Source organism: Erwinia sp. Eh17-17, assembly GCF_039675725.1.
GTDB lineage: Bacteria > Pseudomonadota > Gammaproteobacteria > Enterobacterales > Enterobacteriaceae > Erwinia.
This window is the reverse complement of sequence record NZ_JBDFQT010000001.1, coordinates 688,083-803,425: the sequence shown is the minus strand read 5'-3', so window position 1 is coordinate 803,425 and position 115,343 is coordinate 688,083. Positions and strand designations below refer to the sequence as shown.

At 56.1% G+C, this 115,343-nt stretch carries 101 protein-coding genes, 2 pseudogenes and 1 other annotated feature (2 of these 104 cut by a window edge); of the genes and pseudogenes, 46 read left to right on the top strand and 57 right to left on the bottom strand.

Annotated elements, in window-relative coordinates; all coding sequences use genetic code 11:
- Positions 1-74, bottom strand: the beginning of a protein-coding gene (locus ABEH87_RS03555) for a helix-turn-helix transcriptional regulator (RefSeq protein ID WP_346573946.1). It extends 781 nt beyond the left edge of the window; the window shows 74 of its 855 coding nt (coding positions 1-74); its start codon is at positions 72-74; its stop codon lies off the left edge, out of view.
- A 113-nt stretch (positions 75-187) separates the two neighbouring features.
- Here ABEH87_RS03555 and ABEH87_RS03550 point away from each other — a divergent pair, with 113 nt between their 5' ends.
- On the top strand, positions 188-1,609 hold the full coding sequence (locus tag ABEH87_RS03550) for an MFS transporter (protein WP_346573945.1): 1,422 nt from the start codon (positions 188-190) through the stop codon (positions 1,607-1,609).
- Positions 1,610-1,649: 40 nt separating this feature from the next.
- On the opposite strand, the gene ABEH87_RS03545 is transcribed toward ABEH87_RS03550, so the two are convergent.
- The 3 genes from ABEH87_RS03545 to glsB all read right to left on the bottom strand — a co-directional run bounded on the left by ABEH87_RS03545 (position 1,650) and on the right by glsB (position 3,036).
- Positions 1,650-1,772, bottom strand: coding sequence for a hypothetical protein (locus tag ABEH87_RS03545; RefSeq protein WP_346573943.1), 123 nt, complete (start codon positions 1,770-1,772; stop codon positions 1,650-1,652).
- Positions 1,766-1,942, bottom strand: a complete 177-nt coding sequence (locus ABEH87_RS03540; protein WP_346573942.1) for a hypothetical protein — start codon at positions 1,940-1,942, stop codon at positions 1,766-1,768. Before ABEH87_RS03540 ends, ABEH87_RS03545 begins: the two co-directional genes overlap by 7 nt.
- Before the next feature lie 167 nt (positions 1,943-2,109).
- Entirely contained in the window at positions 2,110-3,036 is a 927-nt protein-coding gene (gene glsB, locus ABEH87_RS03535; protein ID WP_346573940.1) for a glutaminase B, read from the bottom strand.
- Between the two features lie 266 nt (positions 3,037-3,302).
- Here glsB and ABEH87_RS03530 point away from each other — a divergent pair, with 266 nt between their 5' ends.
- Positions 3,303-4,487: a sugar transporter gene (locus ABEH87_RS03530; RefSeq protein WP_346573938.1), complete on the top strand. Its 1,185-nt coding sequence runs from the start codon at positions 3,303-3,305 to the stop codon at positions 4,485-4,487.
- A gap of 110 nt (positions 4,488-4,597) precedes the next feature.
- Here the strand turns inward: ABEH87_RS03530 and dcp are convergent, their stop codons facing one another.
- The 5 genes from dcp to guaD form a co-directional block, all read right to left on the bottom strand.
- Positions 4,598-6,742, bottom strand: a complete 2,145-nt coding sequence (gene dcp / locus ABEH87_RS03525; RefSeq protein ID WP_346573936.1) for a peptidyl-dipeptidase Dcp — start codon at positions 6,740-6,742, stop codon at positions 4,598-4,600.
- A gap of 68 nt (positions 6,743-6,810) precedes the next feature.
- Positions 6,811-7,584, bottom strand: coding sequence for a xanthine dehydrogenase accessory protein XdhC (xdhC, locus tag ABEH87_RS03520; RefSeq protein ID WP_346573935.1), 774 nt, complete (start codon positions 7,582-7,584; stop codon positions 6,811-6,813).
- The gene (gene xdhB / locus ABEH87_RS03515) at positions 7,574-9,916 is read right to left on the bottom strand and encodes a xanthine dehydrogenase molybdopterin binding subunit (protein ID WP_346574567.1); all 2,343 of its coding nucleotides are present in this window, start codon (positions 9,914-9,916) and stop codon (positions 7,574-7,576) included. The genes xdhC and xdhB overlap by 11 nt, the downstream gene beginning before the upstream one ends.
- A 16-nt stretch (positions 9,917-9,932) precedes the next feature.
- Complete coding sequence (gene xdhA, locus ABEH87_RS03510; protein ID WP_346573934.1) at positions 9,933-11,372, bottom strand: xanthine dehydrogenase small subunit; 1,440 nt, start codon at positions 11,370-11,372, stop codon at positions 9,933-9,935.
- Positions 11,369-12,700 (bottom strand): guanine deaminase, encoded by a 1,332-nt coding sequence (gene guaD / locus ABEH87_RS03505; RefSeq protein WP_346573933.1) that lies wholly within the window; start codon positions 12,698-12,700, stop codon positions 11,369-11,371. The genes xdhA and guaD overlap by 4 nt, the downstream gene beginning before the upstream one ends.
- A gap of 386 nt (positions 12,701-13,086) precedes the next feature.
- On the opposite strand from guaD, the gene ydfG reads away from it, so the two are divergent.
- Complete coding sequence (gene ydfG / locus ABEH87_RS03500; RefSeq protein WP_346573932.1) at positions 13,087-13,833, top strand: bifunctional NADP-dependent 3-hydroxy acid dehydrogenase/3-hydroxypropionate dehydrogenase YdfG; 747 nt, start codon at positions 13,087-13,089, stop codon at positions 13,831-13,833.
- 21 nt (positions 13,834-13,854) lie between these two features.
- Here ydfG and ABEH87_RS03495 read toward each other — a convergent pair whose 3' ends face one another.
- Positions 13,855-14,181, bottom strand: coding sequence for a YnfA family protein (locus tag ABEH87_RS03495; protein ID WP_346573931.1), 327 nt, complete (start codon positions 14,179-14,181; stop codon positions 13,855-13,857).
- A 132-nt stretch (positions 14,182-14,313) separates the two neighbouring features.
- Here ABEH87_RS03495 and ABEH87_RS03490 point away from each other — a divergent pair, with 132 nt between their 5' ends.
- Positions 14,314-14,661 (top strand): DUF1283 family protein, encoded by a 348-nt coding sequence (locus ABEH87_RS03490; RefSeq protein WP_346574565.1) that lies wholly within the window; start codon positions 14,314-14,316, stop codon positions 14,659-14,661.
- Positions 14,662-14,713: 52 nt separating this feature from the next.
- The gene (locus tag ABEH87_RS03485) at positions 14,714-15,010 is read left to right on the top strand and encodes a DUF1161 domain-containing protein (protein ID WP_346573930.1); all 297 of its coding nucleotides are present in this window, start codon (positions 14,714-14,716) and stop codon (positions 15,008-15,010) included.
- A 49-nt stretch (positions 15,011-15,059) separates the two neighbouring features.
- Here ABEH87_RS03485 and ABEH87_RS03480 read toward each other — a convergent pair whose 3' ends face one another.
- Positions 15,060-16,526, bottom strand: coding sequence for an MDR family MFS transporter (locus tag ABEH87_RS03480; RefSeq protein WP_346573928.1), 1,467 nt, complete (start codon positions 16,524-16,526; stop codon positions 15,060-15,062).
- Positions 16,527-16,840: 314 nt separating this feature from the next.
- On the opposite strand from ABEH87_RS03480, the gene ABEH87_RS03475 reads away from it, so the two are divergent.
- From ABEH87_RS03475 to osmV, 4 genes and pseudogenes are all read left to right on the top strand, one after another.
- Entirely contained in the window at positions 16,841-17,554 is a 714-nt protein-coding gene (locus ABEH87_RS03475; protein WP_346573926.1) for an ABC transporter permease, read from the top strand.
- Between the two features lie 97 nt (positions 17,555-17,651).
- Positions 17,652-18,488 (top strand): annotated as a pseudogene (locus ABEH87_RS03470) (glycine betaine ABC transporter substrate-binding protein); the annotation flags it as partial.
- 9 nt (positions 18,489-18,497) lie between these two features.
- A complete protein-coding gene (osmW, locus tag ABEH87_RS03465) occupies positions 18,498-19,145 on the top strand; it encodes an osmoprotectant ABC transporter permease OsmW (protein WP_346573924.1) in 648 nt (215 codons plus the stop codon).
- Positions 19,145-20,284: an osmoprotectant ABC transporter ATP-binding protein OsmV gene (gene osmV, locus ABEH87_RS03460; RefSeq protein WP_346573923.1), complete on the top strand. Its 1,140-nt coding sequence runs from the start codon at positions 19,145-19,147 to the stop codon at positions 20,282-20,284. The genes osmW and osmV overlap by 1 nt, the downstream gene beginning before the upstream one ends.
- Before the next feature lie 37 nt (positions 20,285-20,321).
- On the opposite strand, the gene ABEH87_RS03455 is transcribed toward osmV, so the two are convergent.
- The 3 genes from ABEH87_RS03455 to ABEH87_RS03445 all read right to left on the bottom strand — a co-directional run bounded on the left by ABEH87_RS03455 (position 20,322) and on the right by ABEH87_RS03445 (position 23,399).
- On the bottom strand, positions 20,322-21,185 hold the full coding sequence (locus tag ABEH87_RS03455) for a PRD domain-containing protein (protein WP_346573922.1): 864 nt from the start codon (positions 21,183-21,185) through the stop codon (positions 20,322-20,324).
- 172 nt (positions 21,186-21,357) lie between these two features.
- The gene (locus ABEH87_RS03450; protein WP_346573920.1) at positions 21,358-21,678 is read right to left on the bottom strand and encodes a hypothetical protein; all 321 of its coding nucleotides are present in this window, start codon (positions 21,676-21,678) and stop codon (positions 21,358-21,360) included.
- Between the two features lie 104 nt (positions 21,679-21,782).
- Complete coding sequence (locus ABEH87_RS03445) at positions 21,783-23,399, bottom strand: ABC transporter substrate-binding protein (protein WP_346573919.1); 1,617 nt, start codon at positions 23,397-23,399, stop codon at positions 21,783-21,785.
- Between the two features lie 167 nt (positions 23,400-23,566).
- On the opposite strand from ABEH87_RS03445, the gene mpaA reads away from it, so the two are divergent.
- Positions 23,567-24,274: a murein tripeptide amidase MpaA gene (gene mpaA / locus ABEH87_RS03440; protein WP_346573918.1), complete on the top strand. Its 708-nt coding sequence runs from the start codon at positions 23,567-23,569 to the stop codon at positions 24,272-24,274.
- Here mpaA and ycjG read toward each other — a convergent pair.
- Complete coding sequence (gene ycjG, locus ABEH87_RS03435) at positions 24,254-25,237, bottom strand: L-Ala-D/L-Glu epimerase (protein WP_346573917.1); 984 nt, start codon at positions 25,235-25,237, stop codon at positions 24,254-24,256. The genes mpaA and ycjG overlap by 21 nt on opposite strands.
- A gap of 118 nt (positions 25,238-25,355) precedes the next feature.
- On the opposite strand from ycjG, the gene tpx reads away from it, so the two are divergent.
- Complete coding sequence (tpx, locus tag ABEH87_RS03430; RefSeq protein ID WP_346573915.1) at positions 25,356-25,859, top strand: thiol peroxidase; 504 nt, start codon at positions 25,356-25,358, stop codon at positions 25,857-25,859.
- 83 nt (positions 25,860-25,942) lie between these two features.
- On the opposite strand, the gene tyrR is transcribed toward tpx, so the two are convergent.
- The 7 genes from tyrR to pspA all read right to left on the bottom strand — a co-directional run bounded on the left by tyrR (position 25,943) and on the right by pspA (position 31,664).
- Entirely contained in the window at positions 25,943-27,508 is a 1,566-nt protein-coding gene (tyrR, locus tag ABEH87_RS03425) for a transcriptional regulator TyrR (RefSeq protein ID WP_346573913.1), read from the bottom strand.
- Positions 27,509-27,609: 101 nt separating this feature from the next.
- Positions 27,610-28,665: a YcjF family protein gene (locus ABEH87_RS03420; RefSeq protein ID WP_346573911.1), complete on the bottom strand. Its 1,056-nt coding sequence runs from the start codon at positions 28,663-28,665 to the stop codon at positions 27,610-27,612.
- Complete coding sequence (locus tag ABEH87_RS03415; protein WP_346573909.1) at positions 28,662-30,059, bottom strand: YcjX family protein; 1,398 nt, start codon at positions 30,057-30,059, stop codon at positions 28,662-28,664. The genes ABEH87_RS03420 and ABEH87_RS03415 overlap by 4 nt, the downstream gene beginning before the upstream one ends.
- Positions 30,060-30,130: 71 nt before the next feature.
- Entirely contained in the window at positions 30,131-30,343 is a 213-nt protein-coding gene (gene pspD, locus ABEH87_RS03410; RefSeq protein WP_346573907.1) for a phage shock protein PspD, read from the bottom strand.
- 28 nt (positions 30,344-30,371) lie between these two features.
- Positions 30,372-30,719 (bottom strand): envelope stress response membrane protein PspC, encoded by a 348-nt coding sequence (gene pspC / locus ABEH87_RS03405; RefSeq protein ID WP_346573906.1) that lies wholly within the window; start codon positions 30,717-30,719, stop codon positions 30,372-30,374.
- On the bottom strand, positions 30,716-30,943 hold the full coding sequence (gene pspB / locus ABEH87_RS03400; RefSeq protein ID WP_346573904.1) for an envelope stress response membrane protein PspB: 228 nt from the start codon (positions 30,941-30,943) through the stop codon (positions 30,716-30,718). Before pspB ends, pspC begins: the two co-directional genes overlap by 4 nt.
- Positions 30,944-30,998: 55 nt before the next feature.
- Positions 30,999-31,664: a phage shock protein PspA gene (pspA, locus tag ABEH87_RS03395; protein WP_346573902.1), complete on the bottom strand. Its 666-nt coding sequence runs from the start codon at positions 31,662-31,664 to the stop codon at positions 30,999-31,001.
- 185 nt (positions 31,665-31,849) lie between these two features.
- Between pspA and pspF the strand changes: the two genes are divergently transcribed.
- The 7 genes from pspF (at position 31,850) to ABEH87_RS03360 (ending at position 39,766) form a co-directional block, all read left to right on the top strand.
- Positions 31,850-32,833, top strand: coding sequence for a phage shock protein operon transcriptional activator (gene pspF, locus ABEH87_RS03390; RefSeq protein ID WP_346573901.1), 984 nt, complete (start codon positions 31,850-31,852; stop codon positions 32,831-32,833).
- Positions 32,834-33,182: 349 nt separating this feature from the next.
- A complete protein-coding gene (gene sapA / locus ABEH87_RS03385; protein WP_346573899.1) occupies positions 33,183-34,811 on the top strand; it encodes an ABC transporter substrate-binding protein SapA in 1,629 nt (542 codons plus the stop codon).
- Entirely contained in the window at positions 34,808-35,773 is a 966-nt protein-coding gene (gene sapB, locus ABEH87_RS03380; RefSeq protein WP_346573897.1) for a putrescine export ABC transporter permease SapB, read from the top strand. The genes sapA and sapB overlap by 4 nt, the downstream gene beginning before the upstream one ends.
- The gene (gene sapC, locus ABEH87_RS03375; protein ID WP_346573895.1) at positions 35,760-36,650 is read left to right on the top strand and encodes a putrescine export ABC transporter permease SapC; all 891 of its coding nucleotides are present in this window, start codon (positions 35,760-35,762) and stop codon (positions 36,648-36,650) included. Before sapB ends, sapC begins: the two co-directional genes overlap by 14 nt.
- The gene (gene sapD / locus ABEH87_RS03370) at positions 36,650-37,642 is read left to right on the top strand and encodes a putrescine export ABC transporter ATP-binding protein SapD (RefSeq protein ID WP_346573894.1); all 993 of its coding nucleotides are present in this window, start codon (positions 36,650-36,652) and stop codon (positions 37,640-37,642) included. Before sapC ends, sapD begins: the two co-directional genes overlap by 1 nt.
- Complete coding sequence (sapF, locus tag ABEH87_RS03365) at positions 37,642-38,448, top strand: putrescine export ABC transporter ATP-binding protein SapF (RefSeq protein WP_346573892.1); 807 nt, start codon at positions 37,642-37,644, stop codon at positions 38,446-38,448. The genes sapD and sapF overlap by 1 nt, the downstream gene beginning before the upstream one ends.
- A gap of 145 nt (positions 38,449-38,593) precedes the next feature.
- Positions 38,594-39,766, top strand: a complete 1,173-nt coding sequence (locus tag ABEH87_RS03360; protein ID WP_346573891.1) for an oxidoreductase — start codon at positions 38,594-38,596, stop codon at positions 39,764-39,766.
- On the opposite strand, the gene ABEH87_RS03355 is transcribed toward ABEH87_RS03360, so the two are convergent.
- From ABEH87_RS03355 to ABEH87_RS03345, 3 genes are all read right to left on the bottom strand, one after another.
- Entirely contained in the window at positions 39,744-40,640 is an 897-nt protein-coding gene (locus tag ABEH87_RS03355) for a LysR family transcriptional regulator (protein WP_346573889.1), read from the bottom strand. The two genes, ABEH87_RS03360 and ABEH87_RS03355, sit on opposite strands and share 23 nt — an antisense overlap.
- A 60-nt stretch (positions 40,641-40,700) precedes the next feature.
- Positions 40,701-41,444: a YnfC family lipoprotein gene (locus ABEH87_RS03350; protein WP_346573887.1), complete on the bottom strand. Its 744-nt coding sequence runs from the start codon at positions 41,442-41,444 to the stop codon at positions 40,701-40,703.
- 88 nt (positions 41,445-41,532) lie between these two features.
- Complete coding sequence (locus ABEH87_RS03345; RefSeq protein ID WP_346573885.1) at positions 41,533-43,122, bottom strand: PTS transporter subunit EIIC; 1,590 nt, start codon at positions 43,120-43,122, stop codon at positions 41,533-41,535.
- Between the two features lie 242 nt (positions 43,123-43,364).
- Here ABEH87_RS03345 and ABEH87_RS03340 point away from each other — a divergent pair, with 242 nt between their 5' ends.
- The 3 genes from ABEH87_RS03340 (at position 43,365) to pdeR (ending at position 50,329) form a co-directional block, all read left to right on the top strand.
- The gene (locus tag ABEH87_RS03340) at positions 43,365-45,671 is read left to right on the top strand and encodes an FdhF/YdeP family oxidoreductase (RefSeq protein WP_346573884.1); all 2,307 of its coding nucleotides are present in this window, start codon (positions 43,365-43,367) and stop codon (positions 45,669-45,671) included.
- Between the two features lie 127 nt (positions 45,672-45,798).
- The gene (locus tag ABEH87_RS03335; RefSeq protein ID WP_346573882.1) at positions 45,799-47,742 is read left to right on the top strand and encodes an exoribonuclease II; all 1,944 of its coding nucleotides are present in this window, start codon (positions 45,799-45,801) and stop codon (positions 47,740-47,742) included.
- A gap of 595 nt (positions 47,743-48,337) precedes the next feature.
- On the top strand, positions 48,338-50,329 hold the full coding sequence (gene pdeR / locus ABEH87_RS03330; protein ID WP_346573881.1) for a cyclic di-GMP phosphodiesterase: 1,992 nt from the start codon (positions 48,338-48,340) through the stop codon (positions 50,327-50,329).
- 15 nt (positions 50,330-50,344) lie between these two features.
- Here the strand turns inward: pdeR and ABEH87_RS03325 are convergent, their stop codons facing one another.
- Together ABEH87_RS03325 and araD are read right to left on the bottom strand one after the other, a co-directional pair.
- Positions 50,345-51,214 carry a crotonase/enoyl-CoA hydratase family protein gene (locus ABEH87_RS03325; protein WP_346573879.1) on the bottom strand — a complete coding sequence of 290 codons (870 nt, stop codon included), beginning with the start codon at positions 51,212-51,214 and terminating at the stop codon, positions 50,345-50,347.
- A 273-nt stretch (positions 51,215-51,487) separates the two neighbouring features.
- Positions 51,488-52,186 carry an L-ribulose-5-phosphate 4-epimerase gene (gene araD / locus ABEH87_RS03320; protein ID WP_346573878.1) on the bottom strand — a complete coding sequence of 233 codons (699 nt, stop codon included), beginning with the start codon at positions 52,184-52,186 and terminating at the stop codon, positions 51,488-51,490.
- Between the two features lie 404 nt (positions 52,187-52,590).
- Between araD and osmB the strand changes: the two genes are divergently transcribed.
- Entirely contained in the window at positions 52,591-52,809 is a 219-nt protein-coding gene (gene osmB, locus ABEH87_RS03315; protein ID WP_346573877.1) for an osmotically-inducible lipoprotein OsmB, read from the top strand.
- 53 nt (positions 52,810-52,862) lie between these two features.
- On the opposite strand, the gene yciH is transcribed toward osmB, so the two are convergent.
- The 5 genes from yciH to pgpB form a co-directional block, all read right to left on the bottom strand.
- On the bottom strand, positions 52,863-53,189 hold the full coding sequence (yciH, locus tag ABEH87_RS03310) for a stress response translation initiation inhibitor YciH (protein WP_346573875.1): 327 nt from the start codon (positions 53,187-53,189) through the stop codon (positions 52,863-52,865).
- Positions 53,189-53,905 carry an orotidine-5'-phosphate decarboxylase gene (gene pyrF, locus ABEH87_RS03305; protein ID WP_346573873.1) on the bottom strand — a complete coding sequence of 239 codons (717 nt, stop codon included), beginning with the start codon at positions 53,903-53,905 and terminating at the stop codon, positions 53,189-53,191. The genes yciH and pyrF overlap by 1 nt, the downstream gene beginning before the upstream one ends.
- Before the next feature lie 259 nt (positions 53,906-54,164).
- Entirely contained in the window at positions 54,165-55,334 is a 1,170-nt protein-coding gene (lapB, locus tag ABEH87_RS03300; protein WP_346573871.1) for a lipopolysaccharide assembly protein LapB, read from the bottom strand.
- A gap of 6 nt (positions 55,335-55,340) precedes the next feature.
- Positions 55,341-55,649 (bottom strand): LapA family protein, encoded by a 309-nt coding sequence (locus ABEH87_RS03295; protein WP_346573869.1) that lies wholly within the window; start codon positions 55,647-55,649, stop codon positions 55,341-55,343.
- 162 nt (positions 55,650-55,811) lie between these two features.
- Positions 55,812-56,579: a phosphatidylglycerophosphatase B gene (gene pgpB, locus ABEH87_RS03290; RefSeq protein WP_346573868.1), complete on the bottom strand. Its 768-nt coding sequence runs from the start codon at positions 56,577-56,579 to the stop codon at positions 55,812-55,814.
- Between the two features lie 226 nt (positions 56,580-56,805).
- Here pgpB and ribA point away from each other — a divergent pair, with 226 nt between their 5' ends.
- On the top strand, positions 56,806-57,396 hold the full coding sequence (gene ribA / locus ABEH87_RS03285) for a GTP cyclohydrolase II (protein WP_346573866.1): 591 nt from the start codon (positions 56,806-56,808) through the stop codon (positions 57,394-57,396).
- 80 nt (positions 57,397-57,476) lie between these two features.
- On the opposite strand, the gene acnA is transcribed toward ribA, so the two are convergent.
- From acnA to topA, 5 genes are all read right to left on the bottom strand, one after another.
- The gene (gene acnA, locus ABEH87_RS03280) at positions 57,477-60,158 is read right to left on the bottom strand and encodes an aconitate hydratase AcnA (RefSeq protein ID WP_346573864.1); all 2,682 of its coding nucleotides are present in this window, start codon (positions 60,156-60,158) and stop codon (positions 57,477-57,479) included.
- 557 nt (positions 60,159-60,715) lie between these two features.
- The gene (locus tag ABEH87_RS03275; RefSeq protein ID WP_346573863.1) at positions 60,716-60,883 is read right to left on the bottom strand and encodes an AraC family transcriptional regulator; all 168 of its coding nucleotides are present in this window, start codon (positions 60,881-60,883) and stop codon (positions 60,716-60,718) included.
- 2 nt (positions 60,884-60,885) lie between these two features.
- Positions 60,886-61,044, bottom strand: coding sequence for a YmiA family putative membrane protein (locus ABEH87_RS03270; RefSeq protein ID WP_346573861.1), 159 nt, complete (start codon positions 61,042-61,044; stop codon positions 60,886-60,888).
- A gap of 502 nt (positions 61,045-61,546) precedes the next feature.
- Positions 61,547-62,521, bottom strand: a complete 975-nt coding sequence (gene cysB, locus ABEH87_RS03265; RefSeq protein WP_346573859.1) for an HTH-type transcriptional regulator CysB — start codon at positions 62,519-62,521, stop codon at positions 61,547-61,549.
- A gap of 298 nt (positions 62,522-62,819) precedes the next feature.
- Positions 62,820-65,420, bottom strand: coding sequence for a type I DNA topoisomerase (gene topA, locus ABEH87_RS03260; RefSeq protein ID WP_346573857.1), 2,601 nt, complete (start codon positions 65,418-65,420; stop codon positions 62,820-62,822).
- A 595-nt stretch (positions 65,421-66,015) separates the two neighbouring features.
- Between topA and ABEH87_RS03255 the strand changes: the two genes are divergently transcribed.
- From ABEH87_RS03255 to ABEH87_RS03235, 5 genes are read left to right on the top strand one after another with little or no spacing between them, the layout of a single operon-like run.
- Positions 66,016-69,807, top strand: coding sequence for a WGR and DUF4132 domain-containing protein (locus ABEH87_RS03255; protein WP_346573855.1), 3,792 nt, complete (start codon positions 66,016-66,018; stop codon positions 69,805-69,807).
- 26 nt (positions 69,808-69,833) lie between these two features.
- Positions 69,834-70,913, top strand: a complete 1,080-nt coding sequence (locus ABEH87_RS03250) for an AAA family ATPase (protein ID WP_346573854.1) — start codon at positions 69,834-69,836, stop codon at positions 70,911-70,913.
- A complete protein-coding gene (locus ABEH87_RS03245; RefSeq protein WP_346573852.1) occupies positions 70,910-73,258 on the top strand; it encodes a DUF5682 family protein in 2,349 nt (782 codons plus the stop codon). The genes ABEH87_RS03250 and ABEH87_RS03245 overlap by 4 nt, the downstream gene beginning before the upstream one ends.
- 9 nt (positions 73,259-73,267) lie before the next feature.
- Complete coding sequence (locus ABEH87_RS03240; protein WP_346573851.1) at positions 73,268-74,404, top strand: VWA domain-containing protein; 1,137 nt, start codon at positions 73,268-73,270, stop codon at positions 74,402-74,404.
- Positions 74,401-76,425 carry an SWIM zinc finger family protein gene (locus tag ABEH87_RS03235; RefSeq protein ID WP_346573849.1) on the top strand — a complete coding sequence of 675 codons (2,025 nt, stop codon included), beginning with the start codon at positions 74,401-74,403 and terminating at the stop codon, positions 76,423-76,425. The genes ABEH87_RS03240 and ABEH87_RS03235 overlap by 4 nt, the downstream gene beginning before the upstream one ends.
- A gap of 36 nt (positions 76,426-76,461) precedes the next feature.
- Here ABEH87_RS03235 and sohB read toward each other — a convergent pair whose 3' ends face one another.
- On the bottom strand, positions 76,462-77,511 hold the full coding sequence (gene sohB, locus ABEH87_RS03230; RefSeq protein ID WP_346573847.1) for a protease SohB: 1,050 nt from the start codon (positions 77,509-77,511) through the stop codon (positions 76,462-76,464).
- A 223-nt stretch (positions 77,512-77,734) separates the two neighbouring features.
- Here sohB and ABEH87_RS03225 point away from each other — a divergent pair, with 223 nt between their 5' ends.
- Together ABEH87_RS03225 and cobO are read left to right on the top strand one after the other, a co-directional pair.
- On the top strand, positions 77,735-78,496 hold the full coding sequence (locus ABEH87_RS03225) for a YciK family oxidoreductase (protein WP_346573846.1): 762 nt from the start codon (positions 77,735-77,737) through the stop codon (positions 78,494-78,496).
- Complete coding sequence (gene cobO / locus ABEH87_RS03220; protein WP_346573844.1) at positions 78,496-79,086, top strand: cob(I)yrinic acid a,c-diamide adenosyltransferase; 591 nt, start codon at positions 78,496-78,498, stop codon at positions 79,084-79,086. Before ABEH87_RS03225 ends, cobO begins: the two co-directional genes overlap by 1 nt.
- A 53-nt stretch (positions 79,087-79,139) precedes the next feature.
- Here cobO and rluB read toward each other — a convergent pair whose 3' ends face one another.
- Positions 79,140-80,033, bottom strand: a complete 894-nt coding sequence (gene rluB, locus ABEH87_RS03215; protein ID WP_346573842.1) for a 23S rRNA pseudouridine(2605) synthase RluB — start codon at positions 80,031-80,033, stop codon at positions 79,140-79,142.
- An 871-nt stretch (positions 80,034-80,904) separates the two neighbouring features.
- Between rluB and ABEH87_RS03210 the strand changes: the two genes are divergently transcribed.
- Entirely contained in the window at positions 80,905-81,531 is a 627-nt protein-coding gene (locus tag ABEH87_RS03210) for a serine protease (RefSeq protein ID WP_346573841.1), read from the top strand.
- Between the two features lie 56 nt (positions 81,532-81,587).
- Here ABEH87_RS03210 and ABEH87_RS03205 read toward each other — a convergent pair whose 3' ends face one another.
- On the bottom strand, positions 81,588-82,208 hold the full coding sequence (locus tag ABEH87_RS03205; protein WP_346573839.1) for an L-threonylcarbamoyladenylate synthase: 621 nt from the start codon (positions 82,206-82,208) through the stop codon (positions 81,588-81,590).
- A 27-nt stretch (positions 82,209-82,235) separates the two neighbouring features.
- Positions 82,236-83,120 (bottom strand): PHP domain-containing protein, encoded by an 885-nt coding sequence (locus tag ABEH87_RS03200; RefSeq protein WP_346573837.1) that lies wholly within the window; start codon positions 83,118-83,120, stop codon positions 82,236-82,238.
- 162 nt (positions 83,121-83,282) lie between these two features.
- Positions 83,283-83,381, top strand: a sequence feature (Trp leader region).
- Between the two features lie 23 nt (positions 83,382-83,404).
- On the opposite strand from ABEH87_RS03200, the gene ABEH87_RS03195 reads away from it, so the two are divergent.
- The 6 genes and pseudogenes from ABEH87_RS03195 (at position 83,405) to ABEH87_RS03170 (ending at position 90,404) form a co-directional block, all read left to right on the top strand.
- Entirely contained in the window at positions 83,405-84,967 is a 1,563-nt protein-coding gene (locus ABEH87_RS03195) for an anthranilate synthase component 1 (protein WP_346573835.1), read from the top strand.
- A pseudogene (gene trpD / locus ABEH87_RS03190) lies at positions 84,967-86,558 on the top strand (bifunctional anthranilate synthase glutamate amidotransferase component TrpG/anthranilate phosphoribosyltransferase TrpD). The gene ABEH87_RS03195 and the pseudogene trpD overlap by 1 nt, the downstream one beginning before the upstream one ends.
- A gap of 2 nt (positions 86,559-86,560) precedes the next feature.
- Positions 86,561-87,928, top strand: coding sequence for a bifunctional indole-3-glycerol-phosphate synthase TrpC/phosphoribosylanthranilate isomerase TrpF (trpCF, locus tag ABEH87_RS03185; RefSeq protein ID WP_346573833.1), 1,368 nt, complete (start codon positions 86,561-86,563; stop codon positions 87,926-87,928).
- Between the two features lie 14 nt (positions 87,929-87,942).
- Positions 87,943-89,133: a tryptophan synthase subunit beta gene (trpB, locus tag ABEH87_RS03180; protein ID WP_346573831.1), complete on the top strand. Its 1,191-nt coding sequence runs from the start codon at positions 87,943-87,945 to the stop codon at positions 89,131-89,133.
- Positions 89,133-89,939 carry a tryptophan synthase subunit alpha gene (gene trpA / locus ABEH87_RS03175; protein WP_346573829.1) on the top strand — a complete coding sequence of 269 codons (807 nt, stop codon included), beginning with the start codon at positions 89,133-89,135 and terminating at the stop codon, positions 89,937-89,939. The genes trpB and trpA overlap by 1 nt, the downstream gene beginning before the upstream one ends.
- Before the next feature lie 150 nt (positions 89,940-90,089).
- The gene (locus ABEH87_RS03170; protein ID WP_346573827.1) at positions 90,090-90,404 is read left to right on the top strand and encodes a BON domain-containing protein; all 315 of its coding nucleotides are present in this window, start codon (positions 90,090-90,092) and stop codon (positions 90,402-90,404) included.
- A 62-nt stretch (positions 90,405-90,466) separates the two neighbouring features.
- Here ABEH87_RS03170 and ompW read toward each other — a convergent pair whose 3' ends face one another.
- Entirely contained in the window at positions 90,467-91,099 is a 633-nt protein-coding gene (gene ompW / locus ABEH87_RS03165) for an outer membrane protein OmpW (RefSeq protein WP_346573825.1), read from the bottom strand.
- Between the two features lie 373 nt (positions 91,100-91,472).
- Between ompW and ABEH87_RS03160 the strand changes: the two genes are divergently transcribed.
- The 3 genes from ABEH87_RS03160 (at position 91,473) to yciA (ending at position 93,323) form a co-directional block, all read left to right on the top strand.
- Positions 91,473-92,210: a YciC family protein gene (locus ABEH87_RS03160; RefSeq protein WP_346573823.1), complete on the top strand. Its 738-nt coding sequence runs from the start codon at positions 91,473-91,475 to the stop codon at positions 92,208-92,210.
- Positions 92,211-92,285: 75 nt separating this feature from the next.
- Positions 92,286-92,822: a septation protein A gene (locus ABEH87_RS03155; protein ID WP_346573821.1), complete on the top strand. Its 537-nt coding sequence runs from the start codon at positions 92,286-92,288 to the stop codon at positions 92,820-92,822.
- Between the two features lie 75 nt (positions 92,823-92,897).
- On the top strand, positions 92,898-93,323 hold the full coding sequence (yciA, locus tag ABEH87_RS03150) for an acyl-CoA thioester hydrolase YciA (RefSeq protein ID WP_346573820.1): 426 nt from the start codon (positions 92,898-92,900) through the stop codon (positions 93,321-93,323).
- A 75-nt stretch (positions 93,324-93,398) separates the two neighbouring features.
- Here yciA and tonB read toward each other — a convergent pair whose 3' ends face one another.
- Positions 93,399-94,118, bottom strand: a complete 720-nt coding sequence (gene tonB / locus ABEH87_RS03145) for a TonB system transport protein TonB (protein WP_346573818.1) — start codon at positions 94,116-94,118, stop codon at positions 93,399-93,401.
- A 203-nt stretch (positions 94,119-94,321) separates the two neighbouring features.
- On the opposite strand from tonB, the gene ABEH87_RS03140 reads away from it, so the two are divergent.
- Positions 94,322-94,618 (top strand): YciI family protein, encoded by a 297-nt coding sequence (locus tag ABEH87_RS03140; protein ID WP_346573816.1) that lies wholly within the window; start codon positions 94,322-94,324, stop codon positions 94,616-94,618.
- A 40-nt stretch (positions 94,619-94,658) separates the two neighbouring features.
- Here ABEH87_RS03140 and ABEH87_RS03135 read toward each other — a convergent pair whose 3' ends face one another.
- A complete protein-coding gene (locus ABEH87_RS03135) occupies positions 94,659-94,832 on the bottom strand; it encodes a YciY family protein (RefSeq protein WP_346573814.1) in 174 nt (57 codons plus the stop codon).
- A gap of 162 nt (positions 94,833-94,994) precedes the next feature.
- On the opposite strand from ABEH87_RS03135, the gene cls reads away from it, so the two are divergent.
- Entirely contained in the window at positions 94,995-96,455 is a 1,461-nt protein-coding gene (gene cls, locus ABEH87_RS03130) for a cardiolipin synthase (protein WP_346573812.1), read from the top strand.
- A 45-nt stretch (positions 96,456-96,500) separates the two neighbouring features.
- Entirely contained in the window at positions 96,501-96,824 is a 324-nt protein-coding gene (locus tag ABEH87_RS03125; RefSeq protein ID WP_346573810.1) for an HI1450 family dsDNA-mimic protein, read from the top strand.
- A 15-nt stretch (positions 96,825-96,839) separates the two neighbouring features.
- On the opposite strand, the gene ABEH87_RS03120 is transcribed toward ABEH87_RS03125, so the two are convergent.
- The 7 genes from ABEH87_RS03120 to ABEH87_RS03090 all read right to left on the bottom strand — a co-directional run bounded on the left by ABEH87_RS03120 (position 96,840) and on the right by ABEH87_RS03090 (position 104,877).
- A complete protein-coding gene (locus ABEH87_RS03120; RefSeq protein ID WP_346573808.1) occupies positions 96,840-97,706 on the bottom strand; it encodes an ion transporter in 867 nt (288 codons plus the stop codon).
- A 137-nt stretch (positions 97,707-97,843) separates the two neighbouring features.
- On the bottom strand, positions 97,844-98,845 hold the full coding sequence (oppF, locus tag ABEH87_RS03115; RefSeq protein ID WP_346573806.1) for a murein tripeptide/oligopeptide ABC transporter ATP binding protein OppF: 1,002 nt from the start codon (positions 98,843-98,845) through the stop codon (positions 97,844-97,846).
- Entirely contained in the window at positions 98,842-99,858 is a 1,017-nt protein-coding gene (locus ABEH87_RS03110) for an ABC transporter ATP-binding protein (RefSeq protein ID WP_346573804.1), read from the bottom strand. The genes oppF and ABEH87_RS03110 overlap by 4 nt, the downstream gene beginning before the upstream one ends.
- Positions 99,859-99,869: 11 nt before the next feature.
- A complete protein-coding gene (oppC, locus tag ABEH87_RS03105) occupies positions 99,870-100,778 on the bottom strand; it encodes an oligopeptide ABC transporter permease OppC (RefSeq protein WP_346573802.1) in 909 nt (302 codons plus the stop codon).
- A 14-nt stretch (positions 100,779-100,792) separates the two neighbouring features.
- The gene (oppB, locus tag ABEH87_RS03100) at positions 100,793-101,713 is read right to left on the bottom strand and encodes an oligopeptide ABC transporter permease OppB (RefSeq protein WP_346573800.1); all 921 of its coding nucleotides are present in this window, start codon (positions 101,711-101,713) and stop codon (positions 100,793-100,795) included.
- Between the two features lie 83 nt (positions 101,714-101,796).
- Complete coding sequence (oppA, locus tag ABEH87_RS03095; RefSeq protein WP_346573798.1) at positions 101,797-103,434, bottom strand: oligopeptide ABC transporter substrate-binding protein OppA; 1,638 nt, start codon at positions 103,432-103,434, stop codon at positions 101,797-101,799.
- Between the two features lie 795 nt (positions 103,435-104,229).
- On the bottom strand, positions 104,230-104,877 hold the full coding sequence (locus ABEH87_RS03090; protein ID WP_346573796.1) for a YchE family NAAT transporter: 648 nt from the start codon (positions 104,875-104,877) through the stop codon (positions 104,230-104,232).
- A 478-nt stretch (positions 104,878-105,355) separates the two neighbouring features.
- Here ABEH87_RS03090 and adhE point away from each other — a divergent pair, with 478 nt between their 5' ends.
- The gene (adhE, locus tag ABEH87_RS03085; RefSeq protein ID WP_346573794.1) at positions 105,356-108,040 is read left to right on the top strand and encodes a bifunctional acetaldehyde-CoA/alcohol dehydrogenase; all 2,685 of its coding nucleotides are present in this window, start codon (positions 105,356-105,358) and stop codon (positions 108,038-108,040) included.
- 116 nt (positions 108,041-108,156) lie between these two features.
- Here the strand turns inward: adhE and tdk are convergent, their stop codons facing one another.
- A complete protein-coding gene (gene tdk, locus ABEH87_RS03080) occupies positions 108,157-108,783 on the bottom strand; it encodes a thymidine kinase (RefSeq protein ID WP_346573792.1) in 627 nt (208 codons plus the stop codon).
- 362 nt (positions 108,784-109,145) lie between these two features.
- Here tdk and hns point away from each other — a divergent pair, with 362 nt between their 5' ends.
- A complete protein-coding gene (gene hns, locus ABEH87_RS03075) occupies positions 109,146-109,553 on the top strand; it encodes a histone-like nucleoid-structuring protein H-NS (protein WP_346573790.1) in 408 nt (135 codons plus the stop codon).
- A 137-nt stretch (positions 109,554-109,690) separates the two neighbouring features.
- Here the strand turns inward: hns and ABEH87_RS03070 are convergent, their stop codons facing one another.
- The 5 genes from ABEH87_RS03070 to rssA all read right to left on the bottom strand — a co-directional run bounded on the left by ABEH87_RS03070 (position 109,691) and on the right by rssA (position 115,202).
- Positions 109,691-110,698 (bottom strand): NAD-dependent epimerase, encoded by a 1,008-nt coding sequence (locus ABEH87_RS03070; RefSeq protein ID WP_346573788.1) that lies wholly within the window; start codon positions 110,696-110,698, stop codon positions 109,691-109,693.
- Between the two features lie 14 nt (positions 110,699-110,712).
- Positions 110,713-112,053 carry a UDP-glucose/GDP-mannose dehydrogenase family protein gene (locus tag ABEH87_RS03065; RefSeq protein ID WP_346573787.1) on the bottom strand — a complete coding sequence of 447 codons (1,341 nt, stop codon included), beginning with the start codon at positions 112,051-112,053 and terminating at the stop codon, positions 110,713-110,715.
- A gap of 26 nt (positions 112,054-112,079) precedes the next feature.
- Positions 112,080-112,988 (bottom strand): UTP--glucose-1-phosphate uridylyltransferase GalU, encoded by a 909-nt coding sequence (gene galU, locus ABEH87_RS03060; protein WP_346573785.1) that lies wholly within the window; start codon positions 112,986-112,988, stop codon positions 112,080-112,082.
- Between the two features lie 195 nt (positions 112,989-113,183).
- Complete coding sequence (gene rssB / locus ABEH87_RS03055; protein WP_346573783.1) at positions 113,184-114,197, bottom strand: two-component system response regulator RssB; 1,014 nt, start codon at positions 114,195-114,197, stop codon at positions 113,184-113,186.
- Positions 114,198-114,290: 93 nt separating this feature from the next.
- Positions 114,291-115,202: a patatin-like phospholipase RssA gene (rssA, locus tag ABEH87_RS03050; protein WP_346573781.1), complete on the bottom strand. Its 912-nt coding sequence runs from the start codon at positions 115,200-115,202 to the stop codon at positions 114,291-114,293.
- A gap of 106 nt (positions 115,203-115,308) precedes the next feature.
- Here rssA and ABEH87_RS03045 point away from each other — a divergent pair, with 106 nt between their 5' ends.
- Positions 115,309-115,343, top strand: the 5' portion of a protein-coding gene (locus ABEH87_RS03045; RefSeq protein WP_346573779.1) for a YchJ family protein. The gene runs 427 nt beyond the window's last position; the window shows 35 of its 462 coding nt (coding positions 1-35); the start codon lies at positions 115,309-115,311; the stop codon falls past the right edge of the window.

Below are 115,343 nucleotides of genomic sequence, written 5' to 3'. Positions count from 1 at the left end.
CGGCTGCGTAAAAATGTGGCCAGCAGCTGACGGTTTTTTTCGCTGCTGCTCAGCGGCAACGGGATCTCGCTCATGGGGACTCCAGTCAGGCAGGTAGTGCGGGTACTATGATAATCAAGCACTGGTACCCGTTTCAGATTTCCCTGATGCTATGCCCGGACACTGATGAATACAAGGGTTAGACATTATGAAAAGCGGTTATGATTCCAGCGCTCTCGGCCGCAGCGGTCTGGCGGTGCTGCTGGCGGGTCAGCTGTTGCCGATGATTGATTTTTCTATCGTAAACGTCGCGCTGGACGCCATGTCCGCCACGCTGCATGCCAGCCCGATCCAGCTGGAGCTGATTGTGGCCGTCTATGGGATTGCCTTTGCCGTCAGCCTGGCAACGGGCAGCCGACTTGGCGATAACTTTGGCCGTCGCCGTATTTTCTGCATCGGGGTGCTGCTGTTTGGCATTGCCTCCCTGCTGTGTGGTATCACGCCGAATGTCTGGACGCTGCTGCTGGCGCGAGCCTTACAGGGAATGGGTGCGGCGTTGGTTGTGCCGCAGATCCTCGCGACCCTGCATGTCACGCTACACGGTCGCGAACATTCACGCGCACTCGGCCTGTACGGTGGCATTGGCGGCATGGCGTTTATCATCGGTCAGGTGCTCGGTGGTTTTCTGATTAACGCGAATCCCGGCGGCTTCGGCTGGCGCAGCGTGTTCCTGATCAATATTCCCATCTGCCTGCTGGTGCTGGCTCTGGCTCCACGCACCGTTCCCGAAACCCGGCAACAAAATCGCGTGCCGATTGACTGGGCGGGAACGCTGTATCTGGCCGGGGCGATTGGCTGCCTGCTGGTGGCGCTGGCGTTAGGCCCGCTGCTGCACTGGTCGTGGCCGTGCATTGCCCTGCTGGCCGCCTTCCCTCTGCTGCTGAAACGCCTGTGGCAGGTGGAGTTACGCATTGAGCAACAGGGCGGCGCCCCCCTGCTGCCACCCGCGCTGCTGCGACTCTACAGCGTGCGCTTTGGTCTGTCGATCGCCGTGCTGTTCTTCTCCTGCTGGAGCGGTTTTATGTTTGTGGTGGCGCTGACGCTGCAGTCCGGCCTGGGTATGAGCGCCTTTCAGTCCGGTAATGCCTTTATCGCACTGGGGGTGGCCTATTTTCTCGGATCGCTGGTGTCGACGGGGGTCGTGGAGCGCGTGGGTAAAGTGCCCACCCTCTTGACTGGCTGCCTGATACAGATGGCCGGGCTGCTGGCGCTGATGCTGACCTTTAGCAACGACTGGCAGCATATCGGCGTGTTGTCGCTGATCCCGCCCACGGTACTGATCGGCTTCGGGCAGTCGTTTATTGTCAGCTGCTTCTTCCGCATCGGTCTGGCGGAAGTCCCGAAGGATCATGCCGGCTCAGGCAGTGCGATGCTGTCTACGGTGCAGCAGGCGGCGTTTGGTCTGGGGCCAATGGTTCTGGGAACGGTGTTCAGCCAGGTGCTGCAAACCCATGGCAGCTATCGTTACGCCGTGCTGGCGGCACTGGCGGCAGAGTGGCTGATTATGCTGGTGCTGGTGGTGCGGGCGCTGATTTCACGACGCCGGATGGCGCTTCAGACGAATTCATAGTGATGTTTACGCAGGGCGATGCGGGCATCGCCCTGCGTAATTACAGCGACTCAAGAATATCTTCATGGTGATGGACAACAGCCAGCGGCTGATTCATTACACAGAGCAAGGTCACAACCAGCATCACCAGCGTAGCGATAAACAACAGGCGAACGTTCAGCATGCGACGAACTGAGCCTCAATCTGCTGGGTTGGGTTAAAACGCAGACGGTTACCGCTGGTTGTCCAGACTTCAATTTGTTGCGGGGAGGTGCGGATCATGGCGAGTTTGACCAGCACGCCAAACTGGCGCAGTTGGTGGTTAAGCGTTAACTGTTTTGCCTGAATTGTCATGGTTATCCTCTCAGGGATGGGACGAGCTGCATGAAATGTAAATTTATTTTTCTTCGCGAAATATTAGCAAAGTGTGCGGTGAAAGAGAATGATCTGAATCAAGAATGATTTCGGAGAGTGATTAAAATATTGATTAAGGGCCAGTTAACCGGCCCGACAGGGAAAATTTAAAAAATGGAGCGGCCAATACGCTCGGCCAGCACTTCAAGCGCGGCGGTACCCGCCAGCGAGTTGCCCTGGTTATCCAGTTCAGGCGACCAGACGGCAATGCTCATCTCCCCCGGCACCACGGCGATAATGCCACCGCCGACCCCTGATTTTCCCGGCATCCCGACGCGCCAGGCAAATTCGCCCGCACCGTCATACATTCCGCTGGTGACCATCAGTGCGTTGATCTGCCGGGCCTGCTTCGGGGTCAGCAACACTTCGTCCTGACCCAGCCCTTTGCCGTGGTTGGCCAGATAGAGGAAACAGCGTGCCAGCTCGACGCAGCTCAATGTCATGGAACAGTAGTGAAAATAGGTTTGCAGCACCTTAGGGACATCATTATCGAAGTTGCCAAAGGATTTCATCAGCCAGGCAATCGCTGCATTGCGCGCGGAGTGATCGTATTCCGAACGGGCAACATAACGATCATAGGCGATATCGGCTTCGCCGGTCAGGCTGCGAACCACTTCCAGCATGCGCTGACGCGGTGCCGTCAGACGGGTTTCCAGCATATCGCAAACCACCAGCGCCCCGGCGTTAATAAAGGGGTTACGCGGTTTACCCTGCTCCAGCTCCAGCTGTAACAGGGAGTTGAACGGCTGTCCTGACGGTTCTTTCCCCACCCGCTGCCAGATTTCGCTGTCCTGATAGCGCATCAGGGCCAGCGTCAGCGAAAGAACCTTTGATATTGACTGGATTGAAAAACGCTCCTGAGCGTCCCCCGCCTGGTAGACGGTGCCATCGAGCATACAAACGGCAATACCCAGGCGGTTAGCGGGTACATCAGCCAGCGCGGGAATATAATCAGCCACCTTTCCCTGACCAATTAACGGTCTGACCTGCTGTATAATCTCTGCCAGTAAATCATTATTCAGAACGCTTGCCATGCCCTTCCCCTGGTTTCGTCGTTACGGGCTGATTTATCGCGCGATTCTGCCGCCTGGCGCGCCGCACGTCAAACAGTGTGAGGCAAATAAAAGATCGCATCGCGATCACATTGTTAGAATGTTTTGCTTTACAATTTTTTTGATTTTTCTGTTTCATCTGACGGCTAAATAAAAGACAATATCCCCGCTCGGAGGCTGTGCGAACAAACTCTGATTTTGCGGCCCGACTCTGCGGGCGATCACCCCTCAACCTGTCGCTGACTTTAATGCAATCAACTACTGTTTCCCGTAAAACCGCCTGGCTACGCGTGGTCATGCTCGCTATTGCTGCGTTTATTTTTAACACCACCGAGTTTGTTCCGGTTGGCCTGCTTTCGGATATTGGCAGCAGCTTCTCTATGCAGACGGCTCAGGTCGGGCTGATGCTGACGATTTATGCCTGGGTGGTGGCCCTGATGTCACTGCCGATGATGCTGCTGACGCGCAATATCGAGCGTCGCCTGCTTTTGATTGTGATTTTTGTGCTGTTTATCGCCAGCCATGCGCTCTCTTCCGTGGCCTGGGATTTCACCACGCTGGTAGCGTCACGCATTGGTATTGCTTTTTCCCATGCAATTTTTTGGTCGATTACTGCGTCACTGGCCATTCGCGTCGCCCCGCCGGGTAAAAAGACCCAGGCACTCAGCATGCTGGCGACGGGTACGGCGCTGGCGATGGTGCTCGGCCTGCCGATTGGCCGTATGATCGGACAACTGCTCGGCTGGCGTATCACCTTTGCGGCGATCGGTGCGGTGGCGCTGATCACCATGCTGCTGCTGATGAAACTGCTGCCTAAGTTACCGAGCGAGCATACCGGGTCGCTCAAGAGTGTGCCGATGCTGTTCCGCCGCCCGGCGCTGGTTTCGCTGTATCTTCTGATTGCCGTGACGGTGACCGCGCACTACACCGCCTACAGCTATATTGAACCGTTTATTCAGAGCGTGGCGTCGCTGAGCGGCGGCTTTACCACGTTCCTGCTGCTGATTTTCGGGGCCGCCGGGATTGTCGGCAGTATTCTGTTCAGTATCTACGGTAATAAATATCCGGCCGCCTTTTTGCTCGGTGCCATTGCGCTGATTACGCTGTCGATGCTGTCGCTGTATGTCTCTGCCACGCACCCGCTGGCTATTTCCACCCTGTGCATTATCTGGGGTATGGCAATGATGACGATCGGGCTGGCGGTACAGGTACGCGTGCTGGCGCTGGCGCCGGACGCCACCGATGTGGCGATGTCGCTGCTGTCGGGGATTTATAATATCGGCATTGGCGCAGGTGCCCTGCTGGGCAATCAGGTGAGTTTGCACCTCAATATGGCCAGCGTGGGTTATGTCGGCGGTGGAATTGGCATCCTGTCGCTGCTGTGGTGTGCGTTAAGTATGAAGCGTTATCCGCAGCTGCGGTTGAATGGTTAATCGCGCTGAACGGGGCGACCTTTTAGTCGGCCGCCCCGGATATCAGACCAGTATCAGATTCACTTCATTATCCCGCGGCTTCAACACTATGACCACCGCACAGGCCGGGGTTATTTCAGACCACGCTGCTGCAGCATCGGCTCAATTTCCGGGTCACGACCGCGCCAGTCATGGTAGAGCTGTTTCAGGTCTTCACTGTTGCCGCGCGACAGCACTTTATCGCGGAAGCGCTGGCCGTTTTCACGCGTCAGTCCACCGTGCTCTTCAAACCAGGCAAAACCGTCATCGGCCAGCATTTTAGTCCAGAGATAGGCGTAATATCCTGCCGAATAACCGTTGCTCCAGATATGTTTGAAGTAGCTGGAACGGTAGCGCGGCGGCACCGCCGCCAGACGGATATGCTCTTTTTCCAGCGCGCGCTGCTCAAAGGCATCGGCCTGCTGCAGCGGAAGGCCGGAACTGAGGCTGTACCAGTGCTGGTCCAGCAGCGCAGCAGCCAGCAGCTCGACCATGTCATAGCCCATGTTAAAGGTGCTGGCACGCAGCATTTTCTCGCGCAATGCCGCTGGCATCGGCTCTCCGCTCTGGTAATGGCGGGCAAAATGACTGAATACCTTCTCGTTGCTGGCCCAGTGTTCGTTGAACTGCGACGGGAACTCGACAAAATCGCGCGGTGTTTCCGTACCCGACAGGCTCACGTAGCGCTGATCGGCGAACATGCCGTGCAGCCCATGACCAAACTCGTGGAACATAGTGATCACATCATCCCATGACAGCAGCGCAGGCTCCCCGGCCACAGGCTTGCTGAAGTTAGTGACGTTGTAGATGACGGGTCTGGTCCCAAGCAACGCAGACTGATCAATAAAATTGCCCATCCATGCCCCGCCGCCTTTATTATCGCGCTTGAACCAGTCGGCATAGAACAGTGCCAGCGGTGTGCCGTCCTTATCCAGAACTTCATACACTTTAACATCCGGATGATAGACCGGCAGGTCCGGGCGTGGTTTAAAGGTGATGCCATACAGCTGCGTGGCCGCATAAAACACCCCGTTTTCCAGCACGTTATTCAGTTCAAGATAGGGCTTGATCTGGGCTTCATCGAGGTCGTATTTTTCCCGGCGGACCTGTTCTGCGTAGAACAGCCAGTCCCACGGCGCGAGGGTGAAACCGCCGTTTTGCTTATCGATCACCGCCTGAATATCCGCCGCTTCGCGCTGCGCTCTGGCGGTCGCGGCCGGAACAATCTCTCGCATAAAGTCCAGCGCGGCCTGCGGGGTCTTCGCCATCTGATCCTGCAATTTCCAGGCGGCATAGCTGTCGAAGCCCAGCAGTTTTGCCTGGTGCGCGCGCACCTGCGCCAGACGGGCGATCAGCTCGCGGGTATCGTTAGCATCGCCCTTTTCTGCACGTGTCAGGCTGGCGTTAAACACCTTCTCGCGCGCGGCGCGATCGGTCATGGTTTGCAGAACAGGCTGCTGGGTGGTGTTTTGCAGCACCAGCAGCCACTGATTTTTCAGGCCACGACCTTCGGCGGCTTCACCTGCAGCGGCGATCTCACTGGCGCTCAGGCCTGCCAGCGCCGTTTTATCGTTGAATAACGCGCCACCGGCCTTGGTCGCGTTCAGCAGACGGTTAGCAAAGCGGGTGCTGAGGGTAGCTGACTCCTGGTTCAGGGCTTTCAACTGCGTTTTTTCTGACTCGCTGAGCCGTGCCCCACTCAGCATAAACGCCTGCCAGATGACCTCCACCAGACGCAGCGACTCTGGGGCCAGATCCATCTGCTGCCGCTTCTGATATACCGCGTCCAGCCGGGCAAACAGTCTGTCGTTCATTTTTATATCATCTTCCAGCGCGGCCAGTTTCGGCGACATCTCCTCATCCAGCGCCTGCAGTTCATCGCTGGTGTTCGAGGAGGTCATTGCGCTAAAAATATGATTAACCCGGCTCAGACTCTGACCACTTTCTTCCAGCGCCTGGAAGGTATTTTCAAAGGTCGGCGCCGCCGTGTTATTGGCAATGCGGGCAATCTCCTCACGCTTCTGCGCTATCGCGGCTATCAGCGCCGGACGATAGTCGGCGCTGGAAATACGATCGAAGGGAGGCGCCTGGAATGGCAGTGGACTGGTCTGAATGAGGGGGTTTTCTTTCTGCGACGGCATAGTACGGCTCTCTTTTGGCGACTCTTCCGCCAGCGCATTTTGTGCGCTGGCGGTCAGAGCCATGCTAACAGCCCAGACTAATGGTGCAATCTTCATACCTGTACTCCCTGTCCTTATGGATGAAAATGCAGCATAAACGGCAGATCTGACAAGTGTAAATCATTTCACGCCGGTCGTTTATATAAGGTAATAATTTCTCCTGCCACCGCCACGGCAATCTCTGCCGGCAGCTTGCCTTTCACGTCAGGCAGGCCAACTGGGCAACGCAGTTGGCTGAGCTGTTCGCGGCTGATGCCTTTTCCTTCCAGACGATAGTCAAAACGCTGGCGCTTGGTTGCTGAACCTATCATGCCGACGTAACTCGCGTCGTCACGGCGCAGAATGGCTTCACACAGTTCCAGATCGCGCGGATGATGGTGGGTCATCACCACATAGTAACTGCCTGCCGGCATGATTTTCACCTGGTCCGTCGGGTCTTCGAGGCAGCAGACCGTTACGCCGTCAGGAACCTGAGTGAACTGTTCTGGACGTTCATCGACCCAGTAAACGTGACAGGGTAACGTTGACAACAGCGCTACCAGCGCCTGACCGACGTGCCCGGCACCAAATACCGCAATCTGCGGCTGCGCCTGCATCAGCGGTTCAAACAGTACGCTGCTGATGCCGCCGCAGCACTGTCCAAGCCGGGCCCCCAGATTGAACTGCTCGTAGCGCGCCTGCGTCTGGCCACTCAGCAGCATTTCACGTGCCATGGCGACAGACTGAAACTCCAGATGCCCCCCGCCGATAGTCAGCCAGGTTTGAGCGGCCGTCACCACCATTTTGCTGCCGCGATCGCGCGGCACGGAGCCTTTATCATCCACCACCGTCAGCAGTACGCAGGGTTCGCCGCGATCGCGCAGGTTCGCCAGAATAGTAATCCAGTCATCACTGCGCATGCTGACCTCCTGAACGCTGTTTTTCGGCACCCCAGAACACCCGTTCCGGGGTGGCGGGCGCATCCAGCAGCGGATGCTGGCGGTAATCGCCAATGCTGGATACCGCATCCTGTAGCGCACACCAGACGGCGATCCCCAGCATAAAGGGCGGTTCACCCACGGCCTTCGAGTGAAACACCGTGTCCTGAGGATTTTTGCGATTTTCCACCAGCGTAACGCGCAGGTCGTGCGGCACATCGCCAATCGCCGGAATCTTATAGCTGGCCGGACCGTCGGTCAGCAGGCGTCCTTTATCGTTCCACACCAGTTCCTCCGTGGTCAGCCAGCCCATGCCCTGCACAAAGCCGCCCTCCACCTGCCCGATATCGATGGCCGGGTTCAGTGACGCACCAACGTCGTGCAGAATATCGGCACGCAGCAGGCGATATTCCCCGGTCAGGCTGTCGATGAGAACCTCGGCGCAGGCGGCACCGTAAGCGAAGTAATAAAATGGCTCACCGCGCCCCGCCAGGCGGTCGTAATGGATCCCCGGCACCCGATAGTAGCCGGTGGCTGACAGTGGCACCTGATTGAGCCACGCCAGCTGAGCGACCTCGGCAAAGGTAAAATACCGTTCGCCTACGTGAACAATGCCGTTACTGAAGCTGACCTGCTGCGCGCCGCAGTTATGCAGCCTGCACAGCATCGTCACCAGCCGTTCGCGCAGGATTTCCGCCGCATTCTGGGCAGCCTTACCGTTAAGATCGGTACCGCTGGAGGCCGCCGTTGGCGAGGTATTCGGCACCTTTCCGGTGTCGGTCGCGGTGATCTGGATGCTGTTGATGTCGATTTGCAGCACTTCGGCGACGATCTGCGCCACTTTGGTATTCAACCCCTGGCCCATCTCCGTACCGCCGTGGTTTAACTGCACCGTCCCGTCGGTGTAGATCAGGATCAGGGCGCCTGCCTGGTTGAGAAAACTGGAGGTAAACGAGATGCCAAACTTGACCGGCGTCAGCGCCAGCCCGCGTTTCATCACCGGGCTGGCGGCGTTGAAGTCGGCGATCGCGGCACGTCGCCCGGCATAATCGGCGCTCTGCTCCAGCTGCGCGGTGATCTCATCCAGCAGGTTGTCTTTGACCGTCTGATAATAGTGGGTCACGTTGCGCGTCTGTTTACCGTAGTAGTTGCGTTTGCGCACCTCCAGCGGGTCCAGGCCCAGCTCGCGGGCAATATGGTCCATAATCTGCTCTATCGCCACCATGCCCTGTGGCCCGCCAAAGCCGCGATAAGCGGTATTGGAGGCGGTATGAGTGCGGCAGCGGTAGCCGGTGATCAGCGCATCACCAAGGTAGTAGGCATTATCGGTGTGGAACATCGCCCGATCGACGATCGACCCTGAAAGATCGAGTGAATAGCCGCAGTTGCCCGCCAGGTCAATCTTCACCCCGCTGAAGCGTCCTTCCGCATCCACGCCGACGTCGTAGCGCACATAAAAAGGGTGACGTTTGCCGGTGGTCTGCATGTCGTCACGGCGTGACAGGCGCATTTTAGCCGGACGCCCGGTCAGTCGCGCCGCCAGCGCGCACAGACAGGCGACGCCGGCTGCCTGAGTCTCTTTACCGCCGAATCCCCCGCCCATGCGGCGCATATCGATGGTCACTTTGTTCATCGTCAGCCCCATCACCGACGCCACCAGCTTCTGCACTTCGGTAGGATTCTGGGTGGAGGAGTAAACCTGCAGGGCACGATCTTCTCCCGGCACCACCAGCGCCACCTGGGTTTCCAGATAGAAATGTTCCTGACCGCCGATGTGAAATGCGCCGCGCAGGCGGTGAGCGGCTTTTGCCAGCGCGGTATCAGCATCCCCGCGCTGGTGAATATGCGGCTGCTGGACAAAACTGCCCTGCGCCAGCGCCTGCTCCACGTCGAGGATTGCCGTCAGCGGCTGATAGTCGATCCTGGCCAGCGCGGCCGCCTGACGGGCGGCCTGTTCGCTTTCCGCCGCCACCACCAGCACCATCTGCCCGACATACTCAACGACTTCTTTCGCCATCAGCGGATCGCCCGGCTCAAGCGGTCCGATATCCAGCTCACCGGGAACGTCCTGCCAGGTCAACACCCTGATCACGCCAGGGACGCGATAGCAGGCTTCGACGTCAATGCTGAGAATGCGCGCATGCGCGTGCTCGCTGAGGCGCGGGCACAGGTGCAACATGCCCGGCGTCTCCAGACGGTCATCAATGTAACGCGCCTCGCCGGTAACGTGCATTTCTGCACTGTCGTGGCGGGTACTTTTACCGACGCCGCTGCTGTGATGCTGGTTAAACTGGCGCGCCATGGCATCGGGCATCACGACGGGGGGGTGTTTAGACATAGTCTGATACCTCTGTAAAGCTCAGCTCACCGCTCAGCGTGGCGTGGTAACGGCGCAGTAGATTTTTTGCCAGCTGCAGACGGTACGCCGCGCTGGCACGGAAATCACTCAGCGGCTGGAAATCCTGTTCCAGCGCGCGGCAGGCATTTGCCAGCGTCGTGCCGTTCAGCGGCTGGCCCAGCAGCTGCTGTTCGCAGTGGTAAGCCCGGCGGGGAATTTCCGCCATCCCGCCGAAGGCGATACGCACGCAATCCACCCGACCCGCCTCGTCGGTGGTCAGGGTAAAGGCGGCAAACACCGCCGATATATCATCCTCCAGCCGTTTTGAGACTTTCCATGCGCGAAAATGCTGCGCGGGAGTGGCGTGTGGTATCGCCACCGCACGAATGAATTCACCCTCACGCAGCGCCGTTTTACGGTAGCTGAGGAAGAAGTCGGCTAACGGCAGACGGCGCTGGCTGTCGCCCTGTTGCAGGATCAGCGATGCGTCGAGCGCCAGCAGCATCGGCGGCATATCACCAATCGGTGAGGCGTTGCCGATATTGCCGCCCAGCGTTCCCAGGTTACGGATCTGCTGTGAGGCAAAGCGCGCCAGAATCTGCGTCAGCGCCGGGATCTCATCGCCCAGCCACTGCCAGCACTGGCTCAGCGAGACTCCCGCCCCCAGCACCCTCTCGTCATCGAAGCTGGCGCACTGCTTCAGCTCATCAATCTGGTCAAGCGCGATCAGCAGCGGCAGCGCTTCACCCCGCTGGGTGACCTGAAGCGCGAGGTCGGTTCCCCCGGCCAGCAGTTTCGCCTGCGGGTGGGCAAGCAGGGCATCACTGAGCTGTTTAACGGTTTTCGGCAGCAGGCAGCGCCTGTCCTGCCAGTGAATTTCCTGCATCTCCGGGGAGTGTAACGTCAGGAGCTGCGCCACGGTGGCCGCCTCCTGCTGTTCGAATGTGTCCCGTTCTGCGGTATCACAGGCATGACGGGCAGCGGCAACTATCGGCCGGTAGCCGGTACAGCGGCACAGATTGCCTGCCAGCGCCTGCTCTATCTGCTGCGTATCGCCACCGCCGTTTTTTTGCAGGGTGAAGATCGACATCACAAAGCCGGGGGTACAGAAACCGCACTGCGAGGCGTGGCAGTCCACCATCGCCTGCTGCACGCCGTGCAGCCCCGATGGCTGACGCAGATCTTCCACGCTGATCAGCTGTTTTCCCTGCAGGTGGCTGACAAAGGTCAGGCAGCTGTTGACGGTCTGATAGCGCATCCGCCCCTGTTCAACGTGGCCCAGCGTTACGGTGCAGGCTCCGCAGTCTCCGGAGGCACAGCCCTCTTTGGTGCCGCAGCGGCGCTGGTTCTGGCGCAGATAGTTCAGCACCGTCATGTTGGGGTCGATATCGCTTTCGCTGACCAGGCGCTGGTTAAGTAAGAACTGGATCATGCGGCCTGCTCCATTGTATTGCGCTGCCAGACGCAGCGACCGTTGACCCAGGTGGCGGCAATGTTGCGGTCGTCACCCAGCGTCATCAGGACAAACAGTTTTTCCCAGATATCGCGGCTGTTGGCGTGGCGCATCTGCTGTAGCGGCGACACGGCCGGGTCCAGCACCACGAAATCTGCCTCTTTACCCGGCATAAAGTTACCAATGCGGGCGTCCAGATCCAGCGCTTTCGCCCCGCCCAGCGTGGCGTGATAAAACGCCTCACAGGCCGGGAGCTTATAACGCTGAAGCTGCCCCACTTTGTATGCTTCCCCCATCGTCTGCAGCATGCTGAAGGTGGTGCCCGCACCGACATCGGTGCCGATGCCCATTTTCACCCCTTTATGCCAGCAGGTTTTCAGGTCAAACAGGCCGCTGCCGAGGAACAGGTTAGAGGTGGGACAAAACGCCACGGCCGAGCCGGTATGGTGCAGGCAGTCCCACTCGTGATCCTCAAGATGCAGGCAGTGGGCAAACAGGCTGCGGTTACCGGTGAGCTGATAGTGATGGTAGACGTCAAGGTAGCCGCTGTGTTCAGGGAACAGGGTTTTCACCCAGGCGACTTCCTGCGGGTTTTCACTGAGGTGAGTATGCAGCCAGGTATCCGGGAATTCGCTGCGCAGCTGCTGCACCACGGCCAGCAGCTCCGGGGAAGAGGTCGGCGCAAAGCGCGGCGTCAGGGCATAGCTCAGGCGGCCACGGTTATGCCAGCGTTCAATCAGTTCACGAGTCTGCCAGTAGCTCTGCTCCGGGGTTTCCATTAACGCTTCCGGTCCGTTACGGTCCATCATCACCTTACCGGCAATCAGGCGCATCTCCAGGGCAGCGGCGGCGGTAAACAGGGCATCAACCGACTGTGGATGCACGGTGCCGAATACCAGCGCGGTGGTGGTGCCGTTGCTCAGCAGCTGCTGCAGGAAAAATGCCGACATGTGCGCCGCATGCTGCGGGCAGTGGTACTGGCTTTCAACCGGAAAGGTATACTGATTCAGCCACTCCAGAAGCTGTTCGCCAAACGCACCGATCATTTCCGTTTGCGGATAGTGAATGTGGGTATCAACGAAACCCGGCACAATCAGCCTGTCGCGGTAGTCCAGCAGCTCAGCATCCGCCCGCAGCAGGTGCTGCCCCTCTTCCCAGTGCCATAAACCGACGACGCTGCCCTGATCCAGCAGCAGCAGGCCGTCCTCGATATAGCGCGCCGCCTCCGGCAGCTCCCGGGGATGGTCCACCGTGCGGGTGATATCGAAAAAACTGGCGCGGATGGCCTGGGTGTAGCGTAGTGACATAACCGTTCCTCAAATAATGGCCGCCAGCACAGAAAGCATTGCGGGCAATCGTATGAGTTTAGTGTGCAAATGTTATGCCAGACGGCGAAATGTTATTTTTTTATTTAAATACAATAAGATAGGTTGATACTTTATCAAAACGACCGGGTGCGGAAAGATAATCGGTTGCGCAATCGGTTGCTGCGCTGGCAACCGATTGCTTTACGCCAGAAATCAGCGGCTGCGCCCGGCGTGGCAACCCCCCTGCACTGCTTTGACGCAAAACCTCGCCTTAACGCACAGCGCTGGTGCATTTTTTCTTATCAGTCATAACAATTCGCTTCTTATCACCCCGGTCGTGAAATGGTAAGGTGATCAACATCCAAAATGTGTTGAGGAACAGTGAGATGATCGTATTTGTTACCGGTGCCACCGCCGGTTTTGGTCAGAGCATTACCCGCCGCTTCATCGCCCAGGGCCACAAGGTCATCGCCACCGGTCGCCGCCAGGAACGTCTGGATGCGTTAAAACAGGAGTTTGGTGACAGCATTTACACTCTGGTGCTGGACGTGCGCGACCGCGACGGTATTAACACGCAGCTCGCCAGCCTGCCGGCAGAATGGCGTGATATTGATATCCTGGTTAACAATGCCGGGCTGGCGCTGGGCATCGAGCCCGCGCAGCGCGCCAGCCTCGAAGACTGGGAAGATATGATCGACACCAACAATAAAGGCCTGGTGTATATGACCCGTGCGCTGCTGCCCGCGATGGTTGCGCGCAACGTCGGGCATATCATTAATATCGGATCGATTGCCGGGAGCTGGCCTTATCCTGGCGGCAACGTGTACGGCGCCACGAAGGCGTTTGTGCGTCAGTTCAGTTTCAATCTGCGCACCGACCTGCACGGCACCGCTCTGCGCGTGACCGACATTGAGCCGGGCCTGGTGGGCGGCACCGAGTTTTCCAACGTGCGCTTTAAGGGCGACGACAGCCGCGCCGACAGCGTATATGACGGCACCGAACCACTGACGCCGGAAGACGTGACCGAAGCGGTCTGGTGGGTCGCTACCCTGCCGAAGCACGTTAATATCAGCGCACTGGAGATGATGCCGGTTGGCCAGAGCCAGGCAGGCCTGCGCGTTCACAAAGCCTGATCCCTTAGTCCGGGCCTGATATCAGGCCCGTCCCCACCCCGCGACGATAATCAGCATGCCGCAAAACGCCACCGACGCCCCCACCCAGTCATAGCTACTCAGTTTCACTCCGTCCACGATGCGCAGCCACAGCAGGGCCGTCAGCACGTATACACCGCCATAAGCGGCATAGACACGCCCGCTCGCCGCCGGATGCAGCGTCAGCAACCAGACAAAAATCACCAGACTGATGCCTGCCGGTAACAGCAGCCAGGCAGAGGCATTTTTTTTCAGCCACAGATACGGCAAAAAACAGCCGACGATCTCGGCGAGGGCCGTGGCAAAAAACAGCGCTATTGTAGTCAGCATTTCTTCTTTTCTCTTTTAATCGTCAACGGCGGCACGGCGTGTCTGGTGGGTGCCTGAAAGCTGGTGATATACTACCGCACATGATTCGCTCAGTCGCCGTTGCTGTGGCTACACACCCATAAGGAACCCATGATGAAAACCTTACAACAACGTCTGTCCAACGCTTCGCTGTCGTTGCTGCTGCTGACCGCTCTGTTTTCCGTTCAGCACACTGCACAGGCGCGCACCGACCATCTGATCATTCAGGATGGCAATAACGCACTCAGCAATGAAGAAGCCCGCCAGCAGAAAGAGCAGTGGGATGCAACCCACCGCCTGCGCGGCAAGGTGAACAACTACAATGAGAAGGTGTTTGACCGTGAAGACCAGGCCTTTGATACCCGCGTTGGCTGTGAAAAGAGCCTGAACGTGAATGCCTACTGGGAACCCAACACCCTGCGCTGCCTTGACCGCCGTACCGGTCGCCCGGTGGCACCCTAAGCTCAGGTTGCTGCTATAGTTAGCGTAGATCACTCGTATAAGGACAGAATGAATGAAAGCTTATAAGTGGATGTTAACCGCACTGATGGTCGCCGCACCGCTGGCAGTTCAGGCGTCGTGCGAGACGGTCAAAACCGATATTAATCAGAAAATCATTAACAACGGCGTGCCAGCCTCCGGCTTTACTCTGGAGATCGTGCCCAACGACCAGGCCGATCAGGCGGGAGGCCAGGTTGTCGGCCACTGCGAAAATGACACGCAGAAAATCGTCTACAAACGGACCGGCAACGACGGCGACAGCACGGTGCCGGCCAGCGCGGGCACCTCTCAGGACGCTCCTGCACAGTAGTGCGCTTATCCCCTGCGGGGTGACCAGTACAGCCGGTCGCCCCTTTTGATCAGTGTGGTGTTTCCGCCGGAACAAAACGCGAAACCACCAGGCTCAGCAGCGCAATCACCGCCGATACCGCAAACACCCAGTGCAGCGAGTGCGCAATCTCAGTCAGCATGATCCCCAGACGGTCGGCATCAATCTGCTCCCTCTGGCTGTGTGACATCACCTGCTGAACCGGATCGCTGTCGTGCGGCAGGCGCAGCAGCAGGTTGTAGTTCAGCACTGCCCCCATCACCGCCGTTCCTAACGCCGACCCCAGCATACGGCTGAACATAATCGAGGCGGTACATATGCCGCGAATAGCAAAGTCAGCGGTGTTTTGTACAGCAATCAGGAAGGTGGTGCTGGTCATCCCCATACCGGTGCCAATCACAAAGGCAAACAGCCCGGCGTGCCACACCGGACTCTCACGGTGCAGAGTGAGCAGCAGGCCGGTCCCCAGGATCAGCAACAGCGAGCCGAGCAGCGCGGTAAAACGATACGAGGTGCGCTGCATCAGCCGGCCACTGAGGGTGCTGGCCAGCGGCCAGCCTATCGACATCATCGCCAGCGCACTGCCCGCCTGCAGCGGCGTACCGCCGTTCACCCCCTGAATCCAGGTAGGGAGAAAAGCACTGATGCCCATCATCGCCGCGCCAATCAGCAGATTACCCGCGTTTCCTGCCAGCAGCGTGCGGCTGCGCCAGATCGCCAGCGGAAACAGCGGTTCGCTGGCGCGGCGCTCGTGGCGTAACAGGGCCGCCCCCGCCGCCAGCGCCAGTATCAGCAGCCCCACGACCCAGGCGATACCCAGCGCTTCCGCCTGCAGCAGGGCGACCAGCAGTGCGCTGACGGTCAGCATCAGCCAGCCGCTGCCCGCCAGGTTCAGCCGGTGCGGGCTGCGCTGCTTCGACTCCGGAAAGAAGCGGGCCAGCAGCAGCATCGAGACGATGCCGATCGGCACGTTGACCCAGAAGATCAGCGCCCAGTTGAAGTGCTGTACCAGCCAGGCGCCGGTCAGCGGTCCGACGATGGCCGCCACGCCCCAGACGCTCGACAGCCAGCCCTGTACGCCCGCCCGCTCTTTCGGCGGGTACACATCGGCAATGATGGTAGAGGTCAGCGGCATAATGGCCCCGGCACCCAGCCCCTGGAAGGCGCGAAACAGGATCAGCCAGCCCATATTCGTCGCGAAGCCGCACAGCACCGATCCGGCCAGAAACAGCCCGGTGCCGATAAAGAACATCCGCTTGCGTCCCCACAGGTCTGCCAGACGTCCGTAGATCGGCACGCTGACCGCCTGCGTCAACAGATAGATGGAGAACACCCAGCCAAACTGCGAGAAGCCCCCGAGTTCAGCAATGATGGTCGGCATGGCGGTGGCCACTATCGTCACTTCGATAGCCGCCATAAACATCGCCAGCATTGAGGCAATCAGTATCCAGTGACGTGACTTCACTGATGAGGCCATAGTTTGCGAATCTTCCGACATAACTTCCCCTGATTAACGCTGTTTTGAGAGTGTGCATGAAATTTAAGGCAACAGTTTTCGGATTGTGCTGATCGTGGCAATGGTGACGTTGTCACCTGAAGTCGATGAATTTTTTTCATCGACATTTTTCCCATTGCTATCAAGGCTTACCGTCGGTTTCAGTGAAAAACACCCTGCTGATTTTCGGGCGAAAATTTGGCAACTCTGCCGCTTCGCTGCTATAGCTTTGTAGGCTAAGTTTATCGGGTAAAGTGATAATCGCCCATAAGATCAACACTTTTAATGCTTACCCGTTTTCCAGGGAGAACACTGAAATGCAACATTCCATGCTGTTACGGCGTGCCATGCTGGCGGTGCTGTTTATCGCCGCGATTGTCCTTCTGCTGGTCTGGGGACTGGGCATTGAGACGATTAAGGCCAGGCGTGTCGATCTGATCTACCTCGGGCAGCAGCATATGACGCTGGTGTTCTGGTCGATGCTGTTTGCGCTGCTGGTCGGCATTCCCAGCGGCATCGCCCTCAGCCGCCCCGGTGCGCGCCGCTGGGCGGAGTATGTGATGCAGATTTTCAACGTCGGTAACACCCTTCCCCCACTGGCCGTGCTGGCGCTGGCCATGGTGGTGATCGGCATTGGCGATCGCCCGGCAATTATCGCGCTGTTTCTGGCGTCGCTGCTGCCGATTGTGCGCAACACCTATGCCGGACTCTGTTCGGTGCCGGCTTCCCTGCTGGAAGCGGCTGACGGGATTGGCATGACCAAAGGCCAGCGGCTGCGTCAGGTTGAGCTGCCTGATGCCCTGCCGGTGATGTTATCCGGGATACGGGTGGCGATGGCGATTAACGTCGGGACCGCGCCGCTGGCGTTTCTGATTGGTGCCAGCAGCTACGGCGAACTGATCTTCCCCGGCATTTACCTCAATGACTTTCCTACGCTGATTCTGGGCGCTGCGGCCACCGCGCTGTTTGCGCTGGTCCTGGATATGCTGCTGGCTGGCTTAGGCCGTCTGCTCAGCCCCCACACTGCCTGAAAATAAGGAACTGATGATGGCTGATGCCTCTGTATTTACCCGCTGGCTGCGCACAGGTGCCCTTGCCGTCTCACTGACGGTTAGCGGCTTTGCCAGCGCAGCGCCGATTGTGATCACCACGAAGAGTTTTACCGAGCAGCATATTTTGTCTGCCCTCACCACGCAGTATCTGCGTAAACAGGGCTTTGAGGTAGAACCGAAAACCAATATCGCCACCGTTATCGGCCGCAACGCGATGATTAATAAACAGGTGGATATGACCTGGGAATATACCGGGACCTCATTGATTATTTTTAACCATATCTCGCAGCGTATGTCACCGGAGGAAACCTGGCAAACGGTGAAAAAGCTGGACGCGAAGCTGGGACTGGTGTGGCTGAACCCGGCACCGATGAATAATACTTACGCCTTTGCCATGTCGGCCGAACGCGCGAAAGCCGAAAAAATCGAGACCCTTTCACAGCTGGTGGCGAAAATCGAACAGGTGCGTAAGACCGACCCGGATAATAACTGGATGCTGGGCCTGGATCTGGAGTTTGCCGGACGTTCTGATGGCCTGAAACCGCTGCAGAAAGCTTACAACATGCCGCTGGACCGTCCGCAGATCCGCCAGATGGATCCGGGCCTGGTGTACAACGCGATCCGCGATGGTTTTGTTGACGCCGGGCTGGTGTACACCACCGATGGCCGCGTAAAGGGTTTTGAACTGAAAGTCCTGAAGGATGATAAAGGCTACTTCCCCAGCTACGCCGTTACCCCCGTCGTCACTGCTCAGGCGTTGAAAGATCATCCCGGTCTGGATACGGCGCTGAATAAGCTGTCACCGCTGATCACCGATGAGGCCATCACCGAAATGAATAAGCGCGTGGATATCGACCATCAGTCGCCGCAGCAGGTGGCGCGCGATTTCCTGACATCCCACAATATGCTTTAAGGAGGCCCCGTGGATACGATTCATTACATCATGGACAACGGCAGCTACCTTGCCAGCCTGACCTTTCAGCATCTTTGGCTGGTAGCGCTGGCGGTGGGTTTTGCCATCGTAATTGGCGTGCCTCTCGGCATTCTGATTGTGCGTTTTAAATGGCTGGCCACGCCGGTGCTGGGTCTGGCAACCATTGTGCTGACCATTCCCTCCATTGCCCTGTTTGGTCTGATGATCCCGATCTTTTCCACCATCGGTCAGGGTATTGGCGTGTTACCTGCCATCACGGCGGTATTCCTCTATTCCCTGTTGCCGATTGTACGTAACACCCATACGGCACTGGAAAACCTGCCTGACGGTCTGCGCGAAGCGGGTCGCGGCATCGGTATGACCTTCTGGCAGCGCCTGCGCTGGGTAGAGATCCCGATGGCGCTGCCGGTTATTTTTGGCGGTATTCGTACCGCCGTGGTGATGAACGTCGGCGTGATGGCGATTGCCGCCGTGATCGGCGCGGGTGGCCTCGGGCTGTTACTGCTGGACGGCATAAGCGGAAGCGATGTCCGCATGCTGATTGCCGGAGCGCTGATGATCTGCTTACTGGCGATAATTCTTGACTGGCTGCTGCACCGTTTGCAGGTAGCGCTGACACCTAAGGGGATTCGATAATGATAAAACTGGAAAATCTCACCAAAACCTTCAAACAAAAGAACGGCAACAGCTTTAATGCCGTCGATAATGTCAGCCTTAACGTGCCGGAAGGTGAAATGTGCGTCCTGCTCGGCCCTTCCGGCTGCGGCAAGACCACCACGCTGAAAATGATTAACCGCCTGATCCCCGCCAGCAGCGGCAAGATCCTGATCAACGGAGAAGATACCAGCGGGCTGGATACCGTTACGCTGCGTCGTAATATCGGCTATGTCATCCAGCAGATTGGTTTGTTCCCGAATATGACCATTGAAGAGAACATTACCGTGGTGCCACGAATGCTGGGCTGGGACAAGCAGCGCTGTAAAGAGCGCGCCAGCGAACTGATGAGCATGATGGCGCTGGATGCAAAGAAATTCCTGCACCGCTACCCGCGTGAGATGTCAGGCGGTCAGCAGCAGCGTATCGGCGTGATTCGTGCGCTGGCGGCGGATCCTCCGGTGCTGCTGATGGATGAACCGTTCGGCGCGGTGGACCCGATTAACCGCGAAGTGATCCAGAACGAGTTTCTCGACATGCAGCGCCAGCTGAAGAAAACCGTGATGCTGGTCAGCCATGATATTGATGAAGCGCTGAAGCTGGGTGACCGTATTGCCGTGTTCGGCCAGGGGAAAATCGTGCAGTGCGCCAGCCCGGACGAGCTGCTGGCGAAACCGGCCAATGAGTTTATCGGCTCCTTTGTTGGCCAGGACCGCACGCTGAAGCGTTTGTTGCTGGTTCAGGCAGGTGACGTCACCGACCAGCAGCCGACGCTCACGGTGCGTAAATCCACCCCGCTGGCCGACGCGTTTGGCATCATGGACGATAACGATCTGCGTTCAGTCACCGTGGTTGACGAGGATGGTAAGCCGCTGGGCTTTGTTAAGCGCCGCGAGGCGCGGGGAGCAAGCGGTGTGTGTGCAGATATGCTGCACGGCTTTACCGTCACCGGCAAAGCCGAAGAGAACCTGCGCGTGGTGCTGTCGAAGCTGTACGAGCACAACATGGTGTGGATGCCGATTGTCGACGAGGATGGCCGCTACAGCGGAGAGATTTCGCAGGACTATATTGCGGATTACCTGAGTTCCGGCCGCACGCGTCGCGTACTGAATCCGGGTTAACGTTGCGGGCGGACCGGAAGGTCCGCCCCTGTCTTTTTTATGCCTCGTCCTGCCCTTCATCCAGCGCCAGCGTCTCCTTCCTGACCCGCTCGATGTGGATGGTCAGAAACATCCGCTCTTCACTGCCCAGCGTGTACGCGTAATTCTTCATCACGTGACGGTCAATTTTATCCACGCACTTATAGGCCGCAGGGTAACGGTCACGCACCACGTCGTGCAGCGACTCATCATCGCTATAGACTCCGCGTTTCCCCAGCATACGCTGCGAGAAAAACTTCAGATGCGTGACGAAACGGTTGTAGCTCAGTGAGTCGGTCTGGTAGTCGAGCTGCAGCTGATATTTCACGATATGCAGGATCTCCTGCATAAATTTGGTGATATGCATTACCGCTGGCATCTCACTGCCCAGCTGTGCATTGACCAGATGCAGCGCGATAAACCCGGCTTCATCCTCCGGCAGCCGGGCTTTCAGCCGCCTGTCGATGATGTCGAGCGCCGCCAGGCCGATGGCATACTCTTTCGGATACAGGCTGCGGATTTCCCACTGCAACACGTTGCGGATCGGCAGGTTTTGCTGATGACGGGTCAGGGCAAAATTGACGTGATCGGTCAGCGCAATGGCCAGACTTTCGTGCAGTTGGGTAGACAGCTGCTCACGTGCCAGGGCAATGATACACTCCGTAGCAATCACCACCTCAAGCGGAATTTCCGACAGCAGTTCCCCCAGGCGCCCGGTCAGCTCCCGACTTTTCAGGGCAAAGGTTTTTTCAACCAGCGATGGATCGAGTTCGTCCCCGCTACGTTTTTTAAACGCCAGCCCGCGTCCCATCACCACCTGTTCATTCCCCTGCTCGTCATGAACGATGACCACATTATTATTGAGAACTTTTGCTATTTTCATTTCCCGGCCTGAAAACAAAAAAACCCGACGGCCGGAGAAGCTCCAGCGGTCAGGTTTTGCCTGCTAAAATGCAGTAACAATCCAGTGGTGACACGATAAGGCATTATACGGCGGTCTCAAGAGGCAGGCTGCCGTTCTGTGATAGAGCTCGCGGTTTGTTACGATTTGTTTCTCAACCGGTACGAGTACACTTCACGTCGGCCAGTTTTTGCAGCTGGGTTTCGCGCTCGGTTGCATGTTTTTGTGCCTGCTGTTTGGCGATGCCGTTGCCAATACCGAAGTCCAGCGCCGCACCGATGACCGTTAAACCGTCAAATTCACCCGTTTTATCAATCTTTTGCTGTACCTTCTGCTGTTCAGCCATCTGCTGGCGTACGCCCTGGCAGTCAAGCTGATCGGCCTGAACCGCGCTGACCGGGGGCGAATCGGGGTACTGCTTCAGCGCGCAGCCGGTCAGGAGCAAAGAGAGAGCCAGCAGAGGAAGTGATTTCATTTTGGTGATCCGTTCAGACAGGTTGACGTCATTATGTCCGCAGACGCGGCAGATCAATGGGAAAAGCAGCGCTCAACATTGCTGCCTTTCCCGGTCTTCACCCGTCAGTGCTTCAAAATGTAGAGGGTGCGGCTGTAGGCCACATCTTCCGGGTTGGCGATGGGGTAGCCCTTCACGTAAGGCTTGATCAGACGCCCGTTAGTGTACTGGTAGATCGGCGCAATCGGGGCCTGACCGGCAATAATCTGCTCGGCGCGGTTATAGTCATCATTGCGTGCCGTGTCGTCCGTCTGGCGGCTGGCCTTCGCCAGCAGGGCGTCATAATCGCTGTTTTTAAAACGGGCGATGTTGCCACTGTGGGTTGAGGTCAGCAGGCTGAGGAAGGTGGAGGGTTCATTATAATCCCCGACCCAGGAGGCGCGGATAACGTCGAAGTTGCCGCTGTTGCGGTTCTCGATATAGGTTTTCCACTCCTGGTTTTGCAGCTTCACCTCCACGCCGAGATTTTTCTTCCACATCGATGCCACGGCAATGGCGATCTTCTTGTGTGTCTCTGAGGTGTTATACAGCAGGGTCAGCGTCAGCGGGTGTGCCGGGCTGTAACCGGCCGCCGCCAGCAGCGCTTTAGCCTGGGCATTGAGTTCTTCCTGGCTGTGCTGCTGCATAAAGCTGGCTTTTGGTGAGAAGCCCGCCGTTACGTCAGGCGTGAAATGCCAGGCGGGTTTCTCACCGGTGCCCAGCACTTTTTCCGCGATAATTTTACGGTCAATCGACCATGAGAGCGCCTGGCGCACACGCACGTCGGCAGTCGGCCCTTTCTGCGTATTAAACGCGTAGTAATAGGTGCCGAGCTGGTCAGGCGTATAGACCTCGCCGGGGATCTGTTTTTTCAGCAGGCCGTAAAGCTCTTTCGGAAAGGACTCCGTAATATCGATGCCCCCGGCGCGGTAACGCTTGGTGGCGCTCGACTCTTCACTGATCGGGACAAAGGTGACTTTTGTCAGCACCGAATGAGCGTCGTCCCAGTAGTGAGGATTGCGCACCAGCTCCAGTTTTTCATTCACCACCCGGCTGTGCAGCTGGTAGGCACCGTTACCGACCAGATTGCCAGGCCGCGTCCACTGGTCGCCATACTGCGCAATGACTTTTTGTGGCACCGGGAACAGGCTGAAGTTTGCCGTCAGGCTGACAAAATAGGGCACCGGCTTATCAAGGGTGACTTTCAGATGGGTGGCATCGATGGCGCTGACGCCGAGCTTATCGGGGCTCATTTCCCCTTTAACAATCGCCCCGGCGTTGGCAATCCCGGCCAGTTCGGCAAACCACGCAAAGGTTGAGGTATTTTTCGGGTCCACCAGGCGCTGCCAGCTGTAGACGAAGTCAGCTGCCGTGACAGTGTCACCGTTTGACCAGCGTGCGTCTTTGCGCAGCGTGAAGATCCAGGTTTTGTTATCGTTAGTCTGCCATCCGGTGGCGACGCCGGGGATGATTTTACCGTTGGCATCCTGATTGGTTAACCCTTCGAACAGGTCACGGATCACCGGAATTTCAGGCAGCCCCACCGCTTTTACCGGGTCGAGTGACGCGGGCTCATCTTTGATGTGGCGCACGATCTCCTGACTGGCGGCCAGCGGCGTACCGGGTGGGACATCAGCCGCGTGAGTGGCGTAACTGATACACAGCGCTAAAGCCGCCAGCGCAAAAGATGATGATTTCCTCATAAATGATGTCCTTACCTGTCAGCGAAACAGCGGGGTTTTTTGTACTGCTGGCACTGTAACGCAAATGACATGTTGTGAAACAGTGTTTTTATTCAACCGCCGGGCGGTGAACGTTGCCGGGCAATATGCTAGTTTTAGCGCAGACCAGTTTACCCGGAGATCTGCACATGTCCCTGATCCATCCCCGCCCCCTGCGCGGTCGCCTTGATGCCCCTTCGCAGCAGTACGGGCAGTCGGTGCTTGGTGCGCCGCTGCTGTGGTTTCCGGCTCCGCTGGCTGATGAGGACAGCGGGCTGATCCTCGCCGGAACGCACGGCGACGAAACGGCCGCTGTTGTCACCCTCTCCTGCGCCATGCGTACCCTGCAGGACAGCCATCGCCGACACCATGTGGTGCTGGCGGTGAACCCCGATGGCTGCCAGCTTGGCCTGCGTGCTAACGCCAGCGGCGTGGACCTTAACCGCAACTTTCCCGCCGCCAACTGGCAGCCAGGAGAAACGGTCTACCGCTGGAACAGCGTGGCAGAGGAGCGCGATGTGCTGCTGTCCACCGGCGAGCACGCCGGATCAGAGCCGGAAACCGCTGCCCTGTGCCAGCTTATCCATCAGCTGTCCCCGGCCTGGATTGTCACTTTCCATGAGCCGCTGGCCTGTATTGAAGACCCTCACAGCAGCCCGCTGGGCCACTGGCTGGCCGCGAAGACCAGCCTGCCGCTGGTCACCAGCGTCGGGTATGCCACGCCGGGTTCGTTCGGTAGCTGGTGTGCGGATATCAACCTGCCGTGTATCACCGCTGAATTCCCGCCGGTGGCCGCCGATGAGGCAAGTGAACGTTATCTCGCAGCCCTGGTGGATTTACTCTACTGGCAGCCGTGACAGCTCAATGCGCCCGCAGCTGAACGGGAGTGCAGGCTCTGCGTCCACCGCCAGCCAGGTGGGCCCGTCGAGGTCAATAAAACGGGCCAGCGGCACCAGCGGCAGTGCGGCACGAATGGCGCGTGAGGTGCAGAGCATACAGCCGAGCATGATGCCAAACCCCTGCTCCTGCGCGGCCTGCGCCAGCTCCAGCGCCGCCGTCAGTCCGCCGGTTTTATCCAGTTTGATGTTCACCATCTCATAACGGCCGCGCAGCGCAGGCAGGCTGTCCACGGTGTGGCAGCTCTCATCAGCGCAGATCGGTAACGGATGGATGAAGTTTTCCAGCGCCGCATCGTCGGCCGCCGGCAGCGGCTGTTCCAGCATCGCGACGTTAAGATCGGCCAGCAGCTGGCAGCGTGACGCCAGCCCTTCGCTGTGCCATGACTCATTAGCATCAACAATCAGCGTGGCCTGCGGCACTGCGCTGCGAATAGCGACCAGACGCTCGGTGATCAGATGATCGTCCAGTTTAATTTTCAGTAACCGGGCGCCGTTTTCCCATAGTGCCAGCGCGCTGCTGGCCATCATTTCCGGCCCGTCAATGCTGACGGTCTGCGCCATTTCGATCAGTGCTGGGGGCTGGTGTTCTGTCAGTTGCCACAGGCTGCGCCCCTCACGCAGCGCCTCCAGATCCCACAGCGCACTGTCGATGGCGTTGCGGGCGGCACCGGCGGGCATCTGATGTTGCAGTTCACTGCGGGTCAGCCCCTGCTGTAACGCTGGCAGCAGAGCGGTAATTTGCGCCAGAACGGAATCTTCACTCTCACCGTAACGCGGATAAGGCGTACATTCACCGATGGCTTTAATGCCGTTTTCTTCCAGTTCCACCACCACGACTCCCGCTTCACTGCGTGCGCCACGCGCGATGACAAACGGACTGTGGAGCGGCCAGCTTTCCGGGTAAGCCTTCACTGCTCTCATGCTTTACTCCTTTATTTAACTGGATGCCCGCAATTGTTACGGATTTTTACTGTCTCACTTCTTCAGCATGACATACACTGAAGCAGGTTAAACACCATTAACATTAAAAGGATAGATTATGTCTCAGACCGTACATTTCCAGGGCAACCCGGTTTCCGTTGACGGGCAACTGCCAGCACCGGGCCAGACCGCAACGTCGTTTACCCTGGTGGCCAAAGATCTCTCCGATGTCTCTCTGTCCCAGTATACGGGCAAACGTAAAGTCCTGAATATTTTCCCAAGCATTGATACCGGCGTTTGCGCCACTTCCGTTCGTAAATTTAATCAGCTGGCGGGCGAAGTGGACAACACCGTGGTGCTGTGTATTTCTGCCGATCTGCCCTTTGCCCAGTCCCGCTTCTGCGGTTCTGATGGCCTGAGCAATGTGGTTACCCTCTCGACTCTGCGCGGCGGCGATTTCAAGAAAGACTACGGCGTGGCGATTGTTGACGGCCCGCTGAGCGGTCTGACCGCCCGCGCTGTTGTGGTGCTGGATGAGCATGACAAAGTGATTCACAGCCAGCTGGTGAATGAAATAACCACCGAGCCGGACTATGATGCTGCACTGGCCGTATTGAAATAAATCGGCTGACGTAACAGGGTCGACCCCTACTCCAGGGGCCGATCTTTTGTTTCGATCGGCCCGTTTAATCAACGTTCTCCAGCCTATTCCCCTTCGTTTTTCTTCTGGCTTAACCCATATTCACGCAGTTTATTAGCAATAGCGGTGTGAGAAACGCCAAGCCGCTTCGCCAGTTTGCGCGTGCTGGGATAAGAGAGATAGAGCCGGGTCAGCACTGAACGCTCAAAGCGGCTGGTGATTTCATCCAGCGATCCTTCGATAGCATCATCCCCCAGCGGCATTTCCATCGCATATTCTGGCAACACGATATCCTGCGGACGCAGTTCGTAACCGTCAAGCTGAGTCAGTGCGCGGTAAAGTGCGTTCTTCAGCTGGCGCACGTTGCCGGGCCAGGTGTAACGGGTGAGGAACGCGTTAAGCTGGGCGGAGAGTTTTGGCCGCGAAACACCCTGCTCGTCGGCGAAGCGCGCAACAAACATTTCGGTCAGCGGCAGGATATCCTGCGGACGTTCACGCAGCGGCGGCAGGTTGAGGGTCAGGACGTTCAGGCGGTAGAACAGGTCTTCGCGGAACTCGCCGCGCTGCACCAGCTCCATCAGGTTTTTCTGCGTGGCGCAGATCACCCGCACGTTGACGTTGACTTCATGCTCTTCGCCCACGCGACGGAAGGTGCCATCGTTCAGGAAACGCAGCAGCTTGGTCTGCATGCGCGGCGACATCTCGCCGATTTCATCCAGCAATACCGACCCGCCGTTCGCCTGCTCGAAAAAGCCTTTTTTTCCTTCAAGCGCATTCGGATATGCGCCAGCGGCGTGGCCGAACAGTTCACTTTCGGCGACATCATCCGGCAACGAGGCACAGTTCAGGGCCAGAAACGGTTTCTTGCCGCGCGCGCTGCGCAGATGGCAGGCCCTGGCGATCATATCCTTACCCGTTCCGGTATCGCCGACAATCAGCAGGGGGGCGTCCAGCATTGCCAGCTTGCGCGCCTGGTCGACCACCTGACGCATTTTGCTGCTAACGGCAACAATATGCTGGAACTCGCTGTCATCATTGACGGCGAGGTTCTGTAACTGCTGCCCCATACGGGCGGTGGATTTCAGCAGCACTACGCCGCCCACCGGGTTCGGCGTAGGGCTCTCCTCATCCTGAGCGTAGATCGGCGTCACTTCCATCAGAAAATCGCGCCCCTGCAGCACCACGTGGTGGGCTTCAGGTTCAATACGCTCATTTTCCAGCCAGCGCTGAAAGTTAAAACCACTGACCAGCGAGCCTGCACTGTAGTTGCGCATTTTTTCTTCATTCAGAGAAAACAGCAGCTGTGCCGCCGGGTTCGCCAGCTCGACTTTGCTTTTCAGGTCAATTGAGAAGACGGGATCGGGCAGAGCCACCAGCAGCGCGCTCAGCGCGCGATGCTCACGCTCTGAGGGCAGGAAGGAGACGGTACGCACATCGGTCACGCCGGGAATACGGCGGATCTCCGCCATCAGCTGGCTGAACTGCTCGAAGCTCACGGTGGAAAAGTTGAGATAGATGCGACCAATCGCGGCGATCTCAATACCGCGCAGATCGATACTGCGTTCAACCAGCAGGTCCAGCAGTTCACGGGTCAGACCGATTCGGTCCTGGCAAAAGACTTCAAGGCGCATGCGTTTTAACCTTTATTATCACAGTGCTGAGCGTATCTGCTGATAATACGCTATCCCCTGTCAGGCCAGAAGTGTTCTGTCATGAAAAGTTGACAGTCTGCTTATTTCTCCGGCTTGCCGCTGCGCTGCATGCTCTCTTTTAACTGGCCGATCAGCTCGCGGCGGAAGTCGCCCAGGCGCGGCTTATCCTCTTCCAGCCACGGCAGCGGGCGGCACAACTCCATCGCTTTGATACCGAGACGCGCCGTCAGCAGTCCTGCTCCGATGCCCTGGGCGGCACGGGTGGAAAGTCGGGCGGCAAGATCCTGTGACATCCAGTCCATCCCCACCTCGCGGATCAGTTCCGACGCACCGGCAAAGGCAATATTCAGCAGCACCAGACGAAACAGGCGCAGGCGGCTGAAGTACCCGAGCTCAATACCGTACAGCGCAGCGATGCGGTTAACCAGCCGCAGGTTGCGCCAGGCAATAAAAGCCATATCCACCAGCGCCAGCGGGCTGACGGCGATCATCAGCGTTGACTCTGCGGCATAGCGGCTGATTTCGCGCCGCGCCTGACGGTCCAGCACCGGCTGCACCAGCTGTGCGTACAGCGTCACCACTTCGCGGTCATTGTGGGTTTCATGCAGCGATGCCTGCCAGCGTTGCAGGGCCGGATGGCCGGATTCCAGCCCCGCCTGCTGCGCCAGTTTTTCGCAGAAGGCACGTCCGCTGCCGTTACCGTGGCTGGCCAGTAGTTCGCGCGCCACGTCGCGCTCCTCCGCCCTTTCGCGCAGGCGATACAGACGCCGCCATTCTCCCACCAGCGATCCTACGCCTGCCGCGACGATCAGCCCCCCGGCGGCAACGCCGCCCAGGCCAATCCAGTCCTGGGTGATCCACGCCTGATGTGCCCACTGCACGCCCTGCGCGACCACGCTGACGCCGAACAGGCCCAGCCCGGTCATCACCATCCGGCGCCACAGGCTGCGTTTGGGCCGCAGTGCAGCTTCCACCGCCAGCTCACCGGCTCCTTCCGGCTCGACGTCCGGTTCCGGGTTAACGGCAACAAACTGATCCTGCTGGGCGGCAAACGCCTGCGACGGGCGCAGGATCGGCGCCGGTTCATCGCTCAGCGGCTGGGCAAAATCGATACGGGGTTTAATCGGTGTGGTCATCGCAGTTTATCTCCCAGTAAAAATTCCAGCGCGGCGTCCATGCGGATATGCGGCAGCGGCCGATCCACATCGAGATCCTGCGGCCGGAACTGCTCAAAATGGAACCCCTGATCCTGCCAGAACGCGTTGCCCGGCAGACGCGGCGGCACTTCGCCGGGATAGACGGTCAGCGGCGTGTTGTCGGCAAGGCGGTGACCGCGCAGCGCCGGGATACTCTCGCCCTGATGATCGACATGGCCACTCTGCGTCGCCTGTACCGACGCCAGGCCGATGCAGTCCATTTTAATCCCTTCAAAAGCGGCGTTCTGCCAGGCGTCCTGCACCAGCTGCTGTAGCAGCGACACCAGATTCGCATGCTGGTCGGCGGTTACATGGTCCGACTTGGTGGCGGCAAACTGTAACTTATCAATCACCGGGGAGAACAGGCGGCGAAACAGCGTGCGCTGCCCGTAGGAAAAACTCTGCATCAGCTGCGTCAGCGCCAGGCGCATATCGTTGAAGGCCTGCGGACCGCTGTTCAGCGGTTGCAGACAGTCCACCAGGACAATCTGGCGATCAAAACGCAGGAAGTGGTTTTTATAGAAGCCTTTGACCACATGCTGGCAGTAGTACTGATAGCGGGCGCGCAGCATCCCGATATTACTGCTGGCATCGGCCTGTGCCAGGCGGGTTTCGCCGCCTTCTGCCACGTCGGGCCACGGGAAAAATTGCAGCGCCGGGGCCCCCGCCATTTCGCCAGGCAGCACAAAACGACCGGGTTGAATAAAGTGCAGGCCCTCCTGCTTACAGCGCTGTAAATATTCGGTCCAGGCGGCGGCAATATCGGCCAGACGGTTTTCATCGGCCGGCGCCAGCGGATCAAGCCCGTCGCAGAGCTGACGCCAGCGCTGCGCCCAACCGGCGCGGTCGCCCTGTAACAGTCCGGTCATCTGGCGTGACCAGGTGAGAAAATCCTGCTCCAGCATTGGCAGGTCGAGCAGCCACTCGCCGGGGTAGTCAACGATTTCCAGATACAGCGTGGAGGTCTCTTTAAAGTGACGCAGCAGGGAAGCCTGTGAACGGTAACGAAGGGCGAGGCGCATTTCACTCACACCGCGCGTAGGCGTCGGCCAGTTCGGCGGCGTTCCATACAGCTGTGCAACACCTTCATCATAGGTAAAGCGCGGGATGCCGAGATCACGCTGCGGCACGCGCTTGACGCCAAGCAGGCGCTGCTCCCGCACCGCCGAGAACAGCGGCAGGCGCGCACCCGAATTGACGTTGAGAAGTTGATTCACCAGAGAGGTAATAAAAGCGGTTTTGCCGCTGCGGCTTAATCCGGTAACGGCCAGGCGCAGATGGCGATCCGCGCCGCGATTCACCAGCGACAGCAATTCATTTTGTAGTCGTTTCATCTGGGGCATTGGCACCTTTCAGTTTAGTATCCCTTTATCGTAACATCCTCAGCCTTTGCCGCGTCATCCCATCAGGGTGCAGGTTTCACCCAGCGGGCTGCGGCCCGGCGCATCACACGCTTAAACAGCGGCTCCAGCGCCCAGGCCAGCAGGATTTTCAGCGGTCTGCGGGCAACAGATTTTACCGCCCAGCCGCTCAGGCCTGCCGGACCGTAGGTCAGGGCACTGATCAGAACGAATTTCCCGGCCTTTTTCAGGCGCGGATGGGGCTGCCAGTTTCTCATAAATGCACTCCTGAAAAAGATCCGAAAATTACAGCTGGCTGAAGCGGCTGCGTACGCTAAACGTTTCCGAGGTGACGTAGCGCTCAACTTCGCGCAGTTCACGCTCGCTACCGCTCAGCTCCGCGCTTAACTCATCCAGCAGTTGACGCGCGGTGAGCGGTTTATCGCGATCCTGTTCACCCGGCGGCATATCCGGCAGCAGCATCGCCAGCAGGAAGTAGCCGACAATGGTCAGCACGAACAGCCCGAAGAACAGCGACATCACCACAATCACGCGCACCAGCAGTACCGGCACACCGATATAGTCGGCAATACCGGCGCAGACGCCTTTAAGCTTGCCCTGCTCCGGGATGCAGTAAAGTTTTTTCTGACTCATGGCTGCCTCCAGTTTGGATGCTCGGCGTCGAGGATGGCTTCCAGCGACTGAACGCGTTCACGCATTTTACGCACGTCATGAGTCAGCTGTTGCAGGCGTTGCAGTTCATTCTGCGTCAGCTCTGCCCCGCCGTTCTGGCGTTTGCTGTAGTGCAGCCAGAGCCAGATAGGCGCAACGAATAGCAGAAACAGCGTCAGGGGTATGGCAATAATAAAGGCACTCATTCATATTCCTTGAAGTTAAGCTTAATTATGCTGGCCACCTCGGTGGCCAGTGCCGTTACTCACTACGATTCATTTTCGCTTTCAGAGCGGCCAGCTGTTCGCTGATTTCATCGTCAGCCTGAAGCTCGGCAAACTGCTGATCGAGATTTTTCTTTTTGCCAAAGCTGTGGCTCTCTGCTTCCGCCTCCATGTGGTCGATACGGCGCTCAAATGATTCAAAGCGCGCCATGGCTTCGTCAATCTTACCGCTGTCGAGCTGACGACGTACATCGCGGGAAGAGGATGCCGCCTGATGACGCAGCGTCAGGGCCTGCTGGCGGGCGCGGGTTTCGCTCAGTTTGCTTTCCAGCTCACCAATTTCACCCTTCATTCTTGTCAGGCTCTCTTCGACCTGGCTGGCTTCCTGCTGCAGTGAGGCGCTGAGATCCGTCAGCTTCTGTTTTTCCATCAGCGCAGCACGGGCCAAATCGTCTTTATCTTTGCGCAGGGCCAGTTCGGCTTTCTCCTGCCATTCCGCCTGCTGGGTTTCGGCCTGGTCGATGCGGCGCAGCAGCTGTTTCTTCTCGGCCAGCGCACGGGCAGAGGTGGAGCGAACTTCAACCAGCGTATCTTCCATTTCCTGAATCATCAGGCGCACCAGTTTCTGCGGATCTTCTGCTTTCTCCAGCAGCGAATTGATGTTGGCATTCACGATGTCGGCAAAGCGGGAAAAAATACCCATAATCAAAATCCTCTTCAGTCATTGTCTGGCGTTAACGCCGTTTATCGGGTGATACGTTCAAGCTGCATAACACTTTGCAATAGCCGTGCCAATTTTTATCTTGTTGATTTTTAATGGTTGAGTCACTTTACAGGCCACCTGCCAGAGACTAAAGTGGTGATTATCACTAACACCTGGTGAAATTAATGATGAGTGAAAATCCTGATACCCTGCTGGGCGAATCCAATAACTTTATCGATGTGCTGGAACAGGTTTCGCGCCTTGCCCCGCTGAATAAGCCGGTGCTGGTGGTCGGCGAGCGCGGCACCGGTAAAGAGCTGATCGCCAGCCGCCTTCACTATCTCTCTGACCGCTGGCAGGGGCCGTTTATTTCGCTTAACTGCGCGGCGCTGAATGAAAACCTGCTGGATTCGGAACTGTTCGGCCATGAGGCCGGGGCCTTTACCGGCGCGCAGAAACGCCATCTTGGACGTTTTGAACGCGCCGACGGCGGCACGCTGTTTCTGGATGAGCTGGCGACTGCGCCAATGCTGGTGCAGGAAAAATTGCTGCGGGTGATTGAATACGGCCATCTGGAGCGCGTGGGCGGCAGCCAGCCGTTGCAGGTCAGCGTGCGGCTGGTGTGCGCGACGAATGATGACCTGCCGCTGCTGGCGCGTGAAGGCAGATTCCGCGCCGACCTGCTGGACCGTCTGGCGTTTGATGTGGTGCAGCTGCCGCCGCTGCGCGAACGCCGCAGCGATATCCTGGTAATGGCGCAGCATTTTGCCATACAGATGTGTCGTGAGCTGGGGCTGGCGCTGTTTCCCGGCTTCACCCCGGATGCAGAGCAGCGGCTGCTGGATTACGCCTGGCCGGGCAACGTGCGTGAACTGAAAAATGTGGTGGAACGCTCGGTCTATCGCCATGCCAGCAGCGAGGAGCCGCTGGATAACATCATCATTAACCCATTCCAGCGGACCGTGGCGCTCCCGCCGCAAGAAGAAACCCGCGATGCCCTGCCCGCTTTGCCGCTGGATCTGCGGCGCTGGCAGCACGATCAGGAAAAAGCGCTGGTGGAGAAAAGCCTCGCCGAAGCGCGGTTTAATCAGAAACGCGCGGCCGAACTGCTGGGGGTAACCTATCACCAGCTGCGTGCAATGCTGAAGAAGCACGATTTAAACCCGTAACCGCAGACAGGACCGCAGCGTCGGGCGCGGTATGCCCCCGCCTTTCGCATACACCGCCCCGTTGTTCCGCAAAAAAAAGCCCGCTCAAGGCGGGCTAAATAATACTGGAAGCAATGTGAGCAATGTCGTGCTCTTCTGCGGTAGAGCCACCGCTGAAGCGCAGATGAATAATAATCATTCTCAATCTTATCTGTAAAGCACTTTGTTGAGAATTTTTCTCATTTCCATAATAACGTCAGGCGTATTGTTCGCCTTTTTGCCTGAAAAACAGCCGCAGCGCTGCGCATTCTTTGGGTGCAGCCAGAGAGTGCGGTACACTGTGTTTATTGCCTGAATTTTCAGAAGAGTTATGCGCAAATTAATCCCGACCCTGCTCCTCAGTCTGAGCACGCTCTGTGCCCCGGCCTGGTCCTCCACGCCCGACGATATTCGTCAGAGCGGTTTCGTGTATTGCGTTAACGGCGTAATGAACACGTTTAATCCACAGATGGCCAGCAGCGGGCTGGTGGTGGATACCCTTGCCGCCCAGCTCTATGACCGCCTGCTGGACGTTGACCCCTATACCTACCGGCTGATCCCGGAGCTGGCCGACAGCTGGGAAGTGCTGGATAACGGCGCGACCTATCGTTTCCACCTGCGCCAGAAAGTGGCGTTCCAGCACACGGCCTGGTTTAAGCCAACCCGGACAATGAACGCCGACGATGTGGTGTTCAGTTTTGAACGGGTCTTCAATCGTCAGCATCCCTGGCACAACGTCAACGGCGGTAGCTATCCCTATTTCGACAGCCTGCAATTTTCCGATGCCGTTCAGAGCGTGAAAAAGCTGGACAAGAATACGGTAGAAATTCGTCTTAACAGCCCGGACGCGTCGTTCCTCTGGCACCTGGCAACCCACTATGCGCCCGTGTTGTCAGCAGAATACGCCGGCCAGTTGGAGAAGGTGGACCGTCAGGAGCAGCTTGACCGCCAGCCGGTCGGGACCGGCCCGTTTATGCTTAACGACTACCGTGCCGGGCAGTATGTCCGTCTGCAGCGCAACGACGACTACTGGAAAGGCCAGCCGCGCATGTCACAGGTGGTGATCGATATGGGCGCAGGCGGCACCGGGCGCATGTCGAAACTGATTACCGGAGAGTGTGACGTGCTGGCCTATCCGGCAGCCAGCCAGCTTTCCGTACTGCGCGACGACCCGCGCCTGCGCCTGACGCTGCGACCGGGGATGAATATCGCGTATCTGGCCTTTAACACCCGCAAAGCCCCGCTGGACCGGCCGCAGGTGCGACAGGCGCTGGCGCTGGCGATCAATAACGAGCGTCTGATGGAGTCGATTTATTACGGCACCGCTGAAACCGCCGCCTCTATCCTGCCGCGCGCGTCCTGGGCCTATGACACCGATGCCCGCGTCACGCCGTACGATCCGCAAAAGGCCCGCGATGAACTGAAAGCGCTGGGTATTGAAGATTTACATCTCAATCTGTGGGTGCCATCAGCGTCGCAGTCGTGGAACCCCAGCCCGCTGAAAACGGCCGAACTGATTCAGGCCGATCTGGCGCAGATCGGCGTGAGGGTCACCATCGTGCAGGTGGAGGGCCGCTTCCAGGAAGCCAGGCTAATGGAGATGAATCACGACCTGACTCTGACGGGCTGGGCCACGGACAGTAATGACCCGGACAGCTTTTTCCGCCCTCTGCTGAGCTGTGCGGCGATAGCCTCGCAGACAAATTACGCCCACTGGTGCCATTCCGGCTTTGATGAGCTGCTGCACAAAGCGCTGCTGTCGCAGCAGCTGGCCAACCGCATTGATTACTACGACCGCGCCCAGGCGCTGCTGTCACAGGAGCTGCCGGTTCTGCCGCTGGCCTACTCTCTGCGCCTGCAGGCGTACCGGTATGATATTAAAGGGCTGGTATTGAGTCCGTTTGGTAATGCCTCATTTGCGGGTGTGCACCGCGATAGCGGCGAGGAGAAGTCACCGTGATTATCTATACGCTGCGCCGCCTGGTGCTGTTCGCCGTCACGCTGTTTATGCTGACGCTGCTGGGCTTCAGCCTGAGCTACTTTACGCCACATGCGCCGCTGCAGGGCGCATCGCTACTGGATGCCTGGAGCTTCTGGTTTAAAGGTATTTTGCAGTTTGATTTTGGCGTATCGAGCATTAACGGCCAGTCTATCAACCTGCAGCTGCGAGAAGTCTTTCCCGCCACGCTGGAACTCTGTTTTATGGCCTTTACCCTGGCGTTGCTGGTCGGTATTCCGCTGGGAATGGCCGCCGGAGTAATGCGTAATAAATGGCAGGACAAGGCGATCAGCGCCGTGGCGCTGCTGGGCTTCTCCCTGCCGGTGTTCTGGCTGGCTCTGCTGTTAACGCTGTTTTTCTCGCTGAATCTCGGCTGGCTTCCGGTTTCAGGGCGTTTCGACCTGCTCTATCCGGTGGAGAATGTGACGGGATTTGCCCTGATTGACGCCTGGCTGAGCGACTCCCCGTGGCGGCATGAGATGATTATCAGCGCGCTGAAGCATATGGTCTTGCCGGTCGCCGCGCTGGCCGTGGCCCCTACGACCGAGGTGATTCGCCTGCTGCGCATCAGTACCCGCGACGTGATGGAACAAAACTATGTTAAGGCTGCCGCCACGCGCGGGCTGTCTCTGTTTACGATTATTCGCCGCCACGTGCTGCATAATGCGCTGCCGCCGGTAATACCGCGCCTTGGGTTACAGTTCTCGACCATGCTGACGCTGGCGATGATCACCGAGATGGTATTTAGCTGGCCCGGCCTGGGGCGCTGGCTGATCAACGCGATTCGCCAGCAGGACTATGCCGCCATCTCCGCAGGCGTCATGGTAGTGGGCGCACTGGTGATCGCGGTGAACGTGCTCTCTGATATTTTGGGTGCGATGACAAATCCGCTGAAGCATAAGGAATGGTATGCCCTCCGATAATATCTACGCTGAGAAGCGGCCCCCCAGCCCGCTGCGTCATACCTGGGGGCTGTTCTACCGTGATACCACGGCGATGATTGGTTTTTACGCTTTTATTGCCCTGCTACTGCTGTGCATTTTCGGCGGGCTGCTGGCCCCTTACGGCCTGGATCAGCAGTTCCTCGGTTACCAGCTGCTGCCGCCTTCGTGGTCACACTATGGCGATGTCTCGTTCTTCCTCGGCACCGATGACCTGGGCCGCGACCTGCTGAGCCGCCTGCTGAGCGGCGCGGCGCCGACGGTTGGTTCAGCGATCCTCGCCACGCTGCTGGCAGCAATGTGCGCGATGGTGCTTGGCGTGATGGCTGGACTGACCCACGGCCTGCGTTCGGCGGTGCTGAATCATATTCTCGATACTCTGCTGTCGATCCCTTCTCTGCTGCTGGCAATTATTGTGGTGGCGTTTATGGGGCCACGGCTGGAACACGCCATGCTGGCCGTCTACCTCGCGATTTTGCCGCGTCTGGTCCGTTCTATTTACAGTGCCGTGCATGAAGAGCTGGAAAAAGAGTATGTGGTGGCTGCCCGTCTCGACGGGGCCAGCAGTCTGGATATTCTGTGGTACGCGATCCTGCCCAATATTCTGGCGCTGCTGGTGACCGAGTTTACCCGTGCCCTGTCGATGGCCATCCTCGACATTGCCGCCCTCGGTTTTCTCGACCTTGGCGCACAGCTCCCCTCTCCGGAATGGGGCGCGATGCTCGGAGATTCGCTGGAGCTGATTTATGTGGCCCCCTGGACCGTGATGTTACCGGGCGCAGCGATTATGCTGAGTGTACTGATTGTTAACCTGTTGGGTGACGGTGTTCGCCGTGCCATCGTTGCGGGAGTTGAATAATGCCGCTGCTCGATATTCGTAACCTGACGATAGAATTTATGACCGCCGATGGCCCGGTCAAGGCGGTCGATCGCGTCAGTATTACCCTGAGTGAAGGGGAAGTGCGTGGTCTGGTCGGTGAGTCAGGTTCAGGCAAGAGCCTGATTGCTAAAGCTATTTGTGGCGTGACTAAAGATAACTGGCGTATTACCGCCGACCGCATGCGTTTCAATGATATTGACCTGCTGCACCTGTCGCCGCGTGAACGGCGCAAAATCGTCGGCCATAACGTGTCGATGATTTTTCAGGAGCCGCAGTCGTGCCTCGATCCGTCCGAAAGCATCGGTACGCAGCTGAAGCAGGCGATCCCCGGCTGGACGTGGAAAGGCCGCTGGTATCAGCGCTTTGGCTGGCGTCATCGCCGGGCAATTGAACTGCTGCACCGCGTGGGCATCAAAGACCATAAAGACATTATGAGCAGCTTCCCGTACGAGCTGACGGACGGCGAATGCCAGAAGGTGATGATTGCCATCGCGCTGGCAAACCAGCCGCGCCTGCTGATTGCCGATGAGCCGACCAACGCCATGGAGCCGACGACCCAGGCGCAAATTTTCCGTCTGCTGTCGCGGCTCAACCAGAATAACAACACCACCATTTTGCTGATCAGCCACGACCTGCAAATGCTCAGCCACTGGGCAGACAGGATCAACGTGATGTACTGCGGGCAGACGGTGGAAACCGCCGTCAGTGAAGACCTGATCAGCGCACCGCATCACCCTTACACTCAGGCGCTGATCCGCGCCATGCCGGACTTTGGCCGCTCCCTGCCGCATAAAAGCCGCCTGAATACGCTGCCGGGGGCAATTCCATCGCTGGAGCATTTACCGATTGGCTGCCGCCTCGGGCCACGCTGTCCGTATGCGCAGAAAACCTGTATTGAAGCACCGCGTCTGACGGGATCGAAAAGTCACCTGTATGCCTGCCACTTCCCGCTGAATATGGAGAGTCAGTAATGGTTGATACGCTGCTGGAAGTGCGCAACCTGACGAAAACCTACCGCTACCGCACCGGGCTGTTCCGTCGCCAGCACGTTGAGGCGGTGAAGGAGGTCAGTTTTACGCTACACGAACGCCAGACGCTGGCGATTATCGGTGAAAATGGCTCCGGGAAATCGACGCTGGCGAGAATGCTCAGCGGGATGGTCGCGCCCTCTTCCGGTGAGATAGTGATTGACGATCATCCGCTGGAATACGGGGATTATGGCTACCGCAGCCAGCGTATCCGTATGATCTTTCAGGACCCGTCAACCTCGCTTAATCCGCGTCAGCGCATCAGTCAGATCCTCGACTTTCCGCTGCGCCTGAACACAGAGCTGGATTCTGCCGAGCGCGAGAAGCGCATTATTGCCACACTGCGCCAGGTCGGACTGCTGCGCGATCACGCTTCTTACTATCCGCACATGCTGGCCCCCGGCCAGAAACAGCGCATCGGGCTGGCGCGTGCGCTGATTTTACAGCCGAAGGTGATTGTCGCGGATGAGGCGCTGGCCGCACTGGATATGTCGATGCGCTCGCAGCTGATCAACCTGATGCTGGAGTTGCAGGCTAAACATGGGATTTCGTATATCTACGTCACCCAGCATCTGGGCATGATGAAGCATATCAGCGACAAAGTGCTGGTGATGCATCAGGGTGAAGTGGTGGAGCGCGGCAGTACCGCTGACGTGCTGGCCTGCCCGCTGCATGACCTGACTAAACGCCTGATCTCCAGCCATTTCGGCGAAGCGCTGACCGCTGATGCCTGGCGTAAAGACCGCTGATCGCCTGGCACGGGGCGACCGGGAATAAGGTCGCCCCTACAATCCGCGCCTTATACCTTCCAGCTATTTGATAGTACCGAAGATTATTTCTTTCGCTTTGCCGCTTACGTCAGGATAACCGTGCCGTAACTGAAAAGGAATGATCATGGAACAGCGCCGCTTTACCGGCAACAACCACTGGTATCATGAAACCCAGTCCAGCCTGCCCGCACAGCGTGCACCGCTGATGCCTGAAGCTGCCACCGTTGAAGACCGTTTTTTACTGGGTCTGGCGCAGCAGACGGAAGGAGAACTCAACGCTATTTTACAGCAGGCCCAGCCGGGTCTGCTGGCCTCCCGCGATCTGTACCAGCTGCTGTTTCCGGCGCAGCTGACCACCACCCTGAGTCACACGCTGACGCTGTATGACCGCCTCAGCAGTGCGCTGACGGTCGCGCAGGTGACCGGGGTACAGCGCCTGTGTAATCACTACGCTGCACGACTCAATCCTCTGCCGGGGCCGGATTCATCGCGTGAAAGCAATCATCGTCTGACGCAGATCACCGAATATGCGCGCCAGCTTGCCAGCCAGCCGACGCTGATTGACGCGCTGGCGGTAAAGCGCCTCGATGATGTGGGCCTGAGTGCCCCGGATATTGTCAGCCTCGGCCAGATTATCGGCTTTGTCAGCTATCAGGCCCGCGTTGTGGCCGGGCTGCATGCCATGCTGGCGCTGCCGGTGCGCTGGATGCCCGGCGTCACCATCCCGCCCGATGCCGACAGCGACGGTTTTCTGACGGGCAGCGCCTGGCGCCCCGCTCTGTCACCGCTGGAGCTGCGCTACGCCGCACCGGATCAGCTGGAAGCGCTGACTTTTTGTCAGCCGCTGGCAGAGCTTGAGGCCGCTGCCTGGCTGTTCGCCCATGACGGTAAAGCGCTGTACGGCTGGGGTCGCCTGCTTAACGCGCTGAAAACATCCCGTGCTGGCCCGGCATCCCGTCTGGCGGCCGCCGTGACTTCACGTATTAACGGCAGCCTTCCCTGTTTTGCTCGCTACGCTCAGGATGACCTGCATCCGGCATTATGCGACAGCGTGGAACAGGCGCTGCGTGTGGCGGACGCCCCGCGTCAGGCGGTGATCCAGCTGGCCGCACAGCTGACACGCTCTCCGGAGCGGGTTAACGCGGCACATATTCAGCCGCTGAAGGATGCCGGCCTGGACAGTACACAGGTATTTGATGTGATCCTCAGCGTCGCGATCGCCAGCTGGGGCAACCGTCTGATGCAGGGGCTGGGCGTCAGCGGTGAACCAGACGCTAGCTCATCAGCCAGCGTCTGACCTCATCGAAGAAGTGCTGCGCCAGCGGCGTGGCACGACCAGGTTCAGCAATCACTACCGCCCCCTGACGCGACAGCGGCGGCAGCGCTATACGACGGCGTTGCAGCCCGCTGGTCATGCCGTCAATCAGATGCCCCACCGGCGACACCATGCACCCCAGCCCGACCTGGACGCCCTGTAGCAGCTGGAAAACCGAAGTGGTTTCCAGCACCACCCGCAGCGTCAGATCCGCATCGCGAAAATGCCCGTCGATATAGCGGCGAAAATAGCGCGTCTGTTCCGCCAGGCAGAGCGGCAGTGCCGCCACCTCAGGCAGCGTCAGCGGCGTATCGCCCGCCAGCTGAGGGAAATGTTGCGGATGATAGAGTAATTCCACGCCGTTATCGGCCAGCGGCTCGGCCTGAAAATGCAGTTCACGCAGCGTTGCCAGCTCAAAGAAGCCGATGCCGACGTCTACCGTGTGGCTGTTGAGCGCGTCCAGCAGCTGGTCGGCACTCAGCACCGCCACCCGATAGTCCAGCTGTGGATAGCGGTCGCTGATGGCTTTAAGCATAACCGGCAAAGAGATACTGCACTGCGGCACCACGCCCAGGCGCAGGGTACCGGTGACCCCGTGCTTCAGCGATTCCACTTCCAGCTTCAGGCCCTGATAAACCGACACGATCTCCCGCGCCCAGGAAAGCACGCGTTCCCCTTCCGGAGTAAAACCGTCGAAGTTATTACTGCGGTTTATCAGCGACAGCCCCAGCTCACGCTCCAGATTTTTCAGGCGCATGGAGAGCGTGGGCTGGCTGACAAAGCTGGCCTCAGCGGCGCGGCCAAAGTGGCGCTCGCGCTCCAGGTTACATAAATAGATGAGCTGTTTAATGTCCATTACGATGATGTCTTAGCCGGTATGAGTGTGCGAACGCGTGTGCCGCCGGGCGGGCTGCTGCTAATAAAACTCACTGACCAGCTTCGCCTGGCGTTCAGTGACGGTATCACCGGGCGTGGTTTTAATCGTATAGCGGCAGGAAACGGGAACGCCCAGCTGATACTCACAGCGCGTCGCGATTTCTCTCGTCGAGGCCGGGTAGGTGGTGATCAACACCCCATCCAGCAGTTTATCCGCTTCTGCCTTAGCAAATGTCTGCCTGTCATCGCTGATCAGACGAGCCCCTTCCATTATGTTCCGCCTGACCATTCGCCCCTGCTCGTCATACGTTAAGTCAATGCGCAGATGAGACTGGTTGGAAGAGAAAGCTGAAATCAGCCCACGGTCGTTATAACTGATGTTGAGCGTAAAATCGCCGAGGGTTTTTGATACGACGTTGCACTTATCGTCCAGTTTCATCAGCACCGGTTTACCGTTCTCCTCACCGACCAGGGTATCTTTGTCCCGGCGCAGGCTGGTATTCGAGCGGATTTCGCGGTTGTTAATTAAATAGAGGCTGGTCACGACAACGTCGGTGAGACAGCCCTGCTGGTCAACGCGGGCCGTGACTTCGTTTTGTTTCTCACCGCTGGCATCGAACACCGTCTGATGGGTGCTTTTCAGCTTTCCGGGGATCGGTTCGAAGCGAAAAAGCGTCGACATGTTTCTGACCGTTGTCGACACCCCCTGGGGTTCTTCATTCTTACAGCCTGTAAGCAGCAGCACTGGCAACAGCAGTGCCAGCGTTGTTTTCATCGTATTCATCCAGCGTGAGTCCTGTCTGATTAGAGAGATTTACCCATTATTATCGGCAGGTTAGCGCCATTCTTCAGGCGCTATCATACCGGGCCATTCAGGCCAACCCCAGTGCGCTTTTCACTTCCTGAGCAATTTTTTCTACCTGTGGGCCATAAATCACCTGTACATCACGATCGCTGACGCGGTTTACGCCATTCGCTCCGGTGGACATCAGGGTGTGGTCGACGACTTCGTTCATCTGTTTTACTCTGACCCGCAGGCGGGTGAAACAGCAATCGACATCCTCTATATTGGCTGCACCGCCCAGCCCGCTGATAATCACGCGGGTGCGTTCACCCGCGCTGACTTTTTCCTGCTGCGGCTCCTCCTCTGATTCTCGGCCAGGCGTTTCAACGCGCATCCGCAGGATGATGAAGCGGAATCCGTAGTAGTAGACTGGGATATACACCACCCCCAGCCCAACGCTCCACCACCAGGCCGTTTTACTGCCGCCCAGAATGCCGAACACCACCAGATCGATGGCCCCGCCCTGTACGTTGCCGATCATCAGATGCAGCATGGACATCAGCATAAAAGAGAGCCCGCTGAGCAAGGCATGGAACAGATACAGCACCGGGGAGACAAAGATAAAACAGAATTCCAGCGGCTCGGTGATGCCGGTGGTAAAGGAGGTCAGCGCCCCGGCCAGCACCAGCGCTTTAACCCGCTGCTTATGTTCCGGACGTGCGCAGTGATACATCGCCAGCGCGGCCGCCGGCAGGCCAAACATCATCACCGGAATTTTACCCTGAGCCAGAAAACGTGTTGCCTCCTGTACGGTGGTATCCGGGACAGAACCCGGATGCGTCAGCGAGGTATTAAAGATATTCAGCGCGCCGACGATGGTTTGCCCGTCAACCGTCGCCATGCCGCCAACAGGCGTGAAGCGTACCGTTTCATTAAGAATATGATGCAGTCCGGTGGGGATGAGCAGCCGTTCGCTGCTGCCATAGAGAAAGGCACCATACTGGCCGCTTTTGCCTATCAGCTCACCGACCCAGGCAATCCCCGACCCGATGGCTGGCCAGATTAGCGCCAGCAACACGCCCACCAGCGGCAGTACCAGCACGGTTACAATCGGCACGAACCGTCGCCCGCCGAAGAAACCGATCGCCGTCGGCAGTTGGATGGTGTAACAGCGATTATGGATCATCACCGTCACCAGCCCGGCGATCACCCCGCCCAGCACGCTCATGTTGTAAGTAAATATACCCAGCATCTGGATGTATTCCGCCGAGGTCATCATAGCGGTCGTCTGGTCCATCCCCTGCTGCTGGAGGGCTGCTGCCGTGGTGGTCGCTGCCGTCAGCCCGCTGGCGGCCAGCGTGGCGCTGATCCCGACATGCATGGCGATAAAGCCAATTACCGAGGCAAAGGCCGCCGTCGGTTTTTCTGCCTTAGCCAGACCTATCGCACTGGCGACGGCAAAGAACAGCGGCAGGTTGGCGAACAGGGCTCCGGCCACTTTACGAATAAAACCAATGATGAGCTGCGGGATCTGCATCCCTGCGAAGGCCTCTCCGGTGATCGCCGGATTTTGCAGCGCGGCCGCGACGCCTAGAAAAATACCGGCGGCGGCAATGACCGAAATCGGCATCATCAGCGCTTTGCCGAAGGCATGAATCTTACTGGCAAACTCTTTCATCAGGCTTCTCCCGCTGTAACGGCAACCGGCTAAGTATTAGCCGCATGTCGGGGGTTAACCGTGTTCAGAATGAAATTAAGCGAATATTATTTGAGCGAGTTCACACTTTTAAACTTTTCACGATAAACACGACCTATCGCACCATCTGTGCAATCAATTAGACAATTCTCAGGCCGGATAGCAGAATCGCCAAAAAGAAGTCATAACTTCATAACAACTATTCAACATAAGCCTGCGAAATTATGAAATTTAAAGAAGCAATCAAGCCATACCAGGCCGCTGCAGGCGGCTGGGGTTCACTCGAAGCCACCACCCGTTTCGTTTTCGATAGCAAACAAGTGTTAAAAAACATGCGCAATCTGATGCGTATGAATAAAGCCAAAGGATTCGACTGTCCCGGCTGTGCCTGGGGTGATGATAATAAAAGCACCTTCAGCTTTTGCGAAAACGGTGCCAAAGCGGTCACCTGGGAAGCCACCCGCCGCCACATCGGCGCTGATTTCTTTGCACGGCACACGGTTTCCGCGCTCTGGCAGCAGAGCGACTACTTCCTGGAGTATCAGGGGCGTCTGACCGAACCGCTGCGCTATAACCGCACCACCGATCGCTATGAACCGATTAGCTGGGAAGCGGCTTTCGCGCTGATCGCCCGCCATATTAAAGCGATGGACCATCCAGACCGCATGGAGCTGTACACCTCCGGTCGCGCCAGTAATGAAGCCTCATGGCTGTATCAGCTGTTTGGCCGCATGAACGGCAGCAACAACTTCCCTGACTGTTCCAATATGTGTCATGAAGCCAGCGGTACCGGGCTGAAGCGCAGTATTGGCGTGGGGAAAGGCACTATCCGCCTTGATGACTTTGATCATGCGGATGCCATCTTTGTCTTCGGCCAGAACCCAGGGACTAACCACCCGCGTATGCTGCACAGCCTGCGCCACGCCGCCGATAACGGCGCTAAAATCGTCACCTTCAATACGCTGCGCGAGCGTGGCCTGGAGCGCTTTGCCGACCCGCAGAAACCGCTGGAAGTGGTCACCAGCATGGCTGGTCAAATTAGCTCTACCTATTATCAGCCTAACCTTGGTGGCGATATGGCGGCCGTGCGCGGCATGGTAAAAGTGCTGGCCGAAAATCATCGCGCCCTGATCGCCGCCGGTGAAAAAGGCCTGTTTGATGAGATGTTTATTAATGCCAAAACCGAAGGGCTGGAGGCGTATCTGGCCGAGGTCGACGCCACTGAGTGGTCACATATTGTCAGCCAGTCCGGTCTGAGCGAGCAGCAGATCCGCGAAGCCGCCGCCATTTATCAGAGTTCTGAACGGGTGATCTGCACCTGGGCGATGGGTATTACACAGCATAAGCATTCGGTGGATACCGTGCGCGAAATTGTCAATCTGCAGCTGCTGTTCGGCCAGCTAGGCAAGAAAGGCGCGGGGCTCTGTCCGGTGCGCGGTCACAGCAATGTGCAGGGTAACCGCACGATGGGCATTGATGAGAAACCTTCCCAGGCGTTTCTTGACAGTCTGGGTCAGCATTTTGACTTTGAACCTCCGCGCGCGCCCGGTCATAACACGGTCGAGGCGCTGGAAGCGATGCTGCGCGGCGAAATCAAGGTGCTGATTGCCCTTGGCGGTAATCTTGCCGCTGCCGCACCGGACAGTCCTCGTACCGAGGAGGCGCTGAAGCGCTGCGATCTGACCGTGCAGATCAGCACCAAGCTGAACCGCAGCCACCTCTGTCCGGGCGCGGTTGATGCCCTGATCCTGCCCACTATTGGTCGTACCGAACAGGATATTCAGGCCACCGGGCCGCAGTTTATCACCGTGGAAGACTCTTTCAGCATGGTTCACGCGTCTGAAGGGGTCGGCAAGCCCATTGCCGACACTCAGCGTTCTGAAACCTGGATCGTCGCCGGAATAGCCAATGCGGTGCTCGGCAGCGAGAAAGTGGACTGGCTGTCTCTGGCCGGGGATTACAATAAAATCCGCGATCATATTGCCGCCACCCTGCCCGGATTCAGCGATTTCAATGCCAAATGTGACCTGAAAGGCGGGTTCTATCTGGGCAATGCGGCCGCCGAACTGCGTTTCAACACCCTGCACGAAAAAGCGCAGTTCAGCGCAGCCGCTCTGCCGACCTCGCTGTTCCCGCAGCTGGATGTGGAGGTGCCCTTCACCCTGCAAACCCTGCGTTCACACGACCAGTACAACACCACCATTTACGGTCTTGACGACCGCTATCGTGGCGTTTACGGTCAGCGTGAAGTGCTGTTTATCAATCCGGAAGATATGGCAGGCATGGGCTACGCGGCCGGGGATAACGTTGACATCGAAACGCTGTGGAATGACGGGATCACCCGTAAGGTCAGTGGCTTTAAGCTGGTGCCTTATGCCATTCCGCGCGGCAATCTTGCCGCCTATTATCCTGAAACCAATCCGCTGGTGCCGCTTTCCAGCTTCGGTGATGGCAGCGGCACGCCGACCTCAAAATCAGTGCCGGTAAAAATCAGCCTGTCACCCGTTACCACCGGGTTACGTATCGCCTGACCCGTCCGGGCGGCGGTTAATTCTGGTCGCCCGCAACGGTCCGCAGGAAAAGGCTTTTTACTTGCCGTGGAGCGGTTAATCGCGTAAAACTGTCTGCCGCTCTTAGGCCACGAAAACTGTTGAAATTATGTTCCAGGATAACCCGCTGCTCGCGCAGCTTAAAGAGAAACTCCACTCCCAGACGCCGCGTGTTGAGGGTGTGGTAAAAGGCACTGAAAAAGGTTTCGGCTTCCTGGAAGTCGACTCACAGAAAAGCTACTTTATTCCCCCGCCGTTCATGAAAAAAGTCATGCACGGTGACCGCGTTAGCGCGGTGATTCAGACCGATAAGGATCGTGAAGTTGCCGATCCTGAAGCGCTGATCGAACCCTTCCTGACCCGTTTTGTTGGCCGCGTTCAGAAGAAAGACGACCGTCTGTCAATTATTCCCGATCATCCGCTGCTGCGTGATGCTATCCAGTGTCGTCCGGACCGTAGTGTGAAACACGACTTCCAGGCCGGTGACTGGGCGGTGGCTGAGATGCGTCGCCATCCGCTGAAAGGCGATCGTGGTTTCTATGCCGAACTGACCGAATTTATCACGACTGCCGACGATCATCTGGCGCCGTGGTGGGTGACGCTGTCGCGCCATAATCTGGAGCGTGAAGCGCCTGACGTCGCCACACCGGAAGCGATGCTGGATGAGCAGCTGGAGCGTGAAGACCTCACTGCCCTGACCTTCGTGACCATTGACAGTGCCAGCACTGAAGACATGGACGATGCGCTGTACGTGGAACAAGCCGCTGATGGAGCGCTGAAGCTTACCATCGCCATTGCCGACCCGACCGCCTATGTCCCGGCAGGCAGCAAACTTGATGCGGTAGCCGCCGAACGTTCATTCACCAACTATCTGCCGGGCTTTAACATTCCGATGCTGCCGCGTCAGCTGTCTGACGACATCTGTTCGCTGCGCCCGAATGAGCGCCGTCCGGTGCTGGCCTGCCGCGTGACGATCGCCGCTGACGGTACCCCTGGCGACGACGTTCAGTTCTTTGCCGCCTGGATCGAATCTAAATCTAAGCTGGTTTATGACAATGTGTCTGACTGGCTGGAAACTGACGGTGCCAGTGAATGGCAGCCTGAAAACGATGCGATTGCTGAACAGATCCGTCTGCTGCACCGCCTGTGCCTGGCGCGCAGCGAATGGCGTCAGACACACGCGCTGGTGTTTAAAGACCGCCCTGATTTCCGCTTCCTGCTGGGTGAAAAAGGCGAAGTGCTGGATATCATTGCCGAGCATCGCCGCATCGCTAACCGCATCGTTGAAGAGTCAATGATCCTCGCCAACATCTGTGCCGCCACCGTGCTGCGCGAGAAGCTGGGCTTTGGTATCTACAACGTCCACCTCGGTTTCGACGAGGTGAATGCCGAGCAGGCTGCTGCCGTGCTGGCTAACCATGGCGTGACCGCTGACCCGCTGGCCATCGCCACGCTGGAAGGCTTCCGCACCCTGCGCCGCGAGCTGGACACCCTGCCGACCCAGTTCCTCGACAGCCGCATTCGTCGCTTCCAGTCATTTGCCGAAGTCAGCACCAGCCCTGGCCCACACTTTGGTCTTGGCCTGGAAGCTTATGCCACCTGGACCTCCCCGATCCGTAAGTACGGCGATATGGTTAACCATCGCCTGCTGAAAGCGATCGTCAAAGGCGAAACGGCCAGCCGTCCGGCCGATGAGCTGACGGTGAAGATGGGCGAACGCCGCCGTCAGAACCGTATGGCCGAGCGTGATGTCGGTGACTGGCTGTACTCGCGCTTCCTGCAGACAGCCGCAGGAACCGATCGCCGCTTCAGTGCTGAAGTGATCGATGTCTCCCGCGGCGGCATGCGCGTTCGCCTGCAGGAAAACGGGGCGGTTGCCTTTGTTCCTGCTCCGTTCATCCACGCCGTGCGTGATGAGCTGGTGTGCAGCAATGAAAACGGCACCGTGCAGATCAAAGGTGAAGTCGCCTACCGCGTCACCGACCTGATTGAAGTGACCATCGCCGAAGTGCGTATGGAAACCCGCAGCGTCGTGGCCCGTCCGGTAGCCTGACCGTCATACGGGCGGGGTAACGTCAGTTGCCCCGCTATCCACCCGTAGTACATATCCTACAAATAAATGTCATCCCCCCTACAGAACTGCCGTCCGCGTCCGATATTGTCTTAAACCCCCTTCTGTCAAAATTGCGCTCAGATTCGGGACAGGAACACTTCCCCCGACACTTTTACTGAGGCAACTATGAAAAACATTCTTAACACTATCGAAAATGCTGGCATGCTGCGTTCATTTAGCTGGATTTCATTGTTAACTTTTTCCTCCGTTTTCTGGTCTCTGGCAATTGCCGTAACGCTTTTTTGGTAACGTCTGCTGGCGTTTGATTTTTGCCACCGCTTAACTCTGATGATGAAAGTTAAGCATTATTACCCCTACTGCCTTAACTCATATTTTCCCGATAACGCGGATTTCAGCCCCCCTCTTCCTTGCTAATCCGCGAAAAAATCGTCACTTTTCGGCGATTTATGCTGCCTCTTGTTTAGCGCTAAAAAAAAATATATTGCCGTTGCGTCTTGTGATTCTCCTGCATGCCTAATACTGTTGCTAAAATAAGAAGATGCCATCTGCATAGTCGCACTGAGGGAGACAAAAAATGACCGATGAACAGGGGCAAACGCTGTTGTATGCGTACTTTGGCACCAGCAGCCCTCATTGGCGTTTATCTTCAGACAGCGATGCGTTGCATTTTGCAGAAGACGAGGGGGGAGAAACCAATATCGCCGTCCCGCTGAGCCCTTCTCAGGCCAGCATGCTGCGCAATATGACGGTCATTACCTCCAGCGTTAACCTGACGATTACCCTTCACGGCAACGAACTGTCGATGCATCTGGTCGGCCGAAAAGTGTCGCAGATTGCCTGGGCAGGCACCGCATCGGCCTGGGGAGACACCTCTTCCGTGGCGCGCGACCTGGTACTCGGCCTGTCATTTGCCGAGCAGGTGGTTTCTGAAGCCAATTCGGTGATCGTCATCGTCGATCAAAAAGGTCATATTCAGCGCTTTAATCGCCTGTGCGAGGAATATACCGGTCTTAAAGAACAGGACGTGATTGGGCGCAATGTCTTCCAGCTGTTTATGTCGCGTCAGGAAGCGATGGCATCACGACGTAATATCAGCACCTTCTTCCGCGAAGGCAGTTCTTATGAGGTCGAACGCTGGATCAAGACCAAAAAAGGCCAGCGTCTGTTTCTGTTCCGCAATAAGTTTGTCCACAGCGGCAGCGGGAAGAACGAAATCTATCTGATCTGTTCCGGCACCGACATTACCGAAGAGCGACGCGCTCAGGAGCGTCTGCGGATACTGGCGAATACCGATACCATAACCGGCCTGCCCAATCGCAACGCGATCAACCATGAAATTACCGAGTCGCTGGAAAAACGCAGCAGCGAGCAGATCGGCGTAGTCTATCTTGACCTGGATAACTTTAAAAAAGTGAACGATGCCTACGGGCATATGTTTGGCGACCAGTTGTTACAGGCCGTCTCTCTTGCCGTTCTCAGCTGCCTGGACAAAGACCAGACGCTGGCGCGCCTCGGAGGCGATGAGTTTATCGTGCTGGCGGAAGATACCAGCCAGGCCGCGCTGGAGGCGATGTCGTCACGTATTCTTGAACGCCTGAAGCAGCCTTTTCGTATCGGCCTGATTGAGGTCTACTCCGGGTGTTCCATCGGGATAGCGCTTGCACCACAGCACGGTGAGGATCGTGAAAGCCTGATCCGCAATGCCGATACCGCGATGTACACGGCAAAAGAAAATGGACGCGGTAAATTCTGCATTTTCTCTGCTGAAATGAATCAGCGCGTGTTCGAATATCTCTGGCTGGACACTAACCTGCGTAAAGCGCTGGAGCATCACCAGCTGGTGCTGCACTATCAGCCGAAGATTAATGCCGATGGCACCGTCACCAGCGTTGAAGCCCTGGTCCGCTGGATGTCACCTGAGCGTGGATTAATCCCGCCTGACAGCTTTATCGCCTACGCTGAAGAGTCCGGGCTGATTATTCCGCTTGGACGCTGGGTAATGCTGGCCGTGCTGGAACAGATCCTGCGCTGGCGCAAGCAGGGTATCGATCTGCGGGTAGCGGTGAATGTTTCGCCGCGCCAGCTTATCGACCAAAGCATCTACACTGACCTGAAGCTGGCGCTGAAGGAAGCCGGGCTGGATACCTGCCCGATTGATATTGAGCTGACGGAAAGTTGCCTGATTGAAAATGAGCAGCAGGCGCTGTCGTTGATGGATCAGTTTCAGAAGCTGGGGGCGGCAGTACATCTGGACGATTTCGGTACCGGTTACTCTTCACTTTCGCAGCTGGCGCGAGTGCCGATCGATGCCATTAAGCTCGACCAGAGCTTTATCCGCGGTGTGAATCATCGTGAAGTGTCACAGTCTCTGGTGAGAGCGATTGTCGCTGTAGCTAAGGCGCTCAATTTACAGGTTATTGCGGAAGGTATTGAAACAGAGGAGGAGGCGGAGTTTGTGATCGCCAGCGGTGTGGATACGCGTCAGGGGTTCCTGTATGCGAAGCCAATGCCCGCTGAACAGCTCGAGCACTGGCTTACGCGGCATCATGCCATTGTCAGTTCCTGATCATCCGCTTACCACTCAGCCCGCTTTCAGCATTGACTGCGCGCTGTGTCGGTTTTGTAGCTGTACCAGACGCTCCATATAGGCAATATCTTTCGGCTCCATGGTAAAGGCGAAATCTACCCAGTCTTCCGTGATATCCATCAGCTCTGCTCTGGTCAGCTGCAGCACGCGCTGACGCGCCTTCAGCATCGCTCTGACCCCGTTCAGCTTCGGTTGCAGCGTATCAATAAAGGTACGCGTGCAGCGATAGCCCTCCCCCGGCTGGAACAGTTTATCCACCAGACCGCGGGTTTCAAACCACTCTGCCGTGTGCGATTCCCCTTCACAAATCAGCTCTTCGGCCAGCTTCATGCCGGAACGACGCGCAACCAGCGAGTAGCCCCCCATGCCGGGGAACAGATTGAAAGCAATTTCCGGGAAGCCCATGCGCGCCGTGTTCTGCGCAAGGATGAAGTGATGTGCCAGCGCGGCTTCAAACCCGCCGCCCAGCGCGCTTCCTTCCACCATCGCAATGCTGACCGCGCCGGTATCGAAACCGCGTGCTGCCGCATGAATGCAGTCCACGCAGGCGCGGGCATACGCCCGCAGCGCTTCCCTGCGCCCGTTCTTAATGGATTCAACAAAGAAGCGCAGGTCACCCCCGGCATTGAACATGGTCGGCACCAGCGATCCGGTGACCCAGAAGTCAATTTTTAAACCCGAACGCTGGGCGGCATAACTCAGGTTCATGATCTCTTCGATCAGCTGGTGGTTAAAACTGGGACGGGGCTGAGCACGCAGCATCATCCACATGGTACGACGCTCTTCCTCATAGTAGGCGGAGAGTTGGGTGGTCGGTCCAGCTTCATTAAACAGCCTGCAGGTAGTCTGATTTATAACGGTCATAATTTATCCTCTGTTTATTTATGCGATTTACGCAGCTCCAGCCTAATCCAGAGTGTGTTCATGCTAAATGGGTGTTTGATTTTTAAGATAAAACAGCAGGATGAGTCATCGTTAAATGGCGACAATTAAAGGACAAGCGAGGCAAATGAAGGATGATGTTCGAAGAATGAGGTTGAGGAAATGCTGAGCAGAACGAGTAACGCGGCGTACTATTAATCAGGATTATCTGACACTAACACCGCAAAGACGGACGTCAGCGTCAGAATTTAGCCTCTATTTCTGGCCGTAATAGGCATTTTCGCCGTGTTTTCGCAGATAGTGTTTATCCAGCAGCACCTGCTGTACCGCAGGCAGGTCTGGCGTCAGTTGCTGGCTGAAGATGCCCATATAGGCTACCTCTTCCAGCACCACCGCGCTGTGAACGGCATCTTCAGCACTGCGGCCCCAGGCAAAAGGCCCGTGTGAATTGACTAGTACCGCAGGGATCGCCAGGGGATCGATGCTGCGCTGTTGCAGCGTCTCAATAATCACCTGCCCGGTTTGCCACTCGTAGCGCTCCCTGATTTCATCGTCGCGCATCTGGCGGGTACAGGGGATGGCGCCATAAAAGTCATCGGCATGTGTGGTGCCCCATGCAGGCAGATCTTTTCCCGCCTGAGCCCAGATAGTGGCGTGGCGGGAATGGGTATGGACAACCCCGCCAATCTGTGGCCAGGCGAGGTAGAGAGCACGGTGGGTATCGGTGTCGGATGAAGGACGTTTGTCACCTTCAATCACTTCACCGGAGTCCAGCGCCACCACCACCATATCGTCGCGCGTCATGGCATCGTAGCTAACGCCTGACGGTTTTATCACTATCAGCCCCTGCTGACGGTCAATAGCACTAACGTTACCCCAGGTGAAGGTCACCAGCCCGTAACGCGGTAACGCCAGGTTCGCTTCCAGTACCTGCTGCTTGAGTTGTTCCAGCATGCTGTTATCTCCAGTGTGGCTTCTGATTTATTGTCAGCGCCACGGGGATTTGCAGGTATGGAGACATTGGCTGGATCAGCGGGAGATTCCAGCTAAAGGTAAAATATTGCGCGCTGGTACGCGAGAAATAACCCTAAAAAATTAAGATTTTTTACCTGTGCTTATGTTCAGTAATATCTAAAAATGCGTTATGGCGTTACCTGACGTGATAGTGAGAGCACTCATCAAAGTCAGTACCCAACGTCCCGGAGTGGGACATCCTCCGATCGGGCGGCTTTTTGGACGGTATTTCACTGTTAAGTGAGATAAATCACCAGAAAAGTCGCCATATTCAGGTCGGGAATGCAGAGTACCCTCTATACTTTGTGAGTACCTCTGTTGCTGCATATAAAGGAGAAGTGATTATGTCAATTACTGCAAAACGCATTACCGCCGGTGTTCTGGCCGCTACGTTAGTTCTTTCCCTGAGCGCATGCTCAAACTGGTCTAAACGCGACCGGAACACCGCTATCGGCGCAGGTGCCGGGGCAATTGGCGGTTCGGTTCTGACAAACGGAAGTGGATTAGGCACCCTTGGTGGCGCAGCTGTAGGCGGGATCATCGGGCATCAGATCGACAAATAACAAAAACGCAGCGTAATATAGCGGGCCGGACACTGTCCGGCCCTGCCATAAAATCAGCCTCCGGCCAGTTTGACTCTGAAGCCTTTTGCCTCCAGCAGTGTTTTCAACAAATCCCGCTTGTCGCCCTGAATTTCAATCACGCCATCTTTAAGCGATCCGCCGCAGCCACACTTTTTCTTCAGTTCTGCCGCCAGCTTATTCAGTTCTGCATCATCGAGGTCGATACCCGTAATCAGGCAGACCCCTTTGCCTTTACGACCGCTGGTCTGGCGCTGAATACGCACAATGCCGTCCCCTTTTGGTCGCTGCACCGTGGCTTTCGGCTCGTCAATGCGGCCGCTGTCGGTGGAATACACCAGACGGCTGTTATCATCGGCCATTATGCCTCCTGCAGTGAATCAATAATGTCGCGCAGCGTGGCGGCGGGATCCGAGGACTGCGTAACAGGACGGCCGATCACCATATAATCCACCCCGGCCTGCTGTGCCTGCTGCGGGGTCATTATGCGGCGCTGATCGCCAGCTTCGCTGCCTGCCGGGCGAATCCCTGGGGTGACCAGACGAAAATCCTGGCCGATGGCCTGCTTGAAATGACGGGCTTCGTGTGCCGAACAGACCACGCCGTCAAGGCCGCACTGGTGCGTCAGACGCGCCAGTCTCTCGGCCTGCTCTGCCGGGGAGAGTTCAATTCCCAGCCCACGGAGATCGTCTGCATCCATGCTGGTCAGCACGGTAACGGCAATCAGCAACGGTGCCTCTTTGCCAAACGGCAGCAGCGCCTCACGCGCCGCATTCATCATCCGCGCCCCACCGCTGGCATGTACATTCACCATCCATACGCCGAGGTCTGCCGCCGCCGCCACCGCATGAGCCGTGGTGTTCGGGATATCGTGAAATTTCAGGTCAAGGAAAACGTCAAAACCGCGCTGTTGCAGATCGCGCACCCACTGAGGACCGAACAGGGTAAACATCTCTTTGCCAACTTTAAGCCGGCAGCTGGCCGGATCAATCTGGTCAACAAACGCCAGAGCGCGATTGCGGTCCGCATAATCTAACGCCACCACAATCGGTGAACCGGTAACCTGAGGTGAAAGCATGGAAGACCCTCTTTGAGTGGAGCACCGCATGGCGCAAACGATAAACGGCATGCATTCTACCTGTGGTGTGGCCAAATGTCCTGATCTACGTTGCAGCAACTGTCGCGACAGCCAGAGGATGTTGACCTTCAGGCGGTCGCTGCGCCGTTTCATTCTGCCAGGCGGGGAGGCGCAAATCTTGCTGGAACCATTAATTCTCAAAGTCATTAGTATGTTGTAACTAAAGTGAGGTGCTGTATCCGCAAAAAAATGGCCAGTGTTACTGGCCGTCGAGACCGCGAATGGGTTTGACTGAAGACCAGGCACGGCAGGAAGGACAATGCCAGTAAAGCGCGTGGGCGGTAAATCCACATTTATGGCAGCGATAGCGCGGCTTGGTGCGGATCTGCTCGCCTACCATATCGCGCAGTACCATCAGGCTCTCTTTTGCACGACCGTCTTCCGCTTCCTGAAGGTTAAAATCCATCAGACGGTGGAAAACACGCATGGTGGGGTGGCGTTGAAGCTGACGGGTGATATAGGTCTGGGCCACTTCTGCGCCCTCTTCCCGGTCAAGAATACCGGCCAGATAGAGCTCTGCGGCGGCTCCGGTGTTCTCCTCAACGCAGCGTTTCAAATAATCAGCCCATGCCTGCGGCTGCCCCAGATGCTGGTAACACCCTTCCAGCATCTCCAGCGTTTCGCTGACCAGCTCTTTGTCCTGTTCGATGACCCGCTGCAACAGCACGACGGCCTTACTGTACTCGGCTTTCGCCATATGGATGCGGCCCATCATGATCGACACGCGGGCGCTGTTACGGTCGGCTGACTCGCCTTTCTTGAGCAAGCCCATGGCACGGTCAAGGTCATCGCTGCTGATGGCCTGGAGCGCCAGCTCGCAGTAAAAGTGGGCGATTTCCATCTTCAGACGGTCTTTGCCCTGTTTTATCAGGCGCTCGGCCACTTCAATGGCGTTTGGCCAGTCGCTGGTTGCCTGATGGATGATCAGCAGCTGCTGAAGGGCACTGACGCGGAAATCCGTTTCATCCACCAGTTGACCAAACATCTGTTCGGCGCGGTCGTAGAACCCCGCAGCCATGTAGTCACGCCCAAGCTGCTGGATGGCCAGCAGGCGCTGGTCGTAAGTCAGGGAAGCACTTTCCATCAATGCCTGGTGAATACGGATAGCGCGATCCACTTCACCGCGAGAGCGGAACAGATTGCCGAGGGTGAGGTGCGCTTCTACCGTACCGCTGTCCTCTTTGAGCATATCAAGGAACAGATCGACGGCTTTGTCCTGCTGATTAGAAAGCAGGAAGTTCACCCCGGTCACATAGTCTCGTGACAGGCGGCTGGCTTCCTGTTGCTTGTCCTGTTGCGCACTTCTGCGCCCCATATACCAGCCATAGGCGGCGGCGACGGGGAGTAACAGAAACAGCAGTTCTAACATAGGTGATTATTCCTTGACGACAGGGGTCTGTGACGCGGTCACAGGTTCTACTGTCTGCCCCAGCTGCTGCTGAAGACGTTTATTTTTGCGCTGGGCGTTAGCCAGTGACACACGCACGCGCAGCCAGAACAGCCCGCAGATTGCCCAGCCTAACAAGAATCCAGCCGCAAACAGTGATGCCAGCAGCGTGGAAACACGGAATTCACCCTGCGCAAGCAGATAGTTAAAGGTCACGACCTGATCGTTATGCGCGCCCAGCGTGACAGAAATGACGAAAATCGCCAGAACCACTAAAAAAATCAGCAAATATTTCACAGTTCATCCCATACCCTGGTGTTAACCAGATGAATTATGCCAAAAAAATTAATCTGATGCTTGTTTAGATGTGATGGGAAACTTCGCGCACACCACACCCCCTGCTCTTCCCTGCCCCGTGGAGAGAAAAAATGATATGGGGGCAGGATAACCTCTTTACAATCAGGTGCTCTCGTTTTCGCGCTGCACAATTTCCTGTTGTTCCTGCGGCGGCACGGTTAACGGACCGCAGAAGCGCTGCGCCAGCCAGGTCGCCAGGCTGATGAATAACCAGCTTATCAGCGTGGCGATAATCAGATCGCGCGGCCAGTGCATACCAAGAACCAGCCGGCTGCCCATCACGGCTACCGCCCAGCCCATCAGCAACGCAATGGTCACGTAACGGCGACGCGGCCAGAGCAGCCCGACGCCCAGAAGCGCCCAGCTGGCGGCAAACATGGTGTGACCAGACGGAAACGCAAATCCGGTTTCAAACTCCCAGTGACTTTTTAACCAGTCTGGCAGCTGGCTGTCGCCTGCCAGAGAGTCGCGCACCATCATGCTGCGGCGATCGCGTTCCTGGTCATAAAACTGCTGCTCAGTGATGTTGTAGGTTTTGCCCAGCCACAGCACGTAGGGGCGCGGTTCCTGTACCTGCTCTTTGATAAAGCTTTTGGTGAACTGCCCTGAAAGCAGAGTGGCAACAATGATACCGAGCAGAAAAACGGCCGGTTTCCAGCGAAAGCGCAGGCACCAGAGAAACCAGGCGCAGAGAATAACGCTGGTCAGCACGCCCCAGGGGCTGGTGACGGTTTCAGTCATCCAGAACAGTAACTTATGGCCCCATCCCATCGGAACAGGTTGCCAGTGCCATCCTGACAGCCAGACCCCGACAGGCATGATTAATAACAGCAGCATGCCGAGGGTGGTACGTTTAAGGATATCTGCCATTTTTTCCCTTCAGAGTCGTGATATCACATTATCGAACTAAGATTAGCTTAAAAAATAATAACATAAGGATTGAGATAGCGATAATTGTACGCTATTAAATCAATCGCTCTAACGTGTTAACTGCCACGGGCACTGTTGTGGCAAAATAGCCGCTATTGTTTGCGTCAGTTCACTGACACTGCGTTATCAGATAATAGCGCAACACCTGAAGTTTCTGGAGAGTCACATGCAGCTTAAACGGGTGGCAGAAGCGAATCTGCCCACACCATGGGGTGATTTCCTTATGGTTGGTTTTGAAGAACTGGCAACCGGGCACGACCACGTTGCGCTGGTTTACGGCGATATTTCCGACAGTAAACCAGTGCTGTCGCGCGTCCACTCGGAGTGTCTGACCGGCGATGCGCTGTTCAGCCTGCGCTGTGACTGCGGTTTCCAGCTGGAAGCGGCGCTGGCGCAGATTGCTGAGCAGGGGCGTGGGATCCTGCTGTATCACCGCCAGGAAGGCCGTAATATCGGTCTGCTGAATAAAATCCGCGCCTATGCGTTGCAGGATAAAGGTTACGACACGGTAGAAGCCAATAACCAGTTAGGTTTTGCTGCCGATGAGCGTGACTTTACGATTTGCTCGGATATGTTCAAGCTGCTGGGCGTGCATGAAGTGCGTCTGCTGACCAACAATCCCCGTAAGGTAGAGATCCTCACCGAAGCCGGGATCAATATCACCGAGCGGGTTCCGCTGATTGTCGGTAGAAACCCTAACAACGCGCACTATCTGGATACTAAAGCGGCCAAGATGGGCCACCTGCTGTCTAAATAGACGATGGATAGCGTAAGAAAAACCCCGGCCACTCAGAGTGACCGGGGTTTTTTTATTGTCTGAATGGCGGTTCAGACCGGCTATTGCAGCATGTTACGAATAACGTAATGCAGAATGCCGTCGTTCTTATAGTAAGTCAGCTCGTTACCGGTATCGATCCGGCAGCGCGCATCCAGCACGTCTTTACTGCCATCTGCTCGCGTCAGCGTCACTCTCACTACTCCGCCGGGGGTAAGCTGCTGCAGATCCTGCACGTCTATCTGTTCATCCCCGGTGAGTCCGAGCGTTTTACGAGTCACACCCTGCGGGAATTCCAGAGGAAGGATACCCATACCAATGAGATTCGAGCGATGAATACGTTCAAAGGACTCGGCGATCACCACGCGCACGCCCTGCAGGCGTGGACCTTTCGCCGCCCAGTCGCGGCTGGAGCCTGAGCCATACTCTTTACCGGCGATTATCGCCAGCGGGATTCCCGCCTGCTGGTAGCGCATGGCCGCGTCATAGATTGCCATCTGCTCGTTACCGGGAATATAGCGCGTCATTCCCCCTTCCACGCCCGGCACCATTTCGTTGCGGATGCGGATATTGGCAAAGGTACCGCGCATCATCACCTCATGGTTGCCGCGACGGGAGCCGTAGGAGTTGAAGTCCGTGCGCTCTACGCCATGCTCCAGCAGATAACGCCCTGCCGGACTGTCGGCTTTGATACTGCCCGCCGGTGAAATGTGGTCCGTGGTGACGGAATCACCCAGCATCGCCAGAATGCGCGCGCCGTGAATATCGCGCACCGGTTTGGGCTGTTTTTCCATATCGTCAAAGAACGGAGAAAGACGGATATAGGTTGAGCTGCCGTCCCAGTCGTAGGTCGCGGCTTCGCTGACTTCAATCTGCTGCCATTCCGGCGTACCCGCGAACACTTCGGCATATTCCTTATGGAACATATCGGTCGATACCATCTGCACGGCTTGCGCAATCTCTTCCGGCGAAGGCCAGATATCTTTCAGATAGACCGGTTTGCCCGTGGTGTCTTCGCCAATCGGATCGGTTTGCAGATTCAGCGTCATATTGCCAGCCAGCGCGTAGGCCACGACCAGTGGCGGCGAAGCCAGCCAGTTAGTTTTAACAAAAGGATGAATGCGCCCCTCAAAGTTGCGGTTACCGGAAAGCACCGCCCCCACCGTCAGGTCACCCTGCCTGATGGCGCTTTCAATCTCGGCGGGCAGCGGGCCGGAGTTCCCGATACAGGTCGTACAGCCGTATCCCACCAGATTAAAGCCCAGCTTGTCGAGGTAGGGCGTCAGGCCCGCCGCCGCAAGATAGTCAGAAACGACTTTGGAACCGGGTGCCAGCGACGCCTTCACCCAGGGTTTAGGATGAAGCCCCAGAGTCACCGCTTTTTTCGCCAGCAAACCCGCCGCCATCAGCACGCTGGGGTTAGAGGTATTGGTGCAGGACGTAATGGCCGCAATCACCACTGCCCCGTCGTCCAGCTGGTGCTGCTGCTGCGTTTTACTGTCCTGATAGCTGACCGCTTTATGCGCTTTCTGCGCCTGATTGACCTCAAGTTCGTTACTGGCGCGGAATGCCGCCGGGACATCCCCCAGCACCACACGATCCTGAGGCCGCTTCGGACCAGCGAGGCAGGATTCGACTTCGCCCATATCCAGCGCCAGCGTGCTGGTGAAGACCGGTTCGTCCCCGGCGTTACGCCACAGCCCCTGGGCCTTGCTGTAGGCTTCAACCAGTGCGACCTGACGGGTGCTGCGCCCGGTAAGCTTCATGTAACCCAGGGTCACGGCATCCACCGGGAAGAAGCCGCAGGTAGCACCATATTCTGGCGCCATGTTGGCGATTGTTGCGCGGTCAGCCAGCGGCAGATCATCCAGCCCGTCGCCATAGAATTCGACGAATTTACCCACTACGCCGTGCTTGCGCAGCATCTGCGTGACAGTGAGCACCAGGTCAGTGGCGGTGATACCCGCCTTCAGTTTTCCGCTCAGCTTAAAGCCAACCACATCCGGGATCAGCATCGATACCGGCTGCCCGAGCATCGCCGCTTCCGCTTCGATGCCGCCGACACCCCATCCCAGCACGCCGAGTGCGTTGATCATCGTCGTGTGTGAATCGGTGCCCACCAGCGTATCCGGGTAGGCCATTTCAATGCCGTCCTGCTCTTCATGCCAGACGGCCTGGCCGAGATACTCCAGGTTTACCTGGTGACAAATACCGGTGCCCGGCGGAACCACGCTGAAGCGGTTGAACGCTTTCTGCCCCCAGCGCAGGAAAACGTACCGTTCATGGTTACGTTCCATCTCCAGGCGCACGTTCTCTTCAAAGGCATCGTCATCTCCGAAGCGATCGACCGTGACCGAGTGGTCAATGACCAGATCGACGGGCGACAGTGGATTGACTTTCGCCACGTCCCCCCCAAGACGCTTAACTGCTTCGCGCATCGCAGCCAGGTCCACGACGGCCGGCACTCCGGTAAAGTCCTGCATCAGCACTCGCGCCGGGCGGTAGGCGATTTCACGATCGGCATGAGCATCTTTCAGCCATGCAGCCAGCGCCTCAATATCCTGCGCCGTCACCGAGTCACCGTCCTGCCAGCGCAGCAGGTTTTCCAGCAGCACCTTCATTGATTTAGGCAGACGTGAAAGATCGCCGAGTTCGGCTGCGGCTTTGGCAAGGCTGTAATACTGATAGCGCTGGTCGTGGACAGTCAGCGTGTCCTGACTGCGTTGGCGTAGGGTCGTCGACATTGCTCCTCCATTGCGTATTATTTTAACCGTACCTTTATTTCCTGCAGAAGGCGGTAACAACCGCGCGCCCGCAATTAGGTAAGACCTTAGTCAATACAGGGTCTCATTAAACAATAGCACAAGCAAAACGCAACGTTTTGATAACAACACTAACTGACAACAGTTGAAACAAACTGAAAATTAAATGATAAAAAAACGCCCCGCGGTCATCACCAGCGGGGCGTTTTTTTTTATCAGGCAGAACGGATAATAATAGCGGTGATTAACGCACTATCATTCCAATCCAGACTGCGCTGGTCCAGAAGAGGGCAGAAAATGTCCAGGTGCTGAACCAGGTAATTTGGGTTAAGTTCATTTTTATTCTCCTTTTAGCCTGGTTTTGGCTAAAACTGCCATCTGAACCCTTTGCCGAAGCCGTGAGGGTAGGACCATTAAATGATGGATTAGCATCGGAATTGGGCGTCAAGCTGCCCTGACCATTGATTAGGCCTTAATGAGAATAAGAGCTGTTTTAATATTTAGTCTCAGCAGGAAGACCGGGGAGAGTTATATCCTGCTTATTTCGCTTTCTTATCTTCGAACATTGACTCAATAAAATTACGCTGCAAATCATTCAGATCCCAGGAGGCAGGAATAGCGCCATGGGTATCGTTTTTAGGTTTGCAGAAACGATTGTTCGTTTTGCGAACCTGCTGAGCTTTTTGCTCTGGATGTCTCAGGTGCATTATCAACCCCACATACGCCAGACAGATAGGCCAACCACTACCCAAAACAGTGCCGAAGCAGCGAATACCGTCAGCCAGGCCTTGCGTTTCAGATTGCTGTTACGCTCAACCTTGATGGTTTTGTCCCCGAATTCGGGTTGTACAGATAATCTAGTCGCCATAGTTTTTGATAATCACTCTCATTAAAAACGATTGTTTGAACCAATCAGAAATTAGGATGAATCCTAAACATTCTCTGTTGCAAAATCCAGTAATTTTTATTGAACAAAACGATTAAAAGGATTTATCAAGCATGAAAAAGATTAATTAAAAGTGCTAACTCAACCCGGCCCGGATAATTATCACTTAAGACAAATACCACCCTGTCAGTTCCACTTCAGATCCACTAATAAATAGAGAATCTTTTACTTAACCTCAGGGTACGGGCGTTCTTTACGACTTATAACTAGAGTATGAGAATCATCTGAACAGAGCGCAAAGAGAGGAAATGAAAAATGTGTTCTGATTCTCATTTAAGAAATAACAATCAAAGAACATGTGATACATGTTTCATTTACGAAAAAATAATCAACAGACGTTAATGATTGAAGTTATCGCTGGCAGCAAAAGATAAAAAAAGGGCCGCTGTGCGGCCCTTGACAAAAATAATCATTGCGAATGTGATTATTTTGCCGGCAGTTTTATATCTTTAAACATCGCTTCAATGTCTTCGTTAGAGCGTAACCCCACGGCCGTATCCACAACGTCACGCGTCAGATGAGGGGCAAAACGCTGGATAAAATCATACATATAGCTGCGCAGGAAGGTGCTGCGACGGAAGCCAATTTTGGTGGTGCTGAAGCTGAACACGTCGGTAGCTTCGATACGCACCAGGTCCGGATCGGAGACCGGATCGACCGCCATGCTGGCAATCACCCCAACCCCCAGTCCCAGGCGGACGTACGTTTTTATCACATCTGCATCGGTGGCAGTGAAGACAATACGCGGCGTCAGCCCGGCGCGATTGAAGGCAGTGTCCAGTTCTGAGCGGCCCGTAAAACCGAAGGTATAGGTGACTAACGGATAGTCAGCCAGCTCCTCAATCGAGACTTTGCTCTTCGCCGCCAGCGGATGATCGGGGGTCACGACGATGGCGCGATTCCAGTGATAGCAAGGCAGCATAATTAAATCGTCGTATAAATGCAGCGCTTCGGTCGCAATCGCGAAGTCAGCATTACCCTTCGATACGGCCTCAGCGATCTGCGTCGGCGACCCCTGATGCATATGCAGAGAAACGCGAGGATAGCGCTCAATAAACCCTTTGATCACGTTAGGCAGCGCGTAACGCGCCTGAGTATGCGTGGTGGCAACATACAGTGAGCCTTTATCAGGCCAGGTATGCTCTCCGGCAACAGATTTAATCGCATCCACTTTTGATAACACTTCACGAGCAATGCGGATGATCTCCTGCCCCGCCGGAGTGACCTGAGTTAAGTGTTTACCGCTGCGGGCGAAAATCTGGATACCCAGTTCATCTTCCAGCATCCGCACTTGTTTACTGATACCAGGCTGCGAGGTATACAGGCCTTCGGCCGTTGAAGAGACGTTGAGATTGTGATTCACCACTTCAACGATGTATCGAAGCTGCTGCAATTTCATTTTTCATTCCATCCAGGGTTTGAAACAACGCGCCGGACACCCGGCAGCAGAATCAGGCTGCAATCAGGTTCACGGTCAATAACCAAAATAACTGGAGTGGTGGCAAGGCGGTAAGTGCGCGGAACCACAGCTTCAGGCATGAGAGTTATAATGCGATAAAATAATAAGAAAGGCGTTATCTATAACAACTATATCAAAATAGTGGGATATGTATAGCATCGGAGGGGCAAAGCGTCAGGGAAGTGACAGCAGCAGCGAGCCGCACCGGGCGGCCCGCTAACAGGAGAAAGGCACCAAATTATTTCTTCGCGGTGACTTCCCATTTACCGTCAACAAAGAAGGCAGTCCAGCCGGTGGCTTTTCCGTCTTTTTCCGTGCTGACATACTGCTGTTTCGTCTTACGGCTGAAACGTACCACGGCTTTGTTGCCGTCCTCGTCCGTCGCCGGAGCATCCGCCAGGTAGCGCAGCTTTTCCGGTAAACGATCGCGGAAACGTTGCAGCTCTTCTACCTGAGGCGCACGGGTTTCGCGCGATTTAGGGAAGGTATTCGCCGCCAGGAACACGCCGGCAGCACCGTCACGCAGCACGAAATATGCGTCAGACTTCTCGCAAGGCAGCTCTGGCAGCGGCACCGGATCTTCCTTCGGCGGCGCGACTTCGCCATTGCGCAGAATTTTACGCGTGTTTTTGCAGTCGTCATTGGTGCAGGCCATGTACTTACCAAAACGCCCCATCTTCAGGTGCATCTCGGAACCACATTTCTCACACTCAACGATCGGACCGTCATAGCCCTTAATGCGGAACTCGCCCTGCTCTATCTCATAACCATCACATTCCGGGTTGTTACCACAGACGTGCAGCTTACGCTGAGGGTCAATCAGATAGCTGTCCATTGCCGTGCCACACTTCTGGCAGCGGCGACGGGCGCGCAGTGCGTTGGTTTCCGCATCATCTCCCTCAAGAATGTTCAGCACTTCATTCTCTGGGATCAGGTTAATGGTCTGCTTGCAGCGCTCTTTTGGCGGCAGTGCATAGCCAGAACAGCCGAGGAACACGCCGGTGCTGGCCGTGCGAATCCCCATCTGACGGCTACAGGTTGGGCAGTCAATTGAGGTCAGGATCATCTGATTAGGCTGCATGCCGCCCTCTTCAGGATCCTTCTCTGCCTGCGTCAGCTGGTCGCTGAACTCTGCAAAGAATTTATCCAGCACCGCCTTCCACTGCACTTCGTTTTTCGCGACTTTATCGAGATTATCTTCCATGTGCGCTGTGAAGTCGTAATTCATCAGATCGCGGAAATTCTCTTCCAGACGGTCGGTAACGATTTCACCCATTTTTTCCGCGTAGAAGCGACGGCTTTCCACCTTCACATAACCGCGATCCTGAATGGTCGAGATGATGGATGCATAGGTAGAAGGACGACCGATACCGCGTTTTTCCAGTTCACGCACCAGGGAGGCTTCGCTGAAGCGCGCCGGTGGTTTGGTGAAGTGCTGGCTGGGTACCAGCTGTTTGAGGCTCAGCTCGTTACCCACTTCCACCACTGGCAGGACACGATCTTCATCACCCTTACGCAGGGCTGGCATAACACGCGTCCAGCCATCAAAGCGCAGCGTACGCCCTTTCGCCTTCAGTTTGAAATCCGCCGCTTCAACGGTCAGCGTGGTGGAATCATATTGCGCTGGCATCATCTGGCAGGCAACAAACTGACGCCAGATCAGCTGATACAGCTTCTGCGCATCCGTTTCCATATCTTTCAACTGCTCGGACTGCACTTTGACATCGGACGGTCGGATGGCTTCGTGCGCTTCCTGAGAATTCTCTTTGCTGCTGTAGGCATTGGCCGCTTTCGGCAGATATTTTGCGCCGAATTCATCTTCAATATAGCCGCGCACCATGCTGACGGCGTCCTGGCTCAGGTTAGTTGAGTCAGTACGCATATAGGTAATATGACCGGCTTCATAAAGACGCTGGGCCATCATCATGGTCTTCTTCACGCCAAAGCCGAGGCGCGTACTGGCCGCCTGCTGCAGCGTGGAGGTAATAAACGGCGCGCCAGGCTTGCTGCTGGTCGGCTTATCTTCACGGTCAACGACAACGTAACGCGCTTTTTCCAGCAGGCTGACGGCGGCATGGGTCTGCTCGCTGTTCACCGGGCGGAAAGGTTTATCGCCCTGATGGGTCACCTGCATCGGCAGATCCACACCTTTTGGCGTGGTCAGGTCGGCATTAAGATCCCAGTACTCTTCCGGAACAAACGCTTTAATTTCACGCTCGCGCTCCACCACCAGCCGCACGGCAACCGACTGTACGCGGCCAGCGGAGAGACCACGTGCCACTTTTTTCCACAGCAGGGGGGAAACCATATAACCCACAACGCGGTCCATAAAGCGACGCGCCTGCTGGGCGTTTACACGGTCAATATTCAGTTCGCCAGGCTTATCGAACGCCTGACGAATCGCATTTTTGGTGATTTCGTTAAACACCACGCGGCTGTAGCGCGATTCATCGCCACCGATCACTTCCCGCAGGTGCCAGGCAATGGCTTCCCCTTCGCGGTCAAGGTCCGTTGCGAGATAGATATGGTCAGCTTTTTCAGCCAGAGCCTTCAGTTCGGCAACCACTTTTTCCTTGCCCGGCAGGATTTGATAATTCGCATCCCAACCGTGATAAGGGTCAACGCCCATACGGTTAACTAAAGCGGTCTTTTCGTCTTTTTTGACCTTTTTGGTGGTTTTACTGGTTGTAGAGTCAGCGCTCTTTTTAACTGTTGATCCACTTGTCGGCAAATCGCGGATATGACCCACGCTGGATTTAACCACGTAGTCATTACCGAGATATTTATTGATCGTTTTGGCTTTTGCCGGGGATTCAACTATTACGAGAGCTTTTCCCATAGTTACCTTTACCTGATTAAAACGTCCGAGAGTAAGTTGTGCCGTTTTTTGCCGTCACGTCTTGCACTAACGACAGGGTTATCGGGATTAAAAGAGACGACCCGGTTAACTTTCCATCAATTTCAGCACGAAAACGCTCGTTACAACACATTGATTAACGGTACTTTTTACCACCTGTTAAGCGAATATCTAACAAAGCGTAAAGTCTGTTTTACGCCCGGAACCCGAAACGCCCACACTCTACCTGATAAAATTCGATACGCAACTTAATTAGCATCAACCCCACATTTACGCCAGGAATGGTCGATAAAAGAGACAAGTTTATTCTCTCACTCACGATCCCGCAGGTCATGACAGCAACGGGTAATAAAGGAAAGAAAATGCGCTGTTAATTCTTAACAGGTCAAAGGGGGGGCAGCAAGTCGCTAAAAACATGAATTTTTCTGCTTGAACCCTGATGTTACGTTGATTACATTGACCAGCCGGTCTGTCATCTTTGCCGTCATCAATAAAGACGGCCGGAGACATAGAATCGCTTCTTTCGGGGACATTGCATCGCTGTCGATGTCCTGTTCTAACCTCTAAGGGAACTCACATGACCACCTTGATTTATCAGGATGAAAAATCCCACAAATTTTGGACGATCGAACAAAAACAGCAGGAACTCCATCTCAACTGGGGACGTGTGGGAACTCAGGGGCAGAGCCAGATAAAGAGCTTTGATGATGAAGAACAGGCGGGGAAAGCACGGGAGAAGTTAATAAAAGAAAAAACCCGTAAAGGCTATGTTGCCCAGGAGGCACAGGAGGCCCAGGCCCCCGATGCTGCTGAGCCAATAAAAGAAATAAAAGCGCAAGTTGCGAAGGCTGTCGCACCATCCGCGCCTGAAAAACCCGCGTCAGAAAAGCAGCAAGAGACACTGACGCCCGCTGCTGGCAACATCAGCGACACACCGCCGTGGCTGAGCGATGATGATGCCGTTGAACTGCCGAAAAAACTGTCGGTACAGGCTCTCAGCCATCGCGGCCATCCGCTGCCTCCTGCGGGTAAAACCGAAGAGCCCGCCGAACAGCTGCGCCGTCTGAAAGTGATGAACAATGAGACGCGCAAAAACGGTGGCCTGACCCTTGATGGCAGCCGCTGTGACGGCATCTGGCAGCAGGCGATTGCTCAGGCACAGCAGTGTCTGAACGATGGCGCAGCCATTCCGCAGGACTCGCCGCTGGCCGGGGCGGTGCTGATTAAGATTAACCAGAGCTTCGGTGGCCGTGAAGGTCCGCTGCTGATGGACGCCGTTGTCGCTCAGTATGGTCTGCCGTATGCCACCGAAATGCTGATCGCCAGCCTGCAAATAGCGCTGGAACGCGATTATCGCTCGCGCAATGTGACTCTTTATCCCGCGGATAATGCGCCTACCGGCTACCAGCAGAATATCGCCGACCATGAAATGCGTCTGCGCTGGCATCTGTCGGCTGCGCAGCCTGAAGTATGGCAGCAGTGTGCCGGACGTCTGGTCGCGGCGCTGCCGCAGCTCCCTCTCTGGCGTCAGCCGCTGGTGGCGCTGCTGCTGCCGGAGAAACCTGAGCTGGCGGATGAGATCGCCGCCCGGGTGGCGGGCGATCGGGATATCTCAGCGCTGGAGTGGCTGAAGCTGACGGCGACCAATCCGCAAACCCTGCAAGGGCTGGATACCTTCCTGACCCTTGATGTCTTCGACAGCTGGTATTATGGCGAAATGCTGACCAGCACGTTGCTGATGGAACAGGGCGTAAGCGCCCTGCCGCGTCTGAAGCCCTATGCTCACGGCGACCGCTGTGGCGAGGTGCTGATGCACGTTAATCATCCGCAGGCGCTGATGATGCTCATCAACTCGGCAGGCCAGAGTAAACGCTGCTATGAGCGCGCGGCGAAGGCCAGCAAAAACTTCCCGCACGCTGCATTCACCGCGCTGGTGCGACTGCTGAACGGCAAGGAGGACGCCCTGTGGCGCACCCAGCTGCAGGCTCTGCTGCATAATCAACCGCAGCTGGCGCAAGCAGTCGCCCCGTGGCTCTCCCCTGAGGAAGCCGCACTGGTCGCCAGCAGCCAGCAGCGCCTGAACGTAAAAACTGACTGCGCCAGTGCCGACATGCTGCCACCCGTTCTGGTGTCGCCGCCGTGGCTGAGTAAGAAAAAGAACGGCGGCATTCCCCTGCTGACTCTTGACGTACAGCCCGTGGCGCCGGTGTTTGATGGCGTGCCGGAAGATATGCTGGCGACGTGGTCCAATTTCCGCAAACTGCAGGTCCCCGGCCTCTCCAGCGAGAAAATTCTCGAACGACTGGGATTCAACAGCTGGAACCAGTCTCTGCCGCCCACGGCAGTTCAGGCCTTTGAAGAGGACAACTACCCCCAGCTGATTGCCGACTGGGCGTCCTGCCACTCCCATTATGCCAGCGACTGGAACCTCTATATCCTGCCCGTGCTGCCGCGTGAAAAAGGACTCGGCCTGTGGAATGCTCTCAGTAACGAGCACCACACCGGTATTGCGCTGGTGATGTCACACTTTGGTCTTGATGGACTGCCGGGCTTCATTAACAGCGTCAGCCGCCAGCCGCAGGAGGCCCTGCCGGTGGCGATCTGCATCGGCAGCACCGAACTGGCCCCGCTGATCAGCCGGGCGTTCTCAAAACTGAAAACCCTGCGCGACGATGCCCGCAGCTGGCTGCTGAAATATCCGGAGCATGCCGTGGCCGGTTTATTACCGCTGGCTTTCGGTAAAGCCGGAGAAGCGCAGGACAATGCGCGCCTTGCGCTACGACTGCTGCTGGATAACGGGCACCAGACGCTGATGGAGGACGTCGCCGGGCGCTATCAGCTTCCTGAGGTCACAGCGGCGCTGAGTGCGCTGATCCAGATCGACCCGCTGGATGACTTCCCGGCGAAACGCCCTGCACTGCCGGCTTTCTGGCAGCCGGTACTGTGGAGCCGGCCGCTGCTGCACAACGGTAAAGCGCTGCCTGAAGAGGCGCTGACCCATCTGGGCACCATGCTGCGTTTCCCCACCGAAAATGGACGTTATCCGGGGCTGGACCAGGTGAAGCAGGCCTGTACTCCGGCCTCCCTCGCCGACTTTGCCTGGGATCTGTATAACGCCTGGATGGCCGCGTCTGCGCCGCCGAAAGAGGGCTGGGCCTTTAATGCGCTCGGCCTGTTTGGTGATGATGAAACCGCCCGTCGGCTGACGCCGCTGATCCGCAGCTGGCCGGGCGAGTCTCAGCACAAGCGTGCGGTAGCCGGTCTGGATATTCTGGCGGATATCGGCTCGGACATCGCCCTGATGCAGCTGAACGGCATTGCGCAGAAGCTGAAATTTAAAGCGCTGCAGGAGCGCGCGCGCGAGAAAATCAGCCAGATCGCCGAAACGCGTGAACTGACCGTCGCAGAGCTGGAAGATCGTCTGGCACCGGATCTGGGGCTGGACGACAACGGTTCACTGCTGCTTGATTTTGGACCGCGCCAGTTTACCGTCAGCTTCGATGAAACGTTAAAACCCTTCGTGCGTGACGGCAGCGGCAGCCGTCTGAAAGACCTGCCAAAACCGAATAAGAGTGACGATGCCGACCTGGCCACGGAGGCAGTCAACCGCTTTAAGGCGCTGAAAAAGGATGCGCGCACCATTGCCAGTCAGCAGATTGCCCGACTGGAGACCGCCATGTGCCTGCGCCGCCGCTGGACGGAAATTCAGTTCCGTCAGTTCCTGGTGGAACACCCGCTGATTGGCCACCTGACGCGCCGTCTGGTCTGGGGTGCCTATGATGCAGAGGGCCAGCTGCTGAGCTGCTTCCGCGTGGCGGAGGACAACAGCTACAGCACCGCCGACGACGATCTGTATACGCTGCCAGCCAGCGCCGTTGAGGTGGGTATTCCACATATTCTTGAAATGCCTGCTGAAGACGCCGCCGCGTTCGGTCAGCTGTTTGCCGACTATGAGCTGCTGCCCCCGTTCCGTCAGCTGGATCGCAACCGCTATCAGCTGACGGAAGAAGAGCGTGACGCGACCGATCTGCAGCGCTGGAAGGGCCGTCTCTGCCCGTCCGGGCGCCTGGCCGGACTGACCAGCAAAGGCTGGCTGCGCGGTGTACCGCAGGACGCAGGCTGGATCTGCTGGATGCTGAAACCGCTGGGAGACCTGACGCTGGTGCTGGAGATGGGCGAAGGCTTCGGCGTCGGCATGGCACCGGATGAGTTTAATAAGGAGCAGACGCTGGAGAGTATCTGGCTGTGGCAGGGCGATGCCCATGACTATAGCTGGGGACAACGACACCCGCAGAAACACCCGTTCTCGCGGCTGCACCCGGTGACTGCCAGCGAAATGCTCAGTGACATTGATGCGCTGTTCGACTAGCGCCCGACGCCTGTTAAGGAAACACTATGCCTGACAATCTTCAGCGGCCCCCGGCCGCTGTCCTGTACGCCGGTGAACTGGCGCGGCTGAAACAGGATGACAGCGGACCGATACCGCCAGGCTGGCAGCTCAGCTTACCGGCCGCACGTGCTTTTATTCTGGGCGATGCCGCACGCGACATCAGCGCCAAGGTGGTCACCTCGATCGCCTCGGTCGAACGTATGCTGGTCACGCTGGCTACCGGGCGCGGGCTGATGCTGGTGGGAGAGCCGGGAACAGCCAAATCGCTGCTGTCGGAACTGCTGGCAACCGCGATCGCCGGAGATGCCGGGCTGACCATCCAGGGAGGCGCATCGGTCACGGAGGATCAGATCAAATATGGCTGGAACTACGCCCTGCTGATCAATCAGGGGCCATCCACAGAAGCGCTGGTGCCGGCTCCGCTGTATCAGGGGATGCGTGACGGCAAGATCGTGCGTTTTGAAGAGATCACGCGCGCTCCGTTAGAGGTGCAGGACTGTCTGCTGGCGATGTTATCTGACCGGGTCATGGCCATACCGGAGCTGACCGGTCCTGACAGCCAGCTCTATGCGCGTGAAGGCTTCAATATTATTGCCACAGCGAACACCCGCGACCGCGGCGTTAACGAAATGAGCGCCGCCCTGAAGCGACGTTTTGATTTCGAAACCGTATTCCCGATTATGAATTTCCAGCAGGAACTGGAGCTGGTTTCCAGCGCCTCCGCACGACTGCTGGCACACAGCGGCATCCCTCATAAAGTGCCGGATTTGGTGCTGGAACTGCTGGTCCACACCTTCCGCGACCTGCGCGGCGGCGGCGAGAAAAAGAGTGCAATGGACAGTCTGAATGCGATCATGTCAACGGCGGAGGCGGTCAATGTGGCTCATGCCGTCGGCGTGCGCGCCTGGTTCCTGCAGCAGCGCGCCGGGGAACCGGCCGATCTGGTGGACTGCATTGGCGGCACGATTGTCAAGGACAGTGAGGATGACCGTGCGCGGCTTCAGCGTTACTTTGAACAGCGCGTTGGCAGCCGTAAAGGGGCGCACTGGCAGGCCTATTATCAGGCGCGTCACCGCCTGCCATGACCGCCTCTTTTCTGTCTCCAGCGGGTGGGTCGCCCCCCAACGACGAGCCGCTAATCCTCGGCATTCGCCATCACAGCCCGGCCTGTGCCCGACTGGTCAAACACAGCGTTGAACAGCTCAGGCCAGCCTGGGTACTGATTGAAGGCCCGGCGGATTTTAACTCGCGGCTGCACGAGCTGCTGCTGCCGCATCAGTTCCCCATTGCCATCTACAGCTACTGCCAGTTTCAGGATCACCAGATGCCCGGCAGCGGTGCCTGGACGCCTTTTGCTGAATGGTCGCCGGAGTGGCAGGCACTTCAGGCTGCGCGCGCGCTGAATGCCGAAACCCGGTTTATCGATCTGCCCTTCTGGGCGCAGGCCGCTGAGGACGATGACGACGATGACGACGATGAGCAGGATAGCGGTCACTATCATCAGCGGCAGCAGGCGATGCTGGCTGCCAGCGGCATGGAGAACAGCGATGCCCTGTGGGACCACCTGTTCGAAGATGAGTCTCAGCATCACGCCCTGCCGCAGACGCTAAATCTGTGGTTCCGGCAGCTGCGCGACGGCTGTCGGGGCAGCACGCAGGACAGGCAGCGCGAGGCGTATATGACGCGCTGGATTGCCTGGGCCATGGCGCAGAAAAGCGGCCCGGTACTGGTGGTCTGCGGCGGCTGGCATGCGCCGGTCCTCGCTGACCGCTGGCGTGAGGCTTCCACCGCCGGAGAACCTGCCGTACCGCAGCCGCTCAGCCCCGGCGCGATCGGCGGCAGTTATCTGACCCCCTACAGCGAGAAACGGCTGGATGTGCTGGCCGGTTATCTGTCGGGTATGCCCGCGCCGGTATGGCAGCACTGGTGCTGGCAGCACGGACAACGGCAGGCGGGCAACCTGCTGCTGGAAACGATGCTGACGCACCTGCGCCGCCAGCATCTGCCCGCTTCGACGGCCGATATGGCCGCCGCCCTGTCTCACGCACGGGCGCTGGCGTCCCTGCGCGGCCATCGGCTCCCACTGCGCAACGACTGGCTGGATGCGCTGGCGGGCAGCCTGATTAAAGAAGCTCTGAATGTTCCGCTGCCCTGGAGCTATCGCGGCTCACTGCAGCCGGGGACGGATCCGATCGTCGTCACGCTGGTCGATGTGCTGGCTGGCAGCCGCTTTGGCACCCTGGCCGAGGCGACCCCGCAGCCGCCGCTGCCGCAGGATGTCGCCAGGGAGCTGACGCGGGTAGCACTTTCCTTACCCTCAACGCTGACCCTCAACCGTTTCGACGTCACGGGGCTGCAACAAAGTCAGGTACTGCACCGGCTGGCCGTGCTGGAAATCCCCGGCATTACCTGCCTGTCAGGCACGATTCTGTCGCTCTCCGGCGACGGCGAAGAGCAGTGGGCGCTGACCCGTCCGCTGCAGCAACATGCCGCGCTGATAGAAGCCGCCCGCTATGGCGCAACGCTGGAAGAAGCCTCACGTCACCGCCTTGAGTCAGCGATGGCGGAAGCAGAGGGTATTGCCACCCTGTCAGGCTGGCTGCAACGGGCCGCCCTGGCAGGCCTTTCTGCGTTCAGCCTGCAACTGCTCACCCGGCTGGAGCAGCAGATCGCGCTGGAAAGTCAGTTCGGGCAGCTGGGGCCAGCGCTGGAGATCCTCTATGCGCTATGGCGCCATGACACCTTTAACGGCATGCGTGACGCCGCGATCCTCGAGACCACGCTGCGCGCCGCCATTGACCGTACGCTGTGGCTGGCAGAATCTACAGGTCAGGTGGATGCCACACAGATTAATGCCCACCTGCACACCTGGCAGGCGCTGTGCCATATCCTGCGCGATGAAAAACACGCTGAGCCGGATCGCGCACTGGTGGTATTACCCAGGGCGCTGGCGGTACTGGAACGGCGCGTCAGTGCCTGTGAGGCCAGCGTGCTCAGCCGTGGAGCGGCGCTGGGAGCGTTGATCCGCCTGGAACACAGCGGCGCGGATGCCGGAAGCGCGCTGCGGCTGCTTGAGCAGCTTCCGGTCAGTCAGTTAGGCGAGGCGCTGCACGGGCTGATAGCGCTGGCGCGCCATCAGCTGGCCTCCAGCCCGGCTTTTATCGCCGGATTTAATCCGCTGTTGATGCAGCTGGACGATGAACAGTTCATTCACGCCCTGCCCGATTTGCGCGCGGCGCTGGCCTGGCTGCCGCCGCGTGAACGCGCAGGGCTGGCGCGCCAGGTACTGGAGCACTATCAGCTCGCCCATCTGCCGGAGCAGATTTTACAGGCACCGCTGCCACAGAGGCTGACGCCGGCGGCCCGGCTTCGTCACCAGCAACAGGAACAACGGGCGGCCGACCAGCTGCGCGCCTGGGGCATACTGTAAGGATTTATGATGCCTGAACTCTCCGATATGCTGAGCAGCCGTGAGCTACAGCGCTGGCGGCTGATGCTCGGTGATGCCGCAGAAAGCAGTCTCGGCGGCCTTGATGAACGTGCGCAGGCAATAGACGGGGCGCTGGCCTGGCTGTACGGTCGCGACCCGCAGCGACTGCAGCGCGGTGAACGTCAGGGCGGCATGCAGGGCTCACAGCTCAGCACGCCAGAATGGATCAACAGCATCCACCAGCTGTTTCCCGCAGAGGTGATCGAACGGCTGGAAAGTGACGCCGTGCTGCGCTTCGGCATTGACGATGTGGTCACCAACCTTGAGGTGCTGGAACGGATTGCGCCGTCTGAGGGCCTGCTGCGCGCGGTGCTGCATACCAAACACCTGATGAACCCGGACGTGTTACAGGCTGCGCGTCGTCTGGTGCGTCAGGTGGTGGAACAGATTATGGCCCGACTGGCAACAGAGGTACGTCAGGCATTCTCCGGCACCCGCGACCGCCGACGCCGCTCTGCGGTGGCGATTGCGCGCAATTTCGATTTTAAAGGCACGCTGCGCGACAATCTGCACCGCTGGGACCCTCAGCGCGGCCGCTTATATATTGAATCCCCGGTGTTCATCAGCCGGGTGAAGCGCCACAGCGAAAAATGGCAGCTCATCCTGCTGGTCGATCAGAGCGGATCGATGGTGGACTCAGTGATCCATTCCGCCGTGATGGCCGCCTGCCTGTGGCAGCTGCCGGGCATCCGCACTCATCTGGTGGCCTTCGATACCAGCGTGGTGGACCTGACCGCCGACGTGCAGGACCCGGTAGATCTGCTGATGAAAGTTCAGCTTGGCGGCGGCACTGATATCGCCAGAGCGATGCGGTATGCACGGCAGCTGATTGACCTGCCGGAAAAAAGCGCTATCGTGCTGGTGACTGATTTTTTTGAAGGCGGCTCACCTTCCCTGCTGGTCAGTGAGGTCAAACGGTGCGTACAGGATGGAACGAAGGTACTGGGGCTGGCGGCGCTGGACAGCAAAGCGGCACCGAGCTACGACCGGGAAATGGCTCAGCGCCTGGTGAATGCCGGCGCTCAGATTGCCGCGATGACGCCGGGTGAACTGGCGGCGTGGCTGGCGGAGAATTTACAATCATGACAGCCCCGCTGCGAAATGAACTGCTGGAACTGACGCCGCAGGCGTTAACCGCCCTCAGTAATGCCGGTTTTGTCAAACGCAGCCAGAAGGAGATCGCCGCCGGTAACCTGCCTGCATTAAGCGACGAAAATGGCATCCTCACCGCCCGCTTCAGCGACGGTACGGTCACCGGCCTGGGTCAGGGACAGCCGCTGAAAGAGGCAAACTGTAGCTGCCCGGCCAGCGGTATGTGTCGCCATCGCGTAATGCTGGTGCTGGCCTATCAGCAGCACTGTTCCGGCCAGGAAGAACCGGCCCCCGCCGTCCGCTGGCAGCCCGGTGAATGGCTGGCAGAGCTGGAAAACCTGCCTGACGCCACGCGCAAACGTGCGCGCCAGCTGGCGGCAAAAGGCATGGTGATTGCTCTCAGCTGCGCCCCCGGTAAGGTGCCCGCCGCCAGCCTGCCGATGAGCGACGTGCGATTCTTCTCGCGCTCCAGCATGCAGTTTGCCCGCTGTGACTGTATTGACGGTGCGCTGTGCGAACATATTATTCTTGCCGTCGAGGCCTTTGCCGCTGCCGAAGCACGCCATCCCGGTTTTGAACAGATCAACTGGGCGCTGCAGGCCGAAAGTCACGACGATCCTCTTGCCCTGACCCGGCGTGACGACGGTCTGGCAGCGCTCAACCGCCTGAGTTATACCCTGTGGAGCGGCGGCATCAGCCAGCCTGAAGTAAACTTCACCCCCCTGTTGACGCAGGCACAGCGCACAGCAGAACAGGCGGGCTGGCGCTGGGTGGAGCTGGCCGTACGCCAGATCGCAGAAAACATCGACCACTTCCACCAGCGAGCAACACACTATCGCCCCGGACCGTTCCTCAGCGAATTCGCCGGGCTGACCGCCCGCCTGCTGGCGGCCAGCAAAATGGCCGGCCTTGCCGCAGACGGTGAGACGGCGGCACAGCCCTGGCGTCATATTGTCGGGCTCGGCGTTCAGGATCAGGTGAAACTGGACCACCTGCGCCTGGTCTCACTGGGTATGGAGAGCTGGCAAAACAACCTTCACTACGGCGTCCGCCTCTGGTTTACCGACCCGGATACCGGCAGCATTTTGCAGCTGTCACGCCAGTGGCCGCGGGCTGAACAGCAGAATGCACCGGGCTGGCAGCGGCGCATCGCGGGATTCCAGGCAGAGATGCTGGCCGGCGGGCAGATCATCTCAAAGGCCGCGCAGCGCGATGCGCGCGGAGAACTGCATCTCGGCACCAGCGGCCGCCTTAACGCGGTGACCCCGCTCACTCCCGACGCATGGGAGATGCCGGACTTCAGCCTCTGCCAGCCCGGCGTAGCGGCGCTGAAGCAGCACCTGCTGCAGCGGCCGCCCGCGTTTACCCGTCCGCTCAGCCAGAGCGATAATCTGTTTATTCTGCCGCTGGGAGCCTGCCTGGACATCCGCTGGGATGCAGGCCTGCAGGTACTGGAAGCGGAGATGATCAGCGGCAGCGGTGAGGATAATGTTCTGCTGCTCTCCCTGAGCGCAACATCCGCCGCACCGCGTGCTATCGACACCCTTGTCGCCCTGCTGCAACAGCAGGATGACCCGCCCTGTAAAGTCTCCGGGCTGGTATCGCTGCATGAAGGGAAGCTGACGCTGGAACCGCTGATCGTCATGACACGCAGGCGGGCCTGGGTATTGCAGGCCGGGACATCCCCTGAGCAGTCACTGCCGGGTACAGCCGGTACTGAAGCACTTCCGCTGCCGCTGGCGCTGCTACAACGCTGCCAGCAGATGCTGATCGCCTGGCTACATAACGGGCTGCATCATCAGGAACAACGTGCCAGCCGTGAGGCTGAAACCCTGGCGAAGGCGCTGGATGAGTGTGGGTTTGAACGACTGGCGCGTCTGCTGCGTCAGGTACCGGCGCTGCTGACCGGGTCGGAGAGTGAGCAACTGGTCAGTACGCTTAACGCCATTGTCCTGCTGCGCGACAGGCTGGAGCAGCTCTGGCTGCTGGCCCCACAGGAAGCGGTGGCCAGCTGATCGGCATCACGCCCGCAGCGGCGGGCGTGATATCAGTTACAGCAGCGGTTTATCGCCACGCTGCCACAGACGCAGCAGCAGGCGTTCCACGCTGCCCGCAGCGCTGTCGGTGAAGCGGCTCATCACGCTCTTACGACGGGCGTAGCGCACGCCCACCACCTGATGTTTATCCATGCGGTCGATGATCAGGTCATCGCTGGTGCTGATGGCATCCACCAGCCCTTTTTCCAGCGCCTGGGTGCCGTACCAGTGCTCGCCGGTTGCCACACTGTCAATATCCAGTGACGGACGCATCTGATGAACGAACTGCTTGAACAGCAGATGGGTTTCATTGAGATCTTCGCGGAACTTCTCACGCCCCTGCTCGGTGTTCTCACCAAACAGCGTCAGGGTACGTTTATACTCACCGGCGGTATGCAGCTCAACGTCAATCTCATTGCGCTTCAGCAGACGGTTAAAGTTAGGGATCTGCGCCACAACGCCAATCGAGCCGATGATAGAAAACGGTGCTGCGACAATCTTATCTGCCACGCAGGCCATCATATAGCCGCCGCTGGCCGCCACTTTGTCGACCGCTACCGTCAGGGGGATTTTTTTCTCACGCAGGCGCTGCAGCTGGGAAGATGCCAGCCCGTAGCCATGGACCACGCCGCCGGGGCTCTCCAGCCGCAGCAGCACTTCGTCGCCCGGCGCCGCTACGGCCATTACCGCAGAAACCTCTTCACGCAGCGAGGAAACCTCCCCTGCATCCATGCTGCCTTTGAAATCGAGCACGTACAGGGTCGGTTTGCCCGGCTGCGGCGCATGACCAAGTTTTGCCTGCTGTTTGGCGGCTTTTGCCTCCTGCTTCTCTTTTTTCTTCTGCTCTTTGTGCCACAGTTTCTGCTGCAACGGCTTCATCTTTGCCAGCCGCATCGTATCCTGCATCTCGCTGTAGCGTTCGTCGAGAGGGGTCAGTTTTAACTGGCCGCCCTGGGCACGTTTACGCATTGCAAGGTTGGCGATCACCACGGCGATCGCCGCAACAGCCACCACGACCGTGACCGTCTTCGCCAGGAAAAGTCCATAATAAGAGAGTAGGTCCACTCAATCCGCCTTGATTTACATTGTGTTAAAGATAGGCTTAGTGTAGCGGAGTCGCGCTCAGGAGTCGCCTGCAACCCGTTCGCGCGCACGATTTACCCGCCCGGTGATTGAACTGACGGCCATTTTCAGGCATAAAACACTTTATTCAATCCGTGCAATGGCTTACGACAGGCGAAAATATCAGCCAGCCCCGGATTTCACTCCATCGCCAGAGGATCTTTACGTGCACTATCAACCGAAAAGCGATCTGCTCAATCAGCGAATTATTCTTGTGACCGGTGCCAGCGACGGCATCGGCCGCGAAGCCGCGCTGGCCTATGCCCGCTACGGCGCTCAGGTGGTGCTACTCGGCCGTAATGCCCAAAAGCTGCAAAGCGTCTGCGATCGGGTGAATCAGCACAGCCAGGCGCCTGCGCTGTGGTTTGTGCTCGATCTGGAAACGGCGACGCCGGAAAGCTGTCGTGAACTGGCCGGGGCCATCGCGGCCCAGGTTCCGCGCCTTGATGGCGTGCTGCATAACGCCGGGCTGTTAGGCGAAGTGGTGCCGATGGAGCAGCAGGATCCGGCTCTGTGGCAGCAGGTGATGCGCGTGAATATCGACGGCACCTTTTTCCTCACTCAGGCGCTGCTGCCCCTGCTGCTGAAGTCAGAGGCGGCGTCGCTGGTGTTTACCTCTTCCAGCGTTGGCCGTCAGGGTCGTGCGGGCTGGGGCGCCTACTCGGTGTCGAAGTTCGCTACCGAAGGCATGATGCAGGTGCTGGCCGAAGAGTACGACGCGCGCCAGCTGCGGGTTAACTGTATTAATCCCGGCGGCACCCGCACCAAAATGCGTGCCAGCGCCTTCCCACAGGAAGATGCTGACAAGTTAAAAACACCGGCTGAAATTATGCCGCTCTACCTGTGGCTGATGGGGGATGACAGCAAGCGCAAGACCGGACAGAGCTTCGATGCCCAGCCCGGACGCAAAGCGGGAGCGGCAGAGTAATGGCTGAAGACCGTCATCAACAGCGCCAGCAGCGCCTGAAAGAGCAGGTGGACGCCCGCATTGCCGCCGCCACCGACGTGCGCGGTATCCTGATGGTGTTTACCGGGAACGGTAAAGGGAAAACCACGGCCGCATTTGGCACTGCCAGCCGCGCTGTCGGACATCAGAAACGCGTCGGGGTGATCCAGTTCATCAAAGGCGAGTGGCCTAACGGTGAACGTAACTTACTGGAGCCGCACGGCGTTGAGTTTCAGGTGATGTCTACCGGATTCACCTGGGACACACAAAACAGAGAAACCGACACGGCAGCCTGTCTGAAAGTCTGGCAGCACGGCAAACGTATGTTGCAGGATCCGTCACTCGACCTGGTGGTACTGGATGAGCTGACCTATATGGTGAGTTTTGACTATCTGCCGCTTGAGGAAGTGCTGGCAGCGCTCAACAACCGCCCTGCTCATCAGAGCGTCATTGTCACCGGCCGGGGATGTCACCGCGATATTCTGGAGCTGGCCGATACGGTCAGCGAAATGCGCCCGGTGAAGCACGCCTTTGATGCCGGTATTCAGGCCCAGCAGGGCATTGACTGGTAGGCGGAAGACAATAAAAAAGGGACCCGCGGGTCCCTTTCTTCAACGGCAACAGATCAGCCCTGCTGACGCTTAGACGAGCGGCGATTGCTGCCAGGCTTGCTGGATTTGGTGGTCGTGGTGGTATGACGCTTGACCGCACGACGGATTTGATTCGCTTTAGTACGGCGACGATCTTTTTCCACCGGGATCTTGCTCACCGTCTCCGGTGCCAGCCCCACCAGCTCACGCAGATAGTTGGTCGGCTGCAGATCCAGCTCGGTCCAGCCGCCGCGCGGCAGGCCTTTCGGCAAATCAATATCACCGTAACGCACACGGATCAGACGACTGACCTGCACACCTACCGCTTCCCACAGGCGACGCACTTCACGGTTGCGCCCTTCGGTCAGCGTGACGTTGTACCACTGGTTAATGCCTTCGCCACCGCTAAACTTCAGGGTTTTAAATGCCGCAGGGCCATCTTCTAACTGAACGCCACGGCTTAACAGTTTGATTTTTTCATCATCAACCGCCCCGAAGACGCGTACGGCGTATTCACGCTCAACCTCACGGCTCGGGTGCATCAGACGGTTAGCCAGTTCGCCATCTGTTGTGAACAGCAGCAGACCGCAGGTGTTCACATCCAGACGCCCTACTGCTACCCAGCGCGCGCCGCGCAGTTTAGGCAGACGGTCAAACACGGTTGGACGGCCTTCCGGGTCGTTGCGGGTGCAGAGTTCCCCTTCCGGCTTGTAATACGCCAGAACGCGGCAAACTTCAGTCATGGATTCACTGACCGGCACCACGTGGCCGTCGACGCGAATTTTCATTGATGCGCTTGGTTCAACACGGTCACCCAGTGTTGCCAGCTTGCCGTCGACGCTGACGCGTCCGGCAGAGATTAGGGTTTCGATTTCACGACGGGAACCGTGCCCGGCGCGTGCTAAAACTTTTTGTAACTTCTCGCTCATGGAGCTACCTCTGTGTCGCCTTCCCAGGCGTCATGGTGAAAACATCATTTCTTTTGTTTTCAATAACTTAAGTTGTGTAACGCGTGCCATTATACCGTCTTTTTACTTCTTTGTAACCTGGTTTGTTTGTCTTAGTGCCATCAATAACATGAAGGGCATCGCCAGCCGGGCAGGCTGCCGGGGCCAAAACCCCGCAGAAGATAAAACCTGAGTGAACGCCAATATTTCATTCGTAAAACTAAACAGTGAATATTATTAATGAAATGATAAATGCTTATCATTTAGTAACGTATTTAAATTCCCATAAAAATGAATCATCTGAAATAACAGCAGGTTGCCGCCCCCCTTTTGACACCGGATATTGCCCCACAGCCCTCACCAACCCTCGATTCCTGTTAAAATCACCATAAAGGTGAACCTCTGGCAGACCTCCATTCCAGTTTTTCTTTATTTTCCAGTTCCAAACACCACTTATGAGGTGTTTTTTATTATTTTATGCTGATTTAATCACAAAAACCGGAAGATAAAGGAATGTAAACATCAAATAGTCAGTGTATTAATATAGCGGATTGAGTTAATTCTGGATTATCCAGACTATTATCAGCCAGACTGCTTTATTAATTTGCGCAACTAATAAGTTTGTGTAGAATTCAATCAGGCAGAAGAGCGCCATATAAATAGATAGTTAAATAGATATTATAAATACACGTCTAACGTGACAGATAAAAACTTAAGATTTTCTTTTCGTTGTAAGCAGTAAATGGGAGTACAAACTCCTGAAAAAAACGCTGAGTAATACTCAGTCTCGGCATTACACGTCATAACTCCTCACCAGGGATTTTACCGACGTGTCCGACAAAGTGTGATCATCATGAAAATTAAAAATACCCTGCCGGCATTGGCTTTGCTTATGCTGACCGGCTGCTCTGTAGGCAAATATGACTACAGCAGCGAAGCTATGAAACGCGTGGATATGAACTTCACCGGTATTCCGACCATTCTTGGCATCGGCGCGCTGGGAACCAGTATTCCTATCACTCCAGAGTACAGCCTGACCGCAGCGCATGTGGCTAAACTTTCCGTCCAGAAAGTGAAGGCTTACCACCCTTATTGCGATCTGGCGATCATCTACCATAAAAACGACCTGAAAACGCTGCCAAAATTCCGTACGGGTGCCGTTGGCGAATCCGTGAAGATGTACGGCTATAGCTTTATTTCCGCTATGCCGGTCGAATCTTCAGGAGTCAATCTGGCACTAACGGGGATCCGCAACGAATGGAACAAGCGCCCCTGCGTGGCGATGGCGTCCAACGCTGGCGTGGTGAAAGGGATGTCCGGCGGTGCCGTTTATAACAGCGACGACACGATTGGTGGTGTGATTATTGGCTTTACCGATGAAATAAAAAGACCGCGTAAATCACCCGTTCCGCTGAAGGATGTTTCATTGTATATCCCGTATCAGGATTTCAAAGACTGGCTGAAAAAATCAACATCATGATAACAACGAATGAGAATTAATAACAGGCTGGCGGTTAACAGCCTGTTATTTATTTCTCACAGGAAAGGCTGAATATCGCCAACGCCCTCGCGGATCACTTCCGGGGTATTTTCCGTCAAATCAATGACGGTGGTCGGCTGCTGCCCAAGATAACCGCCGTGAATAATCAGATCCACCAGCTTTCCAATTTCATCCTGGATGGCTTCAGGGTCGGATTCGGTAAAATCATTCCCTGGCAGCATTAATGACGTCGACATCATTGGCTCATTCAGCGCTTCCAGCAGTGCCAGCGCGATTGGGTTTGACGGCACGCGCAGACCGATAGTTTTTCGCTTCTCACTCATCAGACGACGCGGGACCTCTTTGGTCGCCTTCAGAATAAAGGTGTAATTACCCGGCGTATTATTCTTAATCAGACGAAACGCGGTGTTATCCACATGCGCATAGGTTGACAGCTCCGACAGATCCCGACACATCAGGGTAAAGTTATGGCTGCCGTCCAGCTGACGAATGCGGCAGATACGCTCCATGGCGTTTTTATCTTCCAGCTTACAGCCCAGCGCATAGCCGGAGTCGGTCGGATAGACAATCACACTGCCCTTGTTGAGCATTTCAACCGCCTGTTTGATCAGTCGCGGCTGGGGGTTATCCGGGTGGATATAGAAAAATTGACTCATCACACACCTCTTGTTTGCGCTTCGCTATCACAAACCTGGTTTAAGAATTTCAGGAAAACGATGCCAGACAGCTTCCACACCGCCCGGCAGCCATAATTTTTTCCCCAGTTCAATCCAGGGACAGGCCTGATGAAAGTCAGAACCCTGCGATGCCGCGAGCTGGAAGTCCTGCGCATAGCGCGCCAGCTGCTGACGTTCATTCGGCGCCTGCTGACACTGCGCCACTTCCATCGCCTCACCGCCCTGCTCGCTGAAATGAGCCAGCAGGCGTTTCAGCCATTTCGCCGACAGCCCGTAGCGCCCAGGATGGGCCACTACCGCACGGCCACCGGAATGATGAATGGCTTCAATAGCTTGTTTAATTGTACACCACTGCGGCGGGGCATAGCCGGTTTTGCCCCTGGCCAGATAGTTTTTGAACACCTGCTGCATGGTGTCCGCTTTCCCTGAGGCGATCAGAAAACGGGCAAAATGACCGCGTGTGACCGCACCGCCTTCCGCCAGCGCCAGCGCACCGGCGAGCGCGCCGGGAATATGGGCTTTTTCCAGCCGCTCAGCGATAAGCTCAGCCCGCGCCAGACGCCGCGCGCTCTGCTCTGCCAGCAGTGCGATCATCGCCGGATGATCGATATCAATCCCCAGCCCGACGATATGAATTTCAAGATTTTCCCACAGGGTGGAGATCTCTACCCCGTTGATCAACTGTAAAGGAAGCTGATGGCGGGCAATCGCTTCCCGCGCAGGTTTAATCCCATCTGTCGTGTCATGATCGGTGATTGCCAGCACGCCCACGCGATGTTCCACCGCCCTCAGCACCAGCTGTTCCGGGGTCAGTAGGCCATCTGAGGCCAGCGTGTGACTGTGAAGATCGTAGACAGGGAAAGCGCTGATTGGGGTAGCAACGGCGGTCAAGACAACTCCGGCAAAGACAGAAAAATATCGCAGCATGATACCGACATTTAACCTGAAGGGAAAAAGAGTATTGACTTTTTTACCACGAACCAGTTAACTAGTACGCAAGTTCACACGCACAAGTAAGGTCTCTGTATCATGACGTATTCATTCTCTCTGATGACTGGTTGGTGGCGCACTTCTCCCTGAACGGGCGAGGTCGTCATGCACGGTTAATACGTAGTGCAGATTCTCAAGCCCGCCTGAAGCGGGCTTTTTTTTGAGCAAAAAACAGAGAACATCACATGCAAAATGCCAAACCTACAGTGAAGTTGATTACCGGCAGCGCACCCTACCGCGAAGATCCGGCCGCTGTTTTTCACCAGCTGTGCGCGGCACGCTCTGAAACGCTGCTGCTGGAATCAGCGGATGTTGACAGCAAATGTAACCTGAAGAGTCTGCTGATTGTCGACAGCGCTCTGCGCATCAGCGCGCTGGATAATCGTGTACAGGTGCAGGCGCTGTCAGAAAACGGTCGCGCTCTGCTGCCGCTGCTGGACGCCGCTCTCCCGGCATCGGTCATCAACAGCGTGCGCCCGGATGGCCGTGAGCTGGTGTTCCCGCTGAATCAGGAGTTCCTGGATGAAGATGCCAATCTGCGCGCCCTGTCGGTGTTTGATGCACTGCGTCTGATCCCCCAACTGGTGAATGCCCCGGCAGAAGAGCGTGAGGCCGTGCTGCTCGGTGGCCTGTTTGCCTATGATCTGGTCGCGGGTTTTGAATCACTGCCTGAACTGAGCAATGACCAGCGCTGCCCGGATTACTGCTTCTATCTGGCAGAAACATTACTGGTGATCGACCATCAAACCCGCAGTGCCCGGTTACAGGCCAGTCTGTTTACCCCGGCTCCGTCTGAATTCCTGCGCCTGCAAAGCCGCATCGAGCAGCTGCGCGGCCAGATGTCACTCCCTGCCAGCCCGCTGCCGGTGCAAACCGTCGAGAGCATGAGCCTGAGCGTCAGCCAGAGTGATGAGGACTACTGCCAGGTGGTGCGTCAGATGCAGGAAGCCATCCGCATTGGTGAAATCTTCCAGGTGGTGCCATCACGCCGCTTCTCGCTGCCGTGCCCCTCACCGCTGGCGGCCTATGAAACGCTGAAAAACAGCAATCCCAGTCCGTATATGTTCTTTATGCAGGACCGCGACTTCAGTCTGTTTGGCGCCTCTCCGGAAAGTTCGCTTAAATATGACGCTACCACGAACCAAATCGAAATCTACCCGATTGCCGGTACCCGTCCGCGCGGCCGCCATGCGGATGGCTCCCTCGACCGCGATCTTGACAGCCGCATCGAGCTGGAGATGCGCACCGACCATAAAGAAATGGCGGAACACCTGATGCTGGTGGACCTCGCCCGCAACGATCTGGCACGAATCTGTCAGCCCGGTACGCGTTATGTGGCCGACCTGACCAAAGTTGACCGCTATACCTTTGTCATGCACCTGGTGTCCCGCGTGGTCGGCCAGCTGCGGGCGGATATTGACGTGCTGCATGCCTATCGTGCCTGCATGAATATGGGCACGCTGAGCGGCGCGCCAAAAGTGCGCGCCATGCAGCTGATTGCTAAAGCCGAAGGTACCCGTCGCGGCAGCTACGGCGGCGCAGTCGGTTACTTCACCGCCAGCGGCGATCTGGATACCTGCATCGTTATCCGTTCTGCGTGGGTGGAAGACGGCGTGGCCACGGTTCAGGCCGGTGCCGGTGTGGTTCTTGATTCACATCCTCAGGCTGAAGCGGATGAAAGCCGCAATAAAGCGCGTGCCGTTCTGCGTGCCATTGCCACTGCGCACCACTGCAAGGAGATTTTCTGATGGCCGATATCCTGCTGCTCGACAATTTCGACTCTTTTACCTACAACCTCGTTGATCAGTTGCGCACCTTTGGCCATAACGTGGTGATTTACCGCAATAACGTACCGGCCGATCGCTTGATCGCCTGCCTGCAACAGATGGAAAACCCGGTGCTGATGCTGTCTCCCGGCCCCGGTGCACCGTCAGAAGCAGGCTGTATGCCTGAGCTGCTGCAGGCGTTACGTGGCCGTTTGCCGATTATCGGTATCTGCCTTGGCCATCAGGCGATTGTTGAAGCCTATGGCGGTCACGTCGGTCAGGCCGGTGAAATCCTGCACGGGAAAGCGTCTGCTATCGATCATGACGGCCAGGGCATGTTCGCCGGGTTAAGTCATCCACTGCCGGTGGCACGCTATCATTCGCTGGTCGGCAGCAACATCCCCGACGGACTGACGGTCAATGCCGCTTATAACGGCATGGTGATGGCGGTACGCGACGACGCCAACCGCGTCTGTGGCTTCCAGTTCCACCCGGAATCCATTCTCACCAGCCAGGGGGCTCGCCTGCTGGAACAAACCCTCGCCTGGGCGCTGGCGTAATCAAGGAGATAGCGATGAATACTATTCTGGAAAAATTATACCAGGCCGAGATCCTGACGCAGGCAGAGAGCCACCAGCTGTTTTCCGCCATTATTACCGGGCAGTTGGAACCGACACAGCTGGCAGCGGCGCTGATTGCCATGAAAGTCCGCGGCGAACAGCCTGCAGAAATTGCCGGAGCGGCCACCGCCCTGTTGGAAGATGCAAAACCCTTCCCGCGCCCGGATTATCCGTTTGCCGATATCGTGGGCACCGGCGGCGACGGCAGCAACAGCATTAATATCTCCACCGCCAGCGCCTTCGTTGCCGCTGCCTGTGGTCTGAAAGTCGCCAAGCACGGTAACCGCAGCGTATCCAGCAAGTCCGGTTCCTCCGATTTGCTGGCCGCGTTCGGCATCAGCCTGGATTTACCCGCTGACCAGGCCCGTCAGGCGCTGGACGAACTGAACGTCTGCTTCCTGTTCGCGCCGCAGTATCACAGCGGCTTCCGCCATGCGATGCCGGTACGTAAGGAACTGAAGACCCGCACGATTTTTAACGTGCTCGGCCCGTTGATTAACCCGGCGCGTCCTCCGCTGGCGGTGATTGGCGTTTACAGCCCGGAGCTGGTACTGCCGATCGCTCAGACGCTGAAGGTGCTGGGTTATCAGCGTGCGGCGGTGGTTCACGGTGGCGGCATGGATGAAGTGGCCCTGCACAGCGCGACCCATGTGGCCGAACTGCGTGACGGTGAGATCACCAGCTACCAGCTCACCCCGGAAGATTTTGGTCTGAACAGTCATCCGCAGGAGGCGCTGGCCGGGGGTTCACCGGAAGAAAATCGTGACATTCTGGCGCGTTTACTTCAGGGTAATGGCGAGCTGGCGCACGAGGAAGCCGTGGCGGCAAATGTCGCCCTGTTACTGAAAATTTTTGGTCACGAAGACTTACGTCACAACGCACAGCAGGCGCTGAAAACCATTCGCAGCGGCAAAGCCTATGAGCATGTGATCGCACTGGCAGCAAGAGGATAATCATGCAGGAAACGGAAACCGTACTCACAAAAATCGTCCAGGATAAAGCGCTGTGGCTGGCGGAACGTCAGCAGCAGCAGCCGCTGGCCACCTTCCAGAATGACATCACTCCCGCTACGCGCAGTTTCTATGATGCGCTGAAAGGCGCCCGTACCGTCTTTATTCTGGAATGTAAGAAAGCCTCTCCGTCCAAAGGGCTGATCCGCGCAGACTTTGACCCGGCGGTGATTGCCGGTGTGTACAAGCACTATGCGTCTGCTATCTCGGTCCTGACGGATGAGAAATACTTTCAGGGAAGCTTTGATTTTCTGCCCATCGTCAGCGGCATTGTCACCCAGCCGGTGCTGTGCAAAGACTTTATTATTGACCCGTACCAGATTTACCTGGCGCGCTACTATAAGGCCGATGCCATCCTGCTGATGCTGTCGGTGCTGAATGACGAGCAGTACCGCCAGCTGGCGGCGGTGGCGCACAGCCTGAATATGGGCGTGCTGACGGAAGTGATCAGTGACGAAGAGCTGGAGCGCGCTACCGCACTGGGTGCGAAGGTGGTCGGCATTAATAACCGCGACCTGCGCGACCTGTCCATCGACCTTGACCGTACCCGCCGCCTGGCCCCGAAAGTTGCCCACGGCGTGACGGTGATCAGCGAGTCCGGCATCAATTGTTATGCGCAGGTGCGCGAGCTGAGCCATTTTGCTAACGGTTTTCTCATCGGTTCTGCACTGATGTCCGAAGAGGATCTTGGCGCAGCGGTACGCCGGGTGATTATCGGTGACAATAAAGTGTGTGGCCTGACGCGTGCAGAGGATGCCCGCAGCGCGCTGGAGGCCGGGGCACTGTACGGCGGTCTGATCTTCGCCGAAGGCTCTCCCCGCCAGATCAGCGTTGAACAGGCACACCAGGTGATGCAGGGAGCCGCCCTGAAGTATGTCGGCGTGTTTCGCAATAATAAAATGAGTGACGTTGTCACCTATGCGCAGCAGCTAAATCTTTCTGCCGTGCAGCTTCACGGTGACGAAGACCGGGACTATGTGACCCAGCTGCGCAGCCAGCTGCCGGAAACAGTGCAGATCTGGAAAGCGTTCAGCATCGGCAATAGCCTGCCCGCCCGCGACTGGGATGACGTTGACCGTTACGTCTTCGACCACGGCAACGGCGGCAGCGGCACCGCCTTTGACTGGGCGCTGCTGCAGGGTGAAAACCTTGATAATGTCTTACTGGCCGGCGGCCTCAGCGCAGATAACTGCGTACAGGCAGCACAGCTTGGCTGTGCGGGGCTGGACTTCAACTCCGGCGTGGAAAGTGCCCCCGGCGTGAAGGATGCCGGTAAAATTGCTTCAGTGTTTCAGACGCTGAAAGCCTACTGATAAGGGAAAATAACATGACCAAATTAAACCCGTATTTTGGTGAATTTGGCGGCATGTACGTGCCGCAGATCCTGATGCCTGCGCTGGAGCAGCTGGAAGAAGCGTTTATCGGCGCACAAAGCGACCCGGCATTTCAGGCGGAATTTACCGATCTGCTGAAAAACTATGCCGGTCGCCCGACCGCTCTGACGCTGTGCAGAAATCTGACAAAAGGCACTAAAACTCGCCTGTACCTGAAGCGCGAAGACCTGCTGCACGGCGGCGCGCACAAAACGAATCAGGTGCTGGGCCAGGCTCTGCTGGCAAAGCGCATGGGTAAAAACGAAATTATCGCTGAAACCGGTGCCGGTCAGCACGGCGTGGCATCTGCCCTTGCCTGCGCTCTGTTGGGCCTGAAGTGCCGTATCTACATGGGCGCCAAAGATATTGAGCGTCAGTCTCCGAACGTGTTTCGCATGAAGCTGATGGGTGCCGAAGTGATCCCGGTACACAGCGGCTCTTCCACGCTGAAAGATGCCTGTAATGAGGCGCTGCGCGACTGGTCGGGCAGCTATGAGACCGCGCACTACATGCTGGGCACTGCGGCGGGCCCGCACCCGTTCCCGACCATCGTGCGTGAGTTCCAGCGCATGATCGGTGAAGAGACCAAAGCACAGATTCTGGAAAAAGAGGGTCGCCTGCCGGATGCGCTGATTGCCTGTGTCGGCGGCGGTTCTAACGCCATCGGCATGTTTGCCGACTTTATTGATGACACCAGCGTTGGCCTGATCGGCGTAGAACCTGCCGGGCACGGTATCGACAGTGGTGAACACGGTGCGCCGCTCAAGCACGGTCGCGTCGGGATCTATTTCGGCATGAAGTCACCGATGATGCAGACCAGCGACGGCCAGATTGAAGAGTCGTACTCCATCTCCGCCGGGCTGGACTTCCCGTCTGTTGGACCGCAGCACGCTCATCTTAACAGCACCGGCCGTGCTGATTACGTTTCAATCACCGACGATGAAGCGCTGGACGCGTTTAAAGCCCTGTGCCGCAGCGAAGGGATTATACCCGCGCTGGAGTCCTCTCACGCGCTGGCCCACGCGCTAAAAATGATGCGCGAGGAGCCGGAGAAAGAACAACTGCTGGTGGTGAACCTTTCCGGCCGTGGCGATAAAGACATTTTCACCGTGCATGACATTTTCACTGCTAAGGGAGAAATCTGATGGAACGTTACGATCTCTGTTTTAAACGCCTGGCAGAGCGTAAAGAAGGCGCGTTTGTCCCCTTCGTCACCCTCGGCGATCCCACGCCGGAACTCTCTTTGCAGATTATTGATGCGCTGGTCGCTGGCGGCGCAGACGCCCTGGAGCTGGGCATTCCGTTCTCCGACCCGCTGGCGGATGGCCCGACGATCCAGAACGCTAACCTGCGTGCCTTCGCAGCAGGCGTGACACCGTCACAATGTTTTGAGATGCTGGCCACCGTGCGCCAGAAATACCCGGAGCTGCCGATTGGCCTGCTGATGTACGCTAACCTGGTGTTCTCCAACGGTATTGATAGCTTCTATGCTCTCTGTCAGAAGGTGGGCGTGGATTCGGTGCTGATTGCCGACGTGCCGGTGGAAGAGTCAGCCCCTTTCCGCCAGTCTGCGATGCGTCATAACGTCGCACCGATCTATATCTGCCCGCCAAACGCCAGCGACGATCTGCTGCGTGAAATCGCGTCGCACGGCCGGGGTTACACCTATCTGCTGTCACGCGCCGGGGTCACCGGTTCGGAAAATCGCGCTAATCTGCCGCTGAAGCATCTGGTCGATAAGCTACGTGAATACCACGCGGCCCCGGCACTGCAGGGCTTTGGTATTTCGGAAGCGTCACAGGTGAAAGAGGCGATCGGTTCCGGCGCGGCCGGGGCGATTTCTGGCTCAGCGATTGTCAGAATCATTGAAAAGAATCTGTCCCAACCGGATGTGATGCTGAAAGAGCTGACTGCCTTTGCCAGCACGCTGAAAGCCGCTACTCTCAGCTAATCTCTGTTAATGCCTTATTGTGGTGATAAGGCATTATTTTCTTTCTATTTCTCACATTTCAAATTTGCTTTCTTGCCTTCTCTGAACAACTATTAATGTGGACCGCACTTATGCTGGTACTGCCTTATGATGATGACAGGGAGAGATGCAATGAAATTGTTTAAAGTCTTATCGGGTTTAGTTATTGCTGCTGTGGTAGCCCTTTCCGTCAGCGCCTGTGCGCCAACGCCAACGAAAGAAGGCACCGGTGGCTATATTGACGATACGGTGGTGACGACCAAGGTGAAAGCGGAGTTACTTGGTGATAAATCGCTGAAGTCGACGGAAATCAACGTTGAAACCTTCAAAGGTCGCGTTCAGCTGAGTGGTTTTGTCAGCTCACCGCAGGCCGCTAACCGTGCCGTGCAGGTGACGCGTGGTGTGGCAGGCGTGAAGTCCGTCGTCAATAATATGCAGATTAAGTAACCTCCTGCTAAATATCAAAAGGCGCGAAATTCGCGCCTTTCTTGTCTCTGATGATGATGGACTCAGAAACGATAGCCCGCGCCGAAGAAGAACACCCACGGGTTAATGTGTGTATCAATGCTCTGGCGATTATCGCCCGCGCTGAAGCGCACTTTGGTGTCGATATCGATGTACCACACGGAAGCGTTTATCATCCAGTCAGGCGTTAACTGATAGTCCAGCCCCAGCTGCCCGGCCACGCCCCAGGTGTTTTTCACACTCAGATTACTCAGCCCGGCATCGCGCCCGGTTTGATTAAAGTCAGTATTATAAAACATGGTGTAGTTAACACCGACACCGGCATACGGCTGCCATTTGCTGGTATCCCCCATGAAATACCACTGAGCCATCAGCGTTGGCGGCAGCTGGTGTACGGTCGCCAGGGTGCCCGTCGAACGCAGGCCGACTTTATGGCGGAACGGCGTGGCGCCCAGCAGCTCAATCCCGATATTATCCGTGGCCATGTAGGTAAAGGTCAGGCCCATCTGAGTATTATTATTCACATGAAATTCGCCCAGCCCCAGCACATCATCAGACCCACCGGTCGGACGGACGGTAGCAGAACCTGCACGAATAAAGAAATCTCCGGCCTGGTGTGCCGAGGCCATCACTGGCAACAATGTGATAACCGACAGTGCAAGTACCTTCAGTTTCATAACCACTCCTTTGTTAAAATTTGTTGTAAGCACGTGACCTGCTGCGAGGCCTTAATGCGAGATGAAGACACATATCTACGCTGATTTACGCTAAATTGCATGTGAATAAAACGCTGTAAACTTGATAAAAAACATAGACTTGATTTAGATCAAATTTCCCGCACTGACCTAATCTTTATCTTATGGCGCCGGAGGGATAAAACAAATTACGGCTTCACCTGGTAAGATTTGGGAAAGTGGCCGGAGATCAAAAAAGGTCAAAAAGAGGGGTAATGCCTTCTTAAATCGAAAGTTATGTCAATCTGAGTGCCAGCACCCCTTCTGAACATGTACAATCGCCGGGTCTATAACACCGGTCTTTCAAGGAGAGTACATGTCTATCACGGCGGGTTCGCTATACCGTGACACGGGGAACTTTTTCCGCCATCAGTTGGTTACTATTGCACTGATGGCGTTACTGACCTCATTTATCACCATGATGATCGGCAAGGCGCTGACGCCCGATGCTGAACAGATGCAGATTCTGGGTGATGGTGCCGCTGGTTCAGCCAGCAGCCTGATGGAGATGGTGCAGAACATGTCACCGGAACAGCAGCACGTCCTGCTGCGTGCTTCAGCGGCAGGGACCTTCGCTTCACTGGTTGGAAATGTGCTGTTGCTGGGCGGTATGTTGTGCCTGATCCCAATGGTGTCTTCCGGCCAGCGTGTGAGCGCCCTGCGCGCTATCGGCGCTTCGGCTCCGTATCTGCCGCGTCTGTTACTGATGACATTTTTGATGACGCTGGTTATCCAGCTCGGCTTTATGGTGCTGGTCGTTCCCGGTGTACTGTTCGCCGTCACTCTGGCGCTGTCGCCGGTGATCCTGGCAACAGAAAAAGTCGGTGTCTTCGCTGCTATGCGCGCCAGCGTCCGTCTTGGATGGCGTCAGATGCGACTGATTGCTCCCGCAGTGGTGTTATGGATTGTGGCAAAACTGATCCTCCTGCTGCTGGCCTCTTCACTGCTGAGCCTGCCGCCCGATGTGGCCTCCGTGGTGATCAATGCGCTGAGCAATCTGGTGTCAGCCATTCTGATTATCTATCTGTCACGCCTCTATATGCTGTTACGTTAATTAATCAGGATTGCCTCGACAGAGGCAATCCACTGGTTAATCATATTGCGGTTTAGTCTGTTACCTGGAAGCGCTATGAAGCAGTTACTCGACTTTCTCCCCCTGGTAGTGTTTTTTGTTTTCTACAAGCTGTACGACATCTTCGTCGCCTCTGGTGCGCTGATCGTCGCCTCCGGTCTTGCGCTGGTCGTCAGCTGGATGCTGTACCGTAAGCTGGAAAAAATGTCGCTGATTACCTTCGCTCTGGTGGCCGTATTTGGCACCCTGACGATCGCATTCCACAACCCGGACTTTATTAAGTGGAAAGTGACCATCATTTACGGTCTGTTTACCGCTGCTCTGCTGTTCAGCCAGCTGTTTATGAAACAGCCGCTGATTCAGAAAATGTTAGGTAAAGAGATCCAGCTGCCTGAATTCGCCTGGCGTCGCCTGAATATTGCCTGGGCGCTGTTTTTCCTCGCCTGCGGCCTGGCAAATATTTATGTCGCGTTCTGGCTCTCTCAGGATACCTGGATGAACTTCAAAGTCTTTGGTCTGAGCGCACTCACCCTGCTGTTCACACTGCTAAGCGGCGTCTATATTTATCGTCTGATGCCACAAGAAGAAAAATAACCGTCCTGCGCCCGGCAGCCACCTGCCAGGCGCGTTATATCATTTTCGGAAGTCAGCAATTTCGAGAGCACAACAATGAGTGAACAACAGAGATTACCGCAGGGCGAGATGGTGCTGCGTACATTAGCGATGCCTGCAGATACCAATGCCAATGGCGATATTTTTGGTGGCTGGCTGATGTCACAGATGGATATCGGCGGCGCCATTCTGGCAAAAGAGCTGGCGGAAGGACGCGTGGTGACGGTACGTGCAGACGGGATGACCTTTCTGAAACCCGTCGCGGTAGGCGATGTCGTCTCCTGCCACGCCCGCTGCATCCGTACCGGTACCAGTTCGATTACGGTCAATATTGAGGTGTGGATTAAAAAGGTCTCTTCTGAGCCTATCGGACAGCGCTACTGCACAACGGAAGCCGTATTTATCTATGTCGCGGTCGATCAGGATGGAAAACCGCGCCCGCTTCCGGAAGGCAAAAGTCATTTCGAGTTAAAACCAGAATAATTCCCCGCGCTTCAGCTTATTCATGTTCGCTACAGCCTGACAATCGCCCCGCTGTAGCGCAACATGACGTAACGATCACTCAATACTCGAGCCGCCATTAATTTTAAACACAATATTCATGGTGATGTCTTTACCCGGTTTACCCGCCTCATAACGCCATTTTCGCATTGCCTGCTTCACTTCACGTTCAAACATGTTACGCGGCTCGGCTGATAAAATACGGATGTTATCAACCTGACCTGAACTGTCGACGTCAAACTGCACGCGTACGCGGCCCTCTATACGCAGCGCAAAGGCACGAGAGGGATAAGACGGCTTGCCAACGGTGAGTGCGCGAGGGCCGGCTGAGACGGCCGTAGAGGGTGCCTGCGACGTCTTCGGCGCCGTGGACGGACGCGTCTGCTCGGCTGGCCGGGTTTCCACCGGTGCAGCAGGACGCGGTTTCTCTTCGCGCTTCGGCTTCACCACCTCTTTTTTCACCGGTTTGGGTTTCGGTTTCGGTTTTGGCTTCGGCTCAGGTTTGGGTATCGGCACCGGCTCAGGTTTCGGCGGCTCCGGAACGGGCTCAGGCTCCGGCTCCGGTTCTGGCTCAACGACAGGCGCGGCCGGCTGAGGTTCCGGCTGAACTTCAGGGGCCACCAGCGACACGCTAATGGGCTGAGACGCTTTAGGCATGTCGACCACCTGATGAAATGAGGCATACAGCAGTGCCCCGATCACCGATCCATGCAGTACGACTGAAATCAGCAATGGCAGAGGCGAGCGGCGAGGTAGATCAGTTATTAGCGTCGTCATAATCTTTCTGGTCAACAGGTGAAGGGGTGATTTTAAATGCAAATAGCAATCAATTTCAATAACCTCTCACGCTGAATCACCAATTTGCGCTTTAAAGCTTAACAACCTGACCTTCATCAAGGGCAAATTATCTTTCGTTTGCACAAATGTTAACGATCACTTAACGTGATGCCGAATCTCATCCCCTATCAGGAGTTTTGAAGGTGCTCTACGTAATTTACGCTGAAGATAATGCTGACTCACTGGATAAACGCACCGCTGTGCGCCCTGCTCATCTCGCGCGCCTGCAGTTACTGCGTGACGAAGGTCGTCTGATTATCGCCGGCCCGATGCCTGCGGTGGATACCAATGAGCCGGGCGTGGCGGGCTTCAGTGGTTCAACGATCATTGCTGAGTTCTCTTCACTGGAAGCAGCACAGTCATGGGCGCAGGACGATCCGTATATTGCTGCCGGCGTGTACAAAGACGTTGCCGTTAAGCCGTTTAAACGCGCTTTCTAAACGGGCTTCCGGCGGTGTCTCCCGCCGCCGGGGGTACCGGCTAGTGATGCTGAGTAATGAATAAAATCGAACGACGCTGCTGCTGGCCGACCATATGACGGAAGGCGTGCATGCGGCCATAGCGGCGCGACTGCCCTTCTAACCACCGTGCCCGGCGACGCTGAACCTGGCGGCTCATACGCCAGCGCGCAACTTCATTTCTGCTTCGTCTCATGACATCCTCAGTCTGCACATCCAAAACTCGCGACGCATTATAGACCTTTCTCTCTGGCTGCCAGGTCCGATGAGTTTTACCTGATATACGGTATAAGGGTTTCCAGCATGCGGATCTGCACGTAAACTCCTAAGACTTCTGCGTGAACAGGATTTTCACTTAATGACCACTTTTTACACCGTGATGAGCTGGCTGCTGGTATTCGGATACTGGCTACTGATTGCCAGCGTCACCCTGCGCATTTTGATGAAGCGGCGCGCGGTGCCATCAGCGATGGCCTGGCTGTTGATTATCTATATTCTGCCCCTGGTGGGTATTATCGCTTATCTCTCGTTTGGTGAATTACATCTCGGTAAACGTCGGGCGGAACGTGCGCGCACGATGTGGCCCTCTACCGCTCGCTGGCTTAACGAACTTAAATCCAGCCATCATATTTTTGCTGAGACCAACAGTGACGTTGCCCGTTCGCTGTTTCAGCTTTGTGAGAATCGCCAGGGGATCGCCGGAGTAAAAGGCAATCAGCTGCAGCTGCTGACCAGCACCGACGACACACTGCGCACCCTGGTGCGCGATATTCAGCTGGCGCGTCATAATATTGAGATGGTGTTCTATATCTGGCAGCCCGGTGGTCAGGCCGATGAAGTCGCCGAAGCGCTGATGGCCGCTGCCCGCCGGGGAGTTCACTGCCGTCTGATGCTGGATTCCGCAGGCAGCGTCGAATTCTTCCGCAGCCCGTGGCCTGCCATGATGCGCAATGCCGGGGTGGATGTGGTCGAAGCCCTGAAAGTCAGCCTGCTGCGTGTTTTCCTGCGGCGCATGGATTTGCGTCAGCACCGTAAGGTGGTGTTGATTGACAACTACATTGCCTATACCGGCAGTATGAATCTTGTCGATCCGCGCTTCTTTAAACAGGATGCTGGCGTCGGCCAGTGGGTCGACCTGATGGCGCGCATGGAAGGTCCGGTAGCGACCACGATGGGCATCATTTACTCCTGCGACTGGGAAATTGAAACCGGCAAACGCATTTTGCCGCCGCCGCCTGACGATAACGTCATGCCCTTTGAAGCTGAAAGTGGCCACACCATTCAGGTGATCGCCTCAGGCCCCGGCTTCCCGGAGGATATGATCCACCAGGCGCTGCTGACGGCGGTCTATTCCGCGCGCGAGCAGCTGATTATGACCACCCCCTACTTTGTGCCAAGTGACGACCTGTTGCATGCCATCTGTACGGCGGCGTATCGTGGCGTTGAGGTCACCATTATTGTGCCACGGCGCAATGATTCGATGCTGGTCGGCTGGGCTAGCCGCGCCTTCTTCGGTGAGCTGCTTGAGGCCGGGGTGAAAATTTATCAGTTTGAAGGCGGCCTGCTGCATACGAAAAGCATTCTGGTTGACGGACAGCTGAGCCTGGTCGGCACGGTGAACCTGGATATGCGCAGCCTGTGGCTGAATTTTGAAATCACGCTGGTGATTGATGATGACGGTTTTGGCAGTGACCTGGCCCGCGTACAGGAAGATTATATCGCACGTTCACGTCTGGTTGACGCTCAGCGCTGGTCACGCCGTGCCTACTGGCAGCGTATCGTTGAACGACTGTTTTACTTCTTCAGTCCATTGCTGTAAAACGAGCGAAATGCACAGCGCCCAACGGGCATTACAGGAAATGTTATGGATTTAAATAACCGCCTTACCGAAGATGAAACCCTGGAACAGGCTTACGATATTTTCCTTGAACTGGCGGTGGATAATCTCGACCCGGCCGACGTGATTCTGTTTAATCTTCAGTTTGAAGAGCGCGGCGGCGCAGAGCTGTTCGACCCGTCAGAGGACTGGGCTGAGCACGTTGATTTCGATCTCAATCCGGACTTCTTTGCGGAAGTGGTTATCGGTCTGGGTGAAGAAGATGGTGAACCGATCACCGACGTCTTTGCCCGCGTGCTGCTCTGCCGTGAAAAGGATCATAAGCTCTGCCATATTCTGTGGAAAGAGTAAGCAACATCTCCGCCATCAGGCCGGCTTAATGCCGGCCTGATTCGTTTTATCCTCCAGCGCTCCGCCACAGCGTTTGCAGAACGTTGCATCGTCATCATGCCCACTGATTTTGCACTCTGAACAGCGTCGCCGGTGGCGATTACGCTGCATCACATCGGTCATGTAGGAGCTCATCACTCCGGTAGGAATGGCAATCAGTGAATAGCCCAGCAGGATCAGCACCGAAGAGATCATCCGCCCCATTGGAGTATGCGGCGTAATATCCCCGTAGCCGACCGTGGTCATCGTCACCACCGCCCAGTACAGGGAGACCGGCAGGCTGGTAAATCCGTGCTCCGGGCCTTCAATGACATACATCAGCCCGCCGAAAAGGCAGAGCAAAATCATCACGCCACCAAAGAACAGAAACAGTTTTTTGCGCGCGCTGACCAGGCTGTCCCACAGCACATTGGCCGACCCCATGTAACGCAGCAGTTTAATCAACCTCAGCAGACGCAGAACGCGCAGCAGTCGCAGCGCCATCATGTAGCGCAGCGCAATATCCGGCCAGAGCCAGAAAATATACAGCGGAAGCGTGGTAATCAGGTCGATGATGCCATAAAAACTGACGGCATAGCGCAGTGGCCGGGGTGAGGTGTACAACCGTAACAGGTATTCCAGCGTGAACAGCAGAGTAAAGATGTATTCCAGCAGGAGAAAGAACGAGGGTTCTGTTAATTTCACGGCCACGCTGTGCGGTTCAGCAGACTCGATAAATAGCGTCAGTACGCTGGTCAGTGTCGTGATAATCCAGAAAATTTCTAACAGTCGGCCGGAAGGCGTGTGGGGGTCAAACAGAAAGAGATGAAGACGTTGCCGCCAGTCTGGTGGGTTACTGCTCATTGGTTTCTCCGACAATCCTTTGCGAAGGCGTATTTTGGCGGCGGAGGAAAGAAGATCAAGCACTATAAGAATGAAAGTAAAAAACCCGCATTGAAAGCTCAATGCGGGAAGATAACGAGGTCAGACAGAAATAAAAATCAGAGCGGATCGACTTTCAGGCAGGAGACAGCATGGTGGAAGCTGCCCTCCAGCAGAGGCCGCGTCTTAGCGCATTCGGGGCCGGCAATCGGGCAACGGGTGCGGAATACACAGCCTGATGGCGGGTTGATCGGTGACGGCAGTTCCCCTTCCAGCAGCTGAATCACTTTCTGCTTTTCAAGGTCTGGATCCGGGATCGGCACCGCCGACATCAGCGCACGAGTGTAAGGATGCTGCGGGTTCTGATACACCTCTTTATAGGTGCCCAGCTCCACGGCGTGACCCAGGTACATCACCAGCACGCGGTCAGAAATGTGTTTCACTACCGCCAGATCGTGCGCGATGAAGATCAGTGAAAGCCCCATTTCACGCTGGAGCTGCTGGAGCAGATTAACTACCTGCGCCTGAATCGAAACATCCAGCGCTGAGACGGGTTCATCACAGATAATCAGCTTCGGTTCGAGGATCAGCGCACGCGCAATACCAATGCGCTGGCACTGGCCGCCTGAGAATTCGTGAGGATAGCGGTTGATCAGGTTAGGCAGCAGCCCGACCTTCATCATCATCGCCTTCACGCGGTCTTTCACTTCCTGACGCGGCATCTGAGGATGATAGGTGCGCAGCGGCTCGGCGATGATCTCCCCGATATTCATACGCGGGTTCAGTGACGCCAGCGGATCCTGGAAAATCATCTGGATATCGCTGCGCGCTGCGCGCCACTCGTCGGCGCTCTGCCCCAGCAGGTCGCGCCCCAGCCAGGCAACGCGCCCTTCTGTCGCTTTCACCAGGCCAATAATTGCCCGCGCCAGCGTGGATTTACCACAGCCGGACTCGCCGACCACGCCCAGGGTTTCCCCCTCATACAAACGCAGGCTGACGCCATCAACGGCCTTCAGCGTTTTGGGCGGCTGCCAGAACCACTGACGCCCGTCTTTAATATCGAAATGCACCTTGAGATCGGCGATTTCCAGTAATACTTTTTTCTCAGCAACCGTTGTCATACCAGCTCCTCCACGGGCTTAAAGCAGGCTCGCAGTCGTCCATCACCAAAAGCGGCCAGAGGCGGCGCGCTGGAACAGATGTCCATCGCATGCGGGCAGCGCGGCTGGAACGGACAGCCCTTCGGCAGGCGTGACAGGTTAGGCGGATTGCCAGGGATGGTCATCAGCGTTTCACCTTCATCGGCATCCAGACGCGGTACTGCGTTCAGCAGCCCAATAGAGTATGGATGTGAGGGATGATAGAAGACATCTCGCGCTTTGCCATACTCCATGGTGCGCCCGGCGTACATCACCATCACCTGATCACAGATCCCGGCGACGACGCCGAGGTCGTGGGTGATCATGATAATGGCCGTGTTGAATTCCCGCTTCAGCTCGTTCAGCAGGGTCATAATCTGTGCCTGCACCGTGACGTCAAGCGCGGTGGTCGGCTCATCGGCAATCAGCAGCTTTGGACGGCACAGCAGCGCCATGGCGATCATCACGCGCTGGCGCATGCCGCCGGAGAATTCGTGCGGGAACATCTTCATACGCTTACGCGCTTCCGGCATTTTCACCGCGTCCAGCATGCGGACCGACTCTTCGAAGGCCTGAGCGGCGCTCATGCCTTTGTGCAGCTGGAGCACTTCCATCAGCTGCTCGCCCACGCGCATATAAGGGTTAAGCGAGGTCATCGGGTCCTGAAAGATCATCGCTATCTGTTCAGCACGCAGCCGGTTGAGCTGTTTCTCCGGCAGGTTGAGGATCTCACTGCCGTTAAAGCGCGCCGAACCGCCGATGCGCCCGTTACTCGCCAGCAGGCCCATCAGGGCGAATGCTGTCTGCGATTTACCGGAACCGGACTCCCCGACAATACCGAGGGTCTCACCGGCACTCAGGCTGAAATTCAGGTCATTAACCGCCGTTACATCACCGTCAGGGGTGCTGAAAGTCACGCGAAGGTCTTTCACATCCAGCAGCCGTTCGCTTCCCTGGGTTTTTGCCTTTGCAGGCTGTAGTTCAATTACGCTCATTGGGAAACTCCTTAACGGTCTTTCGGGTCGAGGGCATCACGCAGGCCATCGCCGATAAAGTTGAAGCAGAACAGAGTGATCACCAGAAAACCGGCTGGATACAGCAGCAGCCACGGCGACACTTCCATTGAGTTTGCACCGTCGCTGAGCAAGGCTCCCCAGCTACTCAGAGGTTCCTGCGTACCCAGACCGAGGAAGCTCAGGAAGGATTCAAACAGGATCATGCTGGGTACCAGCAGTGAGGCATACACCACCACTACCCCAAGCACGTTCGGCACAATATGGCGCAGGACGATGTTGAACGTCGAGACGCCGCCCACTTCTGCCGCTTCAATAAATTCTTTACGCTTCAGGCTCAGCGTCTGACCGCGGACGATACGCGCCATATCCAGCCACGACACCATGCCAATAGCCACGAAGATCAGCAGAATGTTCTGACCAAAGAAGGTCACCAGCAAAATGACGAAGAACATAAACGGGAAGGAGTTAAGGATCTCCAGCAGACGCATCATCACGGAGTCGGTACGGCCACCGAGATAACCGGCCAGCGTCCCGTAAAGCGTGCCAAGCACCACCGCCACCAGCGCGGCCGCGATACCCACCATCAGCGAGATGCGCCCGCCGATAGCCACGCGTACCAGCAGGTCGCGGCCTGAGGAGTCAGTGCCCATGTAGTGGCCGGAACTCATATCCGGTGCCGCTGACATCATTGCCCAGTCAGTGTCGTCGTAGGTGAACTGCGACAGCATGGGGGCAAAAATCACAAACAGCGCCACCAGCAGCAGCACAAACAGGCTGGCTACCGCCGCACGGTTATGGATAAAACGGCGGCGTGCATCCTGCCACAGGCTGCGCCCTTCGATCTCAAGCTTTTCACTGAAATTCTCCAGAGCTTCGCTGTTTTTCTTAACAAAAATCATCTCCAGCTCCTGGATCAGTAACGAATTTTTGGATCGATGACCGCGTACAGCACGTCAACAATCGCATTGAATAAAATGGTCAACGCCCCGACCAGAATGGTCAGGCTTAATACCAGCGAGTAGTCACGGTTCAACGCGCCGTTAACAAACAGCTGACCGATGCCCGGCAGACCATAGATGGTTTCAATCACCATCGAACCGGTAATGATGCCAACAAACGCCGGCCCCAGGTAGGAAAGCACCGGCAGCAGCGCGGGTTTCAGCGCGTGGCGCAGCACGATGCGGTGCATCGGCAGGCCTTTGGCGCGCGCGGTACGAATGAAGTTAGAATGCAGTACTTCAATCATCGACCCACGGGTGATACGCGCGATACTGGCGATATAAGCCAGTGACAGCGCCACCATCGGCAGGATCATAAATTTCAGCGACCCTCCGTTCCATCCACCGCCAGGAAGCCACTTCAGAGTGATGGAAAACAGCAGGACCAGCAGCGGTGCTACGACAAAGCTGGGGATGACGATCCCCGTCATCGCCACGCCCATGACGGCATAATCCCATCGGGTGTTTTGCTTCAGCGCCGCAATGACGCCTGCCGTCACGCCCAGCACCAGTGCAAACAGGAACGCGGCCGCCCCCAGTTTGGCAGAAACGGGGAAGGACCCGGCGACCAGATCGTTAACGGTGTAATCTTTGTATTTAAACGACGGACCAAAATCTCCGTGCGCCAGCTGTTTCAGATAGCTGCCGTACTGGGTGAGGATGGGATCGTTCAAATGATATTTGGCCTCAATGTTGGCCATAACTTCAGGTGACAACGTGCGCTCACCGGTAAAAGGGCTACCGGGTGCCAGACGCATCATAAAGAATGAGATGGTGATCAGAATAAATAGCGTCGGAATCGCTTCAAGAAAACGACGAAAAATGAATTTTAACATTGCCCTACCTGCCCGGCTTACTGCCACAACACTGCTCGAAAAAAGGCCTGCCGGGGAAGGTTTACCCTCCCCGGCGCCGGTCATTAATGTTTGATGATATACAGGTTTTTGTCGTAAACGTTATCCAGTGGATCTTTACCGGTATAGCCACCGACGTAAGGTTTCACCAGACGGGCATTCACGTAGTAGTAAACCGGCACGATGACAGAATCCTTATCGAGGATTTTTTCAGCATCGGCATAGCGGGTCGCACGGGTCGCTTCATCTGGCGAGGCCAGCGCAGCATCCATCGCTTTATCAAACGCCTCACTCTTATAGTGTGAGGTATTGTTGCTGCTGTTCGACTGCATGGTGCCTAAGAAGGTCGTTGGCTCATTGTAGTCAGCACACCAGCCGGCACGGGCAACGTCAAAGTTACCCTGATGACGGGTATCAAGGAACGTTTTCCACTCCTGGTTTTCCAGCTTAACGTTAACACCCAGATTTTTCTTCCAGATGGACGAGGCAGCAATGGCCAGCTTTTTGTGCAGGTCGGAGGTGTTGTACAGCAGACTGAAGGTCAGCGGCTTGTCGGCGGTATAACCGGCTTCAGCCAGTAATTTCTTCGCTTCTTCGTTACGTTTTTCCTGTGACCAGCCGAACCACTCAGGCGGAGTCAGTTTAATCCCTTCAGTGTAAGGTGGGGTGTAGCTGTAGGCTGGCAGATCGCCCTGGCCTTTCACCTTGGTGACGATGATGTCACGGTCAATACCCAGCTTCAGCGCGGCACGTACGCGCGGGTCGTTGAACGGAGGCTTCTGGTTGTTGATTTCGTAGTAGTAAGTACAGAGATAAGGATCAACGTGTACTTCTGTCGGGATATCTTTTTTCAGCTTCTGGAACAGCTCGATCGGCATGTTGTTATAGGTCATATCACTGCCGCCGCTGCGATAGCGGTTAACGTCGGTCACTTCAGAAGAGATCGGCAGGAAGGTGACTTTGTCCAGTTTGGTATCTTTATTGTCCCAGTATTCGGTATTACGTACCAGCACGATGCGTTCGTTAACCACCCACTCTGACAGTTTAAAGGCACCGTTACCCACCCAGTTTGCTGGCTGAGTCCACTTATCACCAAATTTGTCTACGGCCGGTTTGTACACCGGTGACATGGAAGGATGGATCAGCAGCTTGTAGAAATACGGTACCGGTTCGCTGAGCGTCACTTCCAGCGTGTTGGCATCAATCGCTTTCACACCCAGGGTATCCGGGCTTTTTTTACCGGTAATGATATCGTCGATATTCGCCAGGTGGCCATACTGCAGATAGCTGGCATAAGGAGAGGCGGTTTTAGGGTCAGCCAGGCGCTGCCAGCTGTAAACGAAATCCTGTGCGGTCACCGGCTCGCCGTTTGACCATTTTGCATCTTTACGCAGGTGGAATGTCCACACCTTGCTCTCTTTGTTGTCCCAGCTTTCTGCCACGCCAGGGATCGGATGCCCCTGTGAATCGCTGATAACCAGACCTTCAAGCACATCGCGATTTACGTTGGACTCAGGTACGCCTTCAATTTTGTGCGGATCAAGCGACTGTAGCTCCGCCCCATTCCCTTTCACCAGCTCCTGTTTTGCGGCCAGTTCTACGCCCGCAGGTACGGTAGCGGCCAGCGCCATATTTCCCGTCATTGAGCCCAGCGCAGCCATCACGCCAGCGGCGATCAGACTTTTCTTCGTGATGTTGGTCATTTTATTACTCACTCCTGTTTTTATTAAAAGCGACGAGTGCCAGGCACCGTGGCGATCCCATTCAGGGAAAACTTCACCGGGCAGCGGAACGAGGCCGCCCGGTTTGTTTTTTTTATACTCATACTGCGAGGACTGCTTGCTATCACCCTTCAGCGCCCGGCCAGGCCGTACGCTGTCGTGTCCGATACGGTGTCAGGTTATGGCGTACTAACCTGCTTCTCAAACCCCAGCCTCTGGTTTGCATTTCCAGTGCCAGTTTTTCCGCTACGTCTGGAAAATTATCAGAAGGGTCTCATTTGCGCTAAAGCTAAATACTAAAAATGTTAACCATTTCTCTTTTATCATGATAAAAAGCAGGGGCAAAGTGTTATTTATCATCGAAAAATAACAGATAACATTATGATTTTTATTAATAAAAAGGATAGAAAGTCAAAAAAAGAACAAAAACAAAACACTTTCCGTGTGTTTTATAGGCAAATATGGCTGAAAAATAGAAAAGACCCTTACAATCACTACACTTTTCCATAATAGAAGCAGTTTTAACTAAAAAAAATGCCGCAAGCAGTCATACCAACATGTGAAGAAAATAACATCCAACATATACACTTGGCGTTAATGTCGGTTTGCAGTAATTACATTAATAATTCATCTACAGCATTAAGATAAATGAATATTTGCACCAATGTGATGCATCAAAACCGTGCAATGCTATATTTTGGTGCGCTATTTTTCTGGGCAATAAAAAAAAGCGCATTAAATGCGCCTTTTCCCGATCATCATAGAATTTACAGCGGGTTAATTTGTCAGCCCCGGAAACAGTGCGCGCAATCCAGTCACCACAAATTCAATTCCCAGCGCCATCAACAGTAACCCCATGATACGCGTCACCACGTTGATGCCGGTCTGGCCCAGGACTCTGACCATCAGGGGGGCAGCACGAAACAACAGCCAGCAGCAAAACGCAAACAGCGCGATAGCGACGCTAAAGCCCAACAGATTCTGCCAGCTGTGATAGCGCGTACTCCAGACAATCGTCGAACTGATGGCACCAGGGCCGGCCATCAGCGGTAGCGCCAGCGGAACCACGCCAATACTCTCACGAATGGCGCTCTCCGATTTCTCCTGCTTGTTTTGCTTATCTTCACCCAGCTTGCCGCTGATCATCGACATGGCAATCGTGACAACCAGGATACCACCCGCAATGCGGAAGGAGTCGATGGAAATACCGAAGATATGCAGTATACCGTCGCCCAGGAACAGCGCTGTCCACAGAATGATTGCGACGGACAGGTTGGCCGTCAGGTTGGTCTTGTTTCTCGCAGCCGGTATCTGATAGCTGGTCATACTGATAAAGACCGGGATAATCCCTATGGGGTTAACCAGTGCAAACAGCCCAACAAAAAATTTGATGTAGCCAGACAGATCTAAAAGTGCAGGATTCACTCCGCGCTCCTGTAGAGGGACTGATTGATGGCGGCTAATGTAATAGAAATGACCGATAATAACTATCCCCAAATCATGGAATATCTACCCCGGATAGCCCGCCACAGCCAGTGTTTATCACTAAAAAATAAGAAAAAAACAACACATCGAAAAATCAGCACGTTACATCGTTTTCACTCAGAAAATAAATCGCCACCGGAGGGGATTCATTCTCAGGCTGAATGGTATCAGCTTACATAATTAATGATCTGAATCATCTTTTCACCTTCAGACACCCGTTATGCTCAGGGGCATCAAAAGGAGTTGATAGCGTAGCGAAAGGGGAACAGCCAGCAGGCGCAACCCCAGACTCTTTTAGTAAGCCTATTAGAACCTTTTTAGTCTCCCGGCCAGCATCATCCGGCGTTGTTAAGCGATACGACTATAATGGCTAGTTCTGACTTGTTTACTAATAGAGTTTAACTTTCAGGAGAGCCTCATGGCCGTTACTAATATCACTGAACTTAATGCACTGGTAGAACGTGTTAAAGCAGCCCAGCGCGAATTTGCCACCTTTACTCAGGAACAAGTAGACAAAATTTTCCGCGCCGCCGCACTGGCAGCCGCTGATGCCCGCATTCCTCTGGCCAAAATGGCCGTTACAGAATCCGGGATGGGTATCGTGGAAGATAAAGTGATCAAAAACCACTTCGCCTCCGAATACATCTACAACGCTTATAAAGACGAAAAAACCTGCGGCATTCTTGCTACCGACGATACTTTCGGCACCATCACCATCGCAGAACCTATCGGGATCATTTGTGGTATCGTACCAACCACTAACCCTACCTCTACCGCTATCTTCAAGGCGCTGATCAGCCTCAAAACGCGTAACGGTATCATCTTCTCGCCACACCCTCGCGCTAAAAATGCCACGAACAAAGCGGCTGATATTGTGTTGCAGGCAGCAATTGCTGCGGGTGCGCCGAAAGACATTATCGGCTGGATTGACGTTCCTTCTGTTGAGTTGTCAAACCAACTTATGCACCACCCGGACATCAACCTGATTCTGGCCACCGGTGGTCCAGGCATGGTGAAAGCCGCGTACAGCTCTGGTAAACCGGCTATCGGTGTTGGTGCGGGTAATACCCCGGTCGTTATCGATGAAACGGCGGATATTAAGCGCGCCGTTGCCTCCATCCTGATGTCAAAAACCTTCGACAACGGGGTTATCTGCGCCTCCGAACAGTCTGTGATTGTCGTCGACAGTGCTTATGATGCGGTTCGCGAACGCTTTGCCAGCCACGGCGGCTACATGCTGCAGGGCAAAGAGCTGAAAGCCGTTCAGGACATCATCCTGAAGAATGGCGCGCTGAATGCCGCCATTGTCGGGCAACCAGCCGTGAAAATTGCTGAAATGGCGGGAATCAGTGTCCCAGGCAACACCCGGATCCTGATTGGTGAAGTGAAACTGGTTGACGAGTCAGAGCCCTTCGCGCATGAAAAACTGTCCCCGACGCTGGCAATGTACCGTGCCAAAGACTTTAACGACGCGGTTAGCAAAGCGGAAAAACTGGTGGCTATGGGCGGTATCGGCCATACCTCCTGCCTGTATACCGACCAGGACAATCAGCGTGAACGCGTGAACTACTTCGGCGACAAAATGAAGACGGCGCGTATCCTGATTAACACCCCGGCCTCACAGGGTGGTATCGGTGACCTGTATAACTTTAAACTCGCACCGTCCCTGACGCTGGGCTGTGGCTCATGGGGGGGTAACTCAATTTCTGAAAACGTCGGACCAAAACATCTGATCAACAAGAAAACCGTGGCTAAGCGAGCAGAGAATATGTTGTGGCATAAACTTCCTAAGTCTATCTACTTCCGTCGCGGCTCATTGCCTATCGCACTGGATGAAGTCGCCACCGATGGGGCCAAACGCGCCTTTATCGTCACCGACCGCTTCCTGTTTAATAACGGCTACGCCGACCAGATCGTCAACGTTCTGAAAGCGCGCGGCGTTGAAACCGAAGTGTTCTTTGAAGTCGAAGCCGACCCGACGCTGAGCATTGTTCGTAAAGGTGCTGAACAGATGCACTCCTTTAAACCGGATGTAATTATCGCCCTCGGCGGTGGTTCCCCGATGGATGCTGCGAAAATCATGTGGGTGATGTACGAACATCCGGAAACGCACTTCGAAGAGCTCGCGCTGCGCTTTATGGATATCCGTAAACGTATCTACAAGTTCCCGAAAATGGGTGTCAAAGCGAAAATGATCGCGGTAACCACCACCTCAGGTACCGGTTCTGAAGTCACACCATTTGCCGTCGTCACCGATGACGCAACCGGCCAGAAATATCCGCTGGCAGACTACGCCCTGACCCCGGATATGGCGATTGTTGATGCCAACCTGGTGATGGATATGCCGAAATCTCTGTGCGCCTTCGGTGGGCTTGATGCAGTGACACACGCACTGGAAGCCTATGTGTCTGTGCTGGCGAACGAATACTCAGACGGTCAGGCACTTCAGGCGCTGAAACTGCTGCAGGAAAACCTGCCAGCCAGCTATAACGAAGGGGCTAAAAACCCGGTTGCACGTGAACGCGTCCATAACGCCGCCACTATCGCAGGTATCGCGTTTGCCAACGCCTTCCTTGGGGTGTGTCACTCTATGGCGCACAAGCTGGGTTCAGAGTTCCATATTCCTCACGGTCTGGCGAACTCGCTGCTGATTTGTAACGTCATCCGCTATAACGCCAACGACAACCCGACTAAACAGACTGCGTTTAGCCAGTACGACCGCCCTCAGGCTCGTCGTCGTTACGCTGAAATTGCTGACCACCTGCGCCTCAGTGCACCGGGTGACCGCACCGCACAGAAAATTGAAAAACTGCTGGTGTGGCTGGACGGAATGAAAGCCGAACTGGGTATTCCTAAATCTATCCGTGAAGCGGGCGTACAGGAAGCTGACTTCCTGGCTAAGGTGGACAAGCTGGCCGATGACGCATTCGATGACCAGTGCACCGGCGCTAACCCACGTTATCCGCTGATTGCAGAATTGAAACAAATCATGCTGGATAGCTTCTACGGTCGTGACTTTGTTGAGCCCTTTGCAGAAGTTGCTGATGCCGTCAGCGCAGTCGCAGGCGAAACAAAGAAAACTGAGCGTAAAGCGAAACGATAAGCGCTGAGCAATAAAAAAACCCGCAGATTGCGGGTTTTTTTATGAACAGAAGCGTAAGCCATGCTTATAGGCTTATTATCGGTCAGGAGTAAAAAATCAGCCGGCGTCAGAAGATGTCAGAAATTCTCAGCGGCGTGATGGCGGCCATAAATAGCGTGGGGTGAACCACTCGCCAGCGCTTCATAGTAGTGCTTACGACACACTGAGACATAACGCTCATTGCCCCCTATTTCCACCTGCGCCCCTTCTTTAAACGGCATTCCGGTTTCATCCAGGCGTAATACCATGCTGGCTTTTCTGCCGCAGTGGCAAATGGTTTTTAATTCAACCAGCTTATCAGACCAAGCCAGCAGATACTGACTGCCGGTAAATAATTCGCCGCGAAAATCTGTACGCAATCCGTAACAAAGTACAGGTATATCTAAATCATCGACAACATCAGATAATGTTTTTACCTGATCGCGCGTTAAAAACTGACATTCATCGACCAGCACACAGTGAACCGGTTCCATCTGATGCTCAGCGTTTATCTCATCATACAAAAGCGTACTGTTATTAAACAACTTAGCAGGCGAGGAAAGACCGATACGGGAACTGACCCGACCGGCGCCAAATCGGTTATCAATTTCGGCGGTATAGATCAGCGTGCGCATACCGCGCTCATGGTAATTATAAGAAGACTGCAACAACGCCGTCGACTTTCCGGCATTCATTGCTGAGTAATAGAAATAAAGTTGAGCCATCAGCCCTACTCCAGGAGTCACCAAAGATGGCTGAAGTGTATCATAAAGTGAAGAAGTGAACGCTTTCAGGTAAGGAATATCCCATGGAGCCAATACAGAGAAATGGCATGTCAGGCACAACCTGCACAGAATTTAACTATAAACAAACCCCGGCAATGTGGTGCATTACCGCAAAAAAACGAGGTTAAAATGAAGATTATTTTTCTGCCTTTAGATATTCGCGAATCACTCAATCAACTATTTTTTGCTGGCTATTAGCTCATTCAGACTTCTTACAAAATTAACTATTGCAGTTAGCAAGAGCGAACACTATTATTATCAGGCAGAATCATCCCTATCAATATAATTTAGAGAATTGGACAATGAGCGAAGCACTTAAAATCCTGAACAATATCCGCACGCTGCGTGCCCAGGCAAGAGAATGTAGCCTGGAAACGTTGGAAGAAATGCTGGAGAAACTGGAAGTTGTCGTTAATGAACGTCGCGACGAAGACAGCCAGGCTCAGGCAGAAGTTGAAGAACGTACGCGCAAACTCCAGCAGTATCGCGATATGCTTATCGCTGACGGTATTGATCCTAATGAATTACTGTCTACTCTGGCTGCGGCTAAAGCACCGGGTAAAGCAAAACGTGCAGCGCGTCCGGCTAAATACTCTTACATCGACGAAAACGGCGAAAGCAAAACCTGGACAGGTCAGGGCCGTACCCCAGCCGTAATCAAGAAAGCGATCGAAGAGCAAGGCAAAAAGCTGGAAGATTTCCTGCTGTAATTCTGCTCAGGGTCCGTCTCTACTACCCCATATTTAAATGGGGTTTTTTTGGTCCTACTTTTAGTAATAATCACCAGGTACAGATAAAAAAAGGGAGCCGCATGGCTCCCTTTTCTTTACTCTGCTCTGACAGGCATTTAAACCTGATAGAAACCTTTGTACCACTCAACGAAGCGAGCCACACCTTCACTCACCGACGTTTGCGGTTTAAATCCAATCACCTTATAAAGCGCCGAGGTATCAGCGCTGGTTTCCATCACGTCGCCAGGCTGCATAGGCAGCATATTTTTCTCCGCAACCTGACCCAGAGCACTCTCCAGCGCTTCAATATACGCCATCAGCGTCACCGGCTGGCTGTTACCGATATTATAAACCCGGTACGGTGCCGAGCTGGTTGCCGGACTCCCCTCCTCTACCGTCCAGTCTTTATCCGACTGAGGGATAACATCTTGCAGGCGTAAAATAGCCTCGGCGATGTCATCGATATAGGTAAAGTCACGGCGCATCTCACCGTGGTTATAAACGTCTATTTTTTCACCTGCGATAATAGCGCGGGTAAATTTAAACAGCGCCATATCCGGGCGTCCCCACGGACCATATACGGTAAAGAAGCGCAGGCCCGTGGTCGGAATACCATAAAGATGAGAATAGGTATGAGACATCAGTTCGTTGGCTTTTTTCGTCGCCGCATAAAGCGACACGGGATGGTCAACGGAATCGTCAGTGGAGAACGGCATCTTACGGTTAAGACCATATACCGAACTGGAAGAGGCATACAGCAGGTGTTCAACCTGATTGTGGCGACATCCCTCAAGAATATTCAGATGTCCCGTCAGATTAGCATCAGCGTAAGCCAGCGGATTATCCAGCGAATAACGCACGCCTGCCTGGGCAGCAAGGTGGATAACACGCTGGAAGCGCTGAGAGCGGAACAGCTCGGCGATGCCTTCACGATCGGCAAGGTCGCCTTTCACAAAGGTAAAATCAGGGTGGGTATTAATCAGATCAAGACGGGAGGTCTTGAGATTGACGTCATAATAATCATTCAGGTTGTCGAGACCGACAACCTGGTGACCGGCAGCAAGCAGACGTTGGGTGACATGGAAGCCAATAAAACCTGCTGCGCCGGTGACCAGATATTTCATACTACCCTCGTTAATTATGCAATTTGAAGAGATGCTCCGCGGCCGATTGCATAATAAACAAAACCGCGCTTGCTGATTCTTTCCGGATCATACAGGTTACGACCATCAAAAATCACGGGTTCTTTCAGAGCATTTTTAATGACGTCAAAATCAGGTGCACGGAAGTTCTGCCATTCGGTACAGATGACCAGGCCATCAGCACCCTGCAGAGCCGCCTCTTTGGTTCCCATCAGCTTGAGATCGCTGCGGTGACCATAAATGCGCTGTGCTTCGTCCATCGCTTCAGGGTCAAACGCCTGAACCGTTGCACCTGCCTGCCATAACGCTTCCATCAGCACACGACTGGATGCTTCACGCATATCATCGGTGTTAGGTTTGAATGACAGCCCCCACACGGCAAAGGTCTTGCCCTGCAGATTGTCACCAAAGTGGCGCTTAATGAAGGTTGGCAGTTTATTTTTCTGTGAATCGTTCACATCTTCTACCGCCTGCAACAGACGCGGCTTATAGCCAATCTGTTCTGCGGTGCGGATCAGCGCCTGGACATCTTTCGGGAAGCAGGAACCACCGTAACCGCAGCCAGGATAGATAAACGAATAGCCGATACGTGAATCAGAACCAATACCCTGACGGACTTTTTCAACATCCGCACCCAGGCGTTCTGCCAGGTTTGAGATCTCATTCATAAAGCTGATTTTGGTCGCCAGCATGCAGTTAGCCGCATACTTGGTCAATTCAGCACTACGAATATCCATCAGGATCATACGATCGTGATTACGGTTAAACGGCTCATAGAGTTCACGCAGCAGTTCAACCACATCGTCATTATCAGTACCGATAACAATACGTTCAGGACGCATACAGTCGCTGACTGCAGCCCCTTCTTTCAGGAACTCAGGGTTGGAGACAACATCAAAGGTCAGGTCAGCGCCGCGCCCTTTCAGTGTTTCTTCCATTACCTGACGGACCTTATCGGCCGTACCCACTGGCACCGTCGACTTGTCCAGTACCACTTTGTGGTCCTGCATATGCTGAGCAATGGTACGCGCCACGGCGGTAACATATTTCAGGTCAGCCGAGCCATCTTCATCCGGTGGCGTGCCGACAGCAATGAACTGCATCACACCATGGTTAACGCCAGCTTCAGCGTCAGTGGAGAACTTAAGGCGACCCGCCTCATAGTTCTGCATAACCAGCGGCGTCAGGCCCGGTTCAAATATAGGAATGATCCCTTTCTTCAGATTCTCGACTTTGTTCTCGTCGACATCGATGCAAAGAACGTCATGTCCGACTTCGGCCAGAACTGCAGCCTGAACCAGACCAACATAGCCGATACCAAATACGGTGACTTTCATTGAATTGTCCCGGTTAGAAATTAAACTTACTTTTTATTACCAACGGTGCTTTCCAGCCAGGCTTTGAAATCGCTGCCTAAGGTGTTATGACGCACACCGTATTCAACGAAGGCCTGCATGTAGCCCAGTTTGTTACCGCAGTCATGGCTAACACCTTTCAGGTGGTAAGCTTCTACGGTTTCTTTTTCCATCAGCATGGCGATTGAGTCAGTCAGCTGAATTTCATCGCCCGCACCTGGAGGGGTTTTCGCCAGCAGAGGCCAGATATCCGCAGACAGAATGTAGCGACCAACAACCGCGAGGTTAGAAGGGGCTTTGTCAGCTTTTGGCTTCTCTACAACGCCAACCATCGGTGCGCTGTCGCCAGGCTTCAGTTCTGCGCCCTGGCAGTCAACCACACCGTACGCGGTCACGTCGGCAACAGGTTCAACCATGATCTGGCTGTGGCCGGTTTCGTCGAAGCGCTTCATCATCTCTGCCAGGTTTTCTTTTGACAGGTCAGATTCATATTCATCAATGATGACGTCTGGCAGGATCACCGCCACAGGCTCATTGCCAATCACCGGCCAGGCACACATCACCGCGTGGCCGAGGCCTTTCGCCAGACCCTGACGGACCTGCATGATGGTAACGTGTGGTGGACAGATTGACTGAATCTCTTCCAGCAGCTGACGCTTAACGCGTTTTTCCAGCATTGCTTCCAGCTCAAAACTGGTATCGAAGTGGTTTTCAATGGAGTTTTTAGAAGAGTGCGTAACCAGCACAATTTCATTGATCCCAGCGGCGATACACTCGTTTACGACATACTGAATCAGCGGCTTATCAACCAGCGGCAGCATCTCTTTTGGAATCGCTTTGGTGGCAGGCAACATACGTGTTCCCAAACCAGCAACAGGGATAACCGCTTTTTTTACTTTGGACTTATAGGCAGACATCAAAGTACCTCTCTTTAGGCCGTTCAAGTTATTACTTGATATGTCGAGTTAAAATAACGAAGTGAGTATATCAGTTGAACCCACGCGGATTTATCCTGGTTAGACCATTTCTACGCAAATTAAGACTATTACCTAAGTGTAAAGCGAATCACTGGCCCTGTCTTGCAGGGCCAGATGAAAATAGTCGCGCCAAGGCTAATCTGTAGACAACATCAGGCGTAGCCGCCCTCCGGCGCCCCATACCTGACACTGCCAGGCATCGGCGCGCTGGCTGATTTGATTAAGATGTGTGCTGCCAAAGGTGCCAAGAGGAACGCCATTGCTCAGCTGAATTTGGTGGGTCTGGATATTCAGCGTGGCATTTAAACCCGCGGAAACCAGAATGAGATTCTTTAATCCCTGATGATAATAACCAACCAGCAGTGGGAACTGCCCTTTAAGATTGGCCTGCCTTAGCAGCAGATTGACCTGTTTAAGTAACGCACCGAGTTCAGGCAGCCGCGGCCCCTGGCCGGATAGCTGCTCCTGCAAAAGACCATTGAACAATGCCCGCAGCAGCAGGGCTGCAAGCACGCCGTTGTCCCCTGCACGCGTCACGTCCAGACAGTAGAAAGCCAGATCTTTGTCTGAGAGCGCGGCAACATCCAGCACCAGCCCCGGCTGCTCAGCCATAGTCAACTGGCGATAGTTAATCCGGCAGTTGGCGATCGTCTGTTGCACGGGCGGTTGCAGCTCTTTCAGCAGCTTCGCGGCGGCCTGAGGATCGCTGACCAGCGCATCCCAGTCCTGGAACAGCTGCTCGTCCTCTTCGACTTTCGAGGTAAACATCGACGGATAAAGGCACTCAAACACCGCTTCACGCAGTCTTCCCAGATCTTTCACCGGTTTAAGCAAGACGTCCTGTACGCCAAGACGCAGAACGTGCGCAATATCTGACATGTTCTCCGTGGCAGAAATGACCAGAATCGGTATGGCACCGCCCTTGCTCCGCACATGTTCCACCAGTTGGATCCCGCCCATTCGCGGCATCGCCAGATCGCATATCATCAGATCGGGAAGCGAATGAGTCATGGTTTCCAGCGCATGAACACCATCATCAGCCAGGCTGACGGTGGCACCAAGGGCGCTCAGAAAATTATCCAGCAGGGAACGGAAAACGACTTCGTCCTCAACGATGAGAATGTGTTTTCCCGTTAATGGTTTTTCCATTGTATCCCCCTGCATTACAGATACCTCAATAGTGGCCTATAAACGCCCTTTGCGCCTCTCAGAATTGACTGAAGTCGTCGCTTTTCGACCACGCTATTGCCTGTCACGAACCAAAGGCAACAATTCATCCATTTGTTTCTCAACTGAAAGCCTCCCCGCTTCAATCGCTTCTTCTGCACGATGAAAATCCAGGGTGGAAATTTGTGGGCAGAAAGGCTGTAGCAGAACATCAGGGGGATCGCCCGCCATGCGGTTACGCTTGAGGCGATTCTCCAACACCTGAATAGAAGTGGACATAATTTCCATCGCGCCAGGCGTGTAATTCAGCTTGCGCGACGTCATACGACCAATGCGCTGACGCAAACGGTCACGCCAGCTATCAGGCTGGGCTGACTGGGGGTTAACATCCGAAGATTCTGGCGTCACAGAGAAGAGGTCCTGCTGCATCAGATGCGCATCGTGCTGCAGGTCAACAGCAATGACAATATCGGCGCCCAGCGCACGCGTCAGTGAAATTGGCACCGGATTGACCACCGCACCATCCACCAGCCAGTAACCGTTCCAGCTAACTGGCGCCAGCAGACCGGGCATGCTGCAGGAGGCCCTTACCGCCTGATGCAGATCGCCTTCCGTCAACCACAGCTCACGCCCGGTGCTCAGGTTGGTGGCAACGGCGCCAAAAGGGAGATCGCACTGCTCAATGGTATCGCAGTCAATCAGCCTGCGCACGTGGCTAAAGACGCGCTCGCCGCGAATCAGACCACCGCGTTGCCAGGAGAGATCCATCAGGCGAATGACCTGCCAGTAACTGAAGGAGCGCACCCAGCGCTCCATAACGGGCAGGCGATGAGTGGCATAAGCCGCACCCACCAGCGCGCCGACAGAACACCCTGCCACGACGTCAATACGAATACCCGCGCGTTCCAGAGCGTTAATCACCCCGATATGCGCCCATCCTTTGGCTGCACCCGATCCCAGCGCAAGTCCGATTTTAACCTGTCTCATTACACCTCTGGCCCTGCTGAAAGAACACAATGGCATCACCGCGACTGCCCGGTTATCATGACGCCTGAACTGCTTTTTTACCTGTTATAAAACTTCCGGAGTCAACGTGTCTGAACATTGTCCGTGCCGTAGCGGATTGCA

What these genes read in the sequence shown, in the direction of transcription:
- ABEH87_RS03550 (WP_346573945.1), top strand. Translation starts at nt 188, where the DNA reads ATGAAAAGCGGTTATGATTCCAGCGCTCTCGGCCGCAGCGGTCTGGCG.
- ABEH87_RS03545 (WP_346573943.1), bottom strand. Translation starts at nt 1,772, where the DNA reads ATGCTGAACGTTCGCCTGTTGTTTATCGCTACGCTGGTGATGCTGGTT.
- ABEH87_RS03540 (WP_346573942.1), bottom strand. Translation starts at nt 1,942, where the DNA reads ATGACAATTCAGGCAAAACAGTTAACGCTTAACCACCAACTGCGCCAG.
- glsB (WP_346573940.1), bottom strand. Translation starts at nt 3,036, where the DNA reads ATGGCAAGCGTTCTGAATAATGATTTACTGGCAGAGATTATACAGCAG.
- ABEH87_RS03530 (WP_346573938.1), top strand. Translation starts at nt 3,303, where the DNA reads ATGCAATCAACTACTGTTTCCCGTAAAACCGCCTGGCTACGCGTGGTC.
- dcp (WP_346573936.1), bottom strand. Translation starts at nt 6,742, where the DNA reads ATGAAGATTGCACCATTAGTCTGGGCTGTTAGCATGGCTCTGACCGCC.
- xdhC (WP_346573935.1), bottom strand. Translation starts at nt 7,584, where the DNA reads ATGCGCAGTGATGACTGGATTACTATTCTGGCGAACCTGCGCGATCGC.
- xdhB (WP_346574567.1), bottom strand. Translation starts at nt 9,916, where the DNA reads ATGCCCGATGCCATGGCGCGCCAGTTTAACCAGCATCACAGCAGCGGC.
- xdhA (WP_346573934.1), bottom strand. Translation starts at nt 11,372, where the DNA reads ATGATCCAGTTCTTACTTAACCAGCGCCTGGTCAGCGAAAGCGATATC.
- guaD (WP_346573933.1), bottom strand. Translation starts at nt 12,700, where the DNA reads ATGTCACTACGCTACACCCAGGCCATCCGCGCCAGTTTTTTCGATATC.
- ydfG (WP_346573932.1), top strand. Translation starts at nt 13,087, where the DNA reads ATGATCGTATTTGTTACCGGTGCCACCGCCGGTTTTGGTCAGAGCATT.
- ABEH87_RS03495 (WP_346573931.1), bottom strand. Translation starts at nt 14,181, where the DNA reads ATGCTGACTACAATAGCGCTGTTTTTTGCCACGGCCCTCGCCGAGATC.
- ABEH87_RS03490 (WP_346574565.1), top strand. Translation starts at nt 14,314, where the DNA reads ATGAAAACCTTACAACAACGTCTGTCCAACGCTTCGCTGTCGTTGCTG.
- ABEH87_RS03485 (WP_346573930.1), top strand. Translation starts at nt 14,714, where the DNA reads ATGAAAGCTTATAAGTGGATGTTAACCGCACTGATGGTCGCCGCACCG.
- ABEH87_RS03480 (WP_346573928.1), bottom strand. Translation starts at nt 16,526, where the DNA reads ATGTCGGAAGATTCGCAAACTATGGCCTCATCAGTGAAGTCACGTCAC.
- ABEH87_RS03475 (WP_346573926.1), top strand. Translation starts at nt 16,841, where the DNA reads ATGCAACATTCCATGCTGTTACGGCGTGCCATGCTGGCGGTGCTGTTT.
- osmV (WP_346573923.1), top strand. Translation starts at nt 19,145, where the DNA reads ATGATAAAACTGGAAAATCTCACCAAAACCTTCAAACAAAAGAACGGC.
- ABEH87_RS03455 (WP_346573922.1), bottom strand. Translation starts at nt 21,185, where the DNA reads ATGAAAATAGCAAAAGTTCTCAATAATAATGTGGTCATCGTTCATGAC.
- ABEH87_RS03450 (WP_346573920.1), bottom strand. Translation starts at nt 21,678, where the DNA reads ATGAAATCACTTCCTCTGCTGGCTCTCTCTTTGCTCCTGACCGGCTGC.
- ABEH87_RS03445 (WP_346573919.1), bottom strand. Translation starts at nt 23,399, where the DNA reads ATGAGGAAATCATCATCTTTTGCGCTGGCGGCTTTAGCGCTGTGTATC.
- mpaA (WP_346573918.1), top strand. Translation starts at nt 23,567, where the DNA reads ATGTCCCTGATCCATCCCCGCCCCCTGCGCGGTCGCCTTGATGCCCCT.
- ycjG (WP_346573917.1), bottom strand. Translation starts at nt 25,237, where the DNA reads ATGAGAGCAGTGAAGGCTTACCCGGAAAGCTGGCCGCTCCACAGTCCG.
- tpx (WP_346573915.1), top strand. Translation starts at nt 25,356, where the DNA reads ATGTCTCAGACCGTACATTTCCAGGGCAACCCGGTTTCCGTTGACGGG.
- tyrR (WP_346573913.1), bottom strand. Translation starts at nt 27,508, where the DNA reads ATGCGCCTTGAAGTCTTTTGCCAGGACCGAATCGGTCTGACCCGTGAA.
- ABEH87_RS03420 (WP_346573911.1), bottom strand. Translation starts at nt 28,665, where the DNA reads ATGACCACACCGATTAAACCCCGTATCGATTTTGCCCAGCCGCTGAGC.
- ABEH87_RS03415 (WP_346573909.1), bottom strand. Translation starts at nt 30,059, where the DNA reads ATGAAACGACTACAAAATGAATTGCTGTCGCTGGTGAATCGCGGCGCG.
- pspD (WP_346573907.1), bottom strand. Translation starts at nt 30,343, where the DNA reads ATGAGAAACTGGCAGCCCCATCCGCGCCTGAAAAAGGCCGGGAAATTC.
- pspC (WP_346573906.1), bottom strand. Translation starts at nt 30,719, where the DNA reads ATGAGTCAGAAAAAACTTTACTGCATCCCGGAGCAGGGCAAGCTTAAA.
- pspB (WP_346573904.1), bottom strand. Translation starts at nt 30,943, where the DNA reads ATGAGTGCCTTTATTATTGCCATACCCCTGACGCTGTTTCTGCTATTC.
- pspA (WP_346573902.1), bottom strand. Translation starts at nt 31,664, where the DNA reads ATGGGTATTTTTTCCCGCTTTGCCGACATCGTGAATGCCAACATCAAT.
- pspF (WP_346573901.1), top strand. Translation starts at nt 31,850, where the DNA reads ATGATGAGTGAAAATCCTGATACCCTGCTGGGCGAATCCAATAACTTT.
- sapA (WP_346573899.1), top strand. Translation starts at nt 33,183, where the DNA reads ATGCGCAAATTAATCCCGACCCTGCTCCTCAGTCTGAGCACGCTCTGT.
- sapC (WP_346573895.1), top strand. Translation starts at nt 35,760, where the DNA reads ATGCCCTCCGATAATATCTACGCTGAGAAGCGGCCCCCCAGCCCGCTG.
- sapD (WP_346573894.1), top strand. Translation starts at nt 36,650, where the DNA reads ATGCCGCTGCTCGATATTCGTAACCTGACGATAGAATTTATGACCGCC.
- sapF (WP_346573892.1), top strand. Translation starts at nt 37,642, where the DNA reads ATGGTTGATACGCTGCTGGAAGTGCGCAACCTGACGAAAACCTACCGC.
- ABEH87_RS03360 (WP_346573891.1), top strand. Translation starts at nt 38,594, where the DNA reads ATGGAACAGCGCCGCTTTACCGGCAACAACCACTGGTATCATGAAACC.
- ABEH87_RS03355 (WP_346573889.1), bottom strand. Translation starts at nt 40,640, where the DNA reads ATGGACATTAAACAGCTCATCTATTTATGTAACCTGGAGCGCGAGCGC.
- ABEH87_RS03350 (WP_346573887.1), bottom strand. Translation starts at nt 41,444, where the DNA reads ATGAATACGATGAAAACAACGCTGGCACTGCTGTTGCCAGTGCTGCTG.
- ABEH87_RS03345 (WP_346573885.1), bottom strand. Translation starts at nt 43,122, where the DNA reads ATGAAAGAGTTTGCCAGTAAGATTCATGCCTTCGGCAAAGCGCTGATG.
- ABEH87_RS03340 (WP_346573884.1), top strand. Translation starts at nt 43,365, where the DNA reads ATGAAATTTAAAGAAGCAATCAAGCCATACCAGGCCGCTGCAGGCGGC.
- ABEH87_RS03335 (WP_346573882.1), top strand. Translation starts at nt 45,799, where the DNA reads ATGTTCCAGGATAACCCGCTGCTCGCGCAGCTTAAAGAGAAACTCCAC.
- pdeR (WP_346573881.1), top strand. Translation starts at nt 48,338, where the DNA reads ATGACCGATGAACAGGGGCAAACGCTGTTGTATGCGTACTTTGGCACC.
- ABEH87_RS03325 (WP_346573879.1), bottom strand. Translation starts at nt 51,214, where the DNA reads ATGACCGTTATAAATCAGACTACCTGCAGGCTGTTTAATGAAGCTGGA.
- araD (WP_346573878.1), bottom strand. Translation starts at nt 52,186, where the DNA reads ATGCTGGAACAACTCAAGCAGCAGGTACTGGAAGCGAACCTGGCGTTA.
- osmB (WP_346573877.1), top strand. Translation starts at nt 52,591, where the DNA reads ATGTCAATTACTGCAAAACGCATTACCGCCGGTGTTCTGGCCGCTACG.
- yciH (WP_346573875.1), bottom strand. Translation starts at nt 53,189, where the DNA reads ATGGCCGATGATAACAGCCGTCTGGTGTATTCCACCGACAGCGGCCGC.
- pyrF (WP_346573873.1), bottom strand. Translation starts at nt 53,905, where the DNA reads ATGCTTTCACCTCAGGTTACCGGTTCACCGATTGTGGTGGCGTTAGAT.
- lapB (WP_346573871.1), bottom strand. Translation starts at nt 55,334, where the DNA reads ATGTTAGAACTGCTGTTTCTGTTACTCCCCGTCGCCGCCGCCTATGGC.
- pgpB (WP_346573868.1), bottom strand. Translation starts at nt 56,579, where the DNA reads ATGGCAGATATCCTTAAACGTACCACCCTCGGCATGCTGCTGTTATTA.
- ribA (WP_346573866.1), top strand. Translation starts at nt 56,806, where the DNA reads ATGCAGCTTAAACGGGTGGCAGAAGCGAATCTGCCCACACCATGGGGT.
- acnA (WP_346573864.1), bottom strand. Translation starts at nt 60,158, where the DNA reads ATGTCGACGACCCTACGCCAACGCAGTCAGGACACGCTGACTGTCCAC.
- ABEH87_RS03275 (WP_346573863.1), bottom strand. Translation starts at nt 60,883, where the DNA reads ATGCACCTGAGACATCCAGAGCAAAAAGCTCAGCAGGTTCGCAAAACG.
- ABEH87_RS03270 (WP_346573861.1), bottom strand. Translation starts at nt 61,044, where the DNA reads ATGGCGACTAGATTATCTGTACAACCCGAATTCGGGGACAAAACCATC.
- cysB (WP_346573859.1), bottom strand. Translation starts at nt 62,521, where the DNA reads ATGAAATTGCAGCAGCTTCGATACATCGTTGAAGTGGTGAATCACAAT.
- topA (WP_346573857.1), bottom strand. Translation starts at nt 65,420, where the DNA reads ATGGGAAAAGCTCTCGTAATAGTTGAATCCCCGGCAAAAGCCAAAACG.
- ABEH87_RS03255 (WP_346573855.1), top strand. Translation starts at nt 66,016, where the DNA reads ATGACCACCTTGATTTATCAGGATGAAAAATCCCACAAATTTTGGACG.
- ABEH87_RS03250 (WP_346573854.1), top strand. Translation starts at nt 69,834, where the DNA reads ATGCCTGACAATCTTCAGCGGCCCCCGGCCGCTGTCCTGTACGCCGGT.
- ABEH87_RS03245 (WP_346573852.1), top strand. Translation starts at nt 70,910, where the DNA reads ATGACCGCCTCTTTTCTGTCTCCAGCGGGTGGGTCGCCCCCCAACGAC.
- ABEH87_RS03240 (WP_346573851.1), top strand. Translation starts at nt 73,268, where the DNA reads ATGCCTGAACTCTCCGATATGCTGAGCAGCCGTGAGCTACAGCGCTGG.
- ABEH87_RS03235 (WP_346573849.1), top strand. Translation starts at nt 74,401, where the DNA reads ATGACAGCCCCGCTGCGAAATGAACTGCTGGAACTGACGCCGCAGGCG.
- cobO (WP_346573844.1), top strand. Translation starts at nt 78,496, where the DNA reads ATGGCTGAAGACCGTCATCAACAGCGCCAGCAGCGCCTGAAAGAGCAG.
- rluB (WP_346573842.1), bottom strand. Translation starts at nt 80,033, where the DNA reads ATGAGCGAGAAGTTACAAAAAGTTTTAGCACGCGCCGGGCACGGTTCC.
- ABEH87_RS03210 (WP_346573841.1), top strand. Translation starts at nt 80,905, where the DNA reads ATGAAAATTAAAAATACCCTGCCGGCATTGGCTTTGCTTATGCTGACC.
- ABEH87_RS03205 (WP_346573839.1), bottom strand. Translation starts at nt 82,208, where the DNA reads ATGAGTCAATTTTTCTATATCCACCCGGATAACCCCCAGCCGCGACTG.
- ABEH87_RS03195 (WP_346573835.1), top strand. Translation starts at nt 83,405, where the DNA reads ATGCAAAATGCCAAACCTACAGTGAAGTTGATTACCGGCAGCGCACCC.
- trpCF (WP_346573833.1), top strand. Translation starts at nt 86,561, where the DNA reads ATGCAGGAAACGGAAACCGTACTCACAAAAATCGTCCAGGATAAAGCG.
- trpB (WP_346573831.1), top strand. Translation starts at nt 87,943, where the DNA reads ATGACCAAATTAAACCCGTATTTTGGTGAATTTGGCGGCATGTACGTG.
- trpA (WP_346573829.1), top strand. Translation starts at nt 89,133, where the DNA reads ATGGAACGTTACGATCTCTGTTTTAAACGCCTGGCAGAGCGTAAAGAA.
- ABEH87_RS03170 (WP_346573827.1), top strand. Translation starts at nt 90,090, where the DNA reads ATGAAATTGTTTAAAGTCTTATCGGGTTTAGTTATTGCTGCTGTGGTA.
- ompW (WP_346573825.1), bottom strand. Translation starts at nt 91,099, where the DNA reads ATGAAACTGAAGGTACTTGCACTGTCGGTTATCACATTGTTGCCAGTG.
- ABEH87_RS03160 (WP_346573823.1), top strand. Translation starts at nt 91,473, where the DNA reads ATGTCTATCACGGCGGGTTCGCTATACCGTGACACGGGGAACTTTTTC.
- ABEH87_RS03155 (WP_346573821.1), top strand. Translation starts at nt 92,286, where the DNA reads ATGAAGCAGTTACTCGACTTTCTCCCCCTGGTAGTGTTTTTTGTTTTC.
- yciA (WP_346573820.1), top strand. Translation starts at nt 92,898, where the DNA reads ATGAGTGAACAACAGAGATTACCGCAGGGCGAGATGGTGCTGCGTACA.
- tonB (WP_346573818.1), bottom strand. Translation starts at nt 94,118, where the DNA reads ATGACGACGCTAATAACTGATCTACCTCGCCGCTCGCCTCTGCCATTG.
- ABEH87_RS03135 (WP_346573814.1), bottom strand. Translation starts at nt 94,832, where the DNA reads ATGAGACGAAGCAGAAATGAAGTTGCGCGCTGGCGTATGAGCCGCCAG.
- cls (WP_346573812.1), top strand. Translation starts at nt 94,995, where the DNA reads ATGACCACTTTTTACACCGTGATGAGCTGGCTGCTGGTATTCGGATAC.
- ABEH87_RS03125 (WP_346573810.1), top strand. Translation starts at nt 96,501, where the DNA reads ATGGATTTAAATAACCGCCTTACCGAAGATGAAACCCTGGAACAGGCT.
- ABEH87_RS03120 (WP_346573808.1), bottom strand. Translation starts at nt 97,706, where the DNA reads ATGAGCAGTAACCCACCAGACTGGCGGCAACGTCTTCATCTCTTTCTG.
- oppF (WP_346573806.1), bottom strand. Translation starts at nt 98,845, where the DNA reads ATGACAACGGTTGCTGAGAAAAAAGTATTACTGGAAATCGCCGATCTC.
- ABEH87_RS03110 (WP_346573804.1), bottom strand. Translation starts at nt 99,858, where the DNA reads ATGAGCGTAATTGAACTACAGCCTGCAAAGGCAAAAACCCAGGGAAGC.
- oppC (WP_346573802.1), bottom strand. Translation starts at nt 100,778, where the DNA reads ATGATTTTTGTTAAGAAAAACAGCGAAGCTCTGGAGAATTTCAGTGAA.
- oppB (WP_346573800.1), bottom strand. Translation starts at nt 101,713, where the DNA reads ATGTTAAAATTCATTTTTCGTCGTTTTCTTGAAGCGATTCCGACGCTA.
- oppA (WP_346573798.1), bottom strand. Translation starts at nt 103,434, where the DNA reads ATGACCAACATCACGAAGAAAAGTCTGATCGCCGCTGGCGTGATGGCT.
- adhE (WP_346573794.1), top strand. Translation starts at nt 105,356, where the DNA reads ATGGCCGTTACTAATATCACTGAACTTAATGCACTGGTAGAACGTGTT.
- tdk (WP_346573792.1), bottom strand. Translation starts at nt 108,783, where the DNA reads ATGGCTCAACTTTATTTCTATTACTCAGCAATGAATGCCGGAAAGTCG.
- hns (WP_346573790.1), top strand. Translation starts at nt 109,146, where the DNA reads ATGAGCGAAGCACTTAAAATCCTGAACAATATCCGCACGCTGCGTGCC.
- ABEH87_RS03070 (WP_346573788.1), bottom strand. Translation starts at nt 110,698, where the DNA reads ATGAAATATCTGGTCACCGGCGCAGCAGGTTTTATTGGCTTCCATGTC.
- ABEH87_RS03065 (WP_346573787.1), bottom strand. Translation starts at nt 112,053, where the DNA reads ATGAAAGTCACCGTATTTGGTATCGGCTATGTTGGTCTGGTTCAGGCT.
- galU (WP_346573785.1), bottom strand. Translation starts at nt 112,988, where the DNA reads ATGTCTGCCTATAAGTCCAAAGTAAAAAAAGCGGTTATCCCTGTTGCT.
- rssB (WP_346573783.1), bottom strand. Translation starts at nt 114,197, where the DNA reads ATGGAAAAACCATTAACGGGAAAACACATTCTCATCGTTGAGGACGAA.
- rssA (WP_346573781.1), bottom strand. Translation starts at nt 115,202, where the DNA reads ATGAGACAGGTTAAAATCGGACTTGCGCTGGGATCGGGTGCAGCCAAA.